Raw genomic sequence first — 113,459 nt, forward strand, 5'->3', positions numbered from 1 at the left:
TCCATCAGGCGGAGTAAGTCATGCTGGGACAAGGCCATCGCGTCACCTCTCACTCAACGAGCTTCGCTACTCGGAGAGTTGCGCGATGGCCGCCCCATGACCAGGGGCTATGCAGAGATCGCTACTACACCACTCGGCGGGACACCATCCCGCCGACAGGCGGCGGGCGTAAGGAGCGAAGACGGCGGCGAACTGCTCGCGCGGCATCTGGCGGAACTGCCGCGCGAAGAAGGCTTTCAGCCGCAGCAGATTCGGCAGGTGACGCGGGGCGAACAGCGCCAGCGGGCAGAGCAAGCAGACCCAGGGCCGGGCTGGACACGGCTGACCCTTCGGTCCGTGCAGGCCGGCGAAGTGGTCGGCGCAGGCCCCGCTGAACACGTCCCGCTCACCTGACAGCAGCTCGCCCAAGGCGCCCTCGGCCAGCCCGAGGCGGCCCGCTTCTTCCGGCAGCCCGGCGGCGCTGGCCGCCTCGTCGACGACCAGCGGCGTACTCGCGCGCCGCAGCAGATCGCTCTGCGCGTCCCGGGCGATCTCCTCGACCACCGCCTTCTGCGCCGGGGTCGCGGCCGACAGGTAGTGATCACCCTCGACCTGAGGCGAGTGGTTCGGATCGACCGTCGCCCGCAGGGACCACTGCCGCTGACCCCGCTGCGCGATGAACGTCGTCCGCAGACGCCGGCGGTCGATGCGCAACGGACCGCCGTCATCACCGCGCAGATCGTGGGCCTTGACCCACCCGCGCATCATGTACTCCTCGAAGGCCGCGCGGGCCAGCCTGCCTTGCCGCGTCACCAGCCACACATGCTCGGCCAGCTCAGCCGGGGCATGCCCGCGCAGCAGGGCGCTGTGCTGCAGCCACTGTTCCAACAGCCGCGACGCCCGCGGCGACAACACCAAGCTCTCGTCCGCCGTGCGGCCCTTGGTGTAGGACAGCAGCGTCGCCTGCCTCCCGGTCCAGCGGATCCCGGACACCTGCAGGCCGGTCAGCCCGTCCGGGACGATGCCGGTCCAGGCCGCCAGCAGCAGCATGTAGGGAATCGCGTCCTTGTGGGACGGGAACAGCGCCGCCCTGGCTCGCTCGATGCCCCGGTGCCGCCCGGTGAACGTCCTCGGCGTCAAGCCCAGGTGAGCGGCGACCTCCGTCCGCGTCACCGGGCCCATCCGCAGCATCAGCCAGGCCCCGTTCACCTCGCTCCAGCCGCCGACTGCCGGGTCCTGCCCGCCCTCGGCGAGGGCGATCATCGCCCGCTGTGCCTCCCCCAGGCGGCGTACCTCCTGCTTGCAGAGGTCGATCAGTCGGTTCCACTCAGCCGGCGCGTATGGCGGAAGCGGTCCGTTGAGGGTGGGGCGCGTGTAGTTCTTGCCGAACACCATCTGCCGCACCGGTTCCGGCAGCACCTGATGCCGGGTGTCGAAGGCCCGCAGGATCGTGCGGGTGCGGTATTCGATCAGGTAGTGCGAGCGCAGCCAGAACGCCCCGAGCACGGCTCGGGTCAGCTCGGCCGCCGAACCGGTGAAGCCGTCGTCGGCCAGTTCACGGACCATCCGGCGCAGGGTGTAGGTGAAGCTCTTCACCGTGGTCAGCTTGGCGAGCGGACCGTGGGGATGGATCGAGGCGGCAAGGCCCTCGGTCAGATCGGCCGCCAGCTGCGGGTTGGGCAGGTCACCGATGACGATGACCGTTGACGCCTCGCCGGGCAGGGACAGCTTCAGCGCGAGCGGATCGCGCAGGACTTCGGCCGGCATCAGAACTCCTCGGCGAACTCGGCGTCGGCCTCGGCGAGCGCCGCCGCATTGATGACCGCGCGGGTCCTTTCCCAGGCCGCGCGGTAGATCCGGTGGACATCCAGGCGCTTGAGGTAGACCTCCGTGGTGACCACGCTGGAGTGCCCCAGCAGGTCCCGCAGGATCAGCAGCGGATCGGCTTTCAGCAGGTAGAGCGCGAGCCCGGATGAATCTCCGGTCGCCGCGGTGAGCTGGGCGGCCTGCCGATAGTGGCCCTCCACTAGCTTCTCCAGGGTGGCCATGGCGAAGGTGTGCCGGCACCGGTGCGGCGCGACATCGGGGAACCGCGGCTCAAAGCGCTCACGGATCCGGCGGGCCGTGCGACGAAACAGCGTGCCCCAGTCCACAAACGGCCGACCGTCGTAGCTCAGCGCCAGCAGCAGCGAGCCGCCCTGCGGACCGACCAGCCGCAGCCGTTCCTCCGGCCGAAGCGCCGCCCAGCGCGTGCGCCGGCCGTTGACCCGGCCGCCGTAGAAGTCCGCCTCCTCCACCACCAGCGGCCTCCTCGGTCGCCACGGCCCTTGCGACATCTCCCTGTCCAGGGCGATGTAGGAGTGCACCGCCGCCAGCGAGGAGTAGTCGATCCACGTCGTGCGGAACTTCCGCCCCTTGGCCGCCAACTCCGGGACCACCCACGGGATCGGCACCTCGGTCGGCTCAGCGGGCAGCGGCGGAACCTCATGAACCAGCAAGTGGGTGAACTCCCGGCTCCGCATCCCGGTGCCCAGCACCAGGCCGCCCATCGCCGCGTTCCGGCCCGGGAACCGGCCGCGGAACGTCGCGTCCTCCAGCCCATCCGGGCCCAGCCCAGCCAGGCCGTAGACGAACAGACCGGCGAAGTCCGACTCCAGGTACTGCACCTTCACGTGCGGCTTCGGCCGCCGCAGCCGGGCCCGGTTGTGCCGGGTCTCCATCAGCTGGCCCTGCACCATCCGCTTGCCGGTGGCCACCGTGAACGGCACCGCCGCGGCCAGGCCCTCACTCTCCGCCCAGCCATAGAACCGGCTCAGCGCCGTGACCTGCAACTCCCATGACGAGAACTCCAGCCGCTCGTCCAACGGCCCTGACAGCCGACGATCGGCGTACGTACCGAGCGCGGCCACCAGCTCCTGCCGCGTACCGAACACCGCGACACGGTGACGGCGCAGATGCGTAAGCCAGTCCCGGGCCGCCAGCGCGTACGCCCGCCAGGAATTCGGCGACGGCGCCCCGCTCGACGGCAGCGTACGAAGCCAGGAATTCACCGCCCGCGTCGCCCGCGGACCGCCCTCGTCCTCGAACAGGAAGTCGTCGTCGAACAGCACCGGCATCCGCTCAGGGATCAACGGCTCGCCATCGAGCCCCCAGGACTGCCAGCCCTCGGCAGAGAAGAAGTGAACCAACACGCGCCGGGACGGTAGGCCCGCGACACGACCCTCATCAACTGCTAACCCCATGACTGATCAACGGGAGTTGAGGAATGTGAGACACGGCAAGAAAGCAGCGACAAACAGGGCTCAGCACGGGAACCGCGCCCGCACCTCCCACCCGTGACCGGCCGCCGCCCGCGGGCCTGTGTGGAGTTCGCCGCCCAGCGCGGTGACGCGTTCACGCAGGCCCACGAGGCCGAAGCCGCCGCCGTGGGCCGCGGCGGGGAGCTGGGTGCCGCCGCGGCCGTCGTCGGACACCGTCACCGAAAGCCCTGAGCCGTCGTGTTCCAGGACGACGGTGACCTCCGTGGCGTCGGCCGCGTGGCGCCGTACGTTCGTCAGGGCCTCCTGGACGACGCGGAAGGCCGCCGCCTGCACCTCGTGCGGGAGGTCGTCGGCGGCGGCGGGGTCGCGGTGCAGGGTGACCTTCTGGGCCGGGCTCGCGAAACCGTCCGTCAGCTCGGCGATGCCCGCGAGGTCGCCGACCGGGCGGCGGTCGGCCCCCTCGCCCGCGTCGCGCAGGACGCCGACCGTGCGGCGCATGGAGGCGAGCGCCTCCGTGGCGGCACGCTCGATGCCCGCGAGGACGGGATCCAGTTCCCGCGGCCGGGTGTCCGCCATCATGCGGGCCATCTGGGTCTGGACGAGGATGCCGGTCACATGGTGGGCCACGAAGTCGTGCAGGTCGGCGGCGATGGCCAGCCGCTCCTCCCGGCGGGTGTCGGCCACGGCGACCGTACGGCGGTAGTCGAGCGCGCGCAGATAGGCCGCGAGGCCACCGACCAGGCCGGCCAGGATCAGGCCGACCAGGACGTAGCCCTGCGCCTCGTCGGCCGACCACAGCGTCCGGAAGTACCTGAGCGGCGTCAGGAGCAGGGCGCCCGCGTCCAGCGCCGCGCACGCCACCGCCCAGCGCGGCGGGCAGTGCCGTACCGCGACGAACAGCAGACACAGCAGCACGGCGAGTTCGCCGGGGCCGAAGGGTGCGTCCCGGTGCCGTAGGAACGAAGCCGCCGTATAGAGGAGGGAGACGACCGCGGGTACGGCGGTGCGGAGCTGCGGGGTGAGCCGGGCGGGGCGGCGCGCGGGCGGCCACAGTACGGCGGTCAGGCCGATCGCCAGGACGACGGCCGGACGCCACAAGGGGTAGCCCACGTCGCTCGCGATCAGCAGGTCGACGGCCGACAGCGCGAGCAGCGCACCGACGGCGGCGCCCCGGGCGACGCCGCGCGACCACGCCACCGCGTCCGAAAGCTGCACCATGCGGATCACGGTATGCGCCCGTGCGGCCGATTCCGACTGTTCGTGGCTGATACGTTCCCGTCATGCCGGACAGCAGGTTCCTCGTCGGCGTCGTCGGCGGCGCGGCCGTCGTGCTCCTCGTCGGGGGTCTCGGCACCCGTCTGATCTCCCGCACCGAGTCGACCACCCGGCTGGACCGGTACGACACGGTCGTCGTGGACGGCCACAAGGCGCTCGCGCCGAACATCGTCGCCGGGCGCACGCAGAGCCTGTACCACCCGCTGCCCTGGGTCGGTGTGAAGGTCCATGTGTCCTGCCCTGCCGGGCTGAAGGCGGTCGCCGGCACCACCATCACCTGCACCGGCCGCAAGGACGACGGCAGCACCCTCGACATCCCGGTGAGTGTGATCAGTGCCACGGACTCGCGCATCACGTGGAAGTTCCGGCGCTGACCTGGTCGTTCGACCGCGGTGTGCAAGACGTGCAGAGAATCCGCGCAGGAGAAGCACACAGGCGTTACACGGTCTTTCGAAACCCTCGTTACCGTTGCAGCCCGTTCGAACTCCCATGCATCTTTTGATGCATCTCCCCGTGCGAAGGGTCAGGAAGACAGCGGATGGACTACTGCTCCTCATGCCGCCGGCACCTCAACGGCGCCCTGGTGTGCCCTGGTTGCGGTGCCTACGCCCCCGACATCGCACCGGTGACCTCCCACGGCCGCCCCGCCCCGGCGCCCGCCGCGACGGCGATGTGGCCGGAGGCGGAAGAGCCCCCGGGGACCGACGCATACGGTGACGTCGACAGTGGCGCGGGGGCCGCGATACCCCTGTCGGAGGGGCGGGCCGCCCGGCGCAGGCAGCGGGCCCGCTGGAAGAAGAACCAGCGCAAGGCCGTGGTCGCAACCGCCGTGGCGCTCGTCGGCGGCGGCATGACGCTCGCCTCGATGGACCGCGGTTCCGGCCACCGCGCCGAGGCGTCGACGGCGACGGACCTGTCGAGCATGGGCTCCGAGGACGGGTCCGCCGCCCAGAACGTCCAGCTCCCGCCGGCCGGCACGGGCAAGCACCGCAAGCCCGACGCCACGACCGACCACTCCGCCACGGCCGGCAAGGCCCAGCAGCGGTCCGGGGCCACCGCGTCACACACCGATTCGGCGCGGACGCAGCCGTACGCCCCCGCCGCGCACTCGACGCCGGCGACGAAGCCCGCACAGCAGGGCTCCGTGGTCACCGTGAACACCCCCTCGGTCGACACGACTCCCGTCACCGGCGGCACGACGGCGACCCAGTCCCCCTCGACGACGTCCCCGGGCAGCACGGGTTCGGGGACGACGAGCACCTCGGGCTCTTCGGGCTCGTCGAGTGGCTCTTCGGGCACCTCGGGATCCACCAGCACTTCGGGAACGTCCCAGTCGGGCAGCACGTCGACGGCGACCTCCCCGTCGGGGATCTGCGTCCTCGGGCTGCTCTGCGTCAGCTGACCCGACCGGCCCGTCCGACCTTCACGCGCTCACCTTGACCCTGGCCTCGTCGGCCAGGGTCGACTGGTGTGGTTCTCAGGTCAGTTCATGCGCCGTTCCTGTACGGCGGTGACGGCGCGGACGAGGAAGATACCGGCCACGGCCGCGGCGATGACCGCCGCGTCGGACGCCAGGAGCTGCCACACGTCCGTGTAGGCACGGGCGATGATCTCGTCGGTGGAGTCGGCGTAGGTGAGGCCGACTCCGGTGAGCATGCTGATCAGCCACATCCCCCACCACACGTTCAGGGAGAGGGGCAGCGGCTCGCCGGGGGCGCTGGACCGGTAGGCGTCCGCGATGATGCCGCGGGGGAACCAGAAGTTGACGACGGGCACCACCCAGCCGAGGTAGACCCACAGCCCGGCGTAGCGCGGCCTGGCGCCGGACAGCTCGCGCCCGTTGTGCCGGACACGGCCCATCCACACCAGGAACGCGATCGCGCAGACGGCCGCGGCGAAGCCCGACGCCGAGCTGACGAGGTGGTACGAGTCCTCCAGCGAGGTCAGCGGACGGTGGTTCCCCTCGCCCTGGTCAGGCAGCCCGGACGCGGGCTCCCCCGCCGTCGCGAGCCGGATCTGCCATACGGCCCGCATCGCCCATCCGAGGCCGGCGAGGGCGAGCGTGGTCATGGTGGCGATGCCTGCCGCACGCACCGGGTCGAGGGCGGGAGCAGCTGTGGGGGGTGTTATGTGGTCGTTCACCGGGGCATCCTCGCCGACGACGGGCGACGGCCGCCACAGCGACATGCCCGGCAGCGGACCTTCACTCGCCCCCCACTTCCCGCGCGGGTGCACGGTGCGGTCCCAGTTCCCGTAGCGCGTCGGCGAGTTGGGTGGCCGTGAGGGTGGGTCCGGGAAGGGACGTCGGTGCCGGGCGCAGGCCGTCGAGGAGCAGGGCGAGGGGGCGGCGCCAGGTGTCCGGCGCGGTCGCGGCGGTCAGGGCCGGGACGGCGCGCCCCAGCGCGGCCAGGGCGAACAGGACGTCCTCCGTGGTGACGTCCGCGCGGATCGCGCCCTCCTCGCGCCCGCGCGCCAGCAGCAGTTCCAGCGTCTCCCGGTTGTGTGCGTGCACGTCGTCCAGTGCCGCGATGCCCTGGATGCGGGTGGTCATCAGGTCGTTGGTGCCACGGTCGGCGGCCAGGGTACGGAAGACGGCCCGCAGGTAGGTGTCGAGGCCGGTCCAGGCGTCGGGGGCCGTCCGGGCCAGCTCGCCCGCGGCGACCGTCTCGCCGAGCTGGTCGCGGAAGACGGCGTCGACGAGGGCGGCCCGGGTGGGGAAGTGCCGGTAGAGCGTCGCGTTGCCGACGCCTGCCCGGCGGGCGATCACGTCCAGCGGCGCCTGCAGCCCCTGCTCGGTGAAGACCTCGTGGGCCGCGTCCACCAGGAGTTCGCGGTTGCGCCGCGCGTCGCGCCGCTGCGCGCCGGTTCCACGGCCTGCGCCGACGGTCATCATCACCCTCCGGACGAAGAAGTGGGGAGCACTCCCCGCTACTGATGTTATCGTCGGGAAGCGAAACGGGGAGCACTCCCCATTTCCTGTCCCGGGGGTGTGGCGTGAGTGGAAACGGAAGCGGTACGGCACTGGTGCTGGGCGGCGGAGGCCCCGTCGGAGGCGCGTGGCTGACCGGTGTGCTCGCCGGTCTCACGGACGCGGGTCTCGACCTCGACCGGGCCGACGTGGTCATCGGCACCTCGGCCGGCGCGATCTTCGGCTCCCGGCTGGCCTGCGGTCAGCCCCCGCGCGAGCTGTACGAGCGCCAGCTCTCCGGCGCCGACCGCATCGACCTGGACGTCACCGCCGCCCAGACGTTCCGTTTCCTCCGGGCCGCCCTGAGCTCCCGGAATCCGGAGCGCTCCATACGACGCCTCGGTCGCGCCGCCCTCGCCGCCCGCACCCCGCCCGCGGCCGAAATGCGTGACGCCGTGAGGGAGTTGCTGCGCGGGGCGACGGACTGGCCCGCGCGGGCGTTGCGGATCGCCGCGGTCGACGCCGTGACCGGGGAGGTGGCGGCCTTCGACGCGGACGCGAAGGTGGGGCTCGTCGACGCGGTGGCCGCCAGCTGCGCCGTCCCGCTGGTCTGGCCGCCGCTCGCACTGGACGGCCGCCACTGGCTGGACGGCGGCAGCCGCTCCACGGCCAACCTCCAACTGGCCCGCGGATACCGGCGGGTGCTGGCCGTCGCCCCGATCCCGAACGCGGTCGGCCCCCACCCGAGCGCGCCACAGCAGGCAGCAGGGCTCACCGCCGACGGGGCCGCCGTATCCCTGCTCTGCCCTGACCGCGACGCACGCCGGGCGATGGGCCGGAACATGACGGCGAACGCGCGCGTGCCTGACGCGGCGCGCGCGGGACACGCCCAGGCGACGGCGCTCGCGGAGTCGGTCGCAAAGGTGTGGCAGGCGTGACCGCCGCTCAGGAGAGGCATCACTTTCCCTCATCACTTTCCCTCATCGCCTTTCCTCATCACCTTTCCTCATCACCTTTCCTCAGGAAAGAGAACGCCATGACCGCCCCCACCCTGAAGCAACTGGCCCCCGGCGGACATGACTTGGCGACCGATCCGTATCCCGTCTACGCGGCCCTGCGCACCAAGGGCCCCGTCCACCGTGTCCTCGTCCCCGGCAGCGGGGAGTGCTGGCTGGTCGTGACGCGGGACGCGGCCCGGGCGGCGCTCACCGACCCCCGCCTGCGCAACGACATCCGGTACTCCTCCTCCTGGCAGACCGACGGCGGCCACGCCGTCGGCCGCAACATGCTCCAGAGCGACCCGCCCGAGCACACCCGCCTGCGCCGACTGGTGTCGGGGCACTTCACGCCCGGCCGGATCGCCGCGCTACGACCGGGAATCGAGGAGGTCGCGGCCGAACTGCTCACGGCACTGCCCCGGCAGGGCACCGCAGACCTGGTGAGCCGGTACGCCCTGCCGCTGCCCGTCGCCGTGATCTGCGACCTGCTGGGCGTCCCGGCGGCCGACCGGGCCGTCTTCCACACCTGGTCGAACGAACTGGTGATGCCGACGTCCCCGGAGGCGGCGGCCACGGCTAGCGCCGAACTGACCGCCTGCCTCACCCACCTGACCACCCGGAAAGCCACCGCCCCGGACGACACCCTGCTGAGCGACCTCGCCGCTGCCGGGTCCGGCCTCGGCACCGAGGAGCTCCTCGGCATGGCCTTCCTGCTCCTGGTCGCGGGCCACGAGACGACGGTCGACCTGATCTCGGGGACGGTGCACGCCCTGCTCGCCCACCCCGCCCAACTCGCGCTGCTGCACTCGGACCTGTCCCTGACCTCCGCCGCCGTGGAGGAGTCGCTGCGCTACAACTCCCCCGTCCACGCGACGGCGTTCCGTTTCGCCGCCGAGCCCCTGGACCTCGCGGGCACCCACATCGCCGCCGGCGACGCCGTGCAGGTCTCTCTTGCCGCGGCCTCCCGCGACCCCCTCCACTTCCCCGACCCCGACCGCTTCGACCTCACCCGCCGCCCACAGGGCCACCTGGGCTTCGGCCATGGCCTCCACCACTGCCTCGGGGCCCCGCTGGCCCGAGCGGAGGCCACGATCGCCCTGCGGCTGCTCATAGGGGACTGCCGGGGGATGGCATTCGCCGGGGACCCGGCAGGGCTGACCTGGCGGAGCGGAACCCTGCTGCGGGGCCTGGCCGAACTGCCGGTTTCCTTCGGCCAGTGAGAAGCAGCTGAACCTCCTGGCTCCAGGCAACGTACGAGTCACTGGGTGGCGCCGTCCCGGGCCATTGAAAAGATCACCATTGGTGACTACGTGTTCAGCACGGCGCCGAGAGGAAGGGCCGAACGATTTTATCGGAATCAAGCCGTCCCGAGAGCAGGAATGCCGATGTGCCGGGCCTTGACGGGCTCCGCGGTCTGGCCGCGCTGTACGTAGTCCTGTTTCACTGCTGGCTGCTGAGCTTTCCAGGGTTTCCCGAAAACTCGGGCCCGTCCTGGCTGGGCTGGCTGATGTACGGGCGTCTCGCCGTCGTCTTCTTTCTCGTACTGTCCGGTTTCTCGCTGGCCCTCTCGCCGGCACGCAACGGCTGGCATCAAGGTGGCGTCGCCCGGTTTCTGCGACGGCGTGCTCGGAGGATCCTTCCGCCCTACTGGGCAGCGCTCGTACTGAGCGTGGCGGTCGCCTTCTTCGTGGTGCGTGCCTCACACCACGGGCCGCCGAACGCCAGAACAGTCGTCGTGTACGGCCTGCTGCTCCAGGATGCGTTCACGGCTCGCACGCCCAACGGCGCGTTCTGGTCGATCGCCGTGGAGGCGGAGCTCTATCTCCTCTTCCCATTGCTGCTCTTCGTGCGCCGTCGGCTGGGGGCGGCGGTCCTGGTCACCGGCGTGACACTGCTGGCGGTCGGGCGCGGCCTGCTGGCGGGCCACGCATCTCCGGTTGAAGGCGACAACTGGCTGGCCCCCGATCTCGCGCCCGTATTCGTCGCCGGCCTGGTCGGCGCGGGGATCATCGTTGCGCGAGAGAAGGTCCGGCGTCTTCCCTGGCATTGGCTCGCCGCCTTCTCCGCCCTGCCGGTGATGTCACTCATTTCCGTCAGGGGTTCGTCCTGGACCGTGAATCACTACTTCTGGGTGGATCTTGCCGTCGCACCCGCCATGACGATGTTCCTGGCGGCGGTCGCCACCGGGCGTCCCGTCTTCCTGATGAGGCTGCTCACCACAGCCCCCATGCGCAGCCTCGGCAACTCCTCATACAGCCTTTACCTCATCCACCTGCCGATCATCATGGTCATCGTCAGGAAAATCGCCCCGGACCACGCGTCGGCCGGATTACCTACATTCTGGTTCACGACAATTCTGGGACTGCCCGCTTCGATCGTCTCGGCATGGCTGTTCTCGGAAGTTTTCGAGGTTCCTTTCAAGCGAAACCGATCCAATGGTTCCCGTATTGATCCTTTGAGCGGAGGGGTGTGCGGCGTTGCGCGCCGGGTATCGCAGGGGCATGCGGGCATGGGGAGAAGCCGTATGGACGGGGCCCCGGTGGGAGACCTTTCTGCGGGGCGTGGTGAAGCGGGCGCCGGCCAGAGAAGAGCCGCGGCCACGGTGGCTGCCGCGGCACCTGCTGACTGTGGTGTCGGCCGATGTCGGCACCACCGCCGGCGTCGGGGCGATCTGGATCATGTGGCGTCCGAGGTCACCAAGGATGCGTGAGCATATCGAGCTCATCGAGCGGTACGGCGAGCAGTGGCGGTGGGTGGGAGGCGGCAGCGGCTCTGGAGACGGTCCCGTCGACGTCGCTGGCATGGGCCCCCATGACGGCCTGGACACCCATACCTGGGCACGGCTGAGAGAAGAGTTGTAGCCGGCCTGCTTCCGGGAGCTCACTCGTCTTCCGGCGGCTCCCCTTCCAGGAGCCGTTCCGCGATGTCGTCCGCCCACGTCTGTGCCCACTGGCGGAGTCCGGTGATGGCGTCCGCGTCGAGCCCGCAGGCGGCGAACTCGCTGTCGCCGAGCCAGTCCGTGCCGGTCAGACGCGTCTGGAGGTCGGAGAGGTCGAAGGTGTCCCGGGCGTGGCGGCGGCCCAGTTCTTCGAGTTCGGGGTGGGTCCAGCGGTCCGCGGCGGCTCGGACGTCGATCAGGTCGCGCGGGAGGCCACGATCGGCCAGGGCCCAGACCTTGGTGCCGACGACGTCCTCGAGAGAGAGGGCCAGGCCGTACTCGGTCCGCACGGGCGGCCGCCACATGACCTCCTTGAGCACGTCCACCTCGCACTCGTCGCCGCTGTCCGGGTCGGAGACGATCAGCTGAGCGGAGAGCGGATCCGTCTCCAACGCCCGCACCCGCCAGCCCCGTTCCTCCAGCCCTGCCCGCACGACGGTCCTGATCCGCTCCATGTCCTCGGGATGCTCCGTGGCGACTTCCAGGACCTGGCTGAGGTGGTCGACCAGTCCGTGCGCCTGCACGGCGCAGTCCCCGGTGAGGACGAGCGGGTAGGGAGTGCCCACGGCGAGCACATCGGTCAGGAGCCGGCTCTGCAGGTCGGTCAGATTCACGCCACGGCCCGGGGGTTGGTGGAATGCGGTGCGGCCATGTCCCGATTATTGCTGGTGAGCGCCGTCACAGACGCGATCGACGGAAGGATCGGGCAGCGTGTTGTCGCTGGGGTGCTCCCCATGCGATGGGGGGATCGTCCGGTATGGGTCCGGTGCGTGGCGGGAGCGAGCCGGGCTGCTGCCCATCACCGCGTTCGGCGTCCTCGTCGTGCTCACCGCGCTGCCGCTGCGCCGAGGACTCGGCGCCGGGTGACGGGCGTGGCCGCCCACCCGGCGCCGCTGATCGACTAGTTGGAGAAGTACAGGTACTTCCAGTCGCTGTACGTGTTCGAGTTGACGTTGTCGCCCGACGAGTTGTTGATGTACGCCGCGCGGACGCGGGCCTTGACGCCGGACCGGCCCGGGGCGCCCATGTTCACGGTCGACCTGCCGTTCGTGGCGAGGGAGAAGTACTGGGGGCTGCCGTCGGTCGCGTACCACTTGCCGTTGTAGTAGACCTCGAGTTCGAGGCGCTGCTTGCGGCCCGGGTAGTACGTCATGGTCGTCGTGACGACCGGCGAGGTGCTCTTGTGGAACCAGTAGTACGACTGCGAGCCGATCGCGGCCTTCTTGTAGTTCTTGGTGACGGCCGTGGAGACCTTCACCCTGGCGTACCCCGTGGCCTTGACCGTCTTGGGTGCGTAGCGGGCGTCGCCCTTGAAGACCGCGGTGACGTCGGTGTCGCGGGTCATGTCGACGACGGCGGAGATGTTGCCGCTGGAGTTGACCGTGCCCGTCTTCAGCAGCTTGTTGGGCTTGTCGCCGCCGTAGGGGTTGGCCCAGATCTCGACCGTGCGGTTCCTGTACGTCGCACCGAGGTGGGCGGTGAACGTCACGTCGGCGCCGTACGAGTACAGCTTGCCGTTGTTGTTCAGGCTCAGCGTGGTCGCGGTGCGGGACACGGCGACCTTGTCGCTCGCGCTGACCGCCGAGTGAACGTCGTCGCCCGCGTACGACACCTTGTAGGTGACCGTGCCGCCGGCGGGCGGGGTGTCGGAGAAGGAGTACGTGCCGTCCGCGTTCACCGTGACGGCGGGCAGCGTCTTGCCGTTCGGGGAGTCCAGGTCGGTGCGGGTGACCTGGAGCCTCACGCCGGTCGGCAGCGGGTACGACGCCGAGAGCTTGCCGGTGACGGTGAGCTTCTTGGCGCGGGGCGCCGTCGACGGGGCGTTGACCGTGAGGGTCGGGTTGTTCTTCGTCGGGTCGGTGAGCACCTTGAGGGTGTAGCCGCCGTTCCCCGCGTCCGTGCCGACGAGCGCGAAGAGCCTGGAGGTGTCCGGGGCCCAGGCCAGGCCGGCCGTGCGCTGCGTGCCCATGTCGTAGGTGTGCAGCGCCTTGGTGGCGTTCGGCCGGTACGTGAGGATCCTGCCGCCGGCGACCTGGGCGACCAGGCCGTCGCGGGCGACGTCGGCGAGCTGCCCGGCCGGGTAGGCGCCGGCCTTGCTGAACTTGCCGTCCGCGTACGCGTCCCGGTCCGTGCCGTTGACCAGCACCTCGTCGGTGCCGGCGGCCAGGTCGATGTCGCCGATGCCGCTGTTCAGCGTGTAGTCGCCGAAGTACCAGGCGGTGAGCTTGGGCGTGCCGCTCGACACGTCGACCACGGCCATCGAGTCCGTGGAGACACCGCTCTGCCCGATGGCCAGGACGCCCGGCCGCAGCGGGTCGGTGTCCAGCAGCGCCTGGCCCCACAGGCCGGGCGAGGTGCCCTCGGTCGGGAACTGCGCCATCGTCACGGGGTTGGTGCCGCTCGCCGGATCCACCGTCGGATCGACCGAGCCCAGGTCGCCGTCCCACTGGTCGCCGTAGGTGAACCACACCTTGCCGCTGCTGAAGGCGACATGGCGCGGGCCGTAGTCGGTGGCGACGGCGTAGCGGGCCTTGACGTCGAGGGTGGCCGCGTCGATGGCCACGATCTCGTGGGAGCCGGGCGCGGCCGCGTACACGGTGGCCCCGTCGTCCGAGACGGCGATGTCGCTGACGCCGGTGATGCCGCTCACCGAACCGAGGACGGCGCCGGAGTAGTCGGTGGCCGCGACGATCCCGGTGGCGTTGTCGCCGACGAACACCCGCTTCACGGCGTCGTCCGCGACGAAGCCGCCGGGCGCGGTGACATGCGCGGTGGTGGCCGCCGAGGCGGTGCCGGCCGCGACGACGCTCAGCGCCGCCGAGCTGAAGAGGACCGCAAGCGCTGTCACGGTCGAGATGCTGCGCATACGCACAGTGCTGTAACCCCCACAGGAAACCCGGTGTGTGACCGGGGAGATGAGTGCGCCGCGCAGCACCCGGGACATGACCGCTCTACGGCGGTGACGCGCGGGGCGCGGCTGCTGGGAGCAGCGTATGGCATGCCTGTGACAGTTGTGGAGAGGGTTTCCGGTGTGCGGACGTCCGGTGCGTGCTGCCGGGATTCGCGCGCTCAGCCTTCGTCGGCGTCGTCGCGAGACAGCACCGTCACGCGGTGGAAGTTGCACACGGCCGACGCCGGGTGTTCCGGGGGGACGGAATGGGCCTTGAGGGCGACGCTGACCAGGCTGAGCAGCAGGTCGACGTCGGTGTCGCAGTCGAGATGGACGGTGACCCAGCGGGAGCCCGGCACCAGACGGATGGCGGTCGACTCCGCGAAGTCGTGGTGCAGCCGCTGGATCGCCCGGGTGGTGAGGTGCAGGTCCACGTCCCGGTCGGAGTGGAAGTGCACGATCTCGTCACGCGCCGAGCGCAGCGCGCGGCCCGTGCCGCAGCCGGCCTCGCACGGGCTGAGGTCGGGCCACGCGGCCAGCTGGTCCATGGCTCTCTGGGCCGGTGTCATGTGCCCATGGTGCGGCGCTCACCGCACGGACACCAGGGCTTGAGCGATCCGTAACCAGCGGGAGACCCAGCGTCTGTCCGGCGCATCAGTTCGGCGTCGCGGGCCTGGCACGCACCAGACCCCGCTCGGGGCGGCCACAAGGCGCGGTTCCTTGTAGCCGACCTGATCCGCCGGACAGGCCCTGGCTCACTTCGGCCCCTTTTCCCACACGGGTGCCGGTGGCGGGCCGCGCTCCGCGCGGGCCCGGTCGGTCAGCTCCTGCACCAGGGCCGTCTTCGCACGCGAGTGGTCCCGGGCCGGGGTGCCGGCTGCCACGAGGGCCCGTTCGAGTTCGGCGTACCGGGCCGCCTCCTCGGGGCGGGCGCGCAGGTGGTCCCTCAGGACGCGCTGGTTGCGGGTGGGCCGGCCGTCCTCCGTCACCACGTGCAGGATGTGGCTGCGGACGCCGGCGTCGGCGCGGACGTACAGAAGCCGGTCCGTCATCCCGTTGTCGTGGGGGGCAGAAGCCCAGCACGGCGACGCCGGGCTCGTACGGGCCGACATCGGCGAGGTCCGGAACGGCCCCCAGGAGGCCGATGACGGGTTTGGCCGCGAGGCCCGGGACGGCGGCTGGAGACCGATGGACCGATGTGCTCCAGCGCGACGAACAGCCCGGGGGCCGCCGTGCGCAGCGCGTCCGCCAAGGCGGCAGCCCTGCGGGGCCAGCCGGGGTCGTGGTCGACCACGAGCACCGCATGCACCTGTACCCACCCCTGAAAGCGCCTCTGGCCTGCGAAAATACCGAACACTCCGCAATCGCCCCCTTTCAGCGATAATGGGGGCATGAGTACTGCGACGTTTGTTGTTGCGGCCACGTCGAGTGAGGTACTCAACGTGATCGCCGCCTTTGTCGGTGGCCTGATCATCGCTGGTGCCCTGATCTGGGCCGTGCAGTTCGGCATGAAGGTCCGGGACCGCGAACTGCCGCGGCCCAACCCGGACGAACAGCCCCATCTCCCCGACGGCGGTGCCGTCCGGGAGATGCGCGAGATGCGGGAACCGGACGAGGTACCGCACACGGAGGGCGGGGAACGGCTCATGCCCTACGAGCTCCACCCGTCCGGAACCAAGACCGGGCAGGACCAGCACCGCCGGCGCTGGCTGCCCGGCTCCAGCGGCTCCTTCGGAGGCGGCGGCCTGGGACGCCTCTGACGTCCCGGGGGCTCACGCCATCCAGAAGAACACCGCCGTCATCCGCTTCTCCTCCAGCGTCGTGCCGGAGTAGCCCGTGGCGCTGTGCACCAGGTTGGCGTTGTAGAGGAGCAGACGGTTGTACTTGTGCGGGACCCGCACGTCCTCCTCGAAGTGGTCCCCCGGGACGAAGCGCGTGCCCAGGGCCTCGACGAGGTTGTTGTGCGGGGCCTGCACGACGTTGCCGCCGAGCCGGCCGCCGGGCAGGGACTGGCGGTAGAAGGCGGTTCCGCAGTCCTTGCCGACACCGGGGTTGAGGTACAGCACCGCCGCGTAGCGGCACAGCGCCCGCGAGTCGGTGTGCGGGCGCGGTTCGCTCTCGCCCTCGCCGACCACCTGGATGCAGTTGTGGTTGAGGGTGCCGCCGCCGGGGGCCTCCTGCACCCACAGTTCCTTCGCGCCGGTCGACTTCTTCACCAGGCGTTCCACGCGCGCGAGTTCGGCGGGCTCCAGGCCCGGCATGGTGCGCAGGCCCGGCCAGGTCTCCGAGGTGTAGGGGTATCCCTTGACCCAGTCGTCCTTGGCGAGACAGCGCTCCCGTACGGCGTCCGCGTCGGGCAGGACGTCGTCGATGACCCAGTAGTCGCGGCCCTTGGTGGGCTTGCGGTAGGGCAGGACGGGAAGCGCTGTCGGGGCTTTCCGGGGCTGTGGGGGCATGGGGCGAATTTAGGTCCGGCGTTTGCCTGGTCTCTCCCGTGAAATGGTCAACATTCCGTCAACCAGCCGGGACCCACGGGCCGTTACCTGCCTCACACCCGCCGGTTTTTACCAAACCAAAAGGTTCCGCGCCGGAACCTCATCCGTACTCCCCTCTGTCGACCCCCCGCCGTCCACCGGCGGGACCCCCGACCGGGCAGGAGGCACGGTGCGCTTTTCGCGGAATGCGACGGGAACTCTCTTCGTGGGCGGGGCCTTGAGCCTGACCCTGGCCGCGCTCGCCTATCCCGCGATGCTCGGAGTCAACACGGTGTCCAGCGACGGATCGAGAATCATCGCGCAGACCCAGTGGGGGCCGCTGACGGAGGCCGACCGGGACTTCGTGGTCAAGGTGCGCGCGGCCGGGCTCTGGGAGTACCCCGTGGGTCAGATGGGCCTGAAGAAGGGGCAGAGCAAGGCGGTGATCACCGCGAGCAAGCACCTCATCGACGGACACGCCGCGCTGGACGCCAGCTGCCGCAAGATCAGCACGATGCTGAACATCACGATTCCCAACGTGGCCAGCCCCCAGCAGGTCGGCTTCGTCAACACGCTCGCCGCCGACCAGGGCAAGCAGTTCGACACGGACTTCGCCAACATCCTGCGCGTGACGCACGGTTCGATCTTCAACACGATCGCGAAGATCCGCTCCACGACCAAGAACACCGTGGTGCGGGCGCTGGCCGACCAGGCCAACGCGACGGTCCTGGATCACATCACGGTCATGGAGCAGACCGGTCTGGTCAACTTCGACCAGGTCCTCTTCCAGGAGACGACCCCGCCGAAGCTGCCCGCCACGGACCTGACCCCGCCGCCCCCGGCCGCGGGCCAGCCGGAGATCGTCCTCACCCCGCCGGTGGACAGCACCACCCAGCCGCCGGTCCTGCCGGGCGAGTCGTCGACCGGCCAGGGCGCGAACCCGAGCCCGACCATAAGGTGACAGCCGGGCGGCTCCGGGGTTGTGGAGCCGCCTGTTCCATCTGTGGCGAAATTGTAATAGACGATTGAACTACCCGTCGGTTGTCGCAGGTTGACAGCGTTCCGCCAGGAGATCCACGATGTGATCGCACTGTGGCGCATGTGACCAATGGGCCCGGTGTTCCTCAGACCATTTCACCCCCGGTACGGCCGGGCGCGGCGTGCTGCCCTGCGCCGCCGCGCCGGGACCGCCCACGCCAGATGGGGATCCGCATGTCCATAGCCAGACGTGTCACCGCGCGCCGCCTCCTGGCGACGGGCGCCGTGTCGCTCACCCTCTGCGCCGCCACCGTCGGCGCGGCCTCGAGCGCCTGGGCCACCGGCACGCCCGGCGGTGACGGCTGGAAGCACGCCGACGGCTACCGGCCCGGCACCGGTGCCGGCACCAAGACGGAGACGGACCGCTGCCAGTTCTCCCTGGACGGCACCGACTTCTACGACTCGGTCAAGGTCGACGACCGGACGCTGAAGCCCACCGACGACGGCAAGGTCCACATCAAGGTCCGCGCGGCGGGCGACGCCACGACCTGCACGGCCTCCCTGGCCTCCTACCTCGCCCACGGCCCGTCCTTCGCCACCTCCGGCGAGCAGGTCTTCGTCGACTTCGACTCGGTGACGGTCAAGCAGGGCCAGACCGACTCCCTCGACATCGCGGTGCCGGACGCGGGCTGCTTCGCGCAGGTCGACCTCTACCGGGGCGCCGTGAAGTTCGACGGCAAGCTCGACGCCAAGGACGGCTTCGTCCACGGCGACCTGCCGGCCGGCCCCGACCACCCGGTCATCAAGGACAAGCTGATCGCGTCCTGGAACGGCGGCACCAAGGACTGCACGAGCACCGAGTCGCAGCCGCCGTCCACCCCGCCCGCCTCGACACCGGCATCCGGGCAGCCCTCGACCCCGGCCGCGGAGAGCTCCGCCCCGGCCCCGAGCGCCTCCGAGCCGACGCCGTCCGAGACCGACACCCCGGTCGCCTCCGCGTCGACCACCGTCCCCGCCGCACCGACCGGCGGCGGTGGCCTCGCGGAGACCGGCGGCGGCAGCGACTCCGGCATCATCGCCGGTGGCGCGGCGGCACTCCTGGCCGCGGGCGGTGCGATCGTCGTCGTGACCAGGCGCCGCCGTACGGCCCGCTCGTGATCCGCCCCCGCCGGACAGCGCGGCGGACACCCCGATAGCCACTCCCGATACGAACGCCCCGGAGACCCCCGCTCCGGGGCGTTCGTGCTGCCGGACCCGCGGTGCCGCTCAACCCCCGTCCGCGACACACTGCTTGAGCAGCAGCCGTACGTCGTCGTCGACCACCCGGTAGCGCACCACGCGTCCCTCCTTGTCGCCAGCCACCACCCCGGCCGCCCTGAGCAGCCGCAACGCCTGCGAGACGGCCGGGTCGTTCATGCCGGTCGCGATCGCCAGGTCGGACACGGCCAGCGGGCCGGTGCGGTGCAGGGCGAGCAGCAGGGCGAGCCGCTTGGGGTCGGCGAGCAGGGAGAAGCGGTCGGCCCAGGTGCGGACGTGCTCGGCGTCGCCGATGGCCTCGATGGCCTCGCACACCCGGTGGCCGTCGATCGTGCGGCGGTCTGCGCGGTCGGCCGGGACGAGATGCATACGGCCATCCTCGCAGGCGTCCGCATGTGATCTTCAATACCTGCGCAGGTATGCAGCTATGCAGGGGAGTGCCAACGGCCCTACGGTGGGCGGGCCGTGGTGTTCGGGAAGTCGGTGCCAAGCCGACGCGGCCCTCGCCACTGTGATCGGGGAGTTCGTCGCCCACGTCCCGCGAGGGACAGCCACTGGCCGCCGCGAGGCGGCTGGGAAGGCGGGCGGCGGACGTACGACCCGTAAGCCAGGAGACCGGCCACGGCAGCGCACGAAAAGATCCACGAGGTGCTGGAGCTGACCGCATGACCCTGCCCGGGACGTCCCTGCCCGAGAAGACCGAGCCCGCCTCCTTCCGCTGGCGGCGCGAGGACACCGTCAAGACGGCCGGCCTGATGGCGGTGATCGCCGCCCTGCACGTCGTCGCCTTCGGCATCCTCTTCCTCCTCGTCGTCCCGGGGCACTACGAGGTCGGCAACAACGCCTTCGGACTCGGCCTCGGCATCACGGCCTACACGCTCGGCATGCGGCACGCCTTCGACGCCGACCACATCGCCGCCATCGACAACACCACCCGCAAGCTGATGGCGGACGGCAAGCGTCCGGTATCGGTGGGGTTCTGGTTCGCGCTGGGGCACTCCAGCGTGGTGGTCGTGCTGGCGGCGATGATCGCGGGCGGCACCCGGCTCGCCGACAAGGTCATGAACGAGCACTCCCGCACCCACCAGGTGCTCGGCTTCATGGGTACGACGATCTCGGCCACGTTCCTCTATCTGGTCGCCGCGGTGAACCTGGTCGCCCTCGTCGGCATCCTGCGCGTCTTCCGGGCGATGCGGGCGGGGACGTACGACGAGAAGGAGCTCGAACAGCACCTGGACTCACGGGGGTTCATGAACCGGATCCTCGGCCGCCTGACCAGGTCCATCTCCCGCCCCGGCCAGATGTTCCCGCTCGGCTTCCTCTTCGGCCTGGGCTTCGACACGGCGACCGAGGTCACGCTGATGGTGATGGCGGGCTCCGGGGCCGCGGCCGGGCTGCCCTGGTACGCGATCCTCTGCCTGCCGCTGCTCTTCGCGGCCGGCATGAGCCTGTTCGACACGCTCGACGGCACCTTCATGAACTTCGCGTACCAGTGGGCTTTTTCGAACCCGGTGCGCAAGGTGTTCTACAACCTCACCATCACCGGGCTGTCCATCGCCGTGGCCTTCTTCATCGCCACGATGGAACTCTTCGGCCTCGACCTGGCCAACGTCGGCTACATCATCGTCGGCCTGTTCGTGGTGGTGTGGGTGGGGGCGGTGGGGTACTGGAAGGCGGCGAGGGTGGAGCAGCGGTGGGCGGCGCCCCAAAAGGGCGCGGAGCTGTCTCGATATGCGGCTCCGCCGCGGGGCGCGACCGGCCACGACGACACCGCAGCCGACAGACGACCCGTCGCGCCCCCGGCGGAGCGCTAACGCTCCACCGTCTCCAGGTACAGCTTCACGAAACGGTCCACGTCGACCTCCAACGCCACGTCCACCAGGGGCTGTTGGCGTACGCCCTGGTGGATCTCGGACTCTCCGGGGCGGGGGCGGCGGTCGACGATGGTCTGGCCGCGGGTCGGGCCCGGGGCCAGGGCGACCTCGACCGGGAGGAGACGGCTGGTGATGCCCGCCGGGTCGACGACCGTGCAGACCGCGCCCGCGTCGCCGAGGCCGCCGGCCTCCTCGGCCTCGGGGGCCTCGCCCTGGTGGGCCGGCCGGTGGGCGAGGAGTTCGCCGGCCAGCCGGGTGCCGGGCTCGGTGCTCGCGCGCAGCCGGTGCACATCGGCGCCGGGGACGACGACCTGGGTGAAGACGTCCAGGCCGTACATCGTGATCGGCACTCCGGCGGTGAGCAGGACGGCGGCCGCCTCCGGGTCGTGCCAGACGTTGAACTCGGCGACCGCCGTGGCGTTCCCGGTGGCCACCGCGCCGCCCATGAACACGATCCGCTCGATGTTGCGGGTGACCTCGGGGTGGGTGCGCAGCAGCAGGGCGATGTTCGTCAGGGGCGCGGTGGGGATGAGCGTGACCGGGCGCGGGGAGGCGAGGATCTCGCGGCGCAGCAGGGTGACCGCGTCCACGTCGGCGGGGGTGCGGGTGGGGGCGGGCAGGCCGAGGTCGCCCATGCCGTCGGCACCGTGCACATGCCGCGCCGAGCGCGCCGGCTCGATCAGCGGGCGCTCGGCGCCCCGGCCGACCGGGATGTCGGGGGCGCCGGCCTGCTCCAGCACGGTCAGGGTGTTGCGGACGACTCCGTCGACGTCCGTGTTCCCGGCGACGCAGGTGACCGCGCGCAGGTCGATCCCCGGGTGGCGTACGGCGAACAGCAGGGCCAGGGCGTCGTCGACACCCGTGTCGCAGTCGATGATCACCGGTATGGGCTGACCGTTCACGGCCGGGCTCCTCTCGCTACGACACGAGTCTCTACGACGTGTGGGCTACGACATGTGGGCTTACGACAGTGACCTTACGCAGCCGCCCACAGTTCGGCGCCACGGGTCTCGGCGCATACGCCGATCCGCTCCAGCAGCCGTTCCACGGGTACGGCCCCCGGACGGCGCCCGTCCCGCAGCCGTACGGCCACCAGGTCGCCCTCGGCCTCCCGCTCGCCGATCACCGCCTGGTACGGCACCAGGCGCGCCGCCCGGATGCGGGCGCCGAGGGTGCCCTGTTCGGGCCCGGCGACATCGGCGCGCAGCCCGCGTGCCAGGGCCCGCCGTACGACCTCGTAAGCCCGTTCCTCCTGGGCCTCCGACACCGGCAGCACGACGAGCTGGACGGGTGCGGCCCACGCCGGGAAGGCCCCGCCGTGCTCCTCGATCATCTGCGCCACCGCGCGCTCCACGCTGCCGATGATGCTGCGGTGGACCATGACCGGCCGGTGCTTCGCGCCGTCGGCGCCGATGTAGTGCAGGTCGAAGCGTTCGGGCTGGTGGAAGTCGATCTGGACGGTGGACAGGGTGGCCTCACGGCCGGCGGAGTCGACGACCTGCACGTCGATCTTGGGCCCGTAGAAGGCGGCCTCTCCCGCCGCCGCCTCGTACTCGACACCGGCGCCGGCCAGCACCTCCTCCAGCAGCCGGGTGGCCCGCTTCCAGAGCGCCGGGTCGGCGACGTACTTGCCGCCCTCCCCCGGCAGGGACAGCCGGTAGCGGGAGGCGCGGATGCCGAGGTCGGCGTAGGCGCGGCCGATCAGTTCGAGTGCGCCTCGCGCCTCCTCCACCGCCTGCTCCAGGGTGCAGAAGATATGGGCGTCGTTGAGCTGGATGGACCGTACGCGGGTCAGCCCGCCGAGCACCCCGGACGGCTCGGACCGGTACATGCCGCCCAACTCCGCGATCCTGAGCGGCAGTTCGCGGTAGCTGTGCGACCGGGACCGGTAGATGAGGGCGTGGTGGGGGCAGAGGCTGGGCCGCAGGACGACCTGTTCGCCGCCCAGCTCCATCGGCGGGAACATGTCGTCGCTGTAGTGGGACCAGTGCCCCGAGAGCTCGTACAGCTCGCGCTTGCCGAGCACGGGGGAGTAGACGTGCCGGTAGCCGGCCGCGCGTTCCTGCTCCCGGATGTACTCCTCCAGGGCGTGCCGCACGATCGCGCCGTCGGGCAGCCAGTACGGCAGCCCCGCGCCCATCAGCGGATCAGTGTCGAACAACTCCAGCTCACGGCCGAGCCGACGGTGGTCGTACATGGTCTCTCTCCTCGCGGTACAGGCGAGCGACCCACGACGAAGCCCCGGGGCACCCGCCCCGGGGCTTCGGACATCCAGTCCATGGATCAGCGCGCCGGGACACTCTCCGGCGTCGTCGTGAGGAACGACTGAGCGCGCTTCATGGGGGGACGGTAACGCGGGGGCGGGGTGAGCGCGACGGCTTTTCGGGGTGCCGATGTCCCGGCGCGCGCTCCGGGGGCTCACTGCAAAGAACACTGGGCCCTCGTGGAGGTCGGGCTGCGGCTGACCGCCGCTCCCAGCGCGGGAACCGCTGTGCGCTTTGCGCCCTGACCCGGCGGATCCAGCCGAAGGCGGGGCCCCGGTGTGTAACCCGGACGGACCGGCGCGCTGGTGGGGCGTCGTGCGCGGTGGTCCCTTGGAGACGTGATCGGTCTTGAGGTGGCCAGGAGGCGTCCGATGATCCGCACCCCGTCCCGTGTCCTCGTCGTCGCCGCGATGTCCGCGGGGGCCCTGGTCGGCGTGAGCGCGTGCGGGCTCATCGTGGGCGTGGGGCCGGAGCCGGGCTCGGGGGCGGAGCGGCACACGCCCGCGGCTTCGCACAGCGCCCGGCCCGGTGCGAAGCCGTCCGCCACCGCCCCCGCCGCACCCCCGCCCCTCACCGAGGCTCAGGCTCAGGCGGCGCTGCTGACCCAAGGGGACCTGGGCGCGCCGTGGGCGCCGACGCAGGGGGCCGCGACCTGGCGGGACGGGGTGCTCAAGGCCCACGCCGACGTGCCCGAATGCCGGAAGCTTCTCGACGCGCTGTACACGGACGACCTGTTCGGTGCGGACGCCACCGGGGCCCGGGTCGTGACCGGGCTCGACGATGCCATGGACCAGACGCAGTTGCGGTACCAGGTGCTGTCGTTGAAGCCCACGGTCGTGGACCGGACGCTGGCATGGCTGAAGACGCTGCCCGGTGCATGCGCCAAATTCACGGCGGTGAACGACCGCGGCGCCCTCCAGGGCGTCCGGGTCGACGAGGCCGTACTGCCGGTCGTCGGCGACGCCCGGCAGGGGCTGCGCGTCACGGTCACCAACCAGACCCAGTCGACCGACAGCCAGCAGACCCTGCTCACCCTCGACGTCGCCGTGGTCCGCGCCGGCGACGACACGATCGTCCTCACCCACGGCGGCCCGGGCGACGTGTCCGCCGATGCCACGAAGGCCTTCGTACAGGTGGGGGTGCAGCGGCTGGCCGACGTCAGGAAGCAGGCGCGGCTGCGCGTCTGACCTCGGCCCGACAGGGGGCCGAGTCCTAACCGAGCTTGTCCACGGCCTCCTTGGCCTCCCTCAGGCCCGCTCCTGTCGCCTCCCGGTACACCTTGATCGCCTGGATCTTCTTGCCGTCCCGCACCAGCGTGTTCACCTCGTCCGACCACGGTTCCTGCTCGGTCAGCCCCAAGTGGCCGAGGATCAGGTCGAGTTTGCGCTCGATCCGGGCAGCTCGTCTGTCCGCGCGGGACATCCGGTTCTCGATGCTGGCGATGCCGAAGACCAGGAGCAGGATGGCCAGGGAGAAACCGAGTGTGTCCATGCCACGATCCTAGGCGTCGCGATTCTCGGGCCCCGATCCTGGGGGCGCGAGATCCTGGGGCCCCGATCCCGGGGCTCCTCAGTCGCCGTCGAGTCTCTCCCTGTGCGAGACCACGCCGTGCGCCATGTCGAGGGCGGTGCGGCCCTGTGCGAAGGCGCGGGCGCGCAGCCGGGCCAGTGCCTCTTCGGCATCGATTCCGAGTTGCGCCATGACCATGCCGATGGCCTGGTAGACCTCGTCGTGTTCGGTGGCCAGACCGCCCAGCCATGCCTCCCCGCCGTCGTCCTCCCGCGGCAGGGTCGTCAGGGCCAGCGTCATGACGGCGGCCACGAGCAGGGCACGGCGCAACTCGTCCTCGGTCAGCCCACCCGGGGAGTCACGGTAGAGGTCGAGCGTCCCCACGGTCACCCCGTCGTCACCCAGCGGCATCGAGTACACGGCCTCGACGCCGACGGCCGCCGCCTGCCGGGCGAACACCGGCCAGCGGTGCATGTCCCGGCCGGCCGTCAGGTCGCAGGCGAGTACGGGGGTGCCGATCTGGGATGCGTACAGACACGGGCCGTCACCGAGGGTGGCCTGGGCCTCCGCGAGATGCGCGGCCAGCGGGCTGCTCGCGCCGAGCCGGATGGGCATCCCGTCGCTGCGCAGCGAGACGCTCGCCCCCACCACCGGCAGCAGCTTCACCGCCACCGCGCACAGCCGGGCAGGGATCTCCCGCGGCCGGGCGTCGCGCACCACTTCGGCGATGACGTCGGCGGCCCTGACTGCGTCCACGGCCATCGCCTCCTCCGATCGCAGCGGGGGGCCTGCATCTGGGGGCGCTGCCCGACTACCCCTGCCCCCAGGGGCGAAACGCCACCCGCGCCCGTCCTGCCCTCGGGGCGCCAGGTACGGGTGCCGCTCACCCAGGTCGGCGGGCAACCGCCCTAGAGGGGCGCGGGGCTGTATCGACATGCGGCTCCGCCGCGTGGGCGCGACAAGCCACGACGGACCCGCAGTCGCCATACAACCGCACCCGGCAGCCAGTGCACCGCGCACCGCGCACCGCGCACCGCGCACCGCGCACCGCGCACCTGCGTAGCCCCCTCACACCGGCGGAGCCGCCGGTGCAGGACCCAGGGTGGTGGTGCCCGGCGCCGTACGGTGGCCGAGCCCTGTGCGGTAGGCGTCCAGTGCGGCCTCCACCCGGCCGGTACGCCGCAGCAGATCGCCGAGCAGCCGGCACAGGTCGGCCAGGTCACCGGCCGCGCCGGCCCGCTCCAGCATGCTCAGGGCGCGGACGTAGTGCTCCTCGGCGGCCTCGGTGTCGCCGGCGTCCTCGGCGATGATGCCGAGCAGCCGGTGGGCGGCGGCGGAGTGCAGGGCGCCGCGTTCGGGGCCGAGGGCGTCGCTGAGCATGTCGTGCAGGAGGGCCGCGGCCTCGTCGGACTTGCCGCGCCGGTGCAGTACGTCGGCGAGCTCGACGGCGACCTGACTGCTGTAGAGGGCGGCGCGCCCCGCGCAGAGCATGTCGAGGGCCTGCCTCAACTCGGCCTCCGCGCGGTCGAGTTCGCCGTTCTGGGCGCAAACGTAGCCGCGCATCCAGTGGCAGTTGGCGAGTTCGGTGCGGATCTGGAGGGTGCGGTACAGCTCGGCGGCCTTGGCGAGGGAGGCGTCGGCCTCGGCGAGACGGCCCTCGGCTAGCAGGGTGCGGGCCACCGAGCGGTGCATACGGGCGACCAGCGCGGGGTTACCGGACCGCGGGGCGAGCGCGAGCGCGAACTCGGCGGCCTGGGCGGCGCGGGCCTGGGCGCCCATGTCCATGTAGGGGCCGATGATGCTGGCGTAGAGGAGCAGCAGCGCGTCCGGGTCGTGCAGTCCGCCGCGGTTCAGCTCGTCGAGGGCGGACTCCAGCAGGTAGACGGCGTAGCGGAGTTCACCGGCCAGGTAGTGGGAGACGGCGCGACCGCGCAGAGCGGGGACGCGGGCGGGCAGCGGTACGTCGGCGAGGGCGTGCTCGGTGCGCTCGAAGTACTGCCGGGCGGCCGCCAGCTCTCCCGTGTCCAGGGCGCACTCGCCGAGCCCGAGCAGCGCGACCGCCTGGACGTCGACGAGTTCGTGGCCCTCGGCCTCGGCGAGCAGCGCGGCGTACTGCTCGGCCGCCTGCTCGGCCTCGCCGCCCGCGAGCGTGCGCTGCGCCTCGGTCAGCCTGAGCCGCAGGTCGGTGGCGAGACGGGCCGGACGCCCGGTGACCAGCTCGTCGTAGGCGATCCCGAGGCGCTCGGCGATGTGCCGCAGCGCCTCGTCGGAGGGGCGGACCCGGCCGGCCTCCAGAGTGGAGATGTAGGCGGGGGTGTAGGCGGGCTCCGCCAACTGCCGTTGGGTGAGTCCGCGTTCGGAACGCATCTGCTGGACTCTGCGACCGATGGTCACCGGATCGTCACGGTCCGACACGACAACTCCCCCTGAACCTCTTGCCGTTGGCCCCCGCCGACCCCTACGTTAAACGGCGTCTTAAGTGCGTTTAATACAAACCTGTTGAGACGCTGTTGAGAGGTTGCCGTGCTCCGACACATCTCCGAGCGTTACGCCCGAGGGTTCGCAGCGGCCGTCGTCGCGGTGGCGGCACTGGTACTGGCGGCCAACGCGGGGCCGGCGCGGGCGGCGGACCCGGCGCCGGTGGGTCAGGTGCAGCAGGTCCATCACCACGCGGGTTGGTGAACCGGGGTCAGAATTCGGCCGTGTCCAGCTCGAAGCCGAGGGGGGCGGGGAGGGGGACGGTGAGGCCGAGCTTGTGCTTCGTCGTGTGGGACTCGGGAGCCCGGACCTCGGTGCTGACCTTCGGAAGCACCGCAGGCACCTCGACAACGCCGGCCGCCGTGTCGGACGACAAGCTGGTCCGGGTGGCTCGCTCTCTCACCGGGAAACTGCCCACCAGCCGGTGAGCCCCGCCCGGTCGGTCACGAACACACCCGGCGGTACGGCGCGTCCGGCACATACGTCCGCCACTGCGCCCGGGTCAGGTCGGCCCCGCCCGCCCTGGCGCACACCCGCGCGACCGCCTTCGACGGCGTGATCGTGTACGTCTGGAGCGGCACATGCGCGCTGCCCGCGTACAGCGTGCCGCTGTCGGCGCTGAACGCCACGGTGTCGACGGCCTCGCCCGGTGTCGTCAGCGGCCCGCCGAGCGGCTGCTGGGTGTCGATGTCCCAGAGCTGGAGCGTGCCCGCCTCGCCGCCCACCGCCAGCGTGCGCCCGTCGGGGCTGACGGCGAGGGCGCTGACCGCTTCCGAGCTGTCGTCGAGGAGGTCGTCGGAGGCGTCGCCGACGGCCGGTGCGGGGAACACGTTGCGCAGCACCCCGCCCCGCTCCCGGACCTTCCCGTCCCACAGCGCCACCCGGCCCGTCTGGTCCCCGGCCACCAGCCGCGAACCGTCCGGGGAGAAGGCGAGCGCCCCGATCGGGCTGTCCTGGACCAGGTCCCGTCCGGCGACCTGGCCGCCGGGCAGGGCCGCCGTGCGGTTGTCGCCGACCAGGAGCTTGCCGTCGGGGCGCACGGCCAGGTGGCTGCTGGAGAGGGCGGGGAGTGCCGCCGTTCTGCGGTGGGTCGTCGTGTCCCAGACCTCGTCGGTCAGTGCGCCGACGGCCGGGGTGCGGGTGGCGTAGAGCGTGCGGGCGTCCGGGCCGAGGGCGATCGTGATCACCGCCCCGGCCGAGGTCTTCGTCGCCAGGTCCAGGGTGGTCCGGGTGCTGCCCGGCGCGGCGTCCCAGAGGGTGATGCGCTGCGGGGACGCCTCGTAGCCCGGTGCGGAGACGCCGTACGCGAGCGTCCTGCCGTCGGGGCCGAACGCGAGCAGCGGCATGGTGAACTCCGCCTGCACCGGCCGGGAGGGGTCGTGGGAGACGGGGAGCGGCGGGGGCGGCAGCATCTGCAGCAGCCTTCCGTCCCGGGTGGCGCGCAGCTCGACGCGGTAGCCGCCGCCCGTGCGGCGCGCGGTGGCGAGGGTACGGCCGTCGGGGCTGAGCAGCACCTTGTCCACCGGGTCCGCCCGCCAGGCGGACGTGACGGCCCGCGCGACGTCCAGCGAGTGCACGATGCCGCCCTCCAGGTACCGCAGCAACGGGCGCCCGGGGTCCCAGGCCGGACTGCCGTACAGGTGCCGGCCGTTCAGGAAGTGCCGGAACACCGGGGCGTCGACGCCCGGCCGCCACACCCTGACCTCCGTCCCGTCGGCGGTCGCCAGGAACCTCCCGTCCGCACTGAAGGAGGCGTACGTCACCCCCGGGTCCGGCAGGTCGGCCACCTGCTTCCCCGACCGGACGTCCCAGACCCGCACCCCGCTGCCGGTCACCGCGGCGAGCTGCTGTCCGGCGCCGAGCGTCAGCTGCGACCGCTCCCGACCGCAGACCCCGCCGTCCCGTTCCCAGCGTCCGGGCACCGTGCGCCCTGTGTGCAGGTCCCGCACCCGCACAGCACCCGTGAGAGGACACACCGCGACCAGCCGGCCGTCCGTGCTCGGCGCGACGACCGCCGAGCTCGCCGCTTCCGTCCCGAAGACCAGCTTTCCGTCCGCGGCCGAGCGCACCTGCACCCGCGGATCGTCCATGCCGCTCACGACGTAGGTGGACCCCGCGAAGTCCACCTGGGAGGACGCGGGCAGCGCTCCGCCGCTCCAGCGGCCGGCCTTCGTGTCCCACAGCCGTAGGCCGTCGTCCCCGTCGACCGCCAGCAGCCGGCCGTCCGGGCTCGCCCCCGCCACCCGCCCGCTCTGCGGCAGCCGTCCCGAGGCGGTCCGCCGGTGGCCGGCCACGTCCCAGGTGCGCCAGACGCGGCCCTCGACGCTGAGCAGGGTGCGGCCGGAGTCCGTCAGGAAGCGCGCCGGGCCGTCCCCGGGCGCCGGGTCCTGGAAGGTGTCCACTTCCGGCTGGCCCAGTGCCCCGAGCAGCGCCCGCCGGGCCTCGGGCAGCCGGGCCACCCGCCAGGCGGCGACGCCGAGCAGCTGGGCGGTGCGCGGGTCGGTCGTACGCAGGGCGTCGGAGACCTGTGCGACATGGCGGGCCGCCTCGTCGGTGCGCTGCCGCTCGTAGTCCCGGCGCTGGTTCCAGGCGACGAGGCCCGCCACGAGCGCCACCGCCAGCACGGCCGACACCGTGGCCACCACCGCCCGGGTCCGGCGCACGGCCCGGACCCCGGCCCGGCGTTCCACCTCACGGGCCGCGACGGCGGCGCCCAGAAACCGCCGTTCGAGCGCGGTCAGGGCCGGATCCCGCTCGTGGTCCGGGAACAGCTCCTCGACGCGGTCCAGGCGCGTGCCCCGGAACAGGGAGCCGGGGTCACGGTCGTGCTCCAGCCACACCCGGGCCGCCTCGGTCAGGCTCCGGTGGTGCCGCAGCCGCTCGCGGTCCGTCTCGATCCAGCCGTGCAGCCGGGGCCAGCAGGTGATGAGGGCCTCGTGGGCGAGGTGTACGCCGTCCTCGTCGACGGTCAGCAGCCGGGCGCGGGTGAGGCGTTCGACGACCTGCGGGACGTCGGGGTCGGCCCATTCGTCCAGTTCGGCGCGGGAGAGGGGACGCCGGGTGTCGGGGATGCCCCGGCCCGGCTCGACCATGCGCAGCAGCAGGGCGCGGGCGGCGCGGGACTGCGCGGGGGACAGCCCGCCGTACACCTCCTCGGCGCTGGCCGCGATCGCGCCGCGCACTTCGCCGGCCGCCTCGTACGCGGCCAGCGTCAGTATGCGGCCCCGGCGACGGCGCCAGGTCTCCAGCAGGGCGTGGGAGAGCATGGGCAGGGCGCCGGGCTGGTCGAGGACCTCGTCGACGATCCGCGCGGTCAGCTCCCGTTCGACCAGGAGCCCGGCCGCCTGCGCCGGTCTGACGACCGCGTCCCGCAGCTCGTCCGCAGTCATCGGGCCGACGAGCAACCCGGCGCCACGCAGGGCGTCCGCCAGTTCGCGGTGCTCGGCGCACCGGGCGTAGAAGTCGGCCCGTACCGCGATGAGCACCTTCAGCCCGCGGTCCGGATCCCGGGCGGCCAGGAGCAGGTCGATGAAGCGGGCCCGCTCCTCGCGGTCCCGGCACAGGGTGAAGACCTCCTCGAACTGGTCCACCACCACCCAGCTCTCCGGCTCGCCCTCGGCGGGCGTGAGCAGATGGCCGTAGGTGTGCGCGGGCCGGTCTCCCGGCGTGAGCACCCGCAGCACCGCCGGCGCCCCCCGGGTCGCGATCTCGTCCCTGAGCCGCGGTATCAGCCCGGCCCGCAACAGCGACGACTTGCCGCTGCCCGAAGCACCGAACAGCACCGCGAACCGGTGGTCGCACACCAGATGGTTCAGCTCCTCGACCAGCCGGTCCCGGCCGAAGAACAGCGCGCGGTCGTCCGGCTCGAAGCGGGCGAGGCCCCGGTACGGCGGCGACGCGTCCTCGTCCTCCTCGCGCGCCGTTCCCGCCGCCTCCGCCTCGGCCTCCTTCCAGCGGGCCTCCCACTCCCCGAGATCGGCCGCGCACGCGCGCGCGTACCCGCGGACGACAGCGAGCGACGGCAGCCGCTCGCCGGCCGCCGCCTGGGAGAGCGTCGTCGCGGAGAACTGGGCGGTCTGCGCCATCGCCCGGTACGACGGGCTGCCCGCGGCCGTGCGCAGCTCGCGCAGTTGGTGCGCGAGGCGTTGTACGGGACCGGCCTCGGGATCCACATGTCTTTCGGGTCGGCCCACGGCGCGCTCTCTCCTCTGCACCACTGGCGGCTTTCGTACGGCTTTCGTACGTGGGCGAAGTTACGACAACCCGACGTCCGCACAAATTGAGGGTGCCGCTTCACCGGAACCGACTCCGGAATTGATTGCCGCGACAACGGCTACGTGCCAATCAACCTTCCGGCTGGGAGCCTTGATCGGGACTTCAGAACCGAGGAGAACAGCACCCCGTGTACGGCAGCGTCCTTCGCCATCTCGGCCTGTCGGCGGTCGTCTCGTCCGCCCTCGCCGCAGCGATCGCGGTCTCCGGGCTGACCTCCCCGTCCGCCGCCTCGCCCGTCGTACGCCTTCGCCCCGAACGTGCTGCTCCGCCGACAACCACCCCGCGCATGACGTTGATCAGTTCGGTGAAAATCCGTCTCGAGTTTGACGGAAAGCCCTTCAATTGAACTCTCAACTTGCCAGTCTTCGTTCCGACGTTCCGGATGTCATGTCCGGAACGAGTGGACCGTCGACTGGAGCCCCCCATGCCCCCAGCAGTCAGCACCACCAGGCCCCACCGCCTCGCCCGAGCCGCCGCCGTCGCGGGCAGCGCCGCCGCCCTCGCCCTCGCCCTGCCCGGCAGCGCCTCCGCCGGCGTCCTGCAGAACCTGCCCGAGAACGCGACCTCGTTCGAGAAGAACTTCGAGCCGGTCTACGACTACGACACGGACAGCTGCTACCCGGCCGCCGCGATCGACCCGAGCGGCAACCTCAACGGCGGTCTGAAGCCGACCGGCCCGATCACCGGCGAGTGCCGCTCCGGCCACCTCGGCCACGCCAACACCTACTCGCGGTCCAAGTGCAACAACGGCTGGTGCGGAATCATCTACGCCAGCTACTGGGAGAAGGACGAGGCCTCCCCGGGCATCGGCCACCGTAACGACTGGGAGTGCATGGTCGTCTGGGTCAAGGACGGCGACGCGAACCCGTCGTACCTGTCGGCCTCCGCGCACGGCGGCTTCAGCACCCACCCCATCGCCGACGTCCCGATGAGCGGGCAGCGCGTCGAGGCCGTCTACCACAAGGACGGCGCGTCCACCCACGCCTTCCGCTTCGCCAAGTGGGGCGAGACGCCGGAGAACGACACCGGTGCCTGGCACCAGGAGAACCTGCTCAGCTGGTCCAACCTGGCGTCCGGCCTGCGGGACAAGCTGAACGCCTCCGACTGGGGCAGCGCGAACTTCCCGCTCCAGGACTCCAAGTTCGCCGACCACCTGAACAAGGCCAAGCCGAGCGGCATCGCCTTCGACCCGTACGCCTGACCGGCACCCGACCGACGGACGACGGGCCCGCGGAATTGATTGCCCCCATGAGCGGGGGTGCCGATCAACTCCCCGCCTGCCAGGCTCTTCACCGGGGCCCCCCGAACGCGGCCGCCGACGCACACTCCCCCCTTCGCGTCGGCGGCCGCATCGCGTGGGCAAGGCCGTCGCGATGTGGGACACCCCGTCCTCCCGGAGCCCGGCGCCGCCTACGCTGCCCCCATGCCGTCTCCCGCCGCCCGCAGCGCACTGGACCTCACCGCCGATCTCCCGGTCTCCGACCTGGAGGACTTCTACCGGGACCTGCACCGCCACCCCGAGCTGTCGCTCCAGGAACACCGCACGGCCGCCAAGCTGGCCGAGCGGCTCACCAAGGCGGGTTACGAGACCGCCGAGGGCGTCGGCGGCACCGGAGTCGCAGGCGTCCTGCGCAACGGCGAGGGCCCGACGGTCCTCCTGCGCGCCGACATGGACGCGTTGCCGGTGCACGAGGAGACGGGCCTGCCGTACGCCTCCGCCACACCCGGCGTGATGCACGCCTGCGGGCACGACCTGCATGTGACCTGGCTGGCGGGCGCGGCCGCGGCGCTGGCCGCCGGGCGCGACACCTGGTCCGGCACCCTGCTGGTGGTGGGCCAGCCCGCCGAGGAGACCGGCCAGGGCGCGCAGGGGATGATCGCCGACGGCCTGTACGAGCGCTTCCCGCGACCGGACGTCCTGCTCGGCCAGCACGCGGCGCCCGGACCCGTCGGCTTCTACGCCCACTCACCGGGCCTGATCATGTCGGCGTCGACGGACATCGACATCGTCGTCCACGGGCGCGGCGGCCACGGCTCCCGCCCCGAGACGACCGTCGACCCCGTCGTCACGGCCGCCTACCTCGTCACCCGTCTCCAGACGGTCGTCTCCCGGGAGATCGCCGCCCGCGAGTCCGCCGTACTGACCGTCGGCCGCATCGAGGGCGGCACCCGGCACAACATCATCCCGTCCGAGGCGCGCATCGCCCTCAACCTGCGCACCCAGTCCGACGAGGTGCGCGCACGGATGGTCGCCGCGATCCGGCGCATCGCGGCGGGCGAGGCCCTGGCCGCCGGCTGCCCGCGGGAGCCGGAGATCACGGTGGGCGCGACCTTCCCGGTGACCACGAACGACGCCGACACCGACCGCCGGATCGCCGCCGTGCACGAGGAGGTGCTCGGGGCCGGGACGGTGCTGGACTTCGGCCCCGTGATGGGCAGCGAGGACTTCCCGCACCTGGCGCACGGTGGAATCCCGTACTCCTACTGGTTCGTCACGACCACCCCGGCCGACGTGTGGGACGCGGCACCCGGCACCGACCTGATGGAGAAGTTCCTGGCGGTCCCGAGCAACCACAGCCCGCACTTCGCACCGGACCTGTCGACGATCACGCCGGGCGTACGGACGCTGGTGTCGGGCGCGCTCACGTATCTCACGCAGCCCGCACGTCCCACGTGGTGATCGCGCTCCTACACTCACCGCGTGAACAACTACAAGTGCACCTATTGCGGCACCCTCGGCCTGGTGGACGGCTTCATCGAGGACGAGGGCCAGGGCGCACGTGGGTACGCGCGCTGGATCGAGGGCGCGTTGGAGCGGGGGCCCCTCGGGGGCGCCAAGCGGCTGGGCCGGCCCCGGCGGCAGATCGAGGCGTACCGCTGCCCCAAGTGCGGGCACCTGGAGCTGTTCGCCACCGCCGGGATGTAGGGCCGGGTCAGCCCTGGGTCTGCAACTGCCGCAGCTGCCGCTGCACATGGTCCAGGGCACCCTGTTTGCGCCCCGGCACCCGCGAGCGCAACTCGGCCAGCGCCGCCCCGAGTTCCCGCGCCGCGGCCGGGTCCCGGACCTGCCCCCACTGGTGGTGCGCCCGGTCCACGGCCGCCTCCACGGCCGGCGCGTCCGCCGCCTGCCCCGCCGCCAGCCGCGCGGCGGCCACCCTCAGCCAGGTCCGGCAGCTACGCACCGGATCCCCGGCGAACATCGCCAGATCCGCCCGCACTTCGGCCCAGTGCAACGCCTCCTCGGACCCGGGCCCGTGCGCGCGCACGGCGGCCTGCTCGTGGTGGGCGGCGAGGGCGCCGGCATCGGGGTGCCGACCGGACTGGACGGCGGCGGAGATGGCGGAGTGGGGGTCATCACCCAGCCCGTCATGGGGGTCCCCCCGCTCGAACGAGGCCGAGAGCGGGGGAGTTTGAGGACGCGGCCGTTCAGGCCGATGAGGGGGTCCGGGGGCGAAGCCCCCAGGTACGGGACCACCCACGCCGGGCGCGCCCAGCACCAGGCCCGCACCCCCCTCCACGCCCACCCGGCCCAGCGCCTGCTGATGCAACTGCTCGGCAGGCGGCCGCAGCCCACTGCGCAGAATCGTCGCCACGGCCTTCATGTACGCCGGCACGGCCACCGCCCGCCGCGACGAGGGCGGCGGGGCGACACGGCCGTAGACGGCGTTGTTGCGCCCGCAGTCGAGCGGGTTCACCCGAAGCCACTCCCAGGCCTCGGCATCCGCGTGCAGGTCGAGGAAGAGGGTGGTGGAACCAACCGCCCGCAGCCGCAGTTCCTCCCGTATCCAGTGCCAGGGCAGCCCGGTGTACCGCACCGTCGCGGGCGTCGTACGGGCCAGCGCCAGATGCGGCAGCCGCTGCCGGCGGTCGAGCTGCAGCTGCCCGGTGACGAAGACGGTGAGCGGCCCCGGAGCCCCCGCGGCGGCCCGCAACCGGGTGAGCACGGCCTGGGGTTCCAGCGGGTCGGCGAGCTCGACGACGTTCGCGGTGTCCGTGCCGGACAGGACGGCGGGCGGGACGGCCGCGAGGACGGGGAGCACGGACGCCGCGTCCACCAGGCAGCCCTTGCCCGCCGGGGACGCGGCGAGCAACAGCACGGTTCCGGGCATGGTTCCCTCCCCCTCCCCCGTCGATCACTTACGGCAGCACCGTAACCGCTGCGGGTGCAAAGGTGGGTGTCAGGACCGAAAACCCGGCGTCGGGCCGGAGGCCGCCAGGTACTGCCGTACCTCGTCGACCTGGTCCCGGCTGCCGATCGCGAGCGCGACCCAGGAGCCGTCCGGGAAGGCTAGGTCCACGCGGTTGCGGTGGCGGGCCGGGTGCGGCTCGCGGCGCAGGCAGGGCACTTGCCGGGGGTACTCCCCGTAGAGCCTGGGGGTTTCGCGTTCCGGCGAGAGCGGCTTGCTGAGCAGCAGCACTCGGCGGTCGGTGAACGTCAGCAGGAAACCGTCGTTCCGGAAGGTCCCTCGTCCGTCACCCGCACGCACCGCGATCACAAAGCGGCCCGCGTCGCTCTCCCAGCCGCCGTGCCACACCCGGCCGCGCACCAGCCGCCGGATGCCGAAGCCTCCCCAGAACCAGTCCTCCAGCTTCTCCAGCGGGTACGTCAGCACAGCACCCGCCACGGCCATCCAGTGGAAGGGAAGCAGCAGCACCCGCAGGCCGCGGAAGCTCCGGTCCTCCGTTCCGCTCCCCGGCGCACGCGGCGGACGATGGCGGCGCGGGACGCCCTCCGGCGCCAGTGGATCCAGCCCGGCGGAGAAGACACGGCACAGCTGCTCACCACTCAGGAGGCCCCGGGCGGCGTACTCCTGACGGCGTACGTCCCGTTCCGTCATCCGAAGTCCTCCTCGATGCTGCGCTTGTTCACCCGGTAGGGCTGCTCCTGGGCGAGCTGCCGGTCGCGCGCCTCGGCCTCCTTCACGGTGTCGCTGTGGAGTGCCTCCTTGACGGGCCCCGCCGGGTCTCCGGTGAGCCCGGGGACCTCCCCGAAGAGGGGCTTGAAGACGTGCTCCTTGAGCTGCTTCATCCCTTCGTGGTGGGCGGCCCACACCAGGCCCTTGTGCGTGCCCTCACCACCCATGCCGCGCCAGCCGGACATCTTGCGGACACCCTTGGCGGCCTTGACCACGTCCTTGAACTTCGCCTCCCCGGCCCGCATGTCCTTCACGGCCTTCATCAGGTCACGCAGGGCGGTCCCGAGCTTGGAGGAGACCTGTTCCACCCGCTCCACGTAGACGGCGACCTCGGCGTCCACCGCCAGCGCGTCCACGGCGGTGGCCAGGCCGGCCGTCAGCAGGTCGGTGATGAGTCCCGCGGCCACCGTCATGGCGATCATCTCGATCGCCTCGCGGATGATGGCGACGACGGTGTCCTCGGCGAGCTTGCACTCCTTGGCGGCGCTGTTGAGGATCTCCGCGGTCCGGCCCATGTCCTCGGCGGTCCCGTCGATGGCGGCGACGAACTCGCCCATGCCGCGGCCGAAGGACTCCGAAGCCTCCCCCTCCCAGTGCGCGGGAAGCTTCGCGGCGCCCATGCGCAGGGTGTCGGCCAGCGACTGGAGCGCCTTCGCCTGGCCGTGCCAGCTCTGCGCCGCTTCATGCAGCTGCGCCGGCATGCCGGTGACCTTCTCCAGCTCGTCGAGCATGCCGGTCGCCTCCAGGACGCCCCGGACGAGGTCGTCGATGCCGGCGTCCAGGCCGTGTTCCTGGCTGGGCTCCACGTCCTCCAGCGGCGGGAGCGGCGCGGGTTCCTTCTTCGTCCAGGCGTATGCGGCTGCCGTGTCGCTCATGCGCCGATGCCGTCCATCCCCTGGCCGAGGTCGTACTCGTTGCTCAGATACTGGCCACCGACGTCCCGGAGCCCCTTGGCCACATCGGCAAGGACGGAGACGAGGTCGCGGACGTTGTGTTCGGCGGCAGCGGCGTGCTCCAGGTAGGCGGAATGCAGCTCGTCGGAGTCCGGCAGCTTGCCGAACGCACCGCCCGGCACGGTGATGTGGGCGAGCGCGGAGGCCACCCGTGGAAGGTCGTCGAGGTGTTGCTCGGCCTGTGCCGCGTACTTGAGCAGTACGTCCGGGTCGACGTGGAATCCGTCCCCCATGAGTCCCCCATTGTTTGCAAGCGCGTGCGTTGCTTTTGGGGAGTCTAGGAACGCCCGGTAGCAGGCCCGCCAAACCATGGAAAAGGGAAATCCAATCCCGGTCAAGATCGCGCAAAAATGCCCCTCGCTCCCTCCGGCCGCGCACCGCACCCCGGAACTGCCCCCGCCCACCGACTTGCCAGGCCCTGCCTCCAGGTGTGCTCTGGTAGGCGGGGGCGAGGAGAGAGAGGAGTGCTCTCATGGCTCAAGCGGCACCCACGTCCGGCGGAATGATGGGCAGGGTCAGGCTGAACCGCGCGGCCCGGCCCACGCGCACACCCGACCTGTTCGACGAGCACGTCCACACCATGGGGCGGTACGGGATCCCCGTGGCCCTCGGGCTCGTCTACGGCTTCTGGGCCGCGTCCAACCGGCGCGGCGGCGGCGACATCACCGGCTGGAACATCCTGTTCGGCTTCGTCACGGCGGCCGTGTTCATCGTGCTGTGCATCGCCGTCGCGACGTTCGCGCCGCTGCTCAAGCGCGAACTGCACTCACTGGTGAAGTCCGGCTTCGCGGGCGCCGCGGTCGCCTTCCTCTACAGCCAGACCGGCGAGTCGGTCTACCGGTCCGTGGCCCTGGGCGTGGTTGTCACCGCGGGCGTCTTCCTGGTGTTCTTCTACCGCTACTACACGCGGGAGGACGCCGTCGGCAACCGCATCCGCTGACCGGCACGAGGGCCTGTCCGGCGGATCAGGTCGGGTGCGGGGAACTGCGCCTTCCGGCGGGCCCGAGCGGGGTCATGGGCCCCCGCTCGGGCGAGGCCGAGAGCGTGCCGGGGCCCGCGACGCCGAGCCGATCCGCCGTACAGGCCCTACGGTGCGGGGCGCCCGGACAGCACCCGTATGGACGCGCCCCGCTCGCGCGCCCGGCCCCCGGGCCGTTGCCTGGAAAGGTGGCCCCCAAGCGATCTGAGCGTCTGCGGCACGCCCTGTCGGCGGCACTGATCGCCCTCGCGTGTCTGCTCGCGCCGTGCGGAACGCTCGCGGCCTGGGCGGCGTACGACCTCGCCGACACGAGCCGCTACGTCACGACGATGGCGCCGCTCGCCGGGGACCCCGCCGTGCGGGACGCCGTCGCGGACACCGTCGGCGCCGGGATCATGGAGCAGGTCGACGACCGGGGGGACGTACGGCCGCTGCGGGGCACCGTGCGCCCCTTCGTGCACGACGCGGTGCACTCCTTCACCGGTACCGAGGCCTTCCGCCTGGCCTGGGACTCAGGGAACCGGGCGGTCCACGACGCCGTGCTGCGCGCCCTGCACGACAAGAGCGAGCGCGACGTCACCGTCGACCTCGCCCCCCTCACCGCCCAGGTCATGCATCAACTCGCCGTGGACCACGTCCCGTTGGCGAACCGTATCCCGGTCGAGCACACCGAGGTCGCGGTGCTCCCGGCCCAGGAACTGGACCGCCTCCGGAAGGGATTCCACGTGCTGGAAGTCGCCGGTTTCTGGCTGCCGGTGGCGGCCGTCGTCTTCGCCGTGACCGGGATCGCCGTCGCCGCCTGCCGCCGCCGAGCGGTCACCGCGACCGCGCTCGGTACGGCACTCGGCGGCGCACTGCTCGCCCTGGCCGTCACGATCGGCCGCCATCTCACCCTTGCCGACCTCCCCGACGAGACCCAGCAGCCGGCCGCGGCCGCCGTCTACGACGCCCTCACGGCAACCCTCCGCCAGGCGTGCTGGCTCCTGATCGCCCTGGGCCTGACGGTCGCGCTGGCCGCCTGGCTCACCGGACGCTTCCGGCAACCAAGGGCGCCCCACAGGGGCGCGGGACGGCGTCGATCTGCGGCTCCGCGGCGGGGCGCGACCAGCCACGAAGCACCCGCGGACGAATCGGATCTACAGCGGAGCCCTTAGCACCACGCCGGCAAGCACCCGCAGGGCCCACTCCAGATCAGGCAGAGCAGCCGACGCGAGTCCCAGCCTGACGGCGTCCGGGGTGCGTTTGGGGTCGACCACGAAGGCAGTCCCCGGCGTGACGGCGACCCCCTGCACGGCCGCCGCCGCCGTGAACGTGTCCGCGCGCCACGGCGCAGGCAGCTCCCACCAGGCGAAGTAGGCCCGCGGATCGCACCGCACCCGAAAGCCGTCCAGGTGCTCGGCGACCAGCCGCTGCCGGCGCGCCGCATCCTCCCGCTTGGCCGCCACCAGCCGCTCCACCGTCCCGTCCCCGATCCACCGCACCCCCGCCTCCAGCGCGAACCGCCCGGCACTCCACCCCCCGGACCGCACGGCCGCGGCCACCGACTCCACGCGATGCGCCGGTACGACGAGAAAGCCGGCCGTGAGCCCGGGCGCGACCCGCTTGGAGAGGCCGTCGACGACATGGGTGAGGTGAGGGGCGTACGCGGCGAGGGGGTCGGCGGCCCCGGCCGGGTCCGCGAGGAAGGACCAGATGCGGTCCTCCACGACAGGGATGTCCAAGTCGGCGACGGTCTCGGCGAGTTGACGCCGGCGCACCTCGCCCGTCGTCACCGAGGTGGGGTTGTGCAGGGTCGGCTGGACGTACAGGGCGGACAGGGGAGCGGCCCGGTGGGCGGCCGCGACAGACTCCGGACGCAGCCCGCCCGCGTCCGTGTCCAGCGGCACCAGCCGGATGCCCAGCCTGCCCGCGATCTCCTTGACCAGCGGATACGTCAGCTCCTCGACCCCCACACGGCCGCCCGGCCGTACGAGGGAGGCGAGGGCCGCGGCGATGGCCTGGCGGGCGTTGCCGGTGAAGAGCAGCCGGTCGGGGGCCGGGCGCCAGCCCGGGGTGGCGAGCAGGGCCGCCACCGCCTCGCGGGCCTGCGCGGTCCCGGCGGCGGGGGCCGGGCGCAGCGCCTCGGTGAGGACGTCGGGGCGCAGCATCGGCGCGAGGGCGGGGGCGAGCAGCTCCGACTGGCCGGGGGCGGAAGGGTAGTTGAGCTCCATGTTCACCGGGGCGGCGGTCGCCGGCTCGGTGAGTGCCCGCCCGGCGGGTCCGGTCCGCGCGGCCCGTACGAAGGTGCCGCGGCCGACCTCGCCCACCACGAGCCCCCGCCGCACCAGCTCGCCGTACGCCCGCTCCGCTGTGGAGGCCGCGATGCCGTGCCGTCTGGCGAACGTCCGCTGCGGAGGCAGCCGTTCGCCCGGCCGGAGCCGTCCGGCGGCGATGTCGTCGGCTATGCGGTCGGCTATCCGCCGGTACGCGTCCACTGGGCCCCCTGTTGTTGCCGTTGTCGGCATTGCACCGAGGGCAAAGATCTTATTGCACTGAGGAGTTGGGCCGCCCTAGGGTCGAGGTCATGCCATTTCCGCTGGTCCTCGTCCACGGCCACCCCTTCGACCACACCATGTGGAACCCGCAGCTGGAGGCGTTCTCCGGCTCCCGCCGGGTGATCGCCCCCGACCTGCGCGGCTACGGCGCCTCCCCTTCCGCTCCGGAGGTCACGCGCTTCGAGGAGTTCGCGCAGGACCTCGCGGCGCTGCTGGACGAGCTGGGGGTGGAGTCGTGCGTGCTCGCCGGTCTCTCCATGGGCGGCCAGATCGTCATGGACTTCTACCGGCAGTTCCCCGGCCGCGTGAGCGGCCTGGTCCTCGCCGACACCTTCCCGGCACCGGAGACACCCGACGGCGCCGAGGTGCGTCACGCCATGGCCGCTCGCCTGCTGCGGGAGGGCATGCGCGGCTACGCCGACGAGGTGCTGGAGAAGATGGTCGCGCCGTACGCCTCCGCCGAGGTCAAGGCGCATGTCCACCGCATGATGACGGCCACCCGCCCCGAGTCCGCCGCGGCGGCGCTGCGCGCCCGCGCCGCCCGCCCGGACTACCGCGAGCTGCTCACCACCGTCACGGTCCCGGCCCTGGTGGTCGTGGGCGCCGACGACACCTACACCCCGGTCGCCGACGCCGAGGCGATGCACGCGACGCTCCCCGACTCGACGCTCCACGTCATCGAGGGCACGGCCCACATGCCGAACCTGGAGCGGCCGAAGGAGTTCAACGAGGCGCTGGAGAGTTTCCTGGCGCGCATCGACTCCGCCGGGGGATGATTCGGGCATCCCACTCGTGAGCGGAGGGCCCGGCCTTGGACACTGCGGCTGCCGAGTGGACCGCTGCGCCTGAGGACGAGCCGGTACGGCGGGCCGGGCGGCGCTTCGCGGCCTGGTGCGCCGGGCTGCTGCTCGCCGCGGTGAGCGTGGTCGTCGGCTGCCGGGCCGCCGACAGCGACGGCATCACCCCGGTCCCCCAGGTGCTCGCCTTCCTGCCCTGGCTGATCGCCCCTACCGGACTGGCCCTGCTCCTCGCCCTGCACGCGCGCCGGCGGCTGGCGATGGTGTGGTCGATCGTCGTCCTCGGACTGCTGGCGTGGTTCATCGAGCCGTACGGGAAGACGGACGAGCCCGGCGGCACCCCTGTTGCGGAGTTCAAGGTGCTGACCTCGAACGTCGAGTTCGGCCGCGGGACCGGCTCCCTCGTCCCCGAGATCCGGCGCCACAAGCCGGACATCGTGTTCGTGGAGGAGTGCGAGTACACCTGCCAGGCCCGGCTGAAGCGGGACTTCGGCGCCGACTACCCCTACCGGCAGGCCGTGGCGGCGGGTGGCAGCCACGGCTCGATCATCCTCAGCCGCGTTCCGCTCAAGGCCACGGCGGGCGTGACCGGGACCATGGGCATGCCCGGTGCCGTCGCCGATGTGCGCGGACATGCCGTCCGGCTCCAGCTGGCGCACCCCATGCCCCCGCTGCCCGGCCAGGTCGGCCTCTGGCACCGGGAGCTCGGGCGGCTCCGGGACGCTGCCGCCGCCGCCCGCACGCCCATGATCCTGGCCGGCGACTTCAACGCCACCCAGGACCACGCCGCCTTCCGCCGCATCCTCGACACCGGCCTACGCGACACGGCCCGGCTCACGGGCCACACCCGCACCCCCACCTGGCCCGCCCGCACCGCCCCCACCTTCGGCACCCAGATCGACCACGTACTCGTCTCCCGGGACTTCTCGGCGAGCACCGCCCGCTTCCTGGACCTCACCGACACCGACCACCGCGCGCTGCTGGTGGACGTCACGCTTCACCAGGGCGGATGAGGCGGGCCGTGGTGCTCATAATGGGCGCATGCCCCGAGAGTTCCCCGCCGGCCTCACCCCTCCCGACTGGCTGGTAAGGAACCTCCGGCCCCAGCAGGCCCCCGTCAACTGGGCCGCCATGGCGCGCGCGGCGATCGCGATGGCGCTCCCGCTGGCGATCGGTCTCGCGGTGGGCCGGCCCGCCTACGGAGCGCTGGCCTCCATGGGCGCCCTGTCCGGCGTCATCGGCGACACCGCGGACGCGTACCGCATGCGGATCCTCAACATCGCGATCCCGCAGCTCTTCGGCGCGATCGGCGTGACCCTGGGCTCGCTGGCGTTCGGGCACGGATGGGTCGCGGTCGCCGCGGTCACCGGCATCGCGCTGGTCTCCGGGATGATCTCGACGATCGGGGCGGTCGCCTCGGTGTCGGGGCTGCTGCTGCTCCTCAACGCCGTGGTCGGCGCGGGACTGCCCCTGCCCGGCGACTGGTGGCTGGCCCCGGCGCTGATGTCAGGCGGCGGCCTCCTCGTCCTCCTCCTCGCGCTGCTCGCCTGGCCGCTCAGGTCCGGGGTGCCGGAGCGGGCGGCGGTCGCGGACACGTACCGGACGGTGGCCTCGCTGATGGCGGCAGGCGGCACGGAGGAGTACGACGCCGCGCGCCACACCGTCACCCAGTCCCTGAACCAGTCATACGACCTCGTCCTCGCCCGCCGCGCCCGCCACCACGGCCGCAGCCCCGAACTCACCCGCCTGCTCGCCCAGTTGAACGCCATCACCCCGGTCGTGGAGGCCGCCCCCGCCGCCCGGCTGAGCGGCACGGCCCTGCCGCCGGAGGTCCCCGAGGCCGTACGCCATCTCGCGCAGGCCGTGGAGACCGGCTACACGGGACCGATAGGGCTGGCGCTGCCCGTGCCCACGTCGGAGACAGCCCGCGCCGTCGACCACGCGCTGCGGCACGCCGCCGAGGTCGTCACCGCACCGGACGTGGACCCGAGGGGCATCGACGACCGCCTCGGCCGCCCCGCCGGGCTGTCCATCCGCGTGGCCCGCGCCTCCCGCAACGTCACCCTCTCCGCCAACTCCTGGCGCTACGGTCTGCGCCTCGCACTCTGCATCGGCATCGCGCAGGCCCTGGTGTCGATCGTCCCGGTGCCGCGCTCGTACTGGGTCGCCCTCACCATCACCTTCGTCCTGAAGCCCGACTTCGGCTCGGTCTTCTCGCGGGCGCTGCTGCGGGCCGTGGGCACGGTGGCGGGCCTGGTGATCGCGGCGGCGGTGCTCGCGGCGGTGCCGCGCGGCTGGTGGGACGTACCGGTGATGCTGGTCCTCGCCCCGCTGATCCCGGCGTTCACCCCGCGCGGCTACGGCTACCAGACGGCCGCCATCACGCCCGTGATCCTCCTCCTCTCCGACATCCTGAACCACCAGGGCACGGCCCTGCTCCTGCCCCGCCTGGTCGACTCCCTCATCGGCTGCGGCATCGCGCTGGTCGCCGGCTACCTCCTCTGGCCGGAGAGCTGGCACACCCGGGTCGGCGACCGGCTCGCGGACGCGGTCGCGAACACCGCGCAGTACGTCGAGTCCGCCTTCGGCGACGGCTCCGAACCGGCCGCCCGTGCCCGGATGCGACGCCGCCTCTACCGCGATCTGTCCGTCATCCGTACGGAGTTCCAGCGCGCCCTGACCGAACCGCCGCCGACCGGCCGCCGGGCCGCCGCCTGGTGGCCGCTGGTCGTCGCCGTGGAGCGGATCGTGGACGCCACGACGGCCGCGGCGGTGCGGGTACGGCACGGTGCGGCCACTCCGTCCGCCGCCGAGGTCCGCCAAGTGGCCATGCAACTGGGCGAGTTGGCGCAGGGTCTGCGGGACACGGAGGTCCTGTACCCGGTCCGTACGGACCTCACCGGGCCGGCGGGCAGCGTGCTGGAGCCGCTGCGGCAGGAGGTGGCGGCGGCGCGGGCGATCGCGTCACCGCACTGATCCTCGCCCGGACACAGAGGGGTGCGGCCGCCCTGTGCAGGAGGGCGGCCGCACCGTGTGGGGAGTGGCGGCTAACGCGTGCTCTTGTGCAGGGCCTTGTCGCTCAGGGACTTGTCGCTGAGGGCCTTGTCCAGCGCGGCCCGGAACCCGTTGGCCCACAACTGGTCGACCTTGGCGCGCTCGTTGGCGTCCGGGTTGGGGTTCGTGCAGGACGTGCCGGGACCGCCGCCCGACATCAGCTCGCTGCACGGGCCCTCGTAGTGGTCGGGCAGGCCGAGGACGTGGCCGGTCTCGTGGGCGGTGACGCGGGTGGAGTCGTACTCCTTGTTCTGCGCGTAGTCGAGGAAGACATAGCCGCCGCCGTGACCGTCGGTCGAGGCGTACGAGCCGCGGGAGTCGTTGCCCTCGCGGTAGCCGAAGTCGGCGCCCGACGAACCGGCCTGGAGCTTCACGTTCGACTCGGCGCCGTTCCAGATCTGGGCGGCGCGGGCTATCTGGGCGCTGAACGTCGGCGCCCCGGACGGGTCGTAGGTGACCGTGACAGCGGCGGCGCTGTTCGGGTGGGCGGCCCGCTTCTCGGCGACCGACCTGAGGACCGCCTGGAAGAACGCCTGGTCGGCCTTGGCCTCCGCGGACGAGCCGGTGTAGCCGGAGTAGGGGGCGGGAGCCGGGGCCGCGGCGGCCGGAACCGCCGTACCCAGGCCGGAGACCGCGAGGCTGAGGCCGACGGCGGCCACCGCCCGGGTGGATATGGGCATGACAGATACAGAGGTGCGCTTGCGCATCGATGACTCCTAGGTGGGGGGTGAGTCGTCGAAGCTGAGTTTCGGCCCCTGTGGAACGGCTGTGATGATGGCAACCGCCGATAGTACGCACGTATCACCAGCCGTCGAGGCACCCAATTCATATGCATCGGGAGTGATTTGTGAGGCTGGTGAAACCTTGGGTTCCGCTTTACGCTCCGAGGGCATGGACCTAGAGGTGAGACACCTCCGCGCGCTGTGCGCCATAGCCGACACCGGCAGTCTGCATCGCGCCGCCCGCCAACTGGGCGTCGCCCAGCCGTCGTTGAGCACGCAGCTGCGCCGTATCGAGCAGGAGCTGGGCGGCACGCTGTTCGTCCGCGCCCGCACCGGCTGCCGGCCCACCCCCCTGGGCAGCCTGGTGCTGAGCCGCGCCCGCCCGCTGGTGGCCGAAATGCGCTCCCTGGTCAGCGAGGCGCGGGCCGCGGCGACCGGGGGCCCCGAACTGCGCGTCGGCTCCACCGCGAGCAAGGCCCTGGCGGGCTGGCTCCGCCGCCTGCGCGCCCGCGGCCAGGACCCCACCCTGCACATGAACGTCTCCCCGAACGCCCTGCTGCGCATGGTCGCCGACGGCCAGCTGGACGTGGCCTTCGTGCACGAGGTCGAGGGCAGCCCCTTGCGCATCCCCGAGGGCCTGCGCCTGCGCACCCTGGTCGAACGCGAACCGCAGTTCGTGTACCTCTCGGCCGACCACCCCGCAACGGCGCATCCCGTGGTCCGCCTCTCCGACCTGGCCACCGACCGCTGGATGATCGATCCGACCGTGGACGGCGAATGGGACGCAGTCCAGCGCATGTTCCGCACGGCGGGCATCAACCCGCACGTCCTGCACGGCGACTACCACACGGCCGCCGCCCTGGTGGCGACCGGCGAGGTCGTCACCGTCTGCCAGCCGACCGCGATCTCCCACCCCGACATGGCAGTACGCCGCCTCCAGGGCGACCCCCTCGGCGTACGCCTCCTGCTGGCGGCCCGCACGGAAACCGACCTGGACGGCGCCCTGCCCGCGCTGGAGGAGGCGTACTGGGAGTCGGCCGGCCGGGCACCGGCGTACCGGGAGTGGCTGGAACACGAGGCGTCCCCGTTGACGCGTGGTTGACACATGTGGCCGTACTGTGGCCTTGCCCCTGCCCAAGATCGCCATCTGGGGCCGCTAACCTTACGTGTCCGTCCTGGCCAGGGATTGACGGGATCAACTCACGCGAAGGGTTGCGCACATGGGCATTCTCACTCTCCTGCGGAACGCGTTCGGCAGGTCACGCAAGGGGCGTGCCGCCGAAGCAGAGGGTGCGGACCTCACCTCTTCGCACACTCCGGAACCAACGGTCCCGGCCCCCTCCCCCGAGCCGCAGCCGACGGCATCCGCGCAGGTCCCGGAACCGCGTTCGTCGTCCACGGAGGACCAGGACGAGCACGAACTGGTAGCGGCAGCCTTCGACAACGTCACGGTGCCGAGGCCGTCGGAGCCGCTGGACGAGGTGACCACGGAGGCCGCCCCCAAGCCTGAAGAACAGCCGGAACCGGCCACTGAGGCCGCCCCGCAGCCGGAGGCTGCCGCGGAACCGATCGCGGAGGCTGAGCCGGAGGCGGAGGCCGTCCCCGAGCCGGAGCGCGAGCCCGTGATCGAGGCCACCCCTGAGCCGGAGCCCACGCCGGTCGCGGAGGCCGAGCCCGAGCCCGAGGAGCCGGAGCAGACCCCTGAGCCGGTGGCCGTCGAGGAACCGGAGCCCACCACGGCACCGGAGGAGCCTGCGGAGCCGACCGCAAAGGCTGAGCCGGAGGCAGAGGCCGCCTCCGAGCCGGAGCCCACGCCGGTCGCGGAGGCCGAGGAACCGGAGCCGGTCGCAGAGGTCGCCCCCGAGCCTGAGGTGGAGGCCGCCCCCGAGCCTGTCGCGAAGGCCGAGGCCGAGGAGCCGCAGCAGACCCCCGAGCCCACAGCCGCCCCGGCCGAGGCGGACGAGCCCGCAGCCGCCGACGCCGAGGAAGCCCCACAGGGGCCACCCGCAGGCGACGACGAAAGTGGTACGGGTGGTGCGGGTGGGAACACCCCCGCCGAAGGCGCAGCCGAGGCGGAGGCCGAACCCGCGGTCCAGGCGGCCCCGGAGGCCCCGGAGGCCCCGGAGGGAGCCGAACCCGCTGCCGAGGCGCAGCCGGAACCCGCGCCGCAGCCGGAACCCGCGCCGCAAGGCAACCTCGCACCGGCCACCGCCCTGGCGAAGGCCGGCCTCACCACCGCCCGCGCGAAGGTCTACCTCGTACTCGACCGCTCCGCGAGCATGCGCCCGTACTACAAGGACGGCTCCGCCCAGGCCCTCGCCGACCAGACCCTCGCCCTCGCCGAGCACCTGGACCCCGCCGGAAGCGAGAACGCCTCCGTCCACGTCGTCTTCTTCTCCACGGAGGTCGACGGCACCACCGACCTCACCCCGGCCTCCCCCGAGACCGCCATCGACGACGCCCACGCCGGCCTCGGCCGCATGGGCCGTACCAGCTACCACGCAGCCGTGGAAGCCGTACTGGCCCACTACGACGCGAACACCCCCGACGCGAAGACCCCCGCCCTGGTGGTCTTCCAGACGGACGGCGCCCCGGACGCGAAGACCCCCGCCACCCAGGCCCTCACCGACGCCGCGAAGACCCACCCCTCGGTGTTCTTCTCCTTCGTCGCGTTCGGCGACCACGACAACAAGGCCTTCGACTACCTCCGCAAACTGAAGACCGACAACACGGCCTTCTTCCACGCGGGCCCCACCCCGCTGGAACTCACGGACGCGGAGCTCTACGACGGCGTACTGATCGACTGGCGCCCGTAAGCCCCCGCCCGTAACCCGACCCACGAGATCACCCGGGCCGCCCCTTCCCACCCCGTAAAACGGGAAGCGGGCGGCCCACCCATGTCGGCTACGATTTCAAGGTTCGCAAACCAGCAAGAACCACCGACCTGGGAGCAGCCCCCGATGGCTCGACACCTCATCACCAGCGCCCTTCCGTACATCAACGGAATCAAGCACCTGGGCAACATGGTGGGGTCCATGCTCCCGGCGGACGTGTACTCCCGGTACCTCCGCCAGCGCGGCCACGACGTCCTGTACATCTGCGCGACGGACGAGCACGGCACCCCCGCCGAGCTCGCGGCGAAGGAGCAGGGCATCCCCGTAGCGGACTTCTGCGCCCAGGCGCACGACGCCCAGAAGGCGGTCTACGACGGCTTCGCGCTGGCCTTCGACTACTTCGGCCGCAGCTCCTCCCCGCAGAACGTCGAGATCACCCAGCACTTCGCCCGCCGCCTCAACGAGAACGGCTTCATCGAGGAGCGGGCGATCCGCCAGGTGTACTCGCCCGCCGACGGCCGCTTCCTGCCGGACCGCTATGTCGAGGGCACCTGCCCCCACTGCGGATACGACAAGGCCCGCGGCGACCAGTGCGAGAACTGCACCCGCGTCCTCGACCCGACCGACCTGATCAACCCGCGCTCGGCGATCTCCGGCTCCACGGACCTGGAGGTCCGTGAGACCAAGCACCTCTTCCTCCTCCAGTCGAAGCTGGAGAACGAGGTCCGCGAGTGGGTGGCCCGCCACGACAAGGACTGGCCGCAGCTGGCCTCCTCCATCGCCCACAAGTGGCTGACCGAGGGCCTGCACGACCGCGCGATCACCCGCGACCTGGACTGGGGCGTCCCGGTCCCGGCCGACACCTGGCCGGAGCTGGCGGCGGAGGGCAAGGTCTTCTACGTCTGGTTCGACGCCCCGATCGAGTACATCGGAGCGACGAAGGAGTGGTCGGACCTCGACCCGGAGAACCGCGACTGGAAGTCGTGGTGGTACGACGTCGACACCGACGTCCGCTACACGGAGTTCATGGCGAAGGACAACGTCCCCTTCCACACGGTGATGTTCCCGGCGACCGAGCTCGGCGTCCGCGAGCCGTGGAAGAAGGTCGACTACGTCAAGGCCTTCAACTGGCTGACGTACTACGGCGGGAAGTTCTCCACGTCCCAGAAGCGAGGCGTCTTCACCGACCAGGCCCTGGACATCCTCCCGGCGGACTACTGGCGCTACTTCCTGATCGCCAACGCTCCCGAGTCGGACGACTCGTCCTTCACCTGGGAGCACTTCACGGCCACGGTGAACAAGGACCTGGCCGACACCCTCGGCAACTTCGTCAACCGCGTGCTGTCGTTCTCCAAGAAGCGCTTCGGCGAGGAGGTCCCGGCGGGCGGCGAGCCGGGGGAGGCGGAGCGGAAGCTGGGCGAGCAGATCGCGGAGCTCCTCGCCGAGTACGAGTCGCAGCTCGAGTCCCTCCAGTTCCGCAAGGCGGCCGCGGCCCTGCGCGCCCTGTGGTCGGCCGGCAACTCCTACCTGGAGGAGAAGGCCCCCTGGCTGGAGATCAAGACGAACCAGGACGGCGCGGCCCTCACCCTGCGCACCGCGATGAACCTGATCCACCTCTACGCGGTGATCTCGGAACCCTTCATCCCGACGACGTCGGCCGCCATGCGCCAGGCCTTCGCCCTCCCGGAGGACACCGCGACCTGGGTCTCCCCGACCGAGGCGAAGTCCCTCACCGCCGTCCCCGCGGGCACGCCCTTCACGGTCCCGCCGGTCCTCTTCGCCAAGCTGACGGACGAGGACCTGGAAACGTACAAGGAGCGCTTCGGCGGCGAGCCCGCATAACCACACAAGACCAGAAGGGCCCGGGACCGAACGGTTCCGGGCCCTTTTCGTTGCGCGACCGAGCAGCAGAGAGATAAGGTAGAACAGATCTACATAGATTGAATCTACGTAAACTCGGAGACCCCGGCGATGCGCTCTCCCTTCGTAGGCCGCGAGACCGAGCTGGCTCTCCTCCGTAAACGCCTCGATCGCGTCGCTGCCGACGGCACCGGTGCCTCGGTCGCCATAAGAGGACGTCGACAGGTAGGGAAGTCGCGGCTCGTGCAAGAGTTCTGCGACCGCTCGGGCCGGCCATACGTCTTCTACACCGCGATCAAGGGGGCATCGCCTTTGGAGGGCATCGCGGACTTCATGCTGGAGCTGCGGGAGTCCTCGCTCCCCGCCGACCCGGAACTCGTGCCCGGGACGGCCCCCACCACCTGGCCCGACGTCTTCCGTACCCTCGCCGCACTGCTACCCGACGCTCCCAGCATCGTCGTACTCGACGAACTCCCCTGGCTCGCCGAACAGGACCCCGTGTTCGACGGCGCGCTGCAGACCGCCTGGGACCGGTTGCTGTCCAGCCGTCCGGTACTGCTGCTCCTGCTCGGCAGCGATCTGCACATGATGGAACGGTTCACGGCGTACGACCGCCCCTTCTACGGACGTGCGGACAACTTCGTCCTGGGTCCGCTGAATCCGGCGGAGACGGGAAACGCTCTGGGGCTGGACGCGGCAGACGCCATCGACGCACACCTCGTCTCCGGTGGTCTGCCGGGGATTCTGCGTACCTGGCCGCGCGGCACCCCGGCGCTGGACTTCATCAGATCCGAGTGCCCCGACCCGGCCTCGCCTCTGTTCGGCGTGCCGGAGGCGACCCTGCTGGCCGAGTTCCCGGCACCGGACCAGGCTCGCCGAGTCCTTGAGGCGGTCGGCAGCGGCGATCGTACGCACGCCAACATCGCGGCGACGGCGGGGAGTCAGAGCGGAGCGCTGCCCTCCGGGATACTCTCCCCTCTGCTGCGCCGCCTCACCAACGAGAAGCGCGTCCTCGCCTCGGAGACCCCCCTCTCGACCAAGCCCGGCAAACCCGCCCTCTACCACGTCGCAGACAGCAACCTGCGCCTCTACCTCGCCGCCCTGCGCTCCGCACACGAGTTGTCCCGACGTGGCCGACCCGAGGCCGCGTACCGGGTTGTCGAGCGTCGCTGGGCCGCCTGGCGGGGCCGGGCGGTCGAACCCCTGATCCGTCAGGCCCTGGAACTGGCCGCCGCCTCCGGCGATTTCCCCTGGCCCGACACAGACGTCGTCGGCGGCTGGTGGAACCGCCGGTTCGCACCCGAGATCGACCTCGTCGGCGCTGACCGCGCCCCGGTGGCCGGGACCCTCTTCTTCGCGGGCTCCGTGAAGTGGCTCGCCTCTCCCTTCGACCAGCGCGACCTGGCCGCCCTGGTAGAGGGCGCCGCCGAGATCCCCGGCTTCTCTTCGAACGTGGCAGCCCTGGCCGTCGTGTCCCTGTCCGGTACGACGGCCGAGGTGGCGTCCGGCGGAGTCGGACTGGTGTGGGGGCCACAGGATGTGGTCTCCGCATGGCAGCCGTGACATCTGCCGGCCCACGAGGATTCGTGAAACCGCAGCCGGGCAAAGGTGAGTTACCTATGCTGCTGAATCGGACGGGTGGGGGGCGATGGCGGCACCGGGAGAAACCAGGCAGGAAACGGCTTCGGTTCGCAATGAGTTCGCGCTGGAGCGGTACCGGTACATCCTGCAGCAGATCCACGCGGTGAACGAGAACGCGCACCGCTTCCTCACCCTTTACCAAACCCTCGCGACCGCACTGGTCAGCGCGGCCCTGCTCCTCTTCGTCGGCTACCAGAAGTGGGACCTGGCACCGGACACCGCGCGTGGCGGAGTGATCGGGCTACTCGCCCTCGTGACGGTCGTCGCCGCCTTCACCAGCATCCTGATCGTCGTCGGGGCGTTGAACTGGCTCGACTACCGCAACGAAGAGTGCGACATCACCGACGAGTTCGTCGGCCCGGCATTTCGGAAGCGTCCACGGCCGGGCAACTTCCTTCGATGGTACGAAACTTACGTGCTGCTGTTCATTCTCGTCTCGGTGATCACCATGTGGTTGATCGCCGCCTTGTTCCTCCTGCCGGCTATGAGGTGATCGTCCCCAGTGCCCGAGCACGACTACACCAGCACGTCTCTGTGGCAGGAAACCCTTGCCACCAGGCCGGGTGACGACCCGCAGGCCGAACAGCGGGAGCGACTGCGTTCGTCGTACGTGGAGCTGCGGAAGAAGGCGGCCGTGCTCCTTCAGGAGAACGCGCGCAGCATGCCCGACTTCACCGTCCACGACATCACTCACGTGGACGCCCTTTGGGAGACCGCCGATCTCGTGTGTGGCAACGCGGTGAAGTTGAATCCCGCGGAGGCCTACGTGCTGGGCTGCGCCTTCGTGTTCCACGACGCCGCGATGGGCGAGGCCGCGTACGGCACGAGCGTGCCCGAGGCCCTTGGAGAGGAGCGGTGGCGTGACCTTCTGTCGGTGGCCTACTACCACCAGAAGGGATGCTGGCCGGACCAGGAGCAACTCGATGATCCTCCCGTCGAGATCGCCGCCGCGTGTCGGGCCGCCGCCATCCGCGAATCACACGCCGAGCAGGCCCGTCGGCTGGTGGACCAGTCGTGGCGGTCGAGCACGGGCAATGAGATCCGCCTCATGGAGGACGTCCTGTTGCGGGAGGCGTATGGTCCGCTGATCGGCAATCTGGCGGCGAGCCACTGGTGGCCAGTGGACCGGCTCGCCGGTGAGTTCCGCCGTGAGTCGGGCTCATGGCCGTGGCAGCCACGCGACTGGACCATCGACCAGCTCAAACTGGCCTGCATCCTGCGGCTGGCCGACGTGACCCAGATCGACGGCAGGCGTGCTCCGACTCTATTGTTCGCGCTGCGCAATCCCCAAGGTCTCTCCCGCGAGCACTGGCGCTTCCAGACCCATGTCAGTCGGCCGGACCTGAACGGCGACCGAGTCACCTACAGTTCGGCGCGCCCCTTTCTCCCGGAGGACGCTCCCTCCTGGTGGCTGGCCCTCGACTACCTGCGTGGCATCGACCAGGAGTTGAAAGCCGTCGACGCCCTCCTGCACGACCTCGGAGTGAAGCGGCTCGCGGCCCGCGCCGTCGCCGGAGTCGACTCTCCGGAGCGCTTCGCCGATCACTTCCCCGCGCAGGGCTGGCGCCCCATCGACGCGACGGTGAAGGTCTCCGACATACCCGCCCTGGTCAGGAATCTGGGCGGCGAGCAGCTGTATGGGGACGACCCCGAGGCCGCGGTACGCGAACTCATCCAGAACGCCCAGGACGCCGTACGCGCGCGCCAGGCGCTACAGCCCGGGTTCTCCGACGGACGTATCGAGATCCGGCTGAGCCAGAACGATGGCTCCTGGTACCTGGAAGTACGTGACAACGGAGTCGGCATGGACGAGGAGACCCTCATCCATGGCCTTCTCGACTTCGGCAACAGCGGCTGGAGCTCTCCCGATGTCCGCAACCGCCTTCCCGGACTGGCCGGCGGCGGCTTCACCCCCAGCGGTCGCTTCGGCATCGGCTTCTTCTCGGTCTTCCTGCTCGGCGACGAGGTGGAGCTGGTCACCCGCCGCTACGACCACTCGGTCCAAGACGCCCGCCGCCTCACCTTCGACGGCCCCTCCGAGCGTCCCCTGCTGACTCCCATGCCGGTGAAGGGCTGGGTCCCGGAAGGCACGACCGTACGCATCAAGCTCAAGAAGAACCCCAACGACCTGCGGGGTCTCCTCTACGGCACAGTGGACGACCGGCTCTTCCAGTTGGTCCAGCACCTGGTCGTGGAGAACTCGGTGCCCATCCACACCTGGGAACCGGCTTCCCCCGAAGGCGATGTTCTCGCCCCGTTCTCGCTGGCCACCGGAGAGCCGGATGAGGTCTTCGACCGTCTCTACCCTGCCGTGGCCGACGACTGGCGCGTTGGAGAGGAGAAGCGACGTCTGCAGATGCGGGACGACTTCGTCGCACGAGCCACCAAACTGCGCGACGAGAAAGGGGCCCGCATCGGGCTGGCCACACTCTGCAACGACCTCTATTACGAGAACGGACACAACTACTGGGGCATCGTGACGCTCGGTGGCTTCCGGGCCGACCGGTCGCCGTCCTTCGCCGGATACCTCACCGGGCAGCCCAGTCGCGCGTCACGAGATCGGGCCACCCTGTCCGTGGATCAGGACCAGGTACGGGAATGGGTACGAACCCAGGAACAACAGCTGCGCAGCACAGGGCAGTTCGACGACCACCTGCAACTGGAACTGGCCAGCACCCTGTACCACGCCTTCGACTCGCTACCCGAGGACGTGGCCTTCGCCATCACGTCACAGGGCGTGCTCCGCCCCTCCGGCATCACCGAGTGGGCCATGCAGCACGACAAGATCTTCATGGTCGGCGGATCCTCCCTGGCCATGAACACCAGGCCCCCGGAGGTCTACCACTCCCGCTCCGGATATCGGGTGCAGATCCCCGACAACTGGATCTTCATGTACGACAACTATCCGGGCTCACCGGTGTCGGATGTCTTTCCCTACGGCACGCACCGTGACATGGCCTACGAGCACGCTCGCGACCACACAACATGGACCTGGCAGAAGATGTGGTGGCGTGCGTCGGGAACCATCCCCGGATACTTCTTGCGCGCGTTGTGCCAGGCCTGGGAGTGCAGCATCCAGTCCCTGCTGGAACCGGTCGCACAACGGAAGTCGGACTCGCTCCAACTGGACGGCGGGCGCGGTGGTCCCGTGTTCGGCAATCTGCTGAACCGCCCCTGAAGAACCGCGGAATCGTCCACGCCGAAAGTCCCGGGAAGCCGACGGGCTGACCAGGGCGGCTTCTCCCACCCCCTCCCTCATACGACAACGTCGACTCCCAAGCCCACCACCCAGGTCCTGGGAGTCGACCTCACGCATGGACCCGACTGAACCAGCAGCGTCCCGTGACCGGTTCCGGGCCCTTGTTGTTGCGTTTCAGGCGAGCTCACCCACCCGGAGAACGACTGGGGCGCCAAGACGCGCGACTACCCCTTGGTCGGCATCCCCGTCTACGCGATCTTCGACCCACCGCACCGGCACTGACGCCGTCCTCACCGACATCCACCCCACCCCCGACGGCCCCGCTACTCCACCCGCAAGGACTTCGTCCACAGGGAGGACGTCACCATCGGCGACTGGACCATCTCGACGGACAACCTGCCTCGCTGTGAGAACAGGACTGGCGAGCAGGACTGAGTGGGTGCGACCGTGGCCGGCGGCGACTCGGGGTGCGGTCCGTTCCGTTCTGTGGAGATCAGCGGCCGTCTCGTGAAGCTTCGGCGAGCCCAATGGTGTCCTCATCGGCGACTGGGGGATATTGCCACGCCACATACGTAGGGTGTGCGCCATGGCAGTCCCCGAGGTCATACCGATCTCCTACGAACCGCACGGCCGGGCCGAGGCCATCGGCCGCTACGCGGACGGCCAGTTCCTGGGAACGGTCACGTACGCCTTTCCGCGCGGGTACCGTCCGGACGACGGCTGGGAAAACGAAAAACGCCTCTTCGCGGTGCTCCACACCTTCGACGCCGAGGGCCACTACCGCGACTCGGAGATCTGGTGTGCCGGCACCTGGGCCGAGCAGCAGCGCAATCCGCACGGCGACGACTCGGTCCTCACCCGCGCCAGGGTCCATCTGGCGAAGTTGTTGCGCAGCCTGCCCCGGCGGTCCTACACGGACATCGCGATACGCCCGTTCCGACTCACCGTGGACGGCGTGCAGTTCGGCCTGGTGACCGGCCAGGACGAGGAGGGCGACTGGGCCGAGCTCTACCCGGACCGCCTGTTCTTCACCTCGCCCTGGGACGGCTCGTACGACACCTAGGCCGCACCTGGTCGCACCTGGTCGCTAGGAGAGCACTCCGGCGCCCGTCGTCGTCGCCAGCTCCGTCAGCAGGTTCTTCGCCGACGACTCCAGGCCCGCGGTCAGTGTCGGCGTCCAGTTCACCGTCGTCTTGATCTTCTTCGACGAGGCGGCGTTGTAGGCGGCGACGAGATCGGTCGCGGTGCCGTTGACGAGGTTGCCGCTGCCCGCGATGGAGCCCGTGCCGTCGCCGCTGACGAGCCTGGAGACCTTCTGGGAGGCCGGGATCCTCCAGTAGTTGTTCTGCGCGACGACCTGGGCCTTGGCGCGGGAGTTGATGCTGTACTGCAGGGTGTAGCCGTTCAGGGGCGCCGTGTCGTACACGTTGTTGTAGATGTGGATCTGGCCCAGGCGGGACAGCGGCGCGCGCTGCACGATGCCCTTCCACACGTTGTGGTGGATGGAGACGCGCAGCTTGCCGGTGCTGTCGGTGTCGCTGGAGCCGATCAGCATCGTCTTGTCGTGGTTGGTGAACTGGTTGCGCTCGACGGTCACCAGGTCGGAGCCCTTGGTGATGTCGAGGGCGCCGTCGTGGACCTGGTACTCACGGCCGTAGTACTTCGGGTCGATGCTGTCGAAGTGCCCGGCGTCCGTGAAGGTGTTGTGGTCCGCCCAGACATGCGTGGCGCCGCGCAGGGTGACCGAGTCGTACTGCGAGTTCCAGTTGCCGCTGGAGCCGTCCGTCGGGTCCCACTGCGGGAAGCAGTCCTCGGTGTCGGAGAAGGTGAGGTCGCGGACGATGACGTTGTCCACCTTCTGGATCTGCAGCATGCCGCCGGTGATGCCGGCCCTGGTGCCGGGGACGCCGACGATGCTGGTGTTGGCGGGCACCTTGAAGACGACGTTCGCGGCCTGCTTCTTCTGCGCGGCTGCCCGCGCCGTCTCCTGTGTGCCCGAGGGCAGCTTGGAGCGGCCGTAGGTGGAGGGGTCGAACGCCTTCAGGTACGCGGACAGCGAGTAGCCGGTGCCCGACGCGTAGCCGGAGCAGGTCAGCTTCTTGCCCGCGTCGTTGGTGTTCGCGTCGATCGTGCCCTTGATCCTGATGATCCGCGGGGTGGTGTCAGAGACGGAGCCCAGCGCCTTCACCAGCTGCGCGCGCGTGGAGACGGTGAAGGTGTGCGCGGAGTCGGCCTTCGCGCCACCGGTCGTACCGGAACCGGAGGACGCCCAGCCGTCCTTGGCGGCGAGCGTCTGGTGGTACAGGTCGACGGTGGTCGTCCCGGCGTTCGCGTTCATCACGAGCACACCGGCACCGACACCGGCCGCCACGACGGCGGCGGAGGCGACGAGGGTGCGCCGCCTGCGGAGGGACCGGCGGTGGGAAGCAGAGGCCACGGGGATTCCTTACGAGCGGTTGTGGGACACGTGCGGTTCGTGAAGCGCCGGTGAAGGCGCTCATGTCCTCAAGTAGCCGCCGGAATCAGGGAGGTTGCCCGGACGTCAGGGATTGTTTTCGGCTGCCCCGGTCCGTGCCAGTCCGCTACCGACGCCGAAGCATCCTTGAAGCGGTGCGGGTTCGGGGGCGGCTGACGCCTGCTCCGCCGCCTGCCCCAGCGCCTCGCGGGCCGCTTCGACGTGCCGCAGTCCTTCCTGCGCCGTCCGCGTCACCCGCTCGTACTCCGCCGCCGTACGGGCCTCGGCCAGCAGGGACCGGGCGGTGCGATGACACTCCGCCGCGTCGGTCAGCGCCCGCCCCGCCGTCGTCCCGTTGTTCGCCCAGCTGCTTGCACCGGGCGGCATCAGGCTGCCGCCCAGCCGGATCAGCCAGCGGTTGGCCTCGGCCTCCGCGTCCAGGTCGGTGGCGCCCGGTGCCGTCCGCGTCCGCCGCAGTGCGACGACCGCGGCCACCGTCCCGGCGATCAACAGTGCCGAGAGCGCGATCGCGTACCCCATGGCTTCCTCCTTGGCCCACCGGGCCGAAGCAGCCCGCACCTGCGATGTCCCTCCCTATGACACGACAGGCTTCTGTGCTCCCCCCTCGGGATTCCTGTGGGCCTCCGGTGAGGTTCCCAAGCCCGTGCCGGAGGCCCCGTACCCCGGATGAACCTCGCCCCCACCACCGCGAGCAGCGAGGCCGCGGACAGGGTGTGGAGGCCGCCGGTCGTGCTGCCCGTCGTGTCCTTGAGGCAGCCGAACAGGAAGGGGGAGACAAAACCGCCCAGGTTGCCGAGGGAGTTGATGAGCGCCAGGCCGGGCGCGGCGATCCTCAGGTCGAGGCCCGTCTGGGCCATGGGCCAGAACAGCGTCACCGCGCACGTATGTGAACCACTGATGGAGATAACGGAACGGGCGTCGCCAGCGGGGCGCGTCTCACCCTGGGGGGCGCAAGCGGAAGGGCTCGAAACCGACACCGGTTTCGAGCCCTTCGTGTTGCGCCTGTGGCTACTTCGGCTGCGCCTGTGGCTACTTCGGCTGCGGCTTGCGCCCCGACAGGTGCAGCTCCCTCAGCCGCGCCTCCTCCAGCTCCGTCGGCGCGCCCATCATCAGGTCCTGGGCGTTGCCGTTGAGCGGGAAGGCGATGGTCTCGCGGATGTTCGGCTCGTCGGCCAGCAGCATGACGATGCGGTCGACGCCGGGGGCGATGCCGCCGTGCGGCGGGGCGCCGAAGCGGAAGGCGCGCAGCATGCCGGCGAACTTCTCCTCGACGGTGTCGCGGTCGTAGCCCGCGATCTCGAAGGCCTTCAGCATGATCTCGGGCTCGTGGTTCCGGATCGCTCCGGAGGACAGCTCGACGCCGTTGCAGACGATGTCGTACTGCCAGCCGAGGATGTCGAGCGGGTCCTGGGTCTCCAGGGCCTCCAGGCCGCCCTGCGGCATCGAGAAGGGGTTGTGCGAGAAGTCGATCGCACCGGTCTCCTCGTCCTTCTCGTACATCGGGAAGTCGACGATCCAGCAGAACCGGAAGACGCCCTCCTCGAAGTGCCCGGCACGCTTGGCAGCCTCGACCCGCACCGCGCCCATGATCTTCGAGACCTCGTCGAACTCGCCCGCACCGAAGAACACCGCGTGCCCGGCGGCCAGCGACAGACGCTTGGTCAGCTCGGCGACGTTCTCCTCGGTGAGGAACTTGGCGATCGGGCCGGACAGCGAACCGTCCTCGGCCACACGCACCCAGGCCAGGCCCCTCGCGCCCTGCGAGACCGCGAAGTCCCCGAGCTGGTCGAAGAACTTCCGGGGCTGAGCGGAGACGTCCGGCACCGGCAGCGCACGTACATGCTTGCCGGCGAAGGCCTTGAACTCGGAGCCCTCGAAGATGTCGGTGATGTCGACGAGCTCCAGCTGGGCCCGCAGGTCGGGCTTGTCGGAGCCGTACTTCAGCATCGCCTCGCGGAACGGGATCCGCGGGAAGGGCGAGGTGACGTGCCGGCCGCCCCCGAACTCCTCGAACAGCTCCGTCATCAGCTGCTCGATCGGGCGGAAGACGTCCTCCTGCTCGACGAAGCTCATCTCGATGTCGAGCTGGTAGAACTCGCCCGGCGAACGGTCCGCACGCGCGTCCTCGTCGCGGAAGCAGGGCGCGATCTGGAAGTAGCGGTCGAAGCCGGAGATCATCAGCAGCTGCTTGAACTGCTGCGGGGCCTGCGGAAGGGCGTAGAACTTGCCCGGGTTCAGCCGGGAGGGGACCACGAAGTCGCGGGCGCCCTCGGGGGAGGTGGCCGACAGGATCGGCGTCGCCATCTCGTTGAAGCCGAGGGCGACCATCTTCGAGCGGATCGAGGCGATCACCGACGACCGCAGCATGATGTTCTTGTGCATGCGCTCGCGGCGCAGGTCCAGGAAGCGGTACTCCAGGCGCCGCTCTTCGTTGACCCCGTCCTCGGTGTTGATCGTGAACGGGAGCGGGGCGGCCGCGCCGAGCAGCTCGACCTCGCCGACCTCGACCTCGATCTCACCGGTCGGCAGGTCCGGGTTGACGTTCTCGGTGCCCCGGGAGACGACCTTGCCGTCGACGCGGACCGTCGACTCCTTGGTCAGCTTGTCGAGGGCCTCGTAGGCCGGGGTGCCCGGACGGGCGACGAGCTGGGTGATGCCGTAGTGGTCCCGCAGATCGATGAAGAGGATGCCGCCCAGGTCGCGCCGATTGTGCAGCCAGCCACTCAGCCGGACGTCGGTGCCGACGTCAGAGGAGCGGAGCTCGCCGCAGGTGTGGGACCTGTACCGATGCATCGTCGTTCATCCAGTCTTCGCGGATCGGGGTCTGTGTCACTCAGGGTGTTTCACGTGAAACACCCCCAGCGTACCGGGCACCCCGAGATCGGCTCCCCACCATTAAGAGTGGGCAATCGGTGGCACTCCTCGATCACCTCTCCATAAAGTGGGGCAATGCGCACTGGTGAGCCTCTGCCCGCCGTGGGGGAGGTTCTCGCCGCCCTCGCGACCGGCCTGTGGCAATGGGACACCGCCACCGAACTCGTCACGGTCGACGCCGAGGCGGCCCGGCTGCTGGGGCTGCCCGCCGAGCAGACCACCCTCACGGAGGCCAAGGCCCGGGCCCGTCTCCACCCGGTCGACTGGAACGAGATCATCGCCGTCGTCGGGCTCGCCGTCGCCGAAGGCACGCTGGCCGAGGTGCGGATCCGGATCATGGACGAGCACGGCCGGGTGATCCGCGTCGTCCGCTCCCGCTCCAAGCCGTCGTTCGACCGGGAGAAGAAGTCGTTCCAGCTGATCGGCACCCTTCAGGAGGTCACCGAGCCGACGCCGGGCACGCCGGCCGGACGCAGCGCCGTCACCGGCGACTGGCGGCGATCCAGGGAGGCGTTCCTGCTGGACGCGGGCCGCGCGCTGGCGGAGGCGCGGTCCACGGAGGAGGTGCTGCGGGTCGCGGCGGGCCTGTCGATGCCCGGATTCTCGCCGGACGGGCTCGCCGTGTTCAGCGTGCAGGGCGACCGACTGAGAATCATCGGCCAACACGGCCACCAGCCCAGCGACGAGGGCCCCTTCTCCCACATGTCGCTGGACACCGACTACCCGGCCGCCGAGGTGATCCGCACCGGCCGGGCCGTCTATCTCTCCACACCCCAGGAGTACAAGTCCCGCTATCCGGTCACCTGGCCGCTCGCCTCGTCCTTCGGCCGCCACTCCTGGGCGTTCCTGCCGCTGACCGTGGCCGGCCGCACGATAGGGACCTGGATGGCGGCCTTCGCCTATCCGGTCACCTTCAATCCGGACGAGCGGTCCGTGCTGACGACGGTGGCCCGCATGCTCGCCCAGGCGCTGTCCCGGGCCGGGACCGCCGAGACGGAACGGGCACTGACGGACGGCCTGCAGCGCTCGATGCTGCCGACCCTGGGGCCACAGATACCGGGCATGAGCGTGGCCGCCCGCTATGTCCCCACCGGCGGCGGCCTCCAGGTCGGCGGCGACTGGTACGACATGATCCCGCTGCCCAACGGCCGGATCGCCCTGGTCATCGGTGACGTCCAGGGCCACGACGTGCGGGCGGCCGGACTGATGGGCCAGCTCCGTATCGCCCTGCGCGCGTACGCCTCCGAGGGCCACCGCCCCGACGCGGTGCTCTCCCGCGCCTCCCGCTTCCTGCACGGCCTGTCGGACGGCGCCACCCGGCCCGGTGCCCCCGAGGAGGACGCCCTCGCGGACCTGCGCTTCGCGACCTGCCTGTACGTCGAGGCCGACCCGGCGACCGGCACCCTCGACATCGCGCGCGCCGGGCACCCGGACCCGGCGATCCGGATGGCGGACGGCACGGTGCTGGGCCGTCCGACCGCGGGCGGGCTGCCGCTGGGCATCGACCCGGACGCCGACTACCCGACCACCCGGATCACCCTCGAACCCGGCGAGACCATGCTGATCTGCACCGACGGTCTGATCGAGACCGGCGGCCACGACCTGGACAGCGGATGGCAGCGGATCCGCAGCATCCTGGAGGAACACAAGGGCGACCTGGAGGAACTGGCCGACGCCCTGGTCCAGGGCGTCCACGGCCCCTCCTCCCACCACACCACCGGCCCCCTCGCGGACCGGCGCGAGGACGACATAGCCGTACTGCTGCTGTGCCGGCCGGGGGAGGGCTGCGGCGAGACGGTGCTGGTGCCGCCGACGGTGCGCCGCACCATGCTGTCCGTCGCTCAGGCGGAACCGGAGCGGGTGGCGGTGGCCCGTCAGCACCTGCGTGAGTTGCTGCACGACTGGCCCTCGCCGGACCAGGTCGACTCGGCGGTGCTGCTGGTCTCCGAGATGCTCACCAACGTCCTCGTGCACACCGACGCCGACGCGCTGCTGCTGGCGGAGGTGCGGGGCGAACCCGGCAGCCGTCGGATGCGCATCACGGTCACGGACACCAGCGACGCCCTCCCGCACAAGCGCCGCCCCGGTGAACTGGCCTCCTCCGGGCGCGGGTTGATGCTCATCGAGCTGCTCGCGGACGCGTGGGGGGTGGACCCGCAGGGCGAGGGCAAGAGCATCTGGTTCGAGCTCTACGAGTCCGACGGCTCGGGTACCTGATACCGCGCCCGCAGTTCGTGTACGACACCGAAGGCGGCGGCGGTGAGCGGCACGGCGAGCAGCATCCCGAGGACCCCGGCGACGGAGGCCCCCGCCGTGATGGCCACCATCACCACCGCCGGGTGCATCTGCACGGTCCGGCTCTGGATCATCGGCGTGAGCACATGGCCCTCCAGGACCTGCACGGCGAGGACGATCCCGAGCACCCACAGCGCGATCACGAACCCACGGTCGGCGAGCGCGACCAGCACCGCCACAGCACCGGAGATGAAAGCACCGAGGTAGGGGATGAAGGCCCCGACGAAGACGAGCGCGCCGAGCCCGACGGCACCGGGCACATCCAGCACCAGCAGCCCCAGGGTGATGCAGACGGCATCGATGAGCGCGATGAAGCTGGTGCCGCGCATGAACCCCTCGACGGCCTCATAGGCCCGGCGGGCCATGGCCTCAAGGGTGACGCCGCTCTCCCCCGGAGCGAGGCCCCTGATCAGACCGGCGGCCTTGTGCGCATCGCGCAAGAAGAAGAAGACGAGGAACAGCGCCAGGACTGCCATGGCGATGCTCTCACCGACGACGCTGACCCCGCTGATGACATTGGAGGCGGCCGTCCCCCCGAACTTGGTGAGCAGCTCCTTGGCGTTCGTGGCGAGGTCGTCCAGCGAGGTCCCCGCCGCCCCGAAATGATCGGCGACCCCCTGGGCCGCGTCCTTCAGTGAGGCGACGATCTGGTCACCGGTGTCGATGAGCGCGGCGACGACGATGTACACGGCCCCACCGACCACCGCCACGACCGCGACACAGGTGAGCCCGGCGGCGACGGACCGGTTGACCCTGGCCCTCACCAGCCGCCGGTGCAGCGGCCCCAGCAGGGCGGTCCCGAGCAGCGCGAGCAGCACCGGCGTCACGGCCGTACGGAACTGCGAGCACAGCAGCACCCCGACGTACACGACCCCGGCGAACAGCAGGATCACAGCGCACCAGGCGGCGAGCCGGAGAACGGGTCCGGGAAGCAGCGGTTGTCGGGGGGCCTGCATCCTTCCATCTGGCCATATGTCAGCTCTACCGTCGCGCAGACACAGCCGAACGAGTCGCCCACCACTCCCGCTTCTACCGCCCCCCACCAGTGCAGATCACTTTCAGCAATCAGCTGCGACACTCCGAAGCGATCACCTAACGATCCCCGTAACAAACAACCCCGGTCGGGTGTTACCAGCACCCGCCGGGTTCTCACCACAGGATCGAACGGACCGATCTCATGGGCAGCCATTCCAACGCTGAACAACGGCGCGAAGCAGGACATCGTCGGCCGGCTCCGAGCCGGCCGACGATCTGCCACGTAACTACAGCCCGCCCTCGGACATCCCGTGCACGGCCGGGATCGTCCCCAGCCGGCCCTTCTGGAAGTCCTCGAACGCCTGCTGGAGTTCCTCGCGGGTGTTCATCACGAAGGGGCCGTAGTGGGCCATGGGCTCACGGATCGGCTGCCCGCCCAGCAGCACGACCTCCAGGTCCGGGGTGTGCGAGTCCTGCTTCTCGTCCGCGCGGACGGTCAGCGCGGAGCCCGCGCCGAACACGGCGGTCTGGCCCATCTCGACCGGTCGGCGCTCGGCACCGACCGCGCCCCGGCCGGCGAGGACGTACGCGAGGCCGTTGAAGTCCTCGCGCCACGGCAGGGTGATCTCCGAACCCGGTGCCAGCGTCGCGTGAATCATCGTGATCGGCGTGTGCGTGATGCCGGGGCCCTGGTGGCCGTCCAGCTCACCGGCGATGACCCGCAGCAGCGCGCCGCCGTCCGGTGTCGTCAGCAGCTGAACGTTTCCGCCGCGGATGTCCTGGTAGCGCGGAGCCATCATCTTGTCCCTGGCCGGGAGGTTCACCCACAGCTGCAGGCCGTGGAAGAGGCCGCCCGACATGACGAGGGACTCCGGCGGGGCCTCGATGTGCAGCAGGCCCGAGCCCGCGGTCATCCACTGGGTGTCGCCGTTGGTGATGGTGCCGCCACCGCCGTTGGAGTCCTGGTGGTCGAAGATCCCGTCGATGATGTACGTGACGGTCTCGAAGCCGCGGTGCGGGTGCCAGGGGGTGCCCTTGGGCTCGCCCGGCGCGTACTCCACCTCGCCCATCTGATCCATCATGATGAACGGGTCGAGGTACTTGTAGTTGATCCCGGCGAAGGCCCGGCGCACCGGGAAGCCCTCGCCCTCGAAACCGCTCGGCGCGGTCGTGACGGCGAGCACGGGACGCGCCACGGCGTCGGCCGGAGCAGCCACTCGGGGCAGGGTCAGCGGGTTCTCGACGGTCACTGCAGGCATGTCGGTACCTCCTTGTGCGGCCAGTTTAGTTGAGCATTGAACTTTCTGCCACCCGTAACAGAGAAAGCCCGGAGGGCATTCCCTCCGGGCTCCGGCAGGCAGGTGTCAGCCGTACATTCTGCGCATCGCGAACTCGACCATCTGCTCCACGGCCTTCGCGTCGAAGACCATGCGGTGCTCGCCCTCCATGTCGAGGACGAAGCCGTAGCCGGTCGGGAGCAGGTCGATGACCTCGGCCCCCGTGATCACGAAGTACTTGGACTCCTTGCCCGCGTACCGGCGCAGCTCCTTGAGCGAGGTGAACATCGGGATCACCGGCTGCTGGGTGTTGTGCAGGGCGAGGAATCCGGGGTTGTCGCCGCGTGGGCAGTAGACCTTCGACGTGGCGAAGACCTGCTGGAAGTCCTCCGCGGACAGCTGGCCGGTGGTGAAGGCCCGTACCGCGTCCGCGAGGGACGGCGGGGACGGCTCGGGATACAGCGGTTGCTGCTGCCCGTAACCGCCGGGGCCCTGCTGCGGCTGGGCGTACTGCTGCTGCGCACCCGCACCCACGTTCTGGTCGTAGCCGTACATGAGCGCAAGAGTACTGAGTCACAGATGACCCATTCGGGGTTGCTTCTTATTACCGACGGGTAGCATCATCGTAGCTACTTGTTGGTACGTGAACTAGCGCGAGGAGCTACACCCGGTGCCTCGCCGATCTCTTTAACGGAGCAGTCGCCATGGGGCACTACAAGTCGAATCTGCGCGACATCGAGTTCAACCTCTTCGAGGTCCTCGGGCGGGACAAGCTGTACGGCACCGGCCCGTTCGAGGAGATGGACGTCGACACCGCCAGGAGCATCCTCGAGGAGCTGACCCGCCTCGCGGAGAACGAGCTGGCGGAGTCCTTCGCGGACGCCGACCGCAACCCGCCGGTCTTCGACCCGGAGACGAACACCGCCCCGGTCCCGGCGTCCTTCAAGAAGAGCTACAAGGCCTTCATGGACTCGGAGTACTGGCGGCTCGGCCTGCCCGAGGAGATCGGCGGCACCACTTCGCCCCGCTCCCTGATCTGGGCCTTCGCCGAGCTGATCCTGGGCGCCAACCCGGCCGTCTGGATGTACTCCTCGGGCCCCGCGTTCGCCGGCATCCTCTTCGAGGAGGGCAACGAGGTCCAGAAGCACATCGCCAAGGTCGCCGTGGAGAAGCAGTGGGGCTCCACGATGGTCCTCACCGAGCCCGACGCCGGTTCGGACGTCGGCGCCGGCCGCACCAAGGCGATCCAGCAGGAGGACGGCTCCTGGCACATCGAGGGCGTGAAGCGCTTCATCACGTCCGGTGAGCACGACATGGAGGAGAACATCCTCCACTACGTCCTCGCCCGCCCCGAGGGCGCAGGACCCGGCACCAAGGGCCTGTCCCTCTTCCTCGTCCCGAAGTACCTCTTCGACTTCGAGACCGGCGAGCTGGGCGAGCGCAACGGCGTGTACGCGACGAACGTCGAGCACAAGATGGGCCTGAAGGCCTCCAACACCTGCGAGATGACCTTCGGCGACCAGCACCCCGCAAAGGGCTGGCTGATCGGCGACAAGCACGACGGCATCCGCCAGATGTTCCGCATCATCGAGTTCGCCCGCATGATGGTCGGCACGAAGGCGATCTCCACGCTGTCGACGGGCTACCTGAACGCGCTGGAGTACGCCAAGGAGCGCGTCCAGGGCCCCGACCTGGCGAACTTCATGGACAAGACCGCGCCCAAGGTCACCATCACGCACCACCCGGACGTCCGCCGCTCGCTGATGACGCAGAAGGCGTACGCGGAGGGCATGCGCGCCCTGGTGCTCTACACGGCCTCCCTCCAGGACGAGATCCAGGTCAAGGAGGCGGCGGGCGAGGACATCAAGGCGCTGGAGGCCCTGAACGACCTGCTCCTGCCGATCGTCAAGGGCTACGGCTCCGAGAAGGGCTACGAGCAGCTCGCCCAGTCGCTGCAGACCTTCGGCGGCTCCGGCTTCCTGCAGGAGTACCCGATCGAGCAGTACATCCGCGACGCCAAGATCGACACGCTGTACGAGGGCACCACCGCGATCCAGGGCCAGGACTACTTCTTCCGGAAGATCGTCCGCAACCAGGGCGCCGCGCTGAACTCGCTCGCCGAGGACATCAAGAAGTTCCTGGCGCTCGGCGAGGGCGGCGAGGAGCTGGCCGGCGCCCGGGAGCACCTCGCGAAGGCCGCCGTCGAGCTGGAGGCCATCGTCGGCCTGATGCTGACCGACCTCGCGGCCACCGAGCAGGACGTCAAGAACATCTACAAGGTGGGCCTGAACACCAGCCGCCTGCTGCTGGCCTCCGGTGACGTGGTCGTCGGATACCTGCTGCTCAAGGGTGCCGCGATCGCCGCCGAGAAGCTTCCGACGGCCTCCGCGAAGGACAAGGCGTTCTACACGGGCAAGATCGCGGCGGCGAAGTTCTTCGCGGCCAACGTCCTGCCGGGGGTCACCGGCGCCCGCAAGCTCGCCGAGAACGTCGAGCTGGACCTGATGGAGCTGGACGAGGCGGCGTTCTAACCTCTCCGTTTCCGGGTAGCCAGAACTCCACATCGCCCTCACGAGGGCCCACTCCCCATCACGAGGAGTGGGCCCTCGTACGTCGTTAAGGTGAACCCCATGAGCGAACCCCACCGCTTCGACCGCGGCCACACCGACGACCTCGTGTCCTTCCTGACGGCGAGCCCGTCGCCGTACCACGCGGTGGCGAGCGCCGCCGAGCGGCTGGAGAAGGCGGGGTTCCGGCAGGTCGCGGAGACGGACGCCTGGGACGGGACGACCGGTGGCAGGTATGTGCTGCGCGGCGGCGCGATCGTGGCCTGGTACGTCCCCGAGGGCGCGGTGCCCCACACTCCGTTCCGTATCGTCGGCGCACACACCGACTCCCCGAACCTGCGGGTCAAGCCGCTGCCCGACACCGGGGCGCACGGCTGGCGCCAGGTGGCGGTGGAGATCTACGGCGGGCCGCTGCTCAACTCCTGGCTGGACCGCGACCTGGGCCTGGCCGGCCGGCTGACCCTGCGCAATGGCTCGACGCGGCTGGTGAACGTCGACCGGCCGCTCCTGAGGGTCCCCCAACTCGCCATCCACCTGGACCGTTCGGTGTCCGGGGAGGGCCTCAAGCTCGACAAGCAGCGCCATGTGACGCCGATCTGGGGGCTGGGCGGCGATGTGCGCGACGGGGACCTGATCGCCTTCCTGGAGGAGACCGCGGGGCTGCCGGCGGGGGAGGTCACCGGCTGGGACCTGATGACGCACTCCGTGGAGCCGCCGGCCTACCTGGGCCGCGACAAGGAGCTGCTCGCGGGACCGCGCATGGACAACCTGCTCTCCGTGCATGCGGCGGTGGCCGCGCTGACGGCGGTGTCCTCCGGCGGTGCGGACCTGCCGTACATCCCGGTGCTGGCCGCCTTCGACCACGAGGAGAACGGCTCGCAGTCGGACACGGGCGCGGACGGGCCGCTGCTCGGCAGCGTGCTGGAGCGTTCGGTGTTCGCGCGCGGAGGCTCGTTCGAGGACCGGGCAAGAGCCTTCGCGGGCACGGTGTGCCTGTCGTCGGACACCGGTCACGCGGTGCACCCCAACTACGCGGAGCGGCACGACCCGACGCACCACCCCCGGGTCAACGGCGGGCCGATCCTCAAGGTCAACGTCAACAACCGCTACGCCACGGACGGTTCGGGCCGCGCGGTCTTCGCCGCCGCCTGCGAGAAGGCGAACGTCCCCTTCCAGTCCTTCGTCTCCAACAACTCCATGCCGTGCGGCACGACGATCGGCCCGATCACCGCGGCCCGGCACGGCATCAAGACCGTCGACATCGGCGTGGCGATCCTGTCGATGCACAGCGCACGCGAGCTGTGCGGCGCGGACGACCCGTATCTGCTGGCGAATTCGCTGGTGGCGTTCCTGGAGGGGTAGCCAACCGGGCCGCCGCGCATGGGTGATGTCCGTCCGGGTACCCGGGTTCTACCGCAACGACCGGACAGGGAGGCGACACTCATGGGCCTCGGCGGGTGCATCATCCTCATCGCCGTGGGAGCCATCCTCACGTTCGCGACCGACTGGCACATGCAAGGGGTCAACCTCGACCTGGTCGGCATCATCCTGATGATCGTCGGCCTGATCGGAGTCAGCACCTTCAGCAGCATCGCCCGGCGCCGGCGCGTCGTGGTACCGCCGACCACACCGGTGGTGGACGAGGAGGTTCGTCATCGCCGCACGGATGGATACTCCGACGGATACGGCGTGTAACGGACAGGGCAGGCCAAACGGATACGTCACGTAAGGGACACCTCCCCTGCTGACGGACGCACAGGGCAAGCAGCGACAACCGTGAGCATTCTGTGATCAGGGATGTCTTGTTGACTTGTGTGAAAACAGTGAAGACTCCGGAGTGTTGTAGTGCCCGGGGGGTCGCACGTGCCGGGCGTGAACCATCAGCGCACCCGGAGGGCTCCCCGTGCTCCACTCGGCGGAGACGACCGCCGTGGCACCCGTCGCGGGACCACGGCACCCACGACGGCACGCGGCCCGCCGCGCCCACGCCGCACCCGACGAACTCGACCGTCCGCTGCGGCTCGTGGTACTGATCCCGGCCCACAACGAAGAGGCCCGCATCGCCGACGCCGTCCAGGGCCTCTGGCGGCAGACCCGACGTCCCGACCTGATCGTCGTCGTGTGCGACAACTGCACCGACGCCACCGCCGAGATCGCCGCCGCACACGGCGCGCAGGTCTTCCACACCGAGGGCAACACGCACAAGAAGGCCGGTGCCCTCAACCAGGCCATCGCCTGGGTGCTGCCCCACCTCGAGGAACGCGACCTGCTGCTGGTGCAGGACGCCGACACCGTGCTCGACCCGTGGTTCAACGAGACCGCGATGGGCACCTTCAACCGCAAGGTCGGGGCCGTCGGCGGGGTCTTCTACGGCGAGGAGGGCGGCGGCTTCCTCGGACTGCTCCAGCGCATGGAGTTCCACCGCTACGCCTGGGAGCTGGAACGTTCCGGCGGCAAGGCGCAGGTTCTCACCGGCACCGGCACGATGTTCCGCGCGCGGGTGCTGCGCGAGGTCCGCGCCGCCCGTCGCGCCGGGATCATCGGCGGCGGCAACAGCTACTACAGCCTCGCCTCGTTGACCGAGGACGACGAGATGACGAAGGCCGTCAAGACCCTCGGCTACCGCGCCATGTCACCGGCCGGGTGCGCCGTCACCACCGAGGTCATGCCGACCCTGGGCAAGCTGTGGCACCAGCGGCTGCGCTGGCAGCGGGGCGCGCTGGAGAACCTGCGCGACTACGGCTGGACCCGGGTGACCGCGCGCTACTTCCTGCAGCAGTTCATGATGGGCTTCGGCGCCCTGTGCTTCCTGGTCTATCTGACCTACATGACCACCTGTACGACGCTGTACGGCTGGCCCGGGTTCTCCCCGTTCTGGACGGCGATCGGGCTGCTCTTCGTGGTCGAGAAGACGGTCTCCGTACGACGGGCCGGGCCCAGGGCGGTGGTGGTCGCCGCGCTGATGATCCCCGAGATGCTCTACGACCTCTTCCAGCATGCCGTCTACTTCACCTCGCTGTGGGGGCTGGTGCGCCGCAGCGAGGAGAAGTGGGTGGCGACCTGACACCCCATTGACCCACCCCCCGCGAACCAACCCCCGCACACCCTCCAGGAGACGCACGACATGTACGGAAGAGTGATCGGCGCCGGGACCACGGGCGCCGGCGGCGCCACGCTGGCCGCCACGGGCATGTGGATGAACAGCATGGCGCTGCTCGTCACGGCCACGACCCTGATGGCCGCAGGGGTGGCCCTGTTCAAGCTGGCGCCGCGCCCGCGCCGTCGCTGACCCCGGTCAGCCGGCCGAATCGTCCATCCCGGCCAGTACCAACGGCAGCCGGTCCGCCCCGCCTTCGGTGAGGCGGACCGGAACTCCCCAGTCCTGCTGATGGACATGGCAGGCCGGGTAGGGGTTGTCCGTGCCGTCGTCGCAGGACGCGGCCATCGCGGAGACGTGCAGGACTCCTTCCGTGATCCCGGGTTCGAGCTCCAGGGTGCGGGAGAGGTCGGTGTCGGCACCCTCGCCCTTCAGCAGGAGCCCGGGGGGCGTCGACGACACCAGCAGGCGGGTCGAGGGGCCGTACCGGGTGTCCGGTTTCTGGCCCGCGGGAGCCTGGAAGATCACGTCCAACTGGAGCCTCTGGGCGACTTCGGTGGCGGCTCGCCGCGTGCGGTGGGCGACCGACTCCACCCGGACCGCCTCCTGAGGCAGACGCAGCCGGGTCAGCCTGTGCCGCGCCGACTCGACCACCACGATGTCCTCGTCCACCAGCACTGCGTCGCTCGGTTCACGCAGGTCGGTCGCGAGGGTGGTGACCTGGCCGGTCGAGGGGTCGTAGCGGCGCAGGGCGTGGTTGTAGGTGTCGCTCACGGCCACCGAGCCGTCGGGGAGGGCCGTCACGCCCAACGGGTGCTGGAACAGGGCCTGTCCGGCGGGCCCGTCGCGGTGACCGAAGTCGAACAGGCCCGTGCCGACGGCGGTGCGGACCGTGCCGTCGAGGTCCACCCAGCGCAGGGCCGAGGTCTCCGAGTCGGCCAGCCAGAGCCGGTCGGCGGTCGCCGCGAGACCCGAGGGCTGGGCGAACCAGGCCTGAGGACCCGGGCCGTCGACCAGCCCCTCGTTGGTGGTGCCGGCCGTGACGGCGACCGTCCCTCCCCCAGAGCCGAAAGCCTGGGCGGTGCCCCCAGCCGGGTCGTACGCCCACAACTGGTGGACGCCGGCCATGGCGATCCACACCCTGTCGGCGAAGAGGGCCACATCCCACGGGGAGGAGAGGTCGATCTCGCGCGCCGGGCCCGAGGTGGGCGAGCCCTGCCACCACTGGCGGCCGGTGCCGGCCAGGGTGGTGACCTCACCGGTCGCGAGGTCGAGGCGGCGCAGGGCGTGGTTGACGGTGTCGGCGACGACGACCGCGGTCCCGTCGAGGAGGGCGAGGCCCTGCGGCTCGTTGAAGGCCGCGGTCTGCGCCGTGCCGTCGGCGAACCCCCGGGCTCCGGAGCCGATGCGCCGCACCACCGTCTCCCCGTCCGCCGCCAGCTCCACCAGCTGGTGCCGGGTGGTGTCGCTGACCAGGAAGGTGCCGCCCGGCAGGACGAGCGCCTTGCCCGGGAAGCGCAGGGTGGTCGGCTCCGGCTCCGGCGCCACGTACGGCCCGTCGCCGCGGCGCAGCGTCCCCTTGGCCCCGTGCTCCGCCTCCAGCTCCGTCACCAGCCGCTCGATCGCGTGCACATGCCCCTCACCCGCGTGCTGTGCGACGACATACCCCTCGGGGTCGATCACCACCAACGTCGGCCAGGCCCGCACCGCGTACTGCTTCCAGGTCGCGAGCTCCGGGTCGTCCAGCACCGGATGCTCCACCCCGTACCGCTCCACGGCGTCGACCACCGCCGCGTGCTCGGCCTCGTGCGCGAACTTCGGAGAGTGCACGCCGATCACGACGACGGTGTCCGCGTGCTTCTCCTCCAGCTCCCGCAGCTCGTCGAGGACGTGCAGACAGTTGATGCAGCAGAACGTCCAGAAGTCGAGCACGACGATGCGTCCACGCAGGTCGGACAGCGTGTACTGCCGGTCGCCCGTGTTCAGCCAGCCGCCCTTGCCCACCAGCTCGGGGGCTCGGACGCGGACGCGTCGGGGAGTGGAGTCGGTCATGCCTCAAGAGTGCCACCCGCCACTGACAGTCACGAAAGCGCGTGGCCCGTCGTCGCGTCCACGTGGCCGGGGATCTCCTCGTGGCGGTCGCCGACCGTGAGGGTGCCGGTGGGTTCGAGCATGAGGATCTCCGTGGGGGCCGGGGCGTAGGGCTTGTGGCGAGTGCCGCGGGGGACCGTGAAGACGGAGCCCTTCGGGAGGACGACCGTGCGTTCGCCGGAGGGTTCGCGCAGGGCGATGCGGAGTTCGCCGTCCAGGACCAGGAAGAACTCGTCGGTGTGGTCGTGGACGTGCCAGACGTGCTCGCCCTCCACCTTGGCGACGCGGACGTCGTAGTCGTTGACGGCGGTGACGATGCGCGGGCTCCAGCGGTCCGTGAAGGACGCGAGGGCGGCGGACAGGGAGACGGGTTCCGTGGTCATGGGTCCATCGTGGGGGTGCGCCGGAACGGTGTGTGAGTGCTAGGAATCGCATATGGCGCAAGGATCCTCTCAGCCCCCTCCGCACCGGGTCGCGGTGATCGTCGACGAGGGCACCAACCCCTTCGAGGTGGGCGTGGCGACCGAGCTGTTCGGGCTGCCCCGGCCCGAACTGGGGCTCGCGGGGCCGCTGTACGAGGTGACGGTGTGCGCGCCCGCGCGTGAGGTGCGGATGAACCACGGGTTCTTCACGCTGACCGGCGTACCGGGGCTGGACGCCGTGGACGGGGCGGACACCCTCCTCGTCCCGGGGCGGCCGGACAACGTCGTCCCGCGCGCGGAGGCCGTACTGGAGGCGATCCGCCGCACGCACGCGCGTGGCGCCCGTGTCGTCAGCTTCTGCACCGGGACCTTCGCTCTCGCCGAGGCCGGGCTGCTGGACGGACGGCGGGCCACCACCCACTGGCGCTGGGCGGACCGGTTCCGGGAGCTGCATCCGAAGGTGCTGCTGGAGCCGGACGTGCTGTTCGTCGACGAGGGCGATCTGCTCACGGCGTCGGGCAGCGCGGCCGCGCTCGACCTCGGGCTGCACATCTGGCGCCGGGACCACGGGGTGGAGTTCGCCAACGCCGTCTCCCGGCGGCTGGTCTTCGCCTCGCACCGGGACGGCGGGCAGCGGCAGTTCGTGGAGCGGCCGGTGCCGGACGTGCCCGACGAGTCGCTGGGACCGCTGCTGGCCTGGGCTCAGGAGCGGCTGGGCGAGCCGCTGGCGGTGGCGGACCTGGCGGCCCGCGCGGCGGTGTCCCCGGCGACCCTGCACCGCCGTTTCCGCGTCCAGCTGGGCACGACCCCGCTGGGCTGGCTGACCGGGGAACGCGTCGCCCTCGCCTGCCGTCTCATCGAGCGCGGGGAGGAACGGCTGGGCGTCGTCGCCGCGAGGAGCGGCCTGGGCAGCGCGGCCAACCTACGCGCGCGCGTGCGGCGCGAGACGGGGCTCAGCCCGTCGGCCTACCGGCGGCGTTTCGGGCCGACGCCCGGGGAAGAGGTGGGGACATGAGATTCCAGGTACGCGACCGGCTCCTCGGCTTCGGCGAGGACTACTGGATCGAGGACGAGCACGGCGGCAAGGTCTTCCTCGTCGACGGCAAGGCGATGCGCCTCAGGGACACGTTCGAACTGAAGGACACCCAGGGGCGGGTCCTGATCGACATCCACCAGAAGATGTTCGCCCTGCGCGACACCATGGTGATCGAACGGGACGGCACCGCCCTCGCCCGCATCAAGCGCAAACGGCTGTCCCTGCTACGCCACCACTACCGGGTCACCATGGTCGACGGCACCGAACTCGACGTCAGCGGCAAGATCCTCGACCGCGAGTTCGCCGTCGAGTACGACGGCGAACTGCTGGCCGTGATCTCCCGCCGCTGGCTGCACATCCGGGACACGTACGGCGTCGACGTCGTCCGCGACGACGCGGACCCGGCGCTGCTGATCGCGGTGACGGTGTGCGTGATCCATCTGGCGGAGAAGGAACGCGAGGAGGACTGACGCCTCGCGCCTTCGGGCCGGGCCTCAGAACGTGTGCGGGGGCTCCAGGCCCAGGACCCGGTCCTTCAGGGCCGGGAACTGCTCCCGGGTCGTCGCCACCTTCGCCGGGTCGAAGTCGACGGTGAGGACCTCCTCGACGGCCCCCGCCTCGGCGAGGACCTCGCCCCACGGATCCACCACGATCGAGTGACCCGCCTGTGGAACTCCCGCATGCGTCCCGGCCGTTCCACAGGCGAGCACGAACGCCTGGTTCTCGACCGCCCGCGCCTGGGCCAGCAGCGTCCAGTGCGCCCGGCGGCGCTCCGGCCAGCCCGCCGGGACCACCAGGGTCTCGGCACCGGCGTCGACGAGACCGCGGAAGAGTTCGGGGAAACGGAGGTCGTAGCAGGTGGCGACGCCCACAGTCGTCCCGGGCAGCCGCACCGTCACCAGTTCCCGCCCCGCGCCCATCAGCACGGCCTCGCCCTTGTCGAAGCCGAAGCGGTGGATCTTGCGGTAGGCGGCCACCAGATCACCGGAGGGGGAGAAGACGAGAGACGTGTTGTAGAGCGGTCCTTCAGGGTCTCGTTCCGGAATCGAGCCCGCGTGCAGCCACACGCCCGCGTCGCTCGCGGCCTTCGCCATCGCCTCGTACGTCGGCCCCTCGAGCGGCTCGGCCTCGGTGCCGAACTCCTCGTAGGCGAAGGCGCCGGTCGTCCACAGCTCCGGGAGGACGACCAGATCGGCCCCGGCCTGCTCCCGTACCAGCGAGCTCACCCGCCGCCGGCGCGATTCGACCGATTCGCCCTCGTCTACGGCGATCTGGATGAGAGAGGCGCGCACACTACCACCGTCCTGGCATTCGAGCCGTCCACACAGGCCTACGATCGTCACACGAAAGCACTGCCGGGGTGCCTCACAGCAGCGTAACTTAGCGTTTCAAGACACCCGCCGAGTGCAGCCACCTCCCGCTGGCAACGCTGCCACCAACCGCCCGTGTACCGACCGCCGAGGGGTCCCGTTCCGTGAGTCTGCATCCCACCCTCCAGCCCTACGCCGACGCCTGGACCCATTCGATCGAAGCGATATCCGAGCTGGTGGGGCCGCTTGTGGAGGGAGAGTGGAACCGGCGGACGCCGTGCCCGGGGTGGTCGGTCCGTGACGTCGTCTCCCATGTCATCGGTCTGGACTGCGAGATGCTCGGCGACCCGCGCCCCATCCACACCCTGCCGCGTGACCTCTTCCACGTCACCAACGACCACCAGCGCTACATGGAGATGCAGGTCGACGTCCGCCGCCACCACACGGCGCCGGAGATGACCTCCGAGCTGGAGTACGTGATCATCCGCCGCAACCGCCAGCTGCGGAACGAGTCGCGCGACCCGGGCACCAAGGTGCGCGGCCACCTCAGCACCGAGCTCACCCTCGAAGAGTCCATGCGCGCCCACGCGTTCAACGTGTGGGCGCATGAACAGGACCTCCGCGCCGCTCTCGGCCGCCCCGGCAACCTCGACTCCCCCGGCGCGCACATCGCCCGTGACGTGCTCCTCGCGGAGCTGCCCGGGGTCGTGGCCGACAAGGCGGACGCGCCGCGCAGTTCGGCGATCGTCTTCGACGTGCACGGCCCGGTCGAGTTCCTGCGCACGATCCGCGTCGACATCCAGGGCCGCGGCACCCTCGAAACCGCTCCCGCCCTCGGTCCCGCCGCCACCCTCACCCTCGACTGGGAGACGTACGTCCGCCTCGCCTGCGGCCGGGTGACACCGCAGGCGGTGGCGGACCGCGTGAAGGCGGAGGGCGACCCGGAGCTGACGGCGGCGATCCTGCGGAACTTCACGGTGACGTCGTAGCGCCTTGGGATCCGTTGGTCAGTGGTCCTCGGCGACCGTCGTGGCGACACCGCCGCTGATCACGACCTTCGCGGAGACACCCTTCTTCGCGGCGGCCTCCAGCTGGTCCAGGGTGCAGCGGGAGGTCCCCGTCGAGCCCGGGGTGCCGCAGATGGTGCCCGCGCCGTACACCTTGGTGTCGTCGGCGACGTAGAACGCCTGCTCGACGCCCTTCATGTCGGACACGGTGAACCTGCCGGGCGCCAGATAGCCGACGTTGCCGAGCCAGGTGCCGCTCACGCCCTTCGCACCGCTGCCGCCGCCGGCGCTGTGGCGTTCGCGTACGACGGTGGCGACGCCCCTCCTGATCGTCACATCGGCGGGGACGGCCGCCTTCCTGGTGGCCGTCTCCAGCTGGTCCAGGGTGCAGTGCGAGCCGCCGCAGATCGTGCCGGCGCCGTGGACCTGGGTGTCGTTGGCGACGAAGAAGGCCCGGTCGGTCTTTCCGGGCACGGACACGATGTACTTGCCCGGGGCGAGGTAGCTGACCGTGCCGTCGGTGATGTTCGCGTTCACGCCCTGCTGGGACCTCGACGCGTTTCCGGCGGAGGTGGCCGCCGAGCCGGAGTGCTGGGACGTCCCCGAGGTCTTCGACGGCGGCTGCGAGCCGGCCGTCGTGGAGGCCGATGCCTGCGAGGAGCCGCCGGTGCCGGTGGAACCGTTCTGACAGGCCGTCATCAGCAGGCCGGCCGTGACGGCGGCGGTGACGAGGGTGGCCTTGCGCAGGTGGCGGTTCATCAGGAGGTTCCCTTCGGGAGCGAGGACTGCGTTCGAGGCGTTCGATGCGCTCGCTGACTATGAGGGGCCGCCGGTCCCCCAGGTCACGTCCGTCCTCGCTTCACCACACCGCTGTCACACGCCCATGACAGAGCAACACCTGGGCTGTGAGCGTCCGCTGCGGTGAACCGCCCGCTTCACGCGGGCACGTGCACCGTCTCCACCCGGCTCGCCACCAGCCGCTCCCGCTCCCGCCGGGCGACCCGCCCCCGCAGCCGCAGGATCTGGCTGACGCCGAGCGCCTGGAGCACGAAAACCGCGGAGAACGCGACGGTGTAGTCGTCGCCGGTGGCGTCCAGCAGCACCCCGATCGCGAACAGGGTGGTCATCGACGCGACGAAGCCGCCCATGTTGGTGATCCCGGACGCCGTCCCCTGCCGCTCCGCCGGGTTGGCCGGCCGCGCGAAGTCGAATCCGATCATCGACGCCGGACCGCACGAACCGAGCACCGTGCACAGCACGATCAGCAGCCACATCGGTGCCCGGTCGGCCGGGTAGGCCAGCGTCGCCGCCCACACCACCGCCGTCGCCGCCACAGTGCCGAGCGCCAGCGGCAGCCGCGCCGCGTGGTGCCGGGCGATGATCTGGCCGTAGACGAGACCCACGACCATGTTCGACAGGACGACCAGGGTGAGGAGTTCACCGGCCGTGGCCCGGGACAGCCCCTGCGCCTGGACCAGGAAGGGCAGCCCCCACAGCAGCAGGAACACCATCGCCGGGAACTGGGTCGTGAAGTGCACCCACAGCCCGAGCCGCGTCCCCGGCTCCCGCCAGGAGGCCGCGATCTGCCGCCGCACGTACGCGGCGCCATGGTGCGGGAACGACTCCGGCTCGTACCCCTCGGGGTGGTCCTTCAGGAACAGCACCAGCAGGACGAGGACGACGACTCCGGCGAGCGCGCTGCCCGCGAAGGCGGCCGTCCAGCCCACGCCGTGCAGCAGCCGGGCCAGCACCAGCGTGGAGACCAGGTTGCCCGCCATGCCGGCCAGCCCCGCGAACTGCGCGACGAGCGGCCCGCGCCGCGCGGGGAACCAGCGGGTGCCCAGCCGCAGCACGCTGATGAACGTCATCGCGTCACCGCAGCCGAGCAGCGCTCGGGAGGCGAGGGCCATGCCGTACGAGGGCGAGAACGCGAAGCCGAGCTGACCGGCCGTGAAGAGCACGACCCCGATGGTCAGCACCTTCTTGGTGCCGAGCCGGTCCACCAGCAGGCCGACGGGTATCTGCATGCCGGCGTAGACGAGGAGCTGCAGGATCGAGAAGGTCGACAGCGCCGAGGCGTTCACGTGGAAGCGGTCGGCGGCGTCGAGGCCGGCGACCCCGAGGGACGTACGGAAGATGACGGCGACGAAGTAGACGGAGACGCCGATGCCCCAGACGGCCATCGCGCGCCGGCCGCCCGGCGGATCACCGGGCAGCGTGGTCAGTGCGGACGACGACCTCATCGGACCTCACCCCGCGCCAGGTGCGAGACCCAGCTGACGTGCCGGTGGACGATCCCGACCGCCTCCTCCACGTCCCCGGAACGCAGCGCCTGAAGCATCTCCTCGTGCTCGGCGAGGGCCTTGGCGATCCGGTCGGGGTGCGAGTGCAGCACGGCGACGCCCATCCGCAGCTGGCGGTCGCGGAGTTGGTCGTAGAGCCGGGAGAGGATCTCGTTGCCCCCGCTGCGGACGATCTCGGCGTGGAAGCAGCGGTCGGTGACGGCGGCCCCGGCGAGGTCCCCGGCGGCGGCCTGCGCCTTCTGCTTCGCCAGCAGTTCCTCCAGCCGCTCGACGAGCCCGGCGGGGGCGGGCACGGCCTTGCGCGCCGCATGCTCCTCGACCAGCAGCCTGGTCTCCACCACGTCCGCGATCTCCTGCGCGGACACGGACAGGACCAGGGCCCCCTTCTTCGGGTAGAGCTTGATCAGCCCTTCCACCTCCAGCCGCAGCAGCGCCTCGCGCACCGGCGTGCGGGAAACCCCCACGGCCTCGGCGAGCTCGCCCTCGGTGAGGAGGGTCCCGCCCTCGTAACGGCGCTCCAGGACGCCCTGCTTGACGTGGGTGTAGACGCGGTCGGCGGCGGGTGGTTGCTTGGCGGTCAGGGTCCCCGGGCTGCTCATGCGCACAGCATAGATACAACACGTACCCATGAGGTCGGACGTCCACCATGCGGACGGATCGGCACCGGCGGATTACCCCTTACGGGAACCCGCCTCTGCAGCCACACAACCTTCTGTGCTACTTACGTGTCACACACGTGCGGCCCCAGCTTCCCTGGACGCTCAACTCGGCCGCACGCCAGGGGCATTCGACACAATCGGGGTAACTCACTTGATTACCGGCATTCCGGGTAGCCGTGTCCGCAGAGCCGCCGCCGTCACCGTGACGGCCGGCGCCATGCTCGCGACCGCCGCCCTCACCGCTGCGCCCGCGCAGGCCGCCACCGCGCCCACGATCGTCGCCAAGGGCGGCTACGTGATGAACAACGCGAACGGCAAGTCGCTGTACACGAAGGCAGCGGACACCAAGCGCTCCACCGGCTCCACCACCAAGATCATGACCGCGAAGGTCGTGCTGGCACAGTCGAACCTGAATCTGGACAAGAAGGTCACGATCCAGAAGGCGTACAGCGACTACGTCGTCGCCAACAACGCCTCCCAGGCGCACCTGATCGTCGGCGACAAGGTGACCGTCCGTCAGCTGCTGTACGGGTTGATGCTGCCGTCGGGCTGCGACGCCGCGTACGCGCTCGCCGACACGTACGGTTCCGGTACGACCCGGGACGCGCGCGTGAAGTCGTTCATCGGCAAGATGAACACCGCCGCGAAGAGCCTCGGCCTGACGAACACGCACTTCGACTCGTTCGACGGCATAGGGAATGGCAACAACTACTCGACGCCGCGCGACCTGACGAAGATCGCCAGCAGTGCGATGAAGAACTCCACGTTCCGCACGGTCGTGAAGACGAAGTCGTACACCGCGAAGACCATCACCAAGACCGGCAGCACCCGCACGATGAACCCGTGGACCAACACCAACGGGCTCCTCAGCAGCTACAGCGGCACCATCGGTGTGAAGACCGGCTCCGGCCCCGAGGCCGGTTACTGCCTCGTCTTCGCCGCCACCCGCAACGGCAAGACGGTCATCGGCACCGTCCTGTCCTCCACGTCCATCCCGCAGCGCGAGTCGGACGCGAAGAAGCTGATGACCTACGGGTTCTCGAAGATCTGAGCCGACGCGGTCCGTGTGACCGCCGCACTCGGGCGAAGGGCCCCTCGCCGGCGTCGCCGGCGGCGAGGGGCCCTTCGCCTCGTCTAGAGTCGCCGGGTGACCGAGCCCTCCTACCTCACCGCGGTCCGGGAGTCGTACGACACCGTCGCCGCCGACTACCTGAAGCAGGTCAAGCGGCCGGCCGAACTGGATCCGCTCTCCCGCGCGTTGCTGACCGCGTTCGCGGAAGCCGTGCGGGAGGGCGTCGGCGGACCGGTCGCCGACCTGGGCTGCGGCCCCGGCCTCGTGACCGCGCACCTCGCCGGACTGGGGCTGTCCGCGTTCGGCGTCGACCTGTCCCCCAGGATGGTCGAACTGGCCCGCCGGGCCCATCCGGAACTGACTTTCACCGTGGGCTCGATGACCGCCCTGGACATCGAGGACGGCTCTCTCGCAGGCATCCTCGCCTACTACTCCACCCACCACACCCCGCCGGAGCAACTGCCACTCGTCTACGGCGAGTTCCACAGGACGCTCAGGCCCGGCGGCCTGCTCATGGTGGCCGGTTATGTGGGAACCGGCGAACGGGTCCGGCCGAAGCCGGCCTACGGCGGCCATCCGGTCTCGTACGAGTCCCATCGGCACCCGCCGGAACTGCTCGTGGAACTCCTGGAGCGGGCCGGGCTGGTCGTCACCGCGCGGACGGTGCAGGAGCCCGAGGAGGGCAGAAAGGCGAGAATCGCCACCCTGCTGTGCCGACGACCGCTGTGACCGAAGGAGCCACGCACCCGGGGCGGGTGCGTGGCTCCTGACGGCTGCGCCTGCTGGGCAGGACCGGCGAAGTCCGCCGCGCGGGCGCGATCAGCCGGAACGGTGGCCAGTTCGATGAACCGCCGGCGCACGCCGGAGCGCCTAGGCCCAGGTGATCAGCCTCTTCGGCTGCTCCAGGATCGCCGCCACGTCCGCCAGCACCTTCGAGCCCAGCTCGCCGTCGACCAGGCGGTGGTCGAAGCTCAGGGCCAGCGTCGTGACCTGGCGTGGCTTCACCTTGCCCTTGTGGACCCACGGCTGGAGCTTGATCGCGCCGATCGCGAGGATCGCGGACTCGCCGGGGTTGAGGATGGGCGTGCCCGTGTCGACGCCGAAGACGCCGACGTTGGTGATGGTCACCGTGCCGCCCTGCATGGCCGCCGGGGACGTCTTGCCCTCCCTCGCCGTCGACACCAGCTCGCCGAGGGCCTCGGCCAGCTGCGGGAGCGTCTTGGCGTGGGCGTCCTTGACGTTCGGGACGATGAGACCGCGCGGAGTGGCCGCGGCGATGCCCAGGTTGACGTAGTGCTTGAGCACGATCTCCTGGTTCGCCTCGTCCCAGGACGCGTTGATGTCCGGGTTGCGTTTGATGGCGACCAGGAGGGCCTTGGCGATCAGGAGGAGCGGGTTGACCCGCAGCCCCTGCAGCCCGAATTCCTCGGGAGCCCGCTTGATCTCCTCGACCAGCTTCATCGTGCGGGTCACGTCGATCGTCACGAACTCCGTGACGTGCGGCGCGGTGAACGCCGAGCCCACCATCGCCGCCGCGGTCGCCCTGCGCACGCCCTTGACCGGGATACGGGTCTCACGGGCCGTGTCGTACGCCGGGACCGGCGCCGGGGGCGCGGAGACGGCCGGGGCGGCCACGGGCGCGGGGGCGGCCTCCGGGGGCGCCACCGCCGCGTGGACGTCCTCGCGCGTGATGATGCCGTCCGGGCCGGACGGGACCACGGTCGTGAGGTCGACGCCCAGGTCCTTGGCCAGCTTGCGCACCGGCGGCTTGGCGAGGGGGCGCGCCGTCCCGCCCGTACCCGCCGGGGGAGCCTCGGCCACCGGCCCGTGCCCGTTGAGTTCCTTCTGGATCGCCGTCGATGCCTCGGAGACCAAGACTTCGGGGCCCTTGCGTGGGCGGCGCTTGGTGGAGGACGCGGCAACGCCGTAGCCCACCAGCACCGGCTGGCGGCCGGAGCCCTCCGGCTTCTTCTCCTCAGCGGGGGCGGCAGCGGGAGCGGCGGCCTCCGCCGGGGCGGGAGCAACGGCCCCGCCCGACACGTCCACCGCGATGATCGGCGTGCCCACGTCCACCGTGGAGCCCTCGGGGAAGTGCAGGTCGCGGACCACCCCGTCGTACGGGATGGGCAGCTCCACGGCCGCCTTGGCGGTCTCGACCTCGCACACCACCTGGCCGTCGGTGACCGTGTCGCCGGGCTGGACGTACCACTTGAGGATCTCGGCCTCGGTGAGGCCCTCGCCGACGTCCGGCATCTTGAACTCGCGTACGGACGCTTCCGTCATCGTCGTCACGACCCTCTCCTCAGTACGCCAGGGCGCGGTCGACGGCGTCGAGCACCCGGTCCAGGCCCGGCAGGTACTCCTCCTCCAGGCGGGCCGGCGGGTACGGGGCGTGATAGCCGCCGACCCTGAGGACCGGTGCCTCCAAGTGGTAGAAGCAGCGCTCCGTGATGCGGGCGGCGATCTCCGCGCCCGAGCCGAGGAACACCGGCGCCTCGTGGACGACGACCAGGCGGCGCGTCTTCTCCACCGACGCCTGGACCGAGTCGAAGTCCAGCGGGGAGATCGAGCGCAGGTCCAGGACCTCCAGGGACTTGCCCTCCTCGGCGGCCGCGGCGGCGACCTCCTGGCAGAGCTTGACCATCGGGCCGTAGGCGACGAGGGTCAGGTCGGTGCCCTCACGGACGACCTGGGCCTTGTGCAGCGGGCCGGGGATGGCTTCGGTGTTGACCTCGGCCTTGTCCCAGTAGCGGCGCTTCGGCTCGAAGAAGATCACCGGGTCGTCGCTCTGGATGGCCTGCTGCATCATCCAGTAGGCGTCCGACGCGTTGGAGGGGCTGACCACCTTCAGGCCCGACACATGGGCGAAGAGCGCCTCGGGGGACTCGGAGTGGTGTTCCACCGCGCCGATGCCGCCGCCGTAGGGGATGCGGACGACGACCGGGAGCTTGACCTTGCCCAGCGAGCGCGCGTGCATCTTCGCGAGCTGCGTGACGATCTGGTCGTAGGCGGGGAAGACGAAGCCGTCGAACTGGATCTCCACGACCGGGCGGTAGCCGCGGAGCGCGAGTCCGATGGCGGTGCCCACGATGCCCGACTCGGCGAGCGGGGTGTCGATGACCCGGCTCTCGCCGAAGTCCTTCTGCAGACCGTCCGTCACTCGGAAGACACCGCCGAGCTTGCCGACGTCCTCGCCCATGATCAGGACCTTGGGGTCGGATTCCAGGGCGCGGCGCAGCGACTCGTTGATCGCCTTGGCGAGAGCCATGCTTTTGGATGTCACAGCCTTGGATGTCACAGCCTCTGCCATCTCAGTGACCCCCCTCATCCGCGAACGACGCCTGGTAGGCGGCGAACTGTGCTCGTTCCTCGTCGACGAGCGCGTGCCCGTCCGCGTACACGTTCTCGAAGATGGCGAAGTGGTCCGGGTCGGGCATAGCGCGGACCGCCTCACGCACTCGTTTGCCCAACGCCTCGCTCTCGGCCTCGAGTTCCGCGAAGAATCCCTCGTCCGCGTGGTTTGAAGCCTCCAGGTACCGGCGGAGCCGCAGGATCGGGTCTTTCGCCTCCCATGCCTCGCGTTCCTCGTCGGCCCGGTACTTCGTCGGGTCGTCGGAGGTGGTGTGGGCGCCCATGCGGTACGTGTACGCCTCGACGAGGGTGGGGCCCTCACCGCGGCGGGCGCGCTCCAGGGCCCACTTCGTCACCGCGAGGCAGGCCAGCACGTCGTTGCCGTCGACCCGGACGCCGGGGAAGCCGAAGCCCTGCGCGCGCTGGTAGAGCGGGACGCGGGTCTGCTTCTCGGTGGGCTCGGAGATCGCCCACTGGTTGTTCTGGCAGAAGAACACCACGGGCGCGTTGTAGACCGCGGAGAAGGTGAAGGACTCGGCCACGTCGCCCTGGCTGGAGGCACCGTCGCCGAAGTAGGCGATGACCGCGCTGTCCGCGCCGTCCTTGGTGATGCCCATGGCGTAGCCCGTCGCGTGCAGCGTCTGGGAGCCGATGACGATCGTGTACAGGTGGAAGTTGTTGCTGCTGGGGTCCCAGCCGCCGTTGTTCACGCCGCGGAACATGCCCAGCAGGTTGGTCGGGTCGACCCCGCGGCACCAGGCGACGCCGTGCTCGCGGTAGGTCGGGAAGACGTAGTCGTCCTCGCGGGTGGCCCGGCCGGAGCCGATCTGGGCGGCCTCCTGGCCGAGCAGCGAGGCCCACAGGCCCAGCTCGCCCTGGCGCTGCAGGGAGGTGGCCTCGGCGTCGAAGCGGCGGGTGAGCACCATGTCGCGGTACAGGCCGCGGAGCTCATCGGGGGTGATGCCGGCGACGTACTCGTCGTACTCGGCGTTCTTCACGCGCTCGCCCTCGGGCGTCAGCAGCTGTACGAGCTGGGGGTCCGTGCTCGGCGATTTCCTTGCGGTGGTCGTCTTGCCGGCCGTGCTCTTGGTACCGGCGCTGCGTCGCGGCTTGCGCGCGGCAGTGCTCTCCACGGTCACGTGTGCTCCTCCGTCGGTCCGGCATCCCGGGTTCGCCGGGATGCCAGTGCGGCTCGCCTGAAGCCCTACGGACGCACAGGGTGGGTGCGGCCCGGTCGGGGACAGGCGTGACAGGTGCCCCGGCGAGCGCCCTGCAAAAGGCACGTTACCCAGTGCTCCACATTTCTGTGAAACCCCTCCTGACCTGCGATTTTGCTTGGATTTCCAAGTAAATCGCGAAAGTCGGGAACATCTCCTGGTCACAGCCTTGCAGGGGGCCGGAACAACGGCACGTTATCCCGGTGACCCACGTCACGGGAAGGGGCGAAAAAACAGCGCGCGCGTGGAGCCCTGCTGGGCCCCACGCGCGCGTGAAGGTGATTTCCGCCCCGGGTCAGCCGCCGACGCCCGACGTGACCCCCGTCGTGCCGCCGTTGTCGCTGCCGCCGTTCGTCGGGTCCGTCGGGTTGTCCGTCGGCGGGGTCGACGGGGTCGGGTTGTCCGTCGGCTGCTCGGTCGTCGCCGGGTCCGAAGGCTGGCTGGTCGGCTCGCTGCTGGCCGTCGCGGACGGCTTGTGCGAGGGCGTGTACGAAGGCGTGTAGTTCCCGGTCCCGGAGCTGGCGCCGGTGCCGTTGTCCGTGGAGGTGTCCGTCGGCTGGTCGGTCGCCTGGTCGGTCGGGGACTCGGTGGCCGTGTCGTCCTTGGTGGTCTGCGAGGTGGTCGGCGAGTGCGTGCTACCGCCGCCGCCACTGCCGTTGCCGCTGTTGTGCAGCGCCAGCGCGACACCCGCCGCGATGGCGATCACCGCGAGGACGGCGAGGATCCACAGCTTGCCGCGGCCGCTGCCCCTGTTGCCGTGCCCCTCGAAGCCGCCGTCGTCCCCGCCGCCGTAGCCGGAGGGCAGGATCGGCTGCGGGATCTGCGTCGTACCCGAGGAGTCGCCGGGGTGCGGCAGTACCGTCGTGCTCGCGAAGCCCGCCGCCGGGGTGTTCCGGCCCTCGTGCACGGCGACCGGGCCGGTGTTCCAGGTGCCGGTGTGGCCGCCCTGGTCGTACAGCATCTGCAGCCCGTACTGGACGAGGCCGCGCATCTCCTCGGCGGTCTGGAAGCGGTCGTCCGGGTCCTTGGCGAGCGAGCGCATGACGAGGCCGTCGAGCTCCGGCGGCACGGACCGCGAGACCTCGGACGGCGGCGTCGGGATGTCCTGGACGTGCTGGTAGACCACGGACAGCGGGGTCTCGCCCGTGAACGGGGGCCGCAGCGCGAGGAGTTCGTAGAGGAGGCAGCCCGTCGCGTACAGGTCGGAGCGGTGGTCGACGGCCTTGCCGAGCGCCTGCTCCGGGGAGAGGTACTGCGGCGTGCCCATGACCATGCCGGTCTGCGTCATCGTCGACTGCGCGCCGTGCAGGGCACGGGCGATGCCGAAGTCCATCACCTTCACCGCGCCGCTGTGCGTGATGATCACGTTCGCCGGCTTGATGTCGCGGTGCACGATGCCGTGCTGGTGCGAGTAGGCGAGCGCCTCCAGCACACCGGAGACGATGATCAGGGCCTGCTCGGGGCCCGGCGCCTCGGCGTTGATCAGAAGGTCGCGGATGGTCCGCCCCTCGACGATCTCCATCACGATGTACGGGACGCTCTGGGCGCCCCCCGTGCCGTAGCCGCCGCCCGGCAGCGTGTCCTCGCCGGAGTCGTACACGGCGACGATCGCATGATGGTTGAGGCCGGCCACCGACTGGGCCTCACGCGTGAAGCGGGCCTTGGAGACCGGGTCCTCGGCGAGGTCGGCACGGAGCAGCTTGACCGCGACGGTGCGCCCGAGGCGCACGTCCTCCGCGGCGAAAACCTCTGCCATGCCGCCCCGGCCGAGTCTGCGGGTCAGCCGATACCGGCCGTCCCCGACCAATCCGCCGTTCCCCCACATTTCCGGCGCATCTGACATACCGCCGCCAGTCGCCTCGGGGTCGGACGGGCCCTGGGCGCGCTGCTGCTGTGCCATCAGTCCTCGCCGTCGTTTCTGCCCGCGGTGCGCGCGGTGTTGTTACGGTCTCCGTCGGCCACGCTACAGCCTCAAGGCAAGCCGCCGGTCCGAGAAGGGGGCCGGAACCGGCACAGGACGGACCGGCCATCAAACCGTCATCCCGTGGGTGCGTGCAAGTTCTGTGTACCGCCCGTACAGCCTCTGTAACGCTCCCGCGACGCTTCTATCGCGTACGGTCACGGATCGGGCACCGAGCTTGACGTGTCACTGCCCTGGGGCAGACTTGGCCGGGAATAGCACTTTCGATCATCGGCAGTCAACGGCGCCTCAAGGCCCACGGGGGAAGCGGAAACATGAGCCTGGACGGCGCACAGGGCCGGTACGCGGGGCGGGCGCTCGCCGGCGGCCGCTATCAACTGCGCGACCTGCTCGGCGAGGGCGGCATGGCCTCCGTGCACCTGGCCTACGACTCCGTGCTGGACCGCCAGGTCGCGATCAAGACCCTGCACACCGAACTCGGCCGCGAGCAGGCCTTCCGCGAGCGCTTCCGCCGCGAGGCCCAGGCCGTGGCGAAGCTCACTCACACCAATATCGTCTCGGTCTTCGACACCGGCGAGGACACTGCATTCGACAGCGGCTCCGCCGCGGGCTCCGGAACGCCCACCCCGTACATCGTCATGGAGTACGTCGAGGGCCGCCCGCTGGGCTCGGTGCTCGACGAGGACGTACGGCAGCAGGGCGCGATGCCCGCCGACAAGGCACTGAAGATCACAGCGGACGTTCTCGCGGCGCTGGAGATCAGCCACGAGATGGGCCTGGTCCACCGGGACATCAAGCCGGGCAACGTGATGGTCACCAAGCGCGGCGTCGTCAAGGTGATGGACTTCGGCATCGCGCGCGCCATGCAGTCCGGTGTGACGTCGATGACGCAGACCGGCATGGTCGTCGGCACCCCGCAGTACCTGTCGCCTGAGCAGGCCCTCGGGCGGAGCGTGGACGCCCGGTCCGACCTCTACTCGGTCGGCATCATGCTGTTCCAACTGGTCACCGGGCGGCTGCCGTTCGAGGCGGACTCACCCCTGGCGATCGCGTACGCGCATGTGCAGGAGGAGCCGGTGGCTCCTTCGTCGATCAACCGGGCGCTGCCTCCCGCGGTGGACGCGCTGGTTGCCCGCGCACTGAAGAAGAACCCGAACGAGCGTTTCCCGAGCTCGGAGTCGATGCGTGCCGAGTGCCTGCGCGTGGCCGCGTCCCTCCAGGCCGCCCCGCCGAGCATCGTGCCGAGCTCCCGCAGCCAGAGCGGCGCCGGAGTCGGCGCGGCGGTGTTCCCGCCGGTCAGCCAGGCGCCCCCGGCCCCGCCCGGCCCCGTACAGACGCCGTACCAGCCGCCCCAGCCGCCCACCCCCAACCCGTACGGCGCGCCCACGCCTCCTCCTTCTCCGGCGTACGGCTACCCGCAGCAGGGCGGCTACCCGACGCCGTCCCCGTACGCGCAGCCGCAGACCCCGCCGCCGTACAACCTCACGCCCCAGCAGCGGCCGTCCGCGCCCCCTGGCGGCGGCAAGAACAACAAGTCGGTGGTCATCGGCACGATCGTCGTCTCGATCATCGCCGTCGGCGGCCTGATCGCGGCCCTGGCGCTCAACGGGGGCGGGGGCGGGGGAGGCGACGGGGGCAGCGGCAGCGGCGGCAGCAGCGCGGCCCCGACGACGACGCACGCGGCCGACTGGCGCGGGCCTGACACCACCAAGGTGATCGACTCGACGGAGTGCACGGAGCCGCAGGAGTCGTACACCGACGAGAACAAGATCCGGGTGCCCGACTTCCGGTTCAAGTACATCGAGTCGGTCAAGGAGTGCGCGAAGTCCGCGGGCTGGTCGCTGGTGGTCAACGACTACGACGAGAACACGTACGGCGAGGGCGCGGTGATCGACCAGTCCCCCGAGGCCGGCTCGGACGTCGACCCGGACAAGGTCAAGATCACGCTCGACGTCTCGACGGGCAACCCGTCCTGACCCCGGCCTCGCGGACGCACGTATGACGAAGGGCCCGGCGGCCGAGGCCGCCGGGCCCTTTCCCTTGCGTCTGCGTCGCTACAGGCCGTCCGCGGGCTACAGGTACGGGCCGCCCGAGCGGCCGGCCGTGTGGCCTTCCTCACCCATCTCGTGCCCGATGCCCGGCGGCAGCGCGCGCCGCATCTGCTCCAGCTGGGCCCGCGCGGCCATCTGCTGGGCGAACAGCGTGGTCTGGATGCCGTGGAAGAGGCCCTCCAGCCAGCCCACCAACTGGGCCTGCGCGATGCGCAGTTCGGCGTCGCTGGGCGTGCCCTCGTCCGTGAAGGGCAGGGAGAGCCGCTCCAGCTCCTCGACCAGCTCCGGCGCCAGCCCGTCCTCCAGCTCCTTCACCGAACTGCGGTGGATCTCCTTGAGCCGGGCCCGGCTCGCCTCGTCCAGGGGAGCGACGCGCACCTCCTCCAGGAGCTGCTTGATCATGCTGCCGATCCGCATCACCTTGGCCGGCTGCTCGACCTGCTCCGTCACCGGAATCTCGCGGGAGTCGTCGTCTCCACCGCCGATCGCCATTCCGTCCTGGCCCACGACCAGGATCTGGGGATTCTCCGGCGACCTGTCGTTCCTCGGCATCTCCATGTCGCCATTCTCTCGCACGTGTGCATCTCATCACCGTGGTGCCCCCTGTGGAGAGTGATCCACCGTTTGGGGTGCGGGAGATTTCCCTACAGGGCGGGAGTTTCCGTCCTGAGCCGCCATATGCCCGCGCTGCGCCTCGACGACCTCCCGGACGTCGACACCGGGCGCCCCGACCGCCGACACCAGCTTGATCGCCGGCTCCGCGCGCGGCGGAGGGGCCCGCTGCTCGGGACGTGCGAACCAGGCCCGCGCTCGACCCGGCCCGTCTCCGTCAGCGCGTACAGCACCCGGCCGGCCTCGTCCTCGCCGTCCTGGTCCTGCTGCGCGCCTCGAACTCGGTGCACAGCCGGGAGCCGTGGCGGGGTCCGTCTTCGAGGAGCGCAGGCAGCCCGTGGCCCATCGACCTACCCGGATTGTGCAGCGGGTTCGGACTTTTGGCGGAACCCGGAATGCCGGAAGTACCCGCCAATGTGACGCTTGGGGCGTGACTCCATGGCTGCGTGCTTTGCAGGGGGCCGGACTGGTGGTGGGGGTGGGGACGGGCGTACTCGTGTTCCCGTGCGGGGGCGGGTCGTCCTACGGCGCCGTTGCGTCGTACGGGGGTGTATGGACGCACGGGAGTGTTTCGACGCACGGGCCCGTATCGACGCATGGGTCCCTCTCGACGCATGGGCCCGTATCGGCGCTCGACCCTGGACGCAGGCCCGTTGAGGGAGCACCCGCGGCTCCTTCTCACGCTGCCTCCGCGTCTTCCTCCGCGTCTTCCTCCGCGTCTTCCTCCCTCTCTCCCGAGCCGTCTCGTGCGGGGAGCCGGGCGGGTGAGGGCCGGGAGCGGCCGGGGCGACGGGAGACGGCGGCGGACGAGTCCACGGGCGACTCCTCGGACGAGGGGAGCGAGGGCACCGCCTCCCGGGAGGCGGACGCGGGGCAGGCCGCCTCGGCCTCGCCGCCCGCGGAGGCCGGCCTGGTGCCCTCCCAGCCCGCGCAGCGCCCAGCGCAGCAGGCCGCCCAGCAGCCCGCCGAGCCCGTCCTGCGGATCCTGCCGCTGGGCAGCGGACTGGTCCTGATCGGGCTCGGCCTGGGACTGGCCTTCATCGGCCTGCGGATGCGGCGGGCATAGGGGACGCCGCAGATCCAGGGCACGAGAGGAATCCAGGGCGCGAGAGGAATCCAGGGCACGAGAGGAACTCGGGGCACGAGAGGAACTCAGGGCACGACCAGCAGCACCTTGCCCACGTGTCCGCTCTCCTCGACGACCCGGTGGGCCGCCGCCGCGTCGTCCATCGGGAGCTCGCGGTCGACGACGGGCCGGACGTGGCCGGCGTCGAGCAGCGGCCACACATGCTCGCGTACGGCCGCGACGATCGCGGCCTTCTCGGTGAGCGGGCGGGCGCGCAGCGAGGTCGCGCTGATGGCGGCCCGCTTGCCCAGGAGCGCGGCGATGTTCAGCTCTCCCTTGATGCCGCCCTGCATGCCGATGATCGCCAGACGGCCGTTGACGGCGAGGGTCTGGACGTTGCGGTCGAGGTACTTGGCGCCCATGTTGTCGAGGATGACGTCGGCACCCGCGCCGTCCGTGGCCTTCTTGACCTCGGCGACGAAGTCCTGCTCCCGGTAGTTGATCAGGATGTCGGCGCCCAGCTCGGCGCACTGCTCCAGCTTCTCCCGGGTGCCGGCCGTGACGGCGACCTTGGCGCCGACTGCCTTGGCGAGCTGGATCGCCATGGTGCCGATGCCGCTGGAGCCGCCGTGCACGAGCAGCGTCTCACCGGGGCGCAGGTGGGCGATCATGAAGACGTTGGACCAGACCGTGCAGACCACCTCCGGGAGCGCGGCCGCCTTCTTGAGGTCGACGCCCTTGGGGACAGGCAGCAGCTGGCCGGCCGGGATCGCGACCTTCTCGGCGTAGCCGCCGCCCGAGAGCAGCGCGCACACCTCGTCGCCGACGGTCCAGCCGGAGACTCCGGGACCGAGCGCGGCGACCCGGCCGGAACACTCCAGGCCGGGGTAGGGCGACGCTCCGGGCGGCGGGTCGTAGAAGCCCTGCCGTTGCAGGATGTCGGCGCGGTTGACGGCGCCGGCCACCACCTCGACCAGGACCTCGCCCTCGCCGGCCACCGGATCCGGGACCTCGTCCCACACCAGCGCCTCGGGCCCACCAGGTTCGGGAATCGTGATCGCATGCATGAAGGGGACGCTACTCCCTGCCGTCTTCGGGCCGGTCACGGTGCGGCTCCGCAACCTCAGGTGATCACTCCTGGGGCAGGGGCCGGACGCGGGGTGCGACCTGTGCGCCCGGCGACGCCCGCACGATGGTGATCAGCCGGTCCGTCAACTGCAGTGTCCCGACCGGCCGGATCGTCGTATCCGAGCACCCGGTGCCCGCGTACGACGCTCACGACCAGGTCCTCGGTCTCCCGCGGAGCCCCGCCCACCTCGGCCTTCAGCACGGTCCGCTCGATCATGTCGAGCCCGCTGCCCTGCTGGATGAGGTCCTCCATGACCATGCCGGCCGCCGGGCTGAGCACGGACAGGCCGAGCAGGCGGCCGGCGGCGCTGGTGATGATGATGATCTGCCGTGCTCGGTGCACCTCGGCCCGCTTCAGCACGTCGCTGCGTGTCGCGTCTCCGACAACGCCCGCGTAGCCCTCGGCCGTCGCGGCGTCGACCACCTTGGAACTGGGGTCGACCACGACGACCTGCTCCTTCTTCAGCCCCGTCGCACACACGGTCTGGATCGCCGAGCGCCCTTCGTCCCGAAGCCGACGACGACGGTGTGGTCGCGCAAGGTGGACCTCCAGCGGTTCAGACGCTATTCGACCCGGGTGCGTTCGGTGAGGACCTCGAGCGTGGTGCCGACCAGGATGATCAGGAAGAGCACACGCAGCGGCGTGACGACGAAGATGTTGGTGAGCCGGGCGGCGTCGCTGACCGGGGTGATGTCGCCGTATCCGGTGGTGGAGAGGGTGACGGTCGCGTAGTAGAAGGCGTCGAGGAGGCCGACCGAGCTGTCGGAGTTGTCGTGGTAGCCGTCGTGGTCGGCGTAGACGATCAGGGCGGTGGCGACCAGCACCGCCAGGGCCAGTAACACCCGTTTGGCCACCTGGCGGATGGGCCGGTCGACCACCTTCCTCGGCAGTCTCACGCGATGGGTCACGAGACGTTCGTCCGCCTGGCGGGCGATCGCGTCATGGCCCGGAAGTTTCACGTGAAACACACCCCGATTCCGGCGGACGCCCAGGGCAGGTCGAGGAGTTCCAGCTCCTGACCCGGCCGGGCGCCGCCCGGTGGTACGACGGCGAGGGCGTCGGCCGCCGCGATGCCGCGCAGCATGGCCGGACCGTTGTAGTGCAGCGGCACGGCGCTGTCGCCGCGCAGCACCACGGGGACGAGCCGGGTGTCGTACGGATGCCCGTGTGCACCGTCCTGGACGGGCAGGGTGTACGGCTCCGGGGCGGGGCGTGCGGCGAGCGTGCGCAGCAGCGGCTCGGCGAGGGTGAGCAGGCCGGAGACGGCGGCCAGGGGGTTGCCGGGCAGGCCGACGAGGTGCTGGTTCTCCTTGGTGCGGGCCAGCAGCATCGGGTGGCCGGGGCGCACCTTCACTCCGTCCACGAGGAGCTCGGCGCCGATGCGCCGCAGGGTGGGGTGGACGTGGTCGACGGGGCCGGAGGCGGTGCCGCCGGTGGTGACGATCAGGTCGGCCTCGGAGCCGGTGATGGCCTTGCGCAGGGCCTTTGCGTCGTCGCCGAGCCTTCGAACGGAGGTCACTTCGGCGCCCAGGGCCCGCAGCCAGGGAGGCAGCATCGGGCCGAGGGCGTCCCGGATCAGGCCGTCGTGCGGTCGCCCCTCGGTGAGCAACTCGTCGCCCAGGACGAGGACCTGGACGCGGGGGCGGGGGACGGCGGTGACGGTGTCGTAGCCCGCGGCCGCGGCGAGGCCGAGTACGGCGGGGGTCACCAGGGCGCCGACGGGGAGCAGCTGGTCGCCGGTGCGGCACTCCTGGCCGCGGGGGCGGATGTCCTGGCCGTGCTGCACGTCGCGGGTGGCGTGCAGGCGGCCCTTGTCGTCGGTGCGGCCGTGTTCGCTGCGGATCACCGCGGTGGTGTCCGGGGGGATGCGGGCGCCGGTGGCGATACGGACGGCCTCGCCGTCGGTGAGGGCTCCGGGCTCGCCATGTCCGGCCAGGACACCCTCGTCCCGTACGTCCCAGGGGCCGGGTCCCGCGACCGCCCAGCCGTCCATCGCCGAGGTGTCGAAGGAGGGCAGGTCGGTGAGGGCGGTGAGGGGGGCGGCGAGGGTGAGGCCGAGGGAGGCTTCGAGGGGGGCGGAGAGGAGGGGCCGGCGGGCGCCGGACCGGGCGGCGCGGGCGGCGATCGCCCGGGCCTCTGGCCAGGCGGTTGCCCGGTGGTGGGCATCGGGCTTGTGCGGCCCCGCGTGGGAGGCAGCCTGCGGGGCGGGCTCGGCCGCGGAGTCGCCGGGGGTGCGGTGGTCGGGTTCCTTCACCAGGGCGAGCACCTCCTCGACGTCGAGGTCCTCGACGTCCTCGCCGGTCCGGGCGGAGCGGGCGGTCATCCGGCGTCCGGGCGGGCGTCGGGGCCGAGGTCGGGCTTGGCGGCGGCCTCGTCCGTTGCGTCGGCCTCTGCGGCCCAGCGCTGGGCGAGAGCCACCGCCTTGCGGGTGGCTTCGGCGACGGCTTCGGGGCCTCCGCCGGCCTGGGCGGCCGCGTAGCCGACGAGGAAGGTGGTCAGCGGTGCCGCCGGCCTGGCCACCCCGTGGGCGGCGTCGCGGGCGAGGTCGAGCAGGACGCCGGTGTCGACGTCGAGGTCGATGCCCAGCTCGTCCTTGGCTGCGGAAATCCATTCATCCAACACGTGCCCATGCTCCCTGATGCGTGCCCTGGCGGTGGCGATGTCGTCCCAGGTGTCGCAGTCGAAGGAGGCGACGGGGTCCGGGACGCGGGTGAGATGGAGGGCGGCGGTCAGCCGGCGCAGCGGCAGCCCGGTGAGGCTGCCGTGCTCGGTGGCGAGCGCGGCCAGTTCGCGGCGCAGCGCGTGCGTGCGGTAGGCGGCGACGAGGGGCTGGTCGCGGCCGTCGGCGTCGGTGAGCAGGACGCCGTCGGCTTGGCTCGCGTGCAGCGCGCTCAGCAGCCGCAGCACGGTGGCCGCCCCGAGGAACGGCAGGTCGGCGGAGAGCACGACGGTCTGCTCGGACGTCGTGTGGTGCAGCCCGGCGCCGAGTGCGGCGAGGGGGCCCGCGCCGGGCGGGTCCTCGCGGGCCCACCGCACGGGCCGGGCGGTGGGCCGGGAGTCGGCGACGACGACGGTGGTGCGGGCGTCGGCGCATGCGGTCAGCACCCGGTCGAGCAGCGCCCGGCCGCCGACGTGCACGCCGGGCTTGTCGGCGCCGCCGAGCCGCCGGGCGGCGCCCCCGGCGAGCACGACGGCGTCGTACGCGTCGTACGCCGGGGCGGCGCCGGGGTCGTCGGCGGGCTCGTGCGTGGTCATCCCCCGAGTATGCGTGCCGTCGCGATCACAGGGAATGTACGGGCGTCACACGGAACGTATGGGCGTCACGCGGAACGTGCGGGCGTCCTCACCGTCAGAGCGTGCGCAGCAGGACGGCCGGCTGTTCCACGCAGTCGGCCACGTACCGCAGGAAGCCGCCTGCCGTGCCGCCGTCGCACACCCGGTGGTCGAAGGTGAGCGAGAGCTGGACGACCTGCCGCACAGCGAGCTCGCCTTCGTGCACCCACGGCTTGGGGACGATGCGGCCGACGCCGAGCATGGCCGCCTCGGGGTGGTTGATGATCGGCGTGGACCCGTCGACGCCGAAGACGCCGTAGTTGTTCAGGGTGAAGGTGGAACCGGTGAGTTCCCCGGGGGTGAGGCTGCCCGTGCGGGCCGCCTCGGTCAGCCGGGCGAACTCCGCGGTGAGCGCCTCGGCGTCGCGCGCGTGTGCGTCCCGTACGACCGGGACGACGAGGCCCCGCTCGGTCTGCGCGGCGAAGCCGAGGTGTACGTGGTCGAGCTGGACGACCTCCCTGGCCTCCATGTCGACCGTGGAGTTGAGCTCAGGGAACCGGGCGAGGGCGGCCGTGCAGATGCGGGCCAGCAGGGCTACGAGGGAGATCTTCGGCCCGCCCGAGGCGTTCATTGCGGCACGCGCGCGCATGAGCTCGGTCGCGTCGGCGTCCACCCAGCAGGTCGCGTCCGGTATCTCTCGGCGGCTGCGGGAGAGCTTGTCGGCGACCGCACCGCGGATGCCCTTGAGGGGGATGCGGAGGGCGGTTCCCGCGGCGGAGGTCGGCGCGGGCGCCTGGGGCGTGGCAGTCGGCTCGGCTGTCCGCCCCTGCGCCTCGGCGGCACGCAGCGCGTACTCGACGTCCGCCCGCAGGATCAGCCCGTCGGGGCCGGAGCCCGTCATCTCCTTCAGATCCAGGCCGTTCTGCCGGGCGAGCCTGCGCACCAGCGGCGAGATCACGGGGACGGGGCCGTCCGCCGTCTCTCGTGTGCCGGAGCTTCCGTTCGCCTCCCGGGGCGCGGATGGCGCCGTCTGTCCCGGCCGTACCCTCCGGCGTCGCGCGGGTGCCTCCGAAGTGCCGTATCCCACCAGCACGTTGCCCGAGCCCTCGGTTTCGGCTCCGGAGGCCGTCGGTCCCACCGCGACGGTCAGCAGGGGTGCGCCGACGGGCAGTTCGGTGCCCTCCTCGCCGAAGCGGGCGGTGATCACACCGCCGTAGGGGCAGGGCACATCGACGAGCGCCTTGGCCGTCTCGACCTCGACGACCGGCTGGTCGACGGCGACGACGTCGCCGACCTCCACCAGCCAGCGGACGATCTCCGCCTCGGTGAGTCCCTCCCCGAGGTCGGGGAGCTTGAACTCCAACACCTGTGCCATCAGCTCTCGGCCTCCCACTGCAGACGCCCCACGGCATCCAGGATCCGGTCCACGCCGGGCAGGTGGTGGCGCTCCAGCATGGGCGGCGGGTAGGGGATGTCGAACCCGGCCACGCGCAGCACCGGTGCCTCCAGGTGGTGGAAGCAGCGCTCCGTGACACGGGCCGCGATCTCCCCGCCCGGGCCGCCGAACCCGCCCGACTCGTGTACGACGACCGCGCGCCCGGTCCGCCGTACCGAGGCGCAGACCGTCTCGTCGTCGAACGGCACCAGGGAGCGCAGGTCGACGACTTCGAGGTCCCAGCCCTCGGCCCGCGCGGCCTCGGCGGCTTCGAGGCAGACGGGCACCGACGGCCCGTAGGTGACGAGCGTGGCGCTCCCGCCGGAGCGCCGCACCATCGCGCGGCCTATCGGTTCAACGTCCATCGGGTGCTCCGGGTTCCAGGAGTCCTTGGACCAGTACAGGCGCTTGGGTTCGAGGAAGACGACCGGGTCGTCGGAGGCGATGGCGGCGCGCAGCAGTCCGTAGGCGTCGGCGACGGTGGCGGGCGTGACGACATGGAGCCCCGGAGTCGCCATGTAGTACGCCTCGGAGGAGTCGCTGTGGTGCTCGACGCCGCCGATGCCGCCGCCGTAGGGGACGCGGATGGTGAGCGGGAGGGGCATCGCGCCGCGGGTACGGTTGCGCATCCGGGACACGTGCGAGATCAGCTGCTCGAACGCCGGGTAGGCGAACGCGTCGAACTGCATCTCCACGACCGGGCGCAGGCCGTACATCGCCATGCCCACCGCGGTGCCGAGGATGCCCGCCTCGGCGAGCGGGGTGTCCGTGCAGCGGTCCTCGCCGAACTCCTTGGCGAGGCCGTCGGTGACGCGGAAGACCCCGCCGAGGGTGCCGACATCCTCGCCCATGACGTGCACGGTGGGGTCGGCGGCCATGGCGTCGCGCAGCGCGCGCGTGAGCGCCTGCGCCATAGTGGCCGGCTTGAGGGCGACGGTGGTCATCAGTGCCCGCCTTCCTGTTCCGCGTGCAGCTCGGCCTGCAACTGGGCGCGCTGTTCGCGCAGTTGCCCGGTGGGCTCGGCGTACACGTGGGCGAACAGGTCCATCGGGTCGAGGACCGGGTCCTGGTTCATGCGTTCGCGCAGGTCGGCGGCCATGGTCTCGGCGGCGTCGCGGGCGGCGCGGATGGCGTCGTCGTCGAGCAGGCCGCGCTCGGTCAGTTCGTGCTCCAGGAGCGCGATGGGGTCGTGCGCGCGCCAGGCCGCTACCTCGGCGTCGCCGCGGTAGCGGGTCGCGTCGTCGGCGTTGGTGTGGGCGTCGACGCGGTAGGTGATCGCCTCGATCAGCGTGGGGCCGCCGCCCTCGCGCGCACTGCGCACGGCATCGGTGAGGACCTCGTGCACGGCGGCCGCGTCGTTGCCGTCGACCAGGCGGCCGGGCATGCCGTAGCCGACGGCCTTGTGGGCCAGCGACGGCGCCGCGGTCTGCTTGGCGAGCGGGACGGAGATCGCGAAGCCGTTGTTCTGGACGAGGAAGACGACCGGGGCCCGCCAGACGGCGGCGAAGTTCAGTGCCTCGTGGAAGTCGCCCTCGCTGGAGCCGCCGTCACCGACCATGGCGAGCGCGACCACGTCGTCGCCCTTGAGGCGGGCGGCGTGCGCGAGGCCGACGGCGTGCGGGAGCTGGGTGGCGAGGGGGGTGCACAGGGGGGCCACGCGGTGTTCGTGCGGGTCGTAGCCGGTGTGCCAGTCGCCGCGCAGGAGGGTGAGCGCCTGGACGGGGTCCAGGCCGCGGGCGACGGCGGCGAGCGTGTCGCGGTAGCTGGGGAAGAGCCAGTCGCGCTCCTTGAGGGCGAGCGCGGCGGCGACCTGGCAGGCCTCCTGGCCGGTGCTGGAGGGGTAGACGGCGAGGCGGCCCTGCTTGGTGAGCGCGGTCGCCTGCACGTTGTACCTGCGGCCACGGACCAGTTCGGCGTACAGGCGGCGCAGCAGGGCCGGGTCGGCCTTCGCGGCGGCCTCGGTGCCGAGGACGCGATAGGGCTCCGCGTCGGGCAGCAGGGGCGCGGGGTCCGTGCGGGGCTGCCAGGCGGGGGGCGGCGATGGCCGATACCCGCCCCGCTGCTCCATGACCGTCATGACGGCACCTCCTCGTGGGAGCGGCTTCAGGCGCGCCACGGGTGTGATGCGCCTCACCTACCGATTGTTCGGTCGTCGGCACATTTTGGCTACAGGCACCTTCAGGCTGTGGACAAACGGTTCTCCACAACCTGAAATGAACGCAGTACGTCCATGGTAGGGAGGCGGGGGGACATGGCACCTGAACAAATGGCCGAAGGGCCGGAAGGCGGGAGTCCCCTGCCGTCGGCGCGGCCCCTCGACTCCATCGATCTGGACATCCTCCAGATGCTCCAGGCGGACGGCCGCGCATCCATAAGATCGGTCGCGGAACGGGTGCATGTCTCACGTGCCAACGCCTACGCGCGGATCAACCGCCTCATCGAGGACGGTGTCATCCGCGGCTTCGGGGCCCGCGTCAACCACGAGCGCGCGGGTCAGGGCACCTCGGCGTACATCACCCTGAAGATCGTCCAGAACTCCTGGCGCACAGTGCGCGAGCAGCTCAGACAGCTGCCCGGTGCCTCCCACATCGCCCTGGTGGGCGGCGATTTCGACGTGCTGCTGCTGGTGCACACACCGGACAACAAGGCGCTGCGCGAGCTGGTGCTGACCCGGCTGCAGGCGATGCCCGAGGTGCTCAGCACGCGCACGCTGCTGGTGTTCGAGGAGGAAGACCTGGAGCCGCAGGGCTGAGCCCCGCGAGGCATCTCAGGCCTCCTTGCGGAGCCCACTGAAGACCAACTGCACGACAGCGTCGCCCACTTCGCGCTCGCTCATGCCCCGTCCGTCGGGCCGGTACCACTCGACGATCGAGTTGATCATCCCGAAGACGAGCCTGGTCGCGAGCCGCACCTCCACGTCACCGCGCACGTCCCCGTCGGCGACCGCCGCCTTGAGCAGCTCGGCCACCTGGTGGTCGAAGTCGCGGCGCCGCTCCAGGGCCCACCGCTCGGTGCCCGTGTTGCCGCGCACCCGCAGCAGCAGCGTCACGTACGGAAGTTCGCCGATCAGCACCTCGACCATGCGCCGCACGACGTACTCGAGGCGCTCGGCGGCGTGCCCCACGCGCGCGTGCTCCTCGTCGAGAATCCCGAAGAGCCCGTCGAGCGCCCGGCTGACGGCCCGGCGCAGCAGCTCCTCCTTGCCGGCCACGTGGTGGTAGATCGACGACTTGGAGATGCCCGCCGCCTTGGAGAGGTGCTCCATGGAGGTGCCGTCGTAGCCGCGCTCGTTGAAGACCTGGACGGCGACGGACAGCAGCGTCTCCGGGGTGTACGTGTCGCGCTTGGCGGTGGTCATGACTGACTGCCCTCCCGCTTGTCGGAGGCGTACGCGTGCCGGTACAGCGCCAGGGACGGCGCGTAGCGGCCGGAGGGGTCGCGCAGGTGCAGGTCGTCCAGGAGGGCGTAGGCCCAGTTCCGGCCGAGTTTGCGGCTCCACTCGAAGGGGCCCAGCGGGTAGTTGACGCCCAGACGCATCGCCGTGTCGATGTCCTCCTCGGTGGCCACGCCCTTGGCGACGGCATCGTGCGCGAGGTCGATGATCCGGGCGACCGTGCGGGCGACGATCATGCCGGGGACGTCACCGATGACGCTGACGTCCTTGCCGAGCGCCTGGAAGAGGCCGATGGCCTCGGCGAGGGTCCCCGGCGAGGTGTCCTGGGAGGCGGACAGGGCGATACGGGTGGCCCGGCGGTAGTCGAGGGCGAGGTCGAAGTAGACGACGTCGCGGAACTCGACCGAGGTCTGGCCGTCGGCGAGCGCCAGCTGGCCGCCGCTCGGCAGCACCAGGCGGGTGCCGTGGTCCTCTTCCTCCTCGCGCACGGCGATGCCCGCCTCGCGGATCAGCGCGAGCAGCTCGGAGGCGGGGCCCAGGTCGCCCTCGACGACGACGTACGCGGGCTGCTGTGCGGGCTCCGCGGTGTGCGGCTCGGAGGGCTCGGCGCCGTCCCCGTACTCGTACCAGCCCTGTCCGCTCTTGCGGCCGAGCCGGCCCGACTCGACCAGGCGCTGCTGGGCGAGTGAGGGCGTGAAGCGCACGTCCTGGAAGAAGGACCGCCACACGGAGAGGGTGACGGACTCGTTGACGTCCTGCCCGATGAGGTCGGTCAGCTCGAAGGCGCCCATCCTGAAGCCGCCCGACTCGCGCAGGACCGCGTCGATGGTGGCGGGGTCGGCGCCCTGCGCCTCGTACACGGCGAAGGCCTCGGCGTAGAAGGGCCGGGCGATGCGGTTGACGATGAAGCCGGGGGTGTCGGCACAGGCGACCGGCTTCTTGCCCCAGGCGCGCGCCATCTCGTACGCGCGCGTGGCCGACGAGACGTCGGTGGCGAACCCGGAGACGACCTCGACGAGGGGGAGCAGCGGCGCGGGGTTGAAGAAGTGCAGGCCGACGAAGCGGCCGGGGTTGCGCAGGGCACCGCCGATGGCGGTGACGGACAGCGAGGAGGTGTTGGTCGCGAGCAGACAGTCCTCGCCGACGATGTCCTCCAGCTCGCGGAACAGGGCCTGTTTGGCGTCCAGCTGCTCCAGGACGGCCTCCATGACCAGGGAGCAGTCCGCGAGGTCGGAGAGGCTCTCGGCGGGCAGCAGACGCTCGCGTGCCGCATCCCGGTCGGCGGCCGTGAGCCGGTTCTTCTCGACGAGCCGGTCGAGGCGGGCGCCGATCGCCGCGGCCGCTCCCCGGGCGCGCCCGTCAGCGGCGTCGTAGAGCCTGACGCGATGGCCTGCGACCAGCGCGACCTGGGCGATGCCCTGGCCCATGGTGCCGGTGCCGACGACGGCCACGGGGCTGCTGAGGTCGAGTGCTGTCATGTGCGCGATCCTCCCGCACGGCGTTTTCCACAGATGCGGCAGGCCCCCTTGTCCCGACCGATCGTTCGGTTACTCTAACTCTGACCGGCTGTTCCTGCCCATGTTTCTGCCAGGTCATGAGCTCGACGAAGAGTTCTCAAGACGAGGAGTTGGTCCCGCATGGCCGCCGAACTGACCACCCGCGAGCTGATCGCCAAGCACCGGCCCACCCTCGACCAGGCGCTGGAAGCGATCCGCACGCGCGCGTACTGGTCCCCGCACCCCGAACACCCCAAGGCGTACGGCGAGAACGGCAGCCTGGACATGGCGGCGGGCAAGGCCGCCTTCGACGCCCTCCTGGGCACCCGCCTCGACCTCGGCCAGCCCGGCACGGACGACTGGGTGGGCGCCGAGGTCTCCCCGTACGGCATCGAGCTGGGCGTGACCTACCCGCACGCGGACGTCGACGAGCTGCTGCCCGCCATGAAGGCCGGCCAGCGCGCGTGGCGCGACGCCGGCGCGGAGACGCGCGCGGTGGTGTGCCTGGAGATCCTCAAGCGGATCAGCGACCGGACACACGAGTTCGCGCACGCGGTCATGCACACCTCCGGCCAGGCGTTCATGATGGCGTTCCAGGCGGGCGGCCCGCACGCCCAGGACCGCGGCCTGGAGGCGGTGGCGTACGCGTATGTGGAGCAGGTCCGCACCCCCGACACCGCGGAGTGGACCAAGCCCCAGGGCAAGCGCGACCCGCTGGCGCTCAACAAGCAGTTCACGGCGGTCCCGCGCGGTATCGCCCTGCTGATCGGCTGCAACACCTTCCCGACGTGGAACGGCTACCCGGGCCTGTTCGCGTCCCTCGCCACCGGCAACGCGGTCCTGGTGAAGCCCCACCCGCGCGCGGTGCTGCCCCTCGCGCTCACCGTGCAGGTCGCGCGCCAGGTCCTCGCCGAGGCCGGCTTCGACCCGAACCTGGTGGCACTGGCCGCCGAGCGGCCCGGCGAGGGCATCGCGAAGACGCTGGCCACGCGCCCGGAGATCCGGATCATCGACTACACGGGCTCGACGGCGTTCGGCGACTGGCTGGAGGCCAACGCCCGCCAGGCGCAGGTCTACACGGAGAAGGCCGGCGTCAACACGGTCCTCGTGGACTCGGCCGCGAACTACAAGGGCATGCTCTCCAACCTGGCGTTCTCGCTCTCCCTGTACAGCGGCCAGATGTGCACGACCCCGCAGAACCTGCTGATCCCCCGGGACGGAATCCGCACCGACGAGGGCCCCAAGACCTTCGACGAGGTGGTCGCCGACCTCGCCCGCTCGGTCGACGGCCTCCTCGGCGACGACGCGCGCGCGAACGCTCTGCTCGGCGCGATCGTCAACCCGGACGTCAAGGCACGCCTGGAGGCGGCCGCCGGTCTCGGCGAAGTCGCCCTGGCGTCAAGGGAGATCAGCAACCCCGAGTTCCCGGACGCGGTCGTGCGCACGCCCGTGATCGTGAAGCTGGACGGCGCCAAGCCGGACGACGAGGCCGCATACATGAGCGAGTGCTTCGGCCCGGTCTCCTTCGCCGTCGCGGTCGACTCGGCGGCGGACGCGGCGGAGCTGCTGCGCCGCACGATCCGCGAGAAGGGCGCGATGACGGTCGGCGCTTACACGACCGACGAGGAGGTCGAGCAGGCGGTCCAGGAGGTCTGCCTGGAGGAGGCCGCGCAGCTGTCTCTGAACCTCACGGGCGGGGTGTACGTCAACCAGACGGCCGCGTTCTCGGACTTCCACGGGTCCGGGGGCAACCCGGCGGCCAACTCGGCATTGTGTGATGGGGCGTTCGTCGCCAATCGGTTCCGGGTGGTCGAGGTGCGCAAGGAGGCCTAGGCGGACCTAGGAGCTGGTCGCGCCCCCTGTGGCGCTCCAGTGGTACAGCGTCATGGCCACACTGGTGGCGAGGTTGTAGCTGGAGACCTGGGGGCGCATCGGCAGCGACAGCAGGTGGTCGGTACGCGCGCGCAGTACGGCGGACAGGCCGCTGCGCTCGGAGCCGAACGCGAGGACGGCGTCGTCAGGGAGCTTGACGCCCCGGATGTCGTCGCCCTCCGGGTCGAGGGCGAACAGCGGGCCCGCGGGCAGCTCGTCGACGGCGAGCCGTTCCACGGCGGTCGCGAAGTGCAGTCCCGCGCCGCCGCGCACGACCGTGGGGTGCCACGGGTCGAGCGTGCCGGTGGTGACCACGCCGGTCGCACCGAACCCGGCGGCCAGACGGATCACGGCACCCGCGTTGCCGAGGTTGCGCGGGTTGTCGAGGACCACCACGGGTGCGGTGCGGGGGGCGTGCGCGAGCTTCTCCAGATGGGCCGCGCGGGACGGTCGTACGGCCAGGGCAGCGACGGCGGTGGGATGGGGGCGCGGCACCAGGCTCAGGTACACCCGCTCCGGCACCTCGGTGAGAAGTTCGGCCAGCGTGTCCCGCACGTCGGGGGCGAGCTCGTCGGCGAGGGCGAGCGCCGCCCGCCGGTCGGCGGTGACCGCCACCGGGACCTCGGCTCCGAAGCGGACGGCGTGCTTGAGGGCGTGGAAACCGTCGAGCAGCACGCAGCCGGCGGCGAGCCGGCGCCAGGCAGTCACGGGGTCGGGGGTGGGGGCGGTCATGGCGTGCAGCCTACGTGCGCGGGAGACCAGGGCTCACGCGCCGGAGCGGGTGTGCAGGTGCTCAGGGCTCACGCCGTGGAACTCACCTGCGTGGGTTCTGGGCTCTCCGGGGCGCGCGGCACGGCCGGCGTCGAACGGCCGCCGCGGGCGAGGACGCGGCCACGCGCGCGTGCCGCCCAGCCGCCGATCCTGTGCAGCAGCGACGTCGGCAGGAAGACCGCGTCCGTCGCGATCATCGCCAGCGAGAAGAACGGCAGGCCGAGCACGACGGCGATCACGGCGTGCTCGGTCATCATGGCCGCCAGCAGGACGTTCTTGACCCGCCGGTTGAACAGCGTGAACGGGAAGGCGACCTGCACGATGACCGTCCCGTACGTCACGAGCATCACCATCGTGCCGCTGGACGACAGCAGGTCGGCGAGCCCGGGCCAGGGCGAGAAGTAGTCGAGGTGGAGGGGGTAGTAGACCGCGGTGCCGTCCTGCCAGCGCGAGCCCTGGATCTTGTACCAGCCGGCCGTCGCGTAGATCAGACAGGCCTCGGTCATGATCACGAACAGGGCGCCGTTGTGCACGATGTTGGCGACGACGTCCAGCAGGATCCTGGGCTCCCCGCTCTTCGCCCGGCGCCCGGCCAGCCACCACAGGGCCTGCGCGAGCCAGACGCCCCAAAGGATCACGGGCACGGTCCAGTCGGCACCGCCGAACCGCCCGCCGAAGGTCACCGCGACCAGCGCGACCCCGAGGACGGCCCACAGAGCCGGGCCCACCCGGTCGGAAACGAGCTGTCCACGCGCGCGTGCCCGGCGCGCGCGCTCTGCCCGGCGCGCGTCCAGCGACCAGACCTGGCCGCAGCGCGTGAACACGAGGTACACGGACATCAGGTGCAGGACGTTGTCGCCGCCGTCCCCCATGAAGACGCTGCGGTTCTGCAGCGAGAGCACACCGATCATGAACAGCACGGACATGGTGCGGGTGCGCCAGCCGAGCAGCAGCAGGAAGCTCGACAGGGCGGCGAGCGCGTACACGAACTCGAACCAGCCCCGGCCATCCGACCACATCAGGGCCGTGAAGGCACTGTTGGAAGCGATCAGCTGCTGGGCGAGGTCCCAGCTCCAGGGGCTGCCGGGCCCGTACAGCTCCTCACGATGGGGAATCTCGCGGAGCAGGAACAGCAGCCAGGTCGCGCTGAAGCCGATCCGGATCACGGCGCTCTGGTAGGGGCCGAGCGCCGATTCCGTGATGCGGGCGATGGCGGAGGAGACCGACAGGGCGAAGCGGTTCACCGGGCGCCTCCGTCGGTGTCGGCGGCCGTGACCGGCCACCAGGGCAGCACGCGGTCCATGGGTTTGTCCGAGATCTTCTCGGTGCTCCACTTCGGCGGGGGCACGTTGGTGGTGCGGGAACGGACCTGGACCTGATCGATGGTCCCGCCCTTGCCGGCCGCGTCGTCGCGACCCAGGCGGAGCACCACTATGCGCCGCAGATACGTCTCGGAGAGGGCACCGCGCAGCCCCGCCGGACGGTTGTTGCCGTCGTGCGTGGCGACGAAGAAGTCCCAGGCCCGGCGCAGCTCGTTCTGCTCGGTGTGGCTGGGCAGCAGATTGCCGTCGATGGCCCGCCCGTCCTGGGCGGACAGGTCGTACCAGCCGGTGGTCCGCACCTCGCCGTTCTTCTCCTGCACCTCGGCGCGGACCTGGACGGCGATGTTCTGCTGCAGCGGGTCCGGCGCGAAGAGCTTCCAGTTCTGCTCGAACTCCGGGTAGATCCAGTCGTCGATCGCCCTGCCGTGCACCTTCGTCAGTGTGTTCGACGGCGCGACGTGCAGAAAGACCATGCCGACGTGCACACAGACGACGACGGCGACTACGGCGAGCGCCAGCGCGGCGCCGATCTGGTAGCGCAGGGAGAGGGCGGCCACACCGGTACGGGGGGCGGCGTACGAGCCGGGAGCGGGAGCGACCGGGAAGGCGGCAGCGCCGGGATCGAGTCCGGCGTCGACCGGTGGGGCGTCGTGCTGCGGATCGGCCGTCCGGGCCGGTCCGGCCGGCTCGGGCGGACTGTCCGGCTCGGGCAGGCTGTCCGGCTCGGGCGGGCTGTCCGGCACGGACGACGTGTCCAGGGCGGGCGAGCCGGCCGGCACGGGCGCGCCGCCCGGCCTGCCCGGCCCGTCCGGCCCGTGCCGGGCATCCGAGTCTGTGCCGTACACGTCCATTCCGCCCCGTCTCCCGATCCCGGTCCGTCTTACGGCCCCCCGGCCGCGGGGCGCCGTACCGCCTGTGCGCACCGCGCCACCGCACTCGCACGGGCACGGTACTCAGGCCCGGCCGCGCGGCACAGCCCCTGTCGGGCCGACCCCGCCGCGGCCTACGCAGAGGTCGCCCGGTTTGTCCACAGGACACGCCCGCAAGTTATCCACAGCGGTTGACACCTTACGGCGCTCGTCCCACCATGGAATCGCACGAACCGAACGATCGGTCGGGAGCCAGCTCCGGACAGGGCCCAGGTCGAGGGGGACCGCATGGCGACAGCAGCCGCGCACCAGGCGTACGGCACCACGGAAGACACCGCCGACACCGGTGCGTACGAGCGAGCCTTCGACGCCGCCGTGGCCGCCGACGAGCGCATAGAGCCGCGCGACTGGATGCCCGACGCCTATCGCGCGACGCTGGTCCGGCAGATGGCGCAGCACGCCCATTCCGAGATCATCGGCATGCAGCCGGAGGCCAACTGGATCACCCGCGCACCCTCCCTGCGCCGCAAGGCGATCCTGATGGCCAAGGTGCAGGACGAGGCCGGACACGGGCTCTATCTGTACAGCGCGGCCGAGACCCTCGGCACCAGCCGCGACGAGCTGCTGGACAAGCTCCACTCCGGCCGCCAGAAGTACTCCTCGATCTTCAACTACCCGACGCTGACCTGGGCGGACGTCGGCGCGATCGGCTGGCTGGTGGACGGCGCCGCGATCACCAACCAGGTCCCGCTGTGCCGCTGCTCCTACGGACCGTACGCACGCGCGATGGTCCGCATCTGCAAGGAGGAGTCCTTCCACCAGCGCCAGGGGTACGAGCTGCTGCTGGCCCTCGGTCGCGGCACCCCGGAACAGCACGCGATGGCGCAGGACGCGGTGAACCGCTGGTGGTGGCCGTCCCTGATGATGTTCGGTCCGCCCGACGACGAGTCGGCGCACTCCGCGCAGTCGATGACGTGGAAGATCAAGCGGCATTCGAACGACGAGCTGCGCCAGCGCTTCGTCGACATCTGCGTCCCGCAGGCAGAGTCACTGGGCCTCACCCTCCCCGACCCGGACCTGAGGTGGAACGAGGAGCGGGGCCACTACGACTTCGGCCCAATCGACTGGACGGAGTTCAAGGAAGTCCTCAAGGGCAACGGCCCGTGCAACGAGCAGCGGCTCACCCAGCGCAGGCGCGCCCACGAAGAAGGCGCCTGGGTACGGGAGTCGGCCGCCGCCTACGCGGCCAGGCACACGAGCAGGACCGATGGGGCGAGCAAGCCCGGCGAGACAGGAGCGACGCGAGCATGACGAACACCGACTGGCCCCTGTGGGAGGTCTTCGTGCGCTCGCGCCGCGGCCTCTCGCACACCCACGCCGGCAGCCTGCACGCGCCGGACGCGGAGTTCGCCCTGCGCAACGCCCGCGACCTGTACACCCGACGCGGCGAGGGCGTCTCGATCTGGGTCGTCCCGTCGTCCGCGATCACCGCTTCCTCCCCGGACGAGAAGGACCCGTTCTTCGAACCGGCCGCCGACAAGCCGTACCGGCACCCGACGTTCTACGAGATCCCGGAGGGGGTGAAGCACCTGTGACGACGACAGTCTCTGCAACCGCCGCCCTCGCCCTCGGCGACGACGCCCTGGTGCTCTCGCACCGGCTCGGCGAATGGGCGGGCCACGCGCCCGTCCTGGAGGAGGAGGTCGCCCTCGCCAACATCGCGCTGGACCTGCTGGGCCAGGCCCGCGTGCTGCTGTCCACGGCGGGCGACGAGGACGAGCTGGCATATCTGCGCGAGGAGCGCGCCTTCCGCAACCTCCAGCTGGTGGAACAGCCGAACGGCGACTTCGCCCACACCATCGCCCGCCAGCTCTACTTCTCCACCTACCAGCACCTGCTGTATGCCGGACTTGCCGCCACGGACGGCCCTTTCGCAGACCTGGCCGCAAAGGCCGTCAAGGAGGTCGCCTACCACCGCGACCACGCCGAGCAGTGGACCCTGCGCCTCGGTGACGGGACGGAGACCGGCCACGAGCGCATGCAGCGCGCGTGCACGGCCCTGTGGCGGTTCACCGGCGAGATGTTCCAGCCGGTGGACGGACTGGACGTGGACCTGGCCGGGATGGAGACGGCCTGGCTGGAGTCCGTCCGGGCCGTGCTGCACCGGGCGACCCTGACGGTACCGGAGGGGCCGCGCACCGGGGCATGGTCGGCCGGCGCGGGCCGCCAGGGCGTGCACACCGAGTCCTTCGGCCGGATGCTCGCCGAGATGCAGCACCTGCACCGCAGCCACCCGGGGGCGTCATGGTGACGACGACCACCGCCCTGGAGTCGGCACTGCTCGAGATCGCCGGTTCGGTGCCCGACCCCGAGCTGCCCGTGCTCACCCTCCAGGAGCTGGGCGTCCTGCGCGCGGTGCATGTGCGCGGCGCAGAGTCGGTCGAGGTCGAGCTGACGCCGACATACACCGGCTGCCCGGCCATCGAGGCGATGTCCCTGGACATCGAGCGCGTACTGCACGCGCACGGCATGCGGGACGTCACCGTCCGCACGGTGCTGCGGCCCGCCTGGTCGACCGACGACATCACCGCCGAAGGGCGGCGCAAACTGCGGGAGTTCGGGATAGCGCCCCCACGCGTGCGAGAGGCGTCCGGACCGGTCCCCGTATCGCTGGGCCCGACCCGCACGCTGGAGCCGGTGCCCTGCCCGCACTGCGGCAGCACCGACACGGAGCTGCTCAGCCGCTTCTCCTCCACCGCCTGCAAGGCCCTGCGGCGCTGCCTGGCCTGCCGTGAACCCTTCGACCACTTCAAGGAGCTGTGATGGCCCGCTTCCACACGCTCCGGGTGGCGGCGGTCGACCGGCTCACCGACGACTCCGTGGCCCTCACCCTCACCGTGCCCCAGGAGCTGCGCGAGGAATACCGGCACGCCCCGGGCCAGCACCTCGCCCTGCGGCGCCTGGTCGACGGAGCGGAGATACGGCGCACGTACTCCATCTGCTCCCCGGCACCGGCCCCCGACGGCGCGGGCCCTCGCACCCTGCGGGTCGGCGTGCGGCTGGTCGAGGGCGGAGCCTTCTCGACCTACGCGCTCAAGGAGATCAACGTCGGCGACGAGCTGGAGGTGATGACCCCGGCCGGCCGCTTCACCCTCGACCCCGCGCCCGGCCTGTACGCGGCCGTCGTCGGCGGCAGCGGCATCACCCCGGTGCTGTCGATCGTCTCGACACTGCTGGCACGCGAGCCGGGGGCCCGGTTCTGTCTGATACGCGGCGACCGTACGGCCGCCTCGACGATGTTCCTGGACGAGGTCGCCGATCTGAAGGACCGGTATCCGGGGCGGCTGCAGCTGGTGACGGTGCTGTCCCGGGAGGAACAGCAGGCGGGGCTGCCGTCCGGGCGGCTCGACCAGGAGCGGCTGACCGGGCTGCTGCCGGCGCTGCTGCCGGTGGGGCAGGTGGCGGGATGGTTCCTGTGCGGGCCGTTCGGGCTGGTGCAAGGGGCCGAGCGGGCCCTGCGCGGCCTCGGTGTGGCGCGTACGCGCATCCACGAGGAGATCTTCCACGTGGAGGCGGCCGCCCCCATGCCCGCCGCGGCCGCCCCCGCGCACAGCACGGTCACCGCCCGGCTCGACGGCCGCGGCGGCACCTGGCCCGTGCAGGAGGGCGAGTCCCTGCTGGAGACGGTCCTGCGCAACCGGCCCGACGCGCCCTACGCCTGCAAGGGCGGGGTGTGCGGCACCTGCCGGGCCTTCCTGGTCACCGGCGAGGTGCGCATGGACCGCAACTTCGCGCTGGAACCGGAGGAGACGGAGGCGGGATACGTGCTGGCATGCCAGTCGCATCCGGTGACGGAGAAGGTGGAGCTGGACTTCGACCGCTGAAGCGAGAGCGGGGCGTTCCGGGTCGGCGGACCGTTCCCTTCTTCTAGAACTTGTTCTATCTTGACGGTCCGTCAGATCAGCGGACCCTCCGGAGGGACAAGGACCGTGGACTTCACCTTCACCGAGGAGCAGCAGGCGGCGGCCGAGGCGGCACGGGGTGTGTTCGCCGGGGTCGAGCCGGACACGGTGCCCAGCCCCTCCCTCGTCCCCGGCGCCGTCGCCGAGGACTTCGACCGCGCGCTGTGGACCAGGCTCGCGGAGGCGGACCTGCTGAGCCTGCTGCTGGACGCGGAGTTCGGCGGGGCGGGCCTGGACGCCATCGCGCTCTGCCTGGTGCTGCGGGAGTCGGCCAGGGTCCTGGCGCGTGTGCCGCTGCTGGAGACCAGTGCGGCCGCCGCGGCCGTACAGGCATACGGAGGCGAGGAGTTGAAGTCGGCGCTGCTCACCCGCGCGGGGCGGGGCGAGGCGGTGCTGACCGTCGCCGCGAACGGCCGTACCGGCCACGACCCGGCCGAACTCGCCGTGACCGCACGGCAGGAGGGCGCCGAGTGGGTCCTGGACGGGGTGCAGACCGCCGTGCCGTGGGCGCACACCGCGGACCTCGTCGTCGTGCCGGCCCATACGACCTCCGACACGACCTCCGACCGCACCCTCCTCGCCGTGGTCCCCCGCATCCACCAAGGCGTCGTTCTCGGCGAGCAGGTCTCCACCACGGGCGAGCGGCTCGGCGAACTGCGCCTGGATTCCGTACGGATCGCGGCCCGCGACGTCGTCGAAGCCGACGGCGCCTGGGAGTGGCTGCGCGAACTGCTGACCACAGGGACGTGCGCGCTGGCCCTGGGCCTCGGCGAACGGGTCCTCGCGATGACCAGTGAATACACCGGGAAACGGGAGCAGTTCGGATACCCCGTCGCCACCTTCCAGGCCGTCGCCGTGCAGGCCGCCGACCGTTACATCGACCTGCGCGCGATGGAGGCCACCCTGTGGCAGGCCGCGTGGCGGATCGCCTCGGGGGCACCCGGCGTACTGCCCGCCTCCGGTGACGTCGCCGTCGCCAAGATCTGGGCGTCGGAGGGCGTACGGCGGGTCGTGCAGACGGCACAGCATCTGCACGGCGGGTTCGGGGCGGACGTCGAGTACCCGCTGCACCGCTACCACGCCTGGGCCAAGCACCTGGAGCTGCAGCTGGGCCCGCCTGCGGCGCACGAGGAGGCCCTGGGCGACCTGCTGGCGGCACACCCGCTGGGCTGACCGCCGCGGCCGCCGCGAGCTACAGGACGAAGCCGGGCTGTCCCTCGTCCGTCACCACCGGACGGCCCACTGCCGCCCACACCTGCATGCCGCCGTCGACGTTCACGGCGTCGATGCCCTGCTGCACGAGGTACATCGCGACCTGCGCCGAGCGTCCGCCGGAGCGGCAGATCACGTTGACGCGGCCGTCCTGCGGCGCGGCCTCGGTCAGCTCGCCGTAGCGGGCGACGAAATCACTGATGGGGATGTGCAGTGCCCCTTCGGCGTGACCCGCCTGCCACTCGTCCGCCTCGCGGACGTCCAGCAGGAAGTCGCCGTCCTTGAGGTCCCCGACCTCGACCGTGGGCACACCAGCTCCGAAATGCATGCCTGAAACGCTACCCGACGCGGCCGGGCAGGGAACCGGCCCCCTGAGGGGGAACTAGCCGAGCAGCTCGGCCAGCTCCGCCTCACGCTGGGAGACATCGGCCAGGAGCTTCTCGGCGATTTCCTCCAGGAGCCGGTCGGGATCGTCCGGCGCCAGCCGGAGCATCGCCCCGATCGCGCTCTCCTCCAGTTCCTTGGCGACCAGCGAGAGCAGTTCCTTGCGCTGGGCGAGCCATTCGAGGCGGGCGTAGAGCTCCTCGCTGCGGCTCGGACCGCGCTCCTGGGGCGCCGGGCCCTTGGCCCACTCCTCGGCCAGCTCCCGCAGCAGAAGCTCGTCGCCGCGGGAGTAGGCCGCGTTGACCCGGGTGATGAACTCCTCGCGCCGCGCCCGCTCGGTGTCGTCCTGGGCCAGGTCGGGGTGGGCCTTGCGGGCCAGTTCGCGGTAGAGCTTGCGGGCCTCGTCACTGGGACGCACCCGCTGCGGGGGCCGCACGGGCTGGTCCGTGAGCATCGCCACGGCCTCCGGGAAGAGCCCCTCCCCGTCCATCCAGCCGTGGAACAGCTCCTCGACGCCGGGCATCGGCAGCACCCGGGCCCGGGCCTCGTCGGCCTTGCGGTGGTCCTCGGGGTCGCCGGTGCGGGCGGCCCGTGCCTCGGCGATCTGCGCGTCCAGTTCGTCGAGGCGGGCATACATCGGGCCGAGCTTCTGGTGGTGCAGCCGGGAGAAGTTCTCGACCTCCACGCGGAAGGTCTCGACAGCGATCTCGTACTCGATCAGCGCCTGCTCGGCGGCCCGCACGGCCCGCTCCAGCCGCTCCTCGGGACGCGGCGCACCGTCCTGGGGCGTCGCCTGCTCCTCGCCGGCGACACCACCACCCTGCTCAGCTTCCGGGCTCGTCACCCGACCAGCGTAGGCCACTGCGGGCACGCACCCCGTCGGCCGCCGCCTCCTGCGGACGCTCCCCTCACACCCCTGTCTCCGCCGCGATCCGCCCCGACCGCACCGCCGCCACCAGATCGGCGTGGTCGGCCTCCGTGCGGTCGGCGTAGGCGACGCCGAAGTCGGCGATCGCCTCGTCCAGTTCCTCGATCTTGCCGCAGTACCCGGCGACCAGGCGCGGGTCGGCGCTGTGGGAGTGGGCACGGGCCAGGAGCGCGCCGGTCATACGGCCGTAGTCGTCTATCTGGTCGGCGGCCAGCGCCGCCGGGTCGACACTGCCCTTGCGATTGCGGAACTGCCGTACCTGGAAGGGCCGCCCCTCCACCGTCGTCCAGCCCAGCAGGATGTCGCTGACGACCTGCATGCGCTTCTGCCCGAGAACCACCCGGCGGCCCTCGTGCTCCACCTCCGGCGCCTCGAAGCCCGCGGTCACCAGGTGCGGCACCAGCGTCGAGGGGCGGGCCTCCTTCACCTGGAGGACGAGCGGCTGCCCCCGGTGGTCCAGGAGCAGCACGACGTACGACCGGGTGCCGACACTGCCCGTGCCGACGACCCGGAAGGCGACGTCGTGCACCGCGTGGCGGGCCAGCAGCGGGAGCCGGTCCTCGGAGAGCGTCGTCACATACTGCTCGAGGGCCGCCGCCACCGCCGCGGCCTCCGCGTCCGGCACGCGCCGCAGCACCGGCAGCGCCTCGACGAAGCGGCGCCCGCCGTCCTCGGCCTCCTCCGTCGACTTCGCCGCGAAGCGCCCGCTCGTATTGGCCCGCGCCTTCTCGGAGACCCGCTCCAGCGTGCCGAGCAGGTCGTGGGCGTCGGCGTGGGAGACGAGTTCCTCGTCCGCGATGGCGTTCCACGCGTCCAGCACGGGCAGTTTGGCGAGCAGCCGCATGGTGCGGCGGTAGGCGCCGGTCGCGTCGTAGGCCGCCTTGCGG

The 113,459-nt window shown here is 71.1% G+C and carries 105 protein-coding genes, 3 pseudogenes and 1 riboswitch (1 of these 109 running past the window's edge); of the genes and pseudogenes, 51 read left to right on the plus strand and 57 right to left on the minus strand.

Annotated features, from left to right (window positions below):
- Positions 1–66: 66 nt before the first annotated feature.
- The 3 genes from LJ657_RS24920 to LJ657_RS24930 form a co-directional block, all read right to left on the minus strand.
- The gene (locus LJ657_RS24920; protein ID WP_232650974.1) at positions 67–1,746 is read right to left on the minus strand and encodes a hypothetical protein; all 1,680 of its coding nucleotides are present in this window, start codon (positions 1,744–1,746) and stop codon (positions 67–69) included.
- A complete protein-coding gene (locus LJ657_RS24925; RefSeq protein WP_232650975.1) occupies positions 1,746–3,170 on the minus strand; it encodes a site-specific integrase in 1,425 nt (474 codons plus the stop codon). The genes LJ657_RS24920 and LJ657_RS24925 overlap by 1 nt, the downstream gene beginning before the upstream one ends.
- Before the next feature lie 111 nt (positions 3,171–3,281).
- Positions 3,282–4,457 carry a sensor histidine kinase gene (locus LJ657_RS24930; protein WP_232650976.1) on the minus strand — a complete coding sequence of 392 codons (1,176 nt, stop codon included), beginning with the start codon at positions 4,455–4,457 and terminating at the stop codon, positions 3,282–3,284.
- A gap of 62 nt (positions 4,458–4,519) precedes the next feature.
- Between LJ657_RS24930 and LJ657_RS24935 the strand changes: the two genes are divergently transcribed.
- On the plus strand, positions 4,520–4,888 hold the full coding sequence (locus LJ657_RS24935) for a DUF4333 domain-containing protein (RefSeq protein WP_232650977.1): 369 nt from the start codon (positions 4,520–4,522) through the stop codon (positions 4,886–4,888).
- A gap of 164 nt (positions 4,889–5,052) precedes the next feature.
- Positions 5,053–5,916, plus strand: coding sequence for an SCO2400 family protein (locus LJ657_RS24940; RefSeq protein WP_232650978.1), 864 nt, complete (start codon positions 5,053–5,055; stop codon positions 5,914–5,916).
- An 80-nt stretch (positions 5,917–5,996) separates the two neighbouring features.
- On the opposite strand, the gene LJ657_RS24945 is transcribed toward LJ657_RS24940, so the two are convergent.
- Positions 5,997–6,656, minus strand: a complete 660-nt coding sequence (locus LJ657_RS24945; protein ID WP_372487964.1) for a DUF4328 domain-containing protein — start codon at positions 6,654–6,656, stop codon at positions 5,997–5,999.
- Between the two features lie 61 nt (positions 6,657–6,717).
- Complete coding sequence (locus LJ657_RS24950; RefSeq protein ID WP_232650979.1) at positions 6,718–7,404, minus strand: TetR/AcrR family transcriptional regulator; 687 nt, start codon at positions 7,402–7,404, stop codon at positions 6,718–6,720.
- A 104-nt stretch (positions 7,405–7,508) separates the two neighbouring features.
- Between LJ657_RS24950 and LJ657_RS24955 the strand changes: the two genes are divergently transcribed.
- From LJ657_RS24955 to LJ657_RS24970, 4 genes are all read left to right on the plus strand, one after another.
- The gene (locus tag LJ657_RS24955) at positions 7,509–8,360 is read left to right on the plus strand and encodes a patatin-like phospholipase family protein (protein ID WP_232650980.1); all 852 of its coding nucleotides are present in this window, start codon (positions 7,509–7,511) and stop codon (positions 8,358–8,360) included.
- 98 nt (positions 8,361–8,458) lie between these two features.
- Positions 8,459–9,640 carry a cytochrome P450 family protein gene (locus tag LJ657_RS24960; protein ID WP_232650981.1) on the plus strand — a complete coding sequence of 394 codons (1,182 nt, stop codon included), beginning with the start codon at positions 8,459–8,461 and terminating at the stop codon, positions 9,638–9,640.
- A gap of 167 nt (positions 9,641–9,807) precedes the next feature.
- A complete protein-coding gene (locus LJ657_RS24965; protein ID WP_232650982.1) occupies positions 9,808–11,130 on the plus strand; it encodes an acyltransferase family protein in 1,323 nt (440 codons plus the stop codon).
- Positions 11,123–11,281 carry a hypothetical protein gene (locus tag LJ657_RS24970; RefSeq protein WP_232650983.1) on the plus strand — a complete coding sequence of 53 codons (159 nt, stop codon included), beginning with the start codon at positions 11,123–11,125 and terminating at the stop codon, positions 11,279–11,281. The genes LJ657_RS24965 and LJ657_RS24970 overlap by 8 nt, the downstream gene beginning before the upstream one ends.
- Before the next feature lie 19 nt (positions 11,282–11,300).
- Here the strand turns inward: LJ657_RS24970 and LJ657_RS24975 are convergent, their stop codons facing one another.
- On the minus strand, positions 11,301–11,972 hold the full coding sequence (locus LJ657_RS24975) for a nucleotidyl transferase AbiEii/AbiGii toxin family protein (RefSeq protein ID WP_232650984.1): 672 nt from the start codon (positions 11,970–11,972) through the stop codon (positions 11,301–11,303).
- 97 nt (positions 11,973–12,069) lie between these two features.
- Here LJ657_RS24975 and LJ657_RS24980 point away from each other — a divergent pair, with 97 nt between their 5' ends.
- Positions 12,070–12,225, plus strand: coding sequence for a hypothetical protein (locus LJ657_RS24980; RefSeq protein ID WP_232650985.1), 156 nt, complete (start codon positions 12,070–12,072; stop codon positions 12,223–12,225).
- 34 nt (positions 12,226–12,259) lie between these two features.
- Here the strand turns inward: LJ657_RS24980 and LJ657_RS24985 are convergent, their stop codons facing one another.
- From LJ657_RS24985 to LJ657_RS24995, 3 genes are all read right to left on the minus strand, one after another.
- Positions 12,260–14,224 carry a YncE family protein gene (locus LJ657_RS24985; RefSeq protein ID WP_232650986.1) on the minus strand — a complete coding sequence of 655 codons (1,965 nt, stop codon included), beginning with the start codon at positions 14,222–14,224 and terminating at the stop codon, positions 12,260–12,262.
- A gap of 203 nt (positions 14,225–14,427) precedes the next feature.
- Entirely contained in the window at positions 14,428–14,817 is a 390-nt protein-coding gene (locus LJ657_RS24990; protein WP_232650987.1) for a luciferase domain-containing protein, read from the minus strand.
- A gap of 186 nt (positions 14,818–15,003) precedes the next feature.
- Positions 15,004–15,300 (minus strand): GrpB family protein, encoded by a 297-nt coding sequence (locus tag LJ657_RS24995; RefSeq protein WP_232650988.1) that lies wholly within the window; start codon positions 15,298–15,300, stop codon positions 15,004–15,006.
- Between the two features lie 339 nt (positions 15,301–15,639).
- On the opposite strand from LJ657_RS24995, the gene LJ657_RS25000 reads away from it, so the two are divergent.
- The gene (locus LJ657_RS25000) at positions 15,640–16,008 is read left to right on the plus strand and encodes a DUF6479 family protein (protein ID WP_232650989.1); all 369 of its coding nucleotides are present in this window, start codon (positions 15,640–15,642) and stop codon (positions 16,006–16,008) included.
- Between the two features lie 12 nt (positions 16,009–16,020).
- On the opposite strand, the gene LJ657_RS25005 is transcribed toward LJ657_RS25000, so the two are convergent.
- Complete coding sequence (locus LJ657_RS25005; protein ID WP_232650990.1) at positions 16,021–16,704, minus strand: DUF6445 family protein; 684 nt, start codon at positions 16,702–16,704, stop codon at positions 16,021–16,023.
- A gap of 244 nt (positions 16,705–16,948) precedes the next feature.
- Between LJ657_RS25005 and LJ657_RS25010 the strand changes: the two genes are divergently transcribed.
- Complete coding sequence (locus LJ657_RS25010; protein ID WP_232650991.1) at positions 16,949–17,683, plus strand: DUF4142 domain-containing protein; 735 nt, start codon at positions 16,949–16,951, stop codon at positions 17,681–17,683.
- 251 nt (positions 17,684–17,934) lie between these two features.
- Positions 17,935–18,858: an LAETG motif-containing sortase-dependent surface protein gene (locus tag LJ657_RS25015; RefSeq protein WP_232650992.1), complete on the plus strand. Its 924-nt coding sequence runs from the start codon at positions 17,935–17,937 to the stop codon at positions 18,856–18,858.
- A gap of 108 nt (positions 18,859–18,966) precedes the next feature.
- Here LJ657_RS25015 and LJ657_RS25020 read toward each other — a convergent pair whose 3' ends face one another.
- The gene (locus LJ657_RS25020) at positions 18,967–19,326 is read right to left on the minus strand and encodes an ArsR/SmtB family transcription factor (protein WP_232650993.1); all 360 of its coding nucleotides are present in this window, start codon (positions 19,324–19,326) and stop codon (positions 18,967–18,969) included.
- A gap of 80 nt (positions 19,327–19,406) precedes the next feature.
- Positions 19,407–19,595, plus strand: a riboswitch (cobalamin riboswitch).
- A gap of 27 nt (positions 19,596–19,622) precedes the next feature.
- Here LJ657_RS25020 and nicT point away from each other — a divergent pair.
- Complete coding sequence (nicT, locus tag LJ657_RS25025) at positions 19,623–20,771, plus strand: Nickel transporter NicT (RefSeq protein WP_232650994.1); 1,149 nt, start codon at positions 19,623–19,625, stop codon at positions 20,769–20,771.
- On the opposite strand, the gene LJ657_RS25030 is transcribed toward nicT, so the two are convergent.
- Together LJ657_RS25030 and thrS are read right to left on the minus strand one after the other, a co-directional pair.
- Entirely contained in the window at positions 20,768–21,733 is a 966-nt protein-coding gene (locus LJ657_RS25030; protein WP_232650995.1) for a nucleoside hydrolase, read from the minus strand. The two genes, nicT and LJ657_RS25030, sit on opposite strands and share 4 nt — an antisense overlap.
- A gap of 74 nt (positions 21,734–21,807) precedes the next feature.
- Positions 21,808–23,028 (minus strand): threonine--tRNA ligase, encoded by a 1,221-nt coding sequence (gene thrS, locus LJ657_RS25035; protein ID WP_232650996.1) that lies wholly within the window; start codon positions 23,026–23,028, stop codon positions 21,808–21,810.
- Between the two features lie 438 nt (positions 23,029–23,466).
- Between thrS and LJ657_RS25040 the strand changes: the two genes are divergently transcribed.
- Positions 23,467–24,282, plus strand: a complete 816-nt coding sequence (locus tag LJ657_RS25040; RefSeq protein ID WP_232650997.1) for a hypothetical protein — start codon at positions 23,467–23,469, stop codon at positions 24,280–24,282.
- A gap of 25 nt (positions 24,283–24,307) precedes the next feature.
- On the opposite strand, the gene LJ657_RS25045 is transcribed toward LJ657_RS25040, so the two are convergent.
- The 3 genes from LJ657_RS25045 to LJ657_RS25055 form a co-directional block, all read right to left on the minus strand.
- Positions 24,308–24,586, minus strand: a complete 279-nt coding sequence (locus LJ657_RS25045; RefSeq protein ID WP_232650998.1) for a ribosomal protein L7/L12 — start codon at positions 24,584–24,586, stop codon at positions 24,308–24,310.
- Positions 24,587–24,664: 78 nt separating this feature from the next.
- A complete protein-coding gene (locus LJ657_RS25050) occupies positions 24,665–25,366 on the minus strand; it encodes a GAF and ANTAR domain-containing protein (protein WP_232650999.1) in 702 nt (233 codons plus the stop codon).
- A gap of 306 nt (positions 25,367–25,672) precedes the next feature.
- Entirely contained in the window at positions 25,673–27,019 is a 1,347-nt protein-coding gene (locus LJ657_RS25055) for a helix-turn-helix domain-containing protein (protein ID WP_232651000.1), read from the minus strand.
- 108 nt (positions 27,020–27,127) lie between these two features.
- Between LJ657_RS25055 and LJ657_RS25060 the strand changes: the two genes are divergently transcribed.
- Complete coding sequence (locus LJ657_RS25060; RefSeq protein ID WP_232651001.1) at positions 27,128–27,286, plus strand: hypothetical protein; 159 nt, start codon at positions 27,128–27,130, stop codon at positions 27,284–27,286.
- A gap of 7 nt (positions 27,287–27,293) precedes the next feature.
- Here LJ657_RS25060 and LJ657_RS48235 read toward each other — a convergent pair whose 3' ends face one another.
- Positions 27,294–27,416, minus strand: coding sequence for a hypothetical protein (locus tag LJ657_RS48235; protein ID WP_269786910.1), 123 nt, complete (start codon positions 27,414–27,416; stop codon positions 27,294–27,296).
- Between the two features lie 109 nt (positions 27,417–27,525).
- Positions 27,526–31,275 carry an nSTAND1 domain-containing NTPase gene (locus tag LJ657_RS25065; RefSeq protein ID WP_232651002.1) on the minus strand — a complete coding sequence of 1,250 codons (3,750 nt, stop codon included), beginning with the start codon at positions 31,273–31,275 and terminating at the stop codon, positions 27,526–27,528.
- Between the two features lie 209 nt (positions 31,276–31,484).
- Between LJ657_RS25065 and LJ657_RS25070 the strand changes: the two genes are divergently transcribed.
- From LJ657_RS25070 to LJ657_RS25085, 4 genes are all read left to right on the plus strand, one after another.
- On the plus strand, positions 31,485–31,703 hold the full coding sequence (locus LJ657_RS25070; protein ID WP_232651003.1) for a hypothetical protein: 219 nt from the start codon (positions 31,485–31,487) through the stop codon (positions 31,701–31,703).
- 78 nt (positions 31,704–31,781) lie between these two features.
- Entirely contained in the window at positions 31,782–32,558 is a 777-nt protein-coding gene (locus LJ657_RS25075; protein ID WP_232651004.1) for an NPP1 family protein, read from the plus strand.
- 222 nt (positions 32,559–32,780) lie between these two features.
- The gene (locus tag LJ657_RS25080) at positions 32,781–34,037 is read left to right on the plus strand and encodes an amidohydrolase (protein ID WP_232651005.1); all 1,257 of its coding nucleotides are present in this window, start codon (positions 32,781–32,783) and stop codon (positions 34,035–34,037) included.
- 21 nt (positions 34,038–34,058) lie between these two features.
- Complete coding sequence (locus LJ657_RS25085) at positions 34,059–34,283, plus strand: hypothetical protein (RefSeq protein WP_232651006.1); 225 nt, start codon at positions 34,059–34,061, stop codon at positions 34,281–34,283.
- 7 nt (positions 34,284–34,290) lie between these two features.
- Here the strand turns inward: LJ657_RS25085 and LJ657_RS25090 are convergent, their stop codons facing one another.
- The 4 genes from LJ657_RS25090 to LJ657_RS25105 form a co-directional block, all read right to left on the minus strand.
- Entirely contained in the window at positions 34,291–35,466 is a 1,176-nt protein-coding gene (locus LJ657_RS25090; RefSeq protein ID WP_232651007.1) for a hypothetical protein, read from the minus strand.
- A 69-nt stretch (positions 35,467–35,535) separates the two neighbouring features.
- Positions 35,536–36,195, minus strand: coding sequence for a hypothetical protein (locus LJ657_RS25095; RefSeq protein ID WP_232651008.1), 660 nt, complete (start codon positions 36,193–36,195; stop codon positions 35,536–35,538).
- Entirely contained in the window at positions 36,192–37,148 is a 957-nt protein-coding gene (locus LJ657_RS25100; protein ID WP_232651009.1) for a WXG100 family type VII secretion target, read from the minus strand. Before LJ657_RS25100 ends, LJ657_RS25095 begins: the two co-directional genes overlap by 4 nt.
- Positions 37,145–37,459 (minus strand): hypothetical protein, encoded by a 315-nt coding sequence (locus tag LJ657_RS25105; protein WP_232651010.1) that lies wholly within the window; start codon positions 37,457–37,459, stop codon positions 37,145–37,147. Before LJ657_RS25105 ends, LJ657_RS25100 begins: the two co-directional genes overlap by 4 nt.
- Positions 37,460–37,698: 239 nt before the next feature.
- Between LJ657_RS25105 and LJ657_RS25110 the strand changes: the two genes are divergently transcribed.
- Together LJ657_RS25110 and LJ657_RS25115 are read left to right on the plus strand one after the other, a co-directional pair.
- Positions 37,699–38,166, plus strand: coding sequence for a hypothetical protein (locus LJ657_RS25110; protein WP_232651011.1), 468 nt, complete (start codon positions 37,699–37,701; stop codon positions 38,164–38,166).
- 227 nt (positions 38,167–38,393) lie between these two features.
- Entirely contained in the window at positions 38,394–39,359 is a 966-nt protein-coding gene (locus LJ657_RS25115) for a hypothetical protein (protein ID WP_232651012.1), read from the plus strand.
- Here LJ657_RS25115 and LJ657_RS25120 read toward each other — a convergent pair.
- Positions 39,342–40,679, minus strand: a complete 1,338-nt coding sequence (locus LJ657_RS25120; RefSeq protein WP_232651013.1) for an aminotransferase-like domain-containing protein — start codon at positions 40,677–40,679, stop codon at positions 39,342–39,344. The two genes, LJ657_RS25115 and LJ657_RS25120, sit on opposite strands and share 18 nt — an antisense overlap.
- Positions 40,680–40,768: 89 nt before the next feature.
- On the opposite strand from LJ657_RS25120, the gene LJ657_RS25125 reads away from it, so the two are divergent.
- Genes LJ657_RS25125 through LJ657_RS25135 form a run of 3 tightly spaced genes read left to right on the plus strand, consistent with a single transcriptional unit; the run spans position 40,769 to position 44,512 of the window.
- A complete protein-coding gene (locus LJ657_RS25125; protein WP_232651014.1) occupies positions 40,769–41,515 on the plus strand; it encodes an alpha/beta fold hydrolase in 747 nt (248 codons plus the stop codon).
- A gap of 35 nt (positions 41,516–41,550) precedes the next feature.
- Positions 41,551–42,549: an endonuclease/exonuclease/phosphatase family protein gene (locus LJ657_RS25130; protein WP_232651015.1), complete on the plus strand. Its 999-nt coding sequence runs from the start codon at positions 41,551–41,553 to the stop codon at positions 42,547–42,549.
- Between the two features lie 28 nt (positions 42,550–42,577).
- Positions 42,578–44,512: an FUSC family protein gene (locus tag LJ657_RS25135; protein ID WP_232651016.1), complete on the plus strand. Its 1,935-nt coding sequence runs from the start codon at positions 42,578–42,580 to the stop codon at positions 44,510–44,512.
- Positions 44,513–44,583: 71 nt separating this feature from the next.
- Here the strand turns inward: LJ657_RS25135 and snpA are convergent, their stop codons facing one another.
- Entirely contained in the window at positions 44,584–45,270 is a 687-nt protein-coding gene (gene snpA, locus LJ657_RS25140) for a snapalysin (RefSeq protein ID WP_232651017.1), read from the minus strand.
- Between the two features lie 211 nt (positions 45,271–45,481).
- On the opposite strand from snpA, the gene LJ657_RS25145 reads away from it, so the two are divergent.
- The 8 genes and pseudogenes from LJ657_RS25145 to LJ657_RS25180 all read left to right on the plus strand — a co-directional run bounded on the left by LJ657_RS25145 (position 45,482) and on the right by LJ657_RS25180 (position 55,909).
- Positions 45,482–46,414 (plus strand): LysR family transcriptional regulator, encoded by a 933-nt coding sequence (locus LJ657_RS25145; protein ID WP_232651018.1) that lies wholly within the window; start codon positions 45,482–45,484, stop codon positions 46,412–46,414.
- Between the two features lie 118 nt (positions 46,415–46,532).
- Positions 46,533–48,128 carry a VWA domain-containing protein gene (locus LJ657_RS25150; RefSeq protein WP_232651019.1) on the plus strand — a complete coding sequence of 532 codons (1,596 nt, stop codon included), beginning with the start codon at positions 46,533–46,535 and terminating at the stop codon, positions 48,126–48,128.
- A 144-nt stretch (positions 48,129–48,272) separates the two neighbouring features.
- Entirely contained in the window at positions 48,273–49,988 is a 1,716-nt protein-coding gene (gene metG / locus LJ657_RS25155) for a methionine--tRNA ligase (RefSeq protein ID WP_232651020.1), read from the plus strand.
- 129 nt (positions 49,989–50,117) lie between these two features.
- Positions 50,118–51,569 (plus strand): AAA family ATPase, encoded by a 1,452-nt coding sequence (locus LJ657_RS25160; protein ID WP_232651021.1) that lies wholly within the window; start codon positions 50,118–50,120, stop codon positions 51,567–51,569.
- 85 nt (positions 51,570–51,654) lie between these two features.
- Complete coding sequence (locus LJ657_RS25165; RefSeq protein ID WP_232651022.1) at positions 51,655–52,140, plus strand: hypothetical protein; 486 nt, start codon at positions 51,655–51,657, stop codon at positions 52,138–52,140.
- Between the two features lie 9 nt (positions 52,141–52,149).
- Entirely contained in the window at positions 52,150–54,825 is a 2,676-nt protein-coding gene (locus LJ657_RS25170) for an HD domain-containing protein (protein WP_232651023.1), read from the plus strand.
- A 207-nt stretch (positions 54,826–55,032) separates the two neighbouring features.
- Positions 55,033–55,281: pseudogene (locus LJ657_RS25175) on the plus strand (Uma2 family endonuclease); the annotation flags it as partial.
- Positions 55,282–55,432: 151 nt separating this feature from the next.
- Positions 55,433–55,909 (plus strand): hypothetical protein, encoded by a 477-nt coding sequence (locus tag LJ657_RS25180; RefSeq protein ID WP_232651024.1) that lies wholly within the window; start codon positions 55,433–55,435, stop codon positions 55,907–55,909.
- Between the two features lie 24 nt (positions 55,910–55,933).
- Here the strand turns inward: LJ657_RS25180 and LJ657_RS25185 are convergent, their stop codons facing one another.
- From LJ657_RS25185 to aspS, 3 genes are all read right to left on the minus strand, one after another.
- Positions 55,934–57,283, minus strand: coding sequence for a pectate lyase family protein (locus LJ657_RS25185; RefSeq protein WP_232651025.1), 1,350 nt, complete (start codon positions 57,281–57,283; stop codon positions 55,934–55,936).
- 105 nt (positions 57,284–57,388) lie between these two features.
- Positions 57,389–57,841, minus strand: a complete 453-nt coding sequence (locus LJ657_RS25190; RefSeq protein ID WP_232651026.1) for a hypothetical protein — start codon at positions 57,839–57,841, stop codon at positions 57,389–57,391.
- Between the two features lie 510 nt (positions 57,842–58,351).
- Positions 58,352–60,115, minus strand: coding sequence for an aspartate--tRNA ligase (gene aspS, locus LJ657_RS25200; protein ID WP_232651027.1), 1,764 nt, complete (start codon positions 60,113–60,115; stop codon positions 58,352–58,354).
- 156 nt (positions 60,116–60,271) lie between these two features.
- Between aspS and LJ657_RS25205 the strand changes: the two genes are divergently transcribed.
- Positions 60,272–62,413 (plus strand): SpoIIE family protein phosphatase, encoded by a 2,142-nt coding sequence (locus LJ657_RS25205; protein WP_232651028.1) that lies wholly within the window; start codon positions 60,272–60,274, stop codon positions 62,411–62,413.
- On the opposite strand, the gene LJ657_RS25210 is transcribed toward LJ657_RS25205, so the two are convergent.
- The 3 genes from LJ657_RS25210 to LJ657_RS25220 form a co-directional block, all read right to left on the minus strand.
- Positions 62,386–63,447 carry an AI-2E family transporter gene (locus LJ657_RS25210; RefSeq protein WP_232651029.1) on the minus strand — a complete coding sequence of 354 codons (1,062 nt, stop codon included), beginning with the start codon at positions 63,445–63,447 and terminating at the stop codon, positions 62,386–62,388. The two genes, LJ657_RS25205 and LJ657_RS25210, sit on opposite strands and share 28 nt — an antisense overlap.
- Positions 63,448–63,753: 306 nt before the next feature.
- On the minus strand, positions 63,754–64,725 hold the full coding sequence (locus LJ657_RS25215) for a pirin family protein (RefSeq protein ID WP_232651030.1): 972 nt from the start codon (positions 64,723–64,725) through the stop codon (positions 63,754–63,756).
- A gap of 105 nt (positions 64,726–64,830) precedes the next feature.
- Positions 64,831–65,298, minus strand: a complete 468-nt coding sequence (locus LJ657_RS25220) for an SseB family protein (RefSeq protein WP_030939169.1) — start codon at positions 65,296–65,298, stop codon at positions 64,831–64,833.
- 149 nt (positions 65,299–65,447) lie between these two features.
- Between LJ657_RS25220 and LJ657_RS25225 the strand changes: the two genes are divergently transcribed.
- From LJ657_RS25225 to LJ657_RS25245, 5 genes are all read left to right on the plus strand, one after another.
- On the plus strand, positions 65,448–67,274 hold the full coding sequence (locus tag LJ657_RS25225) for an acyl-CoA dehydrogenase (RefSeq protein ID WP_232651031.1): 1,827 nt from the start codon (positions 65,448–65,450) through the stop codon (positions 67,272–67,274).
- Between the two features lie 99 nt (positions 67,275–67,373).
- Positions 67,374–68,672 carry a M18 family aminopeptidase gene (locus LJ657_RS25230; protein ID WP_232651032.1) on the plus strand — a complete coding sequence of 433 codons (1,299 nt, stop codon included), beginning with the start codon at positions 67,374–67,376 and terminating at the stop codon, positions 68,670–68,672.
- A gap of 81 nt (positions 68,673–68,753) precedes the next feature.
- Positions 68,754–69,005, plus strand: coding sequence for a DUF6458 family protein (locus LJ657_RS25235; RefSeq protein ID WP_232651033.1), 252 nt, complete (start codon positions 68,754–68,756; stop codon positions 69,003–69,005).
- 208 nt (positions 69,006–69,213) lie between these two features.
- Positions 69,214–70,374 (plus strand): glycosyltransferase family 2 protein, encoded by a 1,161-nt coding sequence (locus tag LJ657_RS25240; RefSeq protein WP_308117082.1) that lies wholly within the window; start codon positions 69,214–69,216, stop codon positions 70,372–70,374.
- A 60-nt stretch (positions 70,375–70,434) separates the two neighbouring features.
- A complete protein-coding gene (locus LJ657_RS25245) occupies positions 70,435–70,599 on the plus strand; it encodes a hypothetical protein (RefSeq protein ID WP_165954846.1) in 165 nt (54 codons plus the stop codon).
- A 6-nt stretch (positions 70,600–70,605) separates the two neighbouring features.
- Here LJ657_RS25245 and LJ657_RS25250 read toward each other — a convergent pair whose 3' ends face one another.
- Together LJ657_RS25250 and LJ657_RS25255 are read right to left on the minus strand one after the other, a co-directional pair.
- Positions 70,606–72,459, minus strand: coding sequence for a thioredoxin-like domain-containing protein (locus LJ657_RS25250; RefSeq protein WP_232651034.1), 1,854 nt, complete (start codon positions 72,457–72,459; stop codon positions 70,606–70,608).
- 29 nt (positions 72,460–72,488) lie between these two features.
- Positions 72,489–72,881 (minus strand): cupin domain-containing protein, encoded by a 393-nt coding sequence (locus LJ657_RS25255; protein WP_232651035.1) that lies wholly within the window; start codon positions 72,879–72,881, stop codon positions 72,489–72,491.
- A gap of 52 nt (positions 72,882–72,933) precedes the next feature.
- Between LJ657_RS25255 and LJ657_RS25260 the strand changes: the two genes are divergently transcribed.
- Positions 72,934–73,935: a helix-turn-helix domain-containing protein gene (locus LJ657_RS25260; RefSeq protein ID WP_232651036.1), complete on the plus strand. Its 1,002-nt coding sequence runs from the start codon at positions 72,934–72,936 to the stop codon at positions 73,933–73,935.
- Entirely contained in the window at positions 73,932–74,426 is a 495-nt protein-coding gene (locus LJ657_RS25265; RefSeq protein WP_232651037.1) for an LURP-one-related/scramblase family protein, read from the plus strand. Before LJ657_RS25260 ends, LJ657_RS25265 begins: the two co-directional genes overlap by 4 nt.
- A 24-nt stretch (positions 74,427–74,450) precedes the next feature.
- Here LJ657_RS25265 and LJ657_RS25270 read toward each other — a convergent pair whose 3' ends face one another.
- Positions 74,451–75,248 carry a carbon-nitrogen family hydrolase gene (locus LJ657_RS25270; RefSeq protein WP_232651038.1) on the minus strand — a complete coding sequence of 266 codons (798 nt, stop codon included), beginning with the start codon at positions 75,246–75,248 and terminating at the stop codon, positions 74,451–74,453.
- A 182-nt stretch (positions 75,249–75,430) separates the two neighbouring features.
- Between LJ657_RS25270 and LJ657_RS25275 the strand changes: the two genes are divergently transcribed.
- Complete coding sequence (locus LJ657_RS25275) at positions 75,431–76,255, plus strand: maleylpyruvate isomerase family mycothiol-dependent enzyme (RefSeq protein ID WP_232651039.1); 825 nt, start codon at positions 75,431–75,433, stop codon at positions 76,253–76,255.
- An 18-nt stretch (positions 76,256–76,273) separates the two neighbouring features.
- On the opposite strand, the gene LJ657_RS25280 is transcribed toward LJ657_RS25275, so the two are convergent.
- From LJ657_RS25280 to LJ657_RS25290, 3 genes are all read right to left on the minus strand, one after another.
- Positions 76,274–77,032, minus strand: coding sequence for a hypothetical protein (locus LJ657_RS25280; protein ID WP_232651040.1), 759 nt, complete (start codon positions 77,030–77,032; stop codon positions 76,274–76,276).
- Between the two features lie 176 nt (positions 77,033–77,208).
- Positions 77,209–78,516 carry an MFS transporter gene (locus tag LJ657_RS25285; protein WP_232651041.1) on the minus strand — a complete coding sequence of 436 codons (1,308 nt, stop codon included), beginning with the start codon at positions 78,514–78,516 and terminating at the stop codon, positions 77,209–77,211.
- Positions 78,513–79,175, minus strand: coding sequence for a GntR family transcriptional regulator (locus tag LJ657_RS25290; RefSeq protein WP_232651042.1), 663 nt, complete (start codon positions 79,173–79,175; stop codon positions 78,513–78,515). Before LJ657_RS25290 ends, LJ657_RS25285 begins: the two co-directional genes overlap by 4 nt.
- 211 nt (positions 79,176–79,386) lie before the next feature.
- Here LJ657_RS25290 and LJ657_RS25295 point away from each other — a divergent pair, with 211 nt between their 5' ends.
- Complete coding sequence (locus tag LJ657_RS25295; protein WP_232651043.1) at positions 79,387–80,286, plus strand: D-alanyl-D-alanine carboxypeptidase family protein; 900 nt, start codon at positions 79,387–79,389, stop codon at positions 80,284–80,286.
- 96 nt (positions 80,287–80,382) lie between these two features.
- On the plus strand, positions 80,383–81,036 hold the full coding sequence (locus tag LJ657_RS25300) for a class I SAM-dependent methyltransferase (protein WP_232651044.1): 654 nt from the start codon (positions 80,383–80,385) through the stop codon (positions 81,034–81,036).
- 141 nt (positions 81,037–81,177) lie between these two features.
- Here LJ657_RS25300 and LJ657_RS25305 read toward each other — a convergent pair whose 3' ends face one another.
- The 4 genes from LJ657_RS25305 to LJ657_RS25320 all read right to left on the minus strand — a co-directional run bounded on the left by LJ657_RS25305 (position 81,178) and on the right by LJ657_RS25320 (position 86,775).
- Positions 81,178–82,599, minus strand: coding sequence for a dihydrolipoamide acetyltransferase family protein (locus tag LJ657_RS25305; protein ID WP_232651045.1), 1,422 nt, complete (start codon positions 82,597–82,599; stop codon positions 81,178–81,180).
- 10 nt (positions 82,600–82,609) lie between these two features.
- Positions 82,610–83,575, minus strand: coding sequence for an alpha-ketoacid dehydrogenase subunit beta (locus LJ657_RS25310; RefSeq protein ID WP_232651046.1), 966 nt, complete (start codon positions 83,573–83,575; stop codon positions 82,610–82,612).
- 43 nt (positions 83,576–83,618) lie between these two features.
- Positions 83,619–84,797, minus strand: a complete 1,179-nt coding sequence (gene pdhA, locus LJ657_RS25315; protein ID WP_232651047.1) for a pyruvate dehydrogenase (acetyl-transferring) E1 component subunit alpha — start codon at positions 84,795–84,797, stop codon at positions 83,619–83,621.
- Between the two features lie 373 nt (positions 84,798–85,170).
- Positions 85,171–86,775 carry a protein kinase domain-containing protein gene (locus LJ657_RS25320; protein ID WP_232651048.1) on the minus strand — a complete coding sequence of 535 codons (1,605 nt, stop codon included), beginning with the start codon at positions 86,773–86,775 and terminating at the stop codon, positions 85,171–85,173.
- Between the two features lie 335 nt (positions 86,776–87,110).
- Between LJ657_RS25320 and LJ657_RS25325 the strand changes: the two genes are divergently transcribed.
- Positions 87,111–88,772: a protein kinase domain-containing protein gene (locus LJ657_RS25325; RefSeq protein WP_232651049.1), complete on the plus strand. Its 1,662-nt coding sequence runs from the start codon at positions 87,111–87,113 to the stop codon at positions 88,770–88,772.
- Between the two features lie 96 nt (positions 88,773–88,868).
- Here the strand turns inward: LJ657_RS25325 and LJ657_RS25330 are convergent, their stop codons facing one another.
- Positions 88,869–89,405, minus strand: a complete 537-nt coding sequence (locus LJ657_RS25330; protein WP_232651050.1) for a bacterial proteasome activator family protein — start codon at positions 89,403–89,405, stop codon at positions 88,869–88,871.
- 120 nt (positions 89,406–89,525) lie between these two features.
- Positions 89,526–89,805: pseudogene (locus LJ657_RS25335) on the minus strand (PadR family transcriptional regulator); the annotation flags it as partial.
- Between the two features lie 567 nt (positions 89,806–90,372).
- Between LJ657_RS25335 and LJ657_RS25340 the strand changes: the two are divergent.
- A complete protein-coding gene (locus LJ657_RS25340; RefSeq protein WP_232651051.1) occupies positions 90,373–90,525 on the plus strand; it encodes a hypothetical protein in 153 nt (50 codons plus the stop codon).
- A gap of 86 nt (positions 90,526–90,611) precedes the next feature.
- Here the strand turns inward: LJ657_RS25340 and LJ657_RS25345 are convergent, their stop codons facing one another.
- From LJ657_RS25345 to pdhA (LJ657_RS25375), 7 genes and pseudogenes are all read right to left on the minus strand, one after another.
- Positions 90,612–91,592: an NAD(P)H-quinone oxidoreductase gene (locus tag LJ657_RS25345; RefSeq protein ID WP_232651052.1), complete on the minus strand. Its 981-nt coding sequence runs from the start codon at positions 91,590–91,592 to the stop codon at positions 90,612–90,614.
- A gap of 64 nt (positions 91,593–91,656) precedes the next feature.
- Positions 91,657–92,613: pseudogene (locus tag LJ657_RS25350) on the minus strand (potassium channel family protein).
- The gene (locus LJ657_RS25355) at positions 92,610–93,977 is read right to left on the minus strand and encodes a molybdopterin molybdotransferase MoeA (RefSeq protein ID WP_232651053.1); all 1,368 of its coding nucleotides are present in this window, start codon (positions 93,975–93,977) and stop codon (positions 92,610–92,612) included. The pseudogene LJ657_RS25350 and the gene LJ657_RS25355 overlap by 4 nt, the downstream one beginning before the upstream one ends.
- Positions 93,974–94,909 carry an NTP transferase domain-containing protein gene (locus tag LJ657_RS25360; protein ID WP_232651054.1) on the minus strand — a complete coding sequence of 312 codons (936 nt, stop codon included), beginning with the start codon at positions 94,907–94,909 and terminating at the stop codon, positions 93,974–93,976. The genes LJ657_RS25355 and LJ657_RS25360 overlap by 4 nt, the downstream gene beginning before the upstream one ends.
- 94 nt (positions 94,910–95,003) lie before the next feature.
- Positions 95,004–96,302: a dihydrolipoamide acetyltransferase family protein gene (locus tag LJ657_RS25365; protein WP_232651055.1), complete on the minus strand. Its 1,299-nt coding sequence runs from the start codon at positions 96,300–96,302 to the stop codon at positions 95,004–95,006.
- A complete protein-coding gene (locus tag LJ657_RS25370; RefSeq protein ID WP_232651056.1) occupies positions 96,302–97,306 on the minus strand; it encodes an alpha-ketoacid dehydrogenase subunit beta in 1,005 nt (334 codons plus the stop codon). The genes LJ657_RS25365 and LJ657_RS25370 overlap by 1 nt, the downstream gene beginning before the upstream one ends.
- Positions 97,306–98,439 carry a pyruvate dehydrogenase (acetyl-transferring) E1 component subunit alpha gene (gene pdhA, locus LJ657_RS25375; protein ID WP_232651057.1) on the minus strand — a complete coding sequence of 378 codons (1,134 nt, stop codon included), beginning with the start codon at positions 98,437–98,439 and terminating at the stop codon, positions 97,306–97,308. The genes LJ657_RS25370 and pdhA (LJ657_RS25375) overlap by 1 nt, the downstream gene beginning before the upstream one ends.
- A 189-nt stretch (positions 98,440–98,628) precedes the next feature.
- Here pdhA (LJ657_RS25375) and LJ657_RS25380 point away from each other — a divergent pair, with 189 nt between their 5' ends.
- Positions 98,629–99,114, plus strand: coding sequence for an Lrp/AsnC family transcriptional regulator (locus tag LJ657_RS25380; RefSeq protein ID WP_232651183.1), 486 nt, complete (start codon positions 98,629–98,631; stop codon positions 99,112–99,114).
- Positions 99,115–99,129: 15 nt separating this feature from the next.
- Here the strand turns inward: LJ657_RS25380 and LJ657_RS25385 are convergent, their stop codons facing one another.
- Both LJ657_RS25385 and LJ657_RS25390 read right to left on the minus strand, forming a co-directional pair.
- On the minus strand, positions 99,130–99,720 hold the full coding sequence (locus LJ657_RS25385) for a TetR/AcrR family transcriptional regulator (protein ID WP_232651058.1): 591 nt from the start codon (positions 99,718–99,720) through the stop codon (positions 99,130–99,132).
- Positions 99,717–101,234, minus strand: coding sequence for a 3-hydroxyacyl-CoA dehydrogenase (locus LJ657_RS25390; RefSeq protein ID WP_232651059.1), 1,518 nt, complete (start codon positions 101,232–101,234; stop codon positions 99,717–99,719). Before LJ657_RS25390 ends, LJ657_RS25385 begins: the two co-directional genes overlap by 4 nt.
- Positions 101,235–101,393: 159 nt before the next feature.
- Between LJ657_RS25390 and paaN the strand changes: the two genes are divergently transcribed.
- A complete protein-coding gene (paaN, locus tag LJ657_RS25395) occupies positions 101,394–103,085 on the plus strand; it encodes a phenylacetic acid degradation protein PaaN (protein WP_232651060.1) in 1,692 nt (563 codons plus the stop codon).
- Between the two features lie 6 nt (positions 103,086–103,091).
- On the opposite strand, the gene LJ657_RS25400 is transcribed toward paaN, so the two are convergent.
- The 3 genes from LJ657_RS25400 to LJ657_RS25410 all read right to left on the minus strand — a co-directional run bounded on the left by LJ657_RS25400 (position 103,092) and on the right by LJ657_RS25410 (position 106,068).
- Positions 103,092–103,856 (minus strand): TrmH family RNA methyltransferase, encoded by a 765-nt coding sequence (locus LJ657_RS25400; protein WP_232651061.1) that lies wholly within the window; start codon positions 103,854–103,856, stop codon positions 103,092–103,094.
- A 68-nt stretch (positions 103,857–103,924) separates the two neighbouring features.
- On the minus strand, positions 103,925–105,139 hold the full coding sequence (locus tag LJ657_RS25405) for an HTTM domain-containing protein (protein WP_232651062.1): 1,215 nt from the start codon (positions 105,137–105,139) through the stop codon (positions 103,925–103,927).
- Positions 105,136–106,068, minus strand: a complete 933-nt coding sequence (locus LJ657_RS25410; RefSeq protein WP_232651063.1) for a DUF5819 family protein — start codon at positions 106,066–106,068, stop codon at positions 105,136–105,138. Before LJ657_RS25410 ends, LJ657_RS25405 begins: the two co-directional genes overlap by 4 nt.
- Before the next feature lie 306 nt (positions 106,069–106,374).
- Here LJ657_RS25410 and paaA point away from each other — a divergent pair, with 306 nt between their 5' ends.
- The 6 genes from paaA (at position 106,375) to LJ657_RS25440 (ending at position 111,221) form a co-directional block, all read left to right on the plus strand.
- The gene (gene paaA, locus LJ657_RS25415) at positions 106,375–107,397 is read left to right on the plus strand and encodes a 1,2-phenylacetyl-CoA epoxidase subunit PaaA (protein WP_232651064.1); all 1,023 of its coding nucleotides are present in this window, start codon (positions 106,375–106,377) and stop codon (positions 107,395–107,397) included.
- Positions 107,394–107,681 (plus strand): 1,2-phenylacetyl-CoA epoxidase subunit PaaB, encoded by a 288-nt coding sequence (gene paaB, locus LJ657_RS25420; RefSeq protein WP_057606276.1) that lies wholly within the window; start codon positions 107,394–107,396, stop codon positions 107,679–107,681. Before paaA ends, paaB begins: the two co-directional genes overlap by 4 nt.
- Entirely contained in the window at positions 107,678–108,397 is a 720-nt protein-coding gene (paaC, locus tag LJ657_RS25425) for a 1,2-phenylacetyl-CoA epoxidase subunit PaaC (RefSeq protein ID WP_232651065.1), read from the plus strand. The genes paaB and paaC overlap by 4 nt, the downstream gene beginning before the upstream one ends.
- Positions 108,394–108,909 (plus strand): 1,2-phenylacetyl-CoA epoxidase subunit PaaD, encoded by a 516-nt coding sequence (paaD, locus tag LJ657_RS25430; RefSeq protein ID WP_372487970.1) that lies wholly within the window; start codon positions 108,394–108,396, stop codon positions 108,907–108,909. Before paaC ends, paaD begins: the two co-directional genes overlap by 4 nt.
- Positions 108,909–109,970, plus strand: a complete 1,062-nt coding sequence (locus LJ657_RS25435) for a 2Fe-2S iron-sulfur cluster-binding protein (protein ID WP_232651067.1) — start codon at positions 108,909–108,911, stop codon at positions 109,968–109,970. The genes paaD and LJ657_RS25435 overlap by 1 nt, the downstream gene beginning before the upstream one ends.
- Before the next feature lie 105 nt (positions 109,971–110,075).
- On the plus strand, positions 110,076–111,221 hold the full coding sequence (locus LJ657_RS25440) for an acyl-CoA dehydrogenase family protein (RefSeq protein WP_232651068.1): 1,146 nt from the start codon (positions 110,076–110,078) through the stop codon (positions 111,219–111,221).
- Between the two features lie 19 nt (positions 111,222–111,240).
- Here LJ657_RS25440 and LJ657_RS25445 read toward each other — a convergent pair whose 3' ends face one another.
- The 3 genes from LJ657_RS25445 to LJ657_RS25455 form a co-directional block, all read right to left on the minus strand.
- Positions 111,241–111,570 carry a rhodanese-like domain-containing protein gene (locus tag LJ657_RS25445; protein ID WP_232651184.1) on the minus strand — a complete coding sequence of 110 codons (330 nt, stop codon included), beginning with the start codon at positions 111,568–111,570 and terminating at the stop codon, positions 111,241–111,243.
- A 72-nt stretch (positions 111,571–111,642) separates the two neighbouring features.
- Positions 111,643–112,488 carry a J domain-containing protein gene (locus LJ657_RS25450; RefSeq protein WP_372487966.1) on the minus strand — a complete coding sequence of 282 codons (846 nt, stop codon included), beginning with the start codon at positions 112,486–112,488 and terminating at the stop codon, positions 111,643–111,645.
- Between the two features lie 64 nt (positions 112,489–112,552).
- Positions 112,553–113,459 carry the 3' portion of a DUF2252 domain-containing protein gene (locus LJ657_RS25455; protein ID WP_232651069.1) on the minus strand. The gene runs 524 nt beyond the window's last position, so 907 of the gene's 1,431 nt are visible here — the last part of the coding sequence; its start codon lies beyond the right edge, outside the window; its stop codon occupies positions 112,553–112,555.

This window comes from Streptomyces guryensis (assembly GCF_021261325.1).
Taxonomy (GTDB): Bacteria; Actinomycetota; Actinomycetes; order Streptomycetales; family Streptomycetaceae; genus Streptomyces; species Streptomyces guryensis.

Bases quoted from the DNA above. Each gene is read 5' to 3' on its own strand.
- LJ657_RS24920 (WP_232650974.1), bottom strand. From the start codon at position 1,746: ATGCCGGCCGAAGTCCTGCGCGATCCGCTCGCGCTGAAGCTGTCCCTG.
- LJ657_RS24930 (WP_232650976.1), bottom strand. From the start codon at position 4,457: ATGGTGCAGCTTTCGGACGCGGTGGCGTGGTCGCGCGGCGTCGCCCGG.
- LJ657_RS24935 (WP_232650977.1), top strand. From the start codon at position 4,520: ATGCCGGACAGCAGGTTCCTCGTCGGCGTCGTCGGCGGCGCGGCCGTC.
- LJ657_RS24940 (WP_232650978.1), top strand. From the start codon at position 5,053: ATGGACTACTGCTCCTCATGCCGCCGGCACCTCAACGGCGCCCTGGTG.
- LJ657_RS24950 (WP_232650979.1), bottom strand. From the start codon at position 7,404: ATGACCGTCGGCGCAGGCCGTGGAACCGGCGCGCAGCGGCGCGACGCG.
- LJ657_RS24960 (WP_232650981.1), top strand. From the start codon at position 8,459: ATGACCGCCCCCACCCTGAAGCAACTGGCCCCCGGCGGACATGACTTG.
- LJ657_RS24970 (WP_232650983.1), top strand. From the start codon at position 11,123: ATGCGTGAGCATATCGAGCTCATCGAGCGGTACGGCGAGCAGTGGCGG.
- LJ657_RS24985 (WP_232650986.1), bottom strand. From the start codon at position 14,224: ATGCGCAGCATCTCGACCGTGACAGCGCTTGCGGTCCTCTTCAGCTCG.
- LJ657_RS24990 (WP_232650987.1), bottom strand. From the start codon at position 14,817: ATGACACCGGCCCAGAGAGCCATGGACCAGCTGGCCGCGTGGCCCGAC.
- LJ657_RS24995 (WP_232650988.1), bottom strand. From the start codon at position 15,300: ATGACGGACCGGCTTCTGTACGTCCGCGCCGACGCCGGCGTCCGCAGC.
- LJ657_RS25000 (WP_232650989.1), top strand. From the start codon at position 15,640: ATGAGTACTGCGACGTTTGTTGTTGCGGCCACGTCGAGTGAGGTACTC.
- LJ657_RS25005 (WP_232650990.1), bottom strand. From the start codon at position 16,704: ATGCCCCCACAGCCCCGGAAAGCCCCGACAGCGCTTCCCGTCCTGCCC.
- LJ657_RS25015 (WP_232650992.1), top strand. From the start codon at position 17,935: ATGTCCATAGCCAGACGTGTCACCGCGCGCCGCCTCCTGGCGACGGGC.
- LJ657_RS25020 (WP_232650993.1), bottom strand. From the start codon at position 19,326: ATGCATCTCGTCCCGGCCGACCGCGCAGACCGCCGCACGATCGACGGC.
- nicT (WP_232650994.1), top strand. From the start codon at position 19,623: ATGACCCTGCCCGGGACGTCCCTGCCCGAGAAGACCGAGCCCGCCTCC.
- thrS (WP_232650996.1), bottom strand. From the start codon at position 23,028: ATGTACGACCACCGTCGGCTCGGCCGTGAGCTGGAGTTGTTCGACACT.
- LJ657_RS25040 (WP_232650997.1), top strand. From the start codon at position 23,467: ATGATCCGCACCCCGTCCCGTGTCCTCGTCGTCGCCGCGATGTCCGCG.
- LJ657_RS25045 (WP_232650998.1), bottom strand. From the start codon at position 24,586: ATGGACACACTCGGTTTCTCCCTGGCCATCCTGCTCCTGGTCTTCGGC.
- LJ657_RS25050 (WP_232650999.1), bottom strand. From the start codon at position 25,366: ATGGCCGTGGACGCAGTCAGGGCCGCCGACGTCATCGCCGAAGTGGTG.
- LJ657_RS25075 (WP_232651004.1), top strand. From the start codon at position 31,782: ATGCCCCCAGCAGTCAGCACCACCAGGCCCCACCGCCTCGCCCGAGCC.
- LJ657_RS25080 (WP_232651005.1), top strand. From the start codon at position 32,781: ATGCCGTCTCCCGCCGCCCGCAGCGCACTGGACCTCACCGCCGATCTC.
- LJ657_RS25090 (WP_232651007.1), bottom strand. From the start codon at position 35,466: ATGCCCGGAACCGTGCTGTTGCTCGCCGCGTCCCCGGCGGGCAAGGGC.
- LJ657_RS25095 (WP_232651008.1), bottom strand. From the start codon at position 36,195: ATGACGGAACGGGACGTACGCCGTCAGGAGTACGCCGCCCGGGGCCTC.
- LJ657_RS25100 (WP_232651009.1), bottom strand. From the start codon at position 37,148: ATGAGCGACACGGCAGCCGCATACGCCTGGACGAAGAAGGAACCCGCG.
- LJ657_RS25105 (WP_232651010.1), bottom strand. From the start codon at position 37,459: ATGGGGGACGGATTCCACGTCGACCCGGACGTACTGCTCAAGTACGCG.
- LJ657_RS25110 (WP_232651011.1), top strand. From the start codon at position 37,699: ATGGCTCAAGCGGCACCCACGTCCGGCGGAATGATGGGCAGGGTCAGG.
- LJ657_RS25125 (WP_232651014.1), top strand. From the start codon at position 40,769: ATGCCATTTCCGCTGGTCCTCGTCCACGGCCACCCCTTCGACCACACC.
- LJ657_RS25135 (WP_232651016.1), top strand. From the start codon at position 42,578: ATGCCCCGAGAGTTCCCCGCCGGCCTCACCCCTCCCGACTGGCTGGTA.
- snpA (WP_232651017.1), bottom strand. From the start codon at position 45,270: ATGCCCATATCCACCCGGGCGGTGGCCGCCGTCGGCCTCAGCCTCGCG.
- LJ657_RS25145 (WP_232651018.1), top strand. From the start codon at position 45,482: ATGGACCTAGAGGTGAGACACCTCCGCGCGCTGTGCGCCATAGCCGAC.
- LJ657_RS25150 (WP_232651019.1), top strand. From the start codon at position 46,533: ATGGGCATTCTCACTCTCCTGCGGAACGCGTTCGGCAGGTCACGCAAG.
- metG (WP_232651020.1), top strand. From the start codon at position 48,273: ATGGCTCGACACCTCATCACCAGCGCCCTTCCGTACATCAACGGAATC.
- LJ657_RS25160 (WP_232651021.1), top strand. From the start codon at position 50,118: ATGCGCTCTCCCTTCGTAGGCCGCGAGACCGAGCTGGCTCTCCTCCGT.
- LJ657_RS25165 (WP_232651022.1), top strand. From the start codon at position 51,655: ATGGCGGCACCGGGAGAAACCAGGCAGGAAACGGCTTCGGTTCGCAAT.
- LJ657_RS25180 (WP_232651024.1), top strand. From the start codon at position 55,433: ATGGCAGTCCCCGAGGTCATACCGATCTCCTACGAACCGCACGGCCGG.
- LJ657_RS25190 (WP_232651026.1), bottom strand. From the start codon at position 57,841: ATGGGGTACGCGATCGCGCTCTCGGCACTGTTGATCGCCGGGACGGTG.
- aspS (WP_232651027.1), bottom strand. From the start codon at position 60,115: ATGCATCGGTACAGGTCCCACACCTGCGGCGAGCTCCGCTCCTCTGAC.
- LJ657_RS25205 (WP_232651028.1), top strand. From the start codon at position 60,272: ATGCGCACTGGTGAGCCTCTGCCCGCCGTGGGGGAGGTTCTCGCCGCC.
- LJ657_RS25210 (WP_232651029.1), bottom strand. From the start codon at position 63,447: ATGCAGGCCCCCCGACAACCGCTGCTTCCCGGACCCGTTCTCCGGCTC.
- LJ657_RS25215 (WP_232651030.1), bottom strand. From the start codon at position 64,725: ATGCCTGCAGTGACCGTCGAGAACCCGCTGACCCTGCCCCGAGTGGCT.
- LJ657_RS25220 (WP_030939169.1), bottom strand. From the start codon at position 65,298: ATGTACGGCTACGACCAGAACGTGGGTGCGGGTGCGCAGCAGCAGTAC.
- LJ657_RS25225 (WP_232651031.1), top strand. From the start codon at position 65,448: ATGGGGCACTACAAGTCGAATCTGCGCGACATCGAGTTCAACCTCTTC.
- LJ657_RS25230 (WP_232651032.1), top strand. From the start codon at position 67,374: ATGAGCGAACCCCACCGCTTCGACCGCGGCCACACCGACGACCTCGTG.
- LJ657_RS25235 (WP_232651033.1), top strand. From the start codon at position 68,754: ATGGGCCTCGGCGGGTGCATCATCCTCATCGCCGTGGGAGCCATCCTC.
- LJ657_RS25245 (WP_165954846.1), top strand. From the start codon at position 70,435: ATGTACGGAAGAGTGATCGGCGCCGGGACCACGGGCGCCGGCGGCGCC.
- LJ657_RS25250 (WP_232651034.1), bottom strand. From the start codon at position 72,459: ATGACCGACTCCACTCCCCGACGCGTCCGCGTCCGAGCCCCCGAGCTG.
- LJ657_RS25255 (WP_232651035.1), bottom strand. From the start codon at position 72,881: ATGACCACGGAACCCGTCTCCCTGTCCGCCGCCCTCGCGTCCTTCACG.
- LJ657_RS25260 (WP_232651036.1), top strand. From the start codon at position 72,934: ATGGCGCAAGGATCCTCTCAGCCCCCTCCGCACCGGGTCGCGGTGATC.
- LJ657_RS25265 (WP_232651037.1), top strand. From the start codon at position 73,932: ATGAGATTCCAGGTACGCGACCGGCTCCTCGGCTTCGGCGAGGACTAC.
- LJ657_RS25280 (WP_232651040.1), bottom strand. From the start codon at position 77,032: ATGAACCGCCACCTGCGCAAGGCCACCCTCGTCACCGCCGCCGTCACG.
- LJ657_RS25285 (WP_232651041.1), bottom strand. From the start codon at position 78,516: ATGAGGTCGTCGTCCGCACTGACCACGCTGCCCGGTGATCCGCCGGGC.
- LJ657_RS25290 (WP_232651042.1), bottom strand. From the start codon at position 79,175: ATGAGCAGCCCGGGGACCCTGACCGCCAAGCAACCACCCGCCGCCGAC.
- LJ657_RS25310 (WP_232651046.1), bottom strand. From the start codon at position 83,575: ATGGCTCTCGCCAAGGCGATCAACGAGTCGCTGCGCCGCGCCCTGGAA.
- LJ657_RS25320 (WP_232651048.1), bottom strand. From the start codon at position 86,775: ATGGCACAGCAGCAGCGCGCCCAGGGCCCGTCCGACCCCGAGGCGACT.
- LJ657_RS25325 (WP_232651049.1), top strand. From the start codon at position 87,111: ATGAGCCTGGACGGCGCACAGGGCCGGTACGCGGGGCGGGCGCTCGCC.
- LJ657_RS25330 (WP_232651050.1), bottom strand. From the start codon at position 89,405: ATGGAGATGCCGAGGAACGACAGGTCGCCGGAGAATCCCCAGATCCTG.
- LJ657_RS25345 (WP_232651052.1), bottom strand. From the start codon at position 91,592: ATGCATGCGATCACGATTCCCGAACCTGGTGGGCCCGAGGCGCTGGTG.
- LJ657_RS25355 (WP_232651053.1), bottom strand. From the start codon at position 93,977: ATGACCGCCCGCTCCGCCCGGACCGGCGAGGACGTCGAGGACCTCGAC.
- LJ657_RS25360 (WP_232651054.1), bottom strand. From the start codon at position 94,909: ATGACCACGCACGAGCCCGCCGACGACCCCGGCGCCGCCCCGGCGTAC.
- LJ657_RS25365 (WP_232651055.1), bottom strand. From the start codon at position 96,302: ATGGCACAGGTGTTGGAGTTCAAGCTCCCCGACCTCGGGGAGGGACTC.
- LJ657_RS25370 (WP_232651056.1), bottom strand. From the start codon at position 97,306: ATGACCACCGTCGCCCTCAAGCCGGCCACTATGGCGCAGGCGCTCACG.
- pdhA (WP_232651057.1), bottom strand. From the start codon at position 98,439: ATGACGGTCATGGAGCAGCGGGGCGGGTATCGGCCATCGCCGCCCCCC.
- LJ657_RS25380 (WP_232651183.1), top strand. From the start codon at position 98,629: ATGGCCGAAGGGCCGGAAGGCGGGAGTCCCCTGCCGTCGGCGCGGCCC.
- LJ657_RS25385 (WP_232651058.1), bottom strand. From the start codon at position 99,720: ATGACCACCGCCAAGCGCGACACGTACACCCCGGAGACGCTGCTGTCC.
- LJ657_RS25390 (WP_232651059.1), bottom strand. From the start codon at position 101,234: ATGACAGCACTCGACCTCAGCAGCCCCGTGGCCGTCGTCGGCACCGGC.
- paaN (WP_232651060.1), top strand. From the start codon at position 101,394: ATGGCCGCCGAACTGACCACCCGCGAGCTGATCGCCAAGCACCGGCCC.
- LJ657_RS25400 (WP_232651061.1), bottom strand. From the start codon at position 103,856: ATGACCGCCCCCACCCCCGACCCCGTGACTGCCTGGCGCCGGCTCGCC.
- LJ657_RS25410 (WP_232651063.1), bottom strand. From the start codon at position 106,068: ATGGACGTGTACGGCACAGACTCGGATGCCCGGCACGGGCCGGACGGG.
- paaA (WP_232651064.1), top strand. From the start codon at position 106,375: ATGGCGACAGCAGCCGCGCACCAGGCGTACGGCACCACGGAAGACACC.
- paaB (WP_057606276.1), top strand. From the start codon at position 107,394: ATGACGAACACCGACTGGCCCCTGTGGGAGGTCTTCGTGCGCTCGCGC.
- LJ657_RS25435 (WP_232651067.1), top strand. From the start codon at position 108,909: ATGGCCCGCTTCCACACGCTCCGGGTGGCGGCGGTCGACCGGCTCACC.